The 106241-nt window shown below is 70.0% G+C and carries 125 protein-coding genes, 4 tRNA genes and 1 other RNA gene (2 of these 130 cut by a window edge); 78 read left to right on the top strand and 52 right to left on the bottom strand.

The genetic code is table 11. From position 1 onward, the window contains the following. From VEA98_RS07560 to VEA98_RS07545, 4 genes are all read left to right on the top strand, one after another. Nucleotides 1-68 carry the 3' end of an NUDIX hydrolase gene (locus VEA98_RS07560; RefSeq protein WP_324812489.1) on the top strand. Its footprint begins 346 nt before the window's first position, so 68 of the gene's 414 nt are visible here — the last part of the coding sequence; its start codon lies off the left edge, out of view; its stop codon occupies nucleotides 66-68. 63 nt (nucleotides 69-131) lie between these two features. Then, nucleotides 132-470 (top strand): hypothetical protein, encoded by a 339-nt coding sequence (locus tag VEA98_RS07555; RefSeq protein ID WP_324812486.1) that lies wholly within the window; start codon nucleotides 132-134, stop codon nucleotides 468-470. Nucleotides 471-605: 135 nt separating this feature from the next. After that, nucleotides 606-1619, top strand: coding sequence for an SPFH domain-containing protein (locus VEA98_RS07550; protein ID WP_324812484.1), 1014 nt, complete (start codon nucleotides 606-608; stop codon nucleotides 1617-1619). Nucleotides 1620-1622: 3 nt separating this feature from the next. Continuing rightward, nucleotides 1623-2081, top strand: coding sequence for an NfeD family protein (locus VEA98_RS07545; protein WP_324812481.1), 459 nt, complete (start codon nucleotides 1623-1625; stop codon nucleotides 2079-2081). Here the strand turns inward: VEA98_RS07545 and rnhA are convergent. Next, nucleotides 2078-2518, bottom strand: a complete 441-nt coding sequence (gene rnhA / locus VEA98_RS07540) for a ribonuclease HI (RefSeq protein WP_324812478.1) — start codon at nucleotides 2516-2518, stop codon at nucleotides 2078-2080. The genes VEA98_RS07545 and rnhA overlap by 4 nt on opposite strands. Before the next feature lie 106 nt (nucleotides 2519-2624). On the opposite strand from rnhA, the gene tatA reads away from it, so the two are divergent. From tatA to VEA98_RS07520, 4 genes are read left to right on the top strand one after another with little or no spacing between them, the layout of a single operon-like run. Further along, nucleotides 2625-2843, top strand: coding sequence for a twin-arginine translocase TatA/TatE family subunit (gene tatA, locus VEA98_RS07535; RefSeq protein WP_324812476.1), 219 nt, complete (start codon nucleotides 2625-2627; stop codon nucleotides 2841-2843). A 29-nt stretch (nucleotides 2844-2872) separates the two neighbouring features. Beyond that, a complete protein-coding gene (gene tatB, locus VEA98_RS07530; RefSeq protein WP_324812474.1) occupies nucleotides 2873-3436 on the top strand; it encodes a Sec-independent protein translocase protein TatB in 564 nt (187 codons plus the stop codon). Next, on the top strand, nucleotides 3433-4320 hold the full coding sequence (gene tatC / locus VEA98_RS07525; RefSeq protein WP_324812471.1) for a twin-arginine translocase subunit TatC: 888 nt from the start codon (nucleotides 3433-3435) through the stop codon (nucleotides 4318-4320). The genes tatB and tatC overlap by 4 nt, the downstream gene beginning before the upstream one ends. Nucleotides 4321-4376: 56 nt before the next feature. Next, nucleotides 4377-4664 (top strand): hypothetical protein, encoded by a 288-nt coding sequence (locus VEA98_RS07520; RefSeq protein WP_324812468.1) that lies wholly within the window; start codon nucleotides 4377-4379, stop codon nucleotides 4662-4664. 78 nt (nucleotides 4665-4742) lie between these two features. Here the strand turns inward: VEA98_RS07520 and glnA are convergent, their stop codons facing one another. Both glnA and VEA98_RS07510 read right to left on the bottom strand, forming a co-directional pair. Then, nucleotides 4743-6149: a type I glutamate--ammonia ligase gene (gene glnA, locus VEA98_RS07515; protein WP_324812464.1), complete on the bottom strand. Its 1407-nt coding sequence runs from the start codon at nucleotides 6147-6149 to the stop codon at nucleotides 4743-4745. 69 nt (nucleotides 6150-6218) lie between these two features. After that, nucleotides 6219-6557 (bottom strand): P-II family nitrogen regulator, encoded by a 339-nt coding sequence (locus VEA98_RS07510; RefSeq protein WP_324777049.1) that lies wholly within the window; start codon nucleotides 6555-6557, stop codon nucleotides 6219-6221. A gap of 119 nt (nucleotides 6558-6676) precedes the next feature. On the opposite strand from VEA98_RS07510, the gene VEA98_RS07505 reads away from it, so the two are divergent. From VEA98_RS07505 to VEA98_RS07495, 3 genes are all read left to right on the top strand, one after another. Further along, nucleotides 6677-7504 carry an NAD(P)H-hydrate dehydratase gene (locus VEA98_RS07505; protein ID WP_324812462.1) on the top strand — a complete coding sequence of 276 codons (828 nt, stop codon included), beginning with the start codon at nucleotides 6677-6679 and terminating at the stop codon, nucleotides 7502-7504. An 80-nt stretch (nucleotides 7505-7584) separates the two neighbouring features. Next, complete coding sequence (gene yaaA, locus VEA98_RS07500) at nucleotides 7585-8355, top strand: peroxide stress protein YaaA (RefSeq protein ID WP_324812460.1); 771 nt, start codon at nucleotides 7585-7587, stop codon at nucleotides 8353-8355. 64 nt (nucleotides 8356-8419) lie between these two features. Further along, complete coding sequence (locus VEA98_RS07495; RefSeq protein WP_324812458.1) at nucleotides 8420-9268, top strand: 3-hydroxybutyrate dehydrogenase; 849 nt, start codon at nucleotides 8420-8422, stop codon at nucleotides 9266-9268. An 80-nt stretch (nucleotides 9269-9348) separates the two neighbouring features. Here VEA98_RS07495 and VEA98_RS07490 read toward each other — a convergent pair whose 3' ends face one another. The 4 genes from VEA98_RS07490 to VEA98_RS07475 form a co-directional block, all read right to left on the bottom strand. Beyond that, the gene (locus VEA98_RS07490; protein ID WP_324812456.1) at nucleotides 9349-10053 is read right to left on the bottom strand and encodes a hypothetical protein; all 705 of its coding nucleotides are present in this window, start codon (nucleotides 10051-10053) and stop codon (nucleotides 9349-9351) included. A gap of 239 nt (nucleotides 10054-10292) precedes the next feature. Further along, nucleotides 10293-11270 carry an L-threonylcarbamoyladenylate synthase gene (locus tag VEA98_RS07485; protein WP_324812453.1) on the bottom strand — a complete coding sequence of 326 codons (978 nt, stop codon included), beginning with the start codon at nucleotides 11268-11270 and terminating at the stop codon, nucleotides 10293-10295. Next, entirely contained in the window at nucleotides 11207-11758 is a 552-nt protein-coding gene (locus tag VEA98_RS07480) for a YceI family protein (RefSeq protein WP_324812450.1), read from the bottom strand. The genes VEA98_RS07485 and VEA98_RS07480 overlap by 64 nt, the downstream gene beginning before the upstream one ends. Then, on the bottom strand, nucleotides 11755-12306 hold the full coding sequence (locus VEA98_RS07475; RefSeq protein WP_324812448.1) for a cytochrome b: 552 nt from the start codon (nucleotides 12304-12306) through the stop codon (nucleotides 11755-11757). The genes VEA98_RS07480 and VEA98_RS07475 overlap by 4 nt, the downstream gene beginning before the upstream one ends. A 123-nt stretch (nucleotides 12307-12429) precedes the next feature. Between VEA98_RS07475 and VEA98_RS07470 the strand changes: the two genes are divergently transcribed. Further along, nucleotides 12430-14214: an acyl-CoA dehydrogenase gene (locus VEA98_RS07470; protein WP_324812446.1), complete on the top strand. Its 1785-nt coding sequence runs from the start codon at nucleotides 12430-12432 to the stop codon at nucleotides 14212-14214. Here the strand turns inward: VEA98_RS07470 and VEA98_RS07465 are convergent, their stop codons facing one another. Continuing rightward, nucleotides 14215-15033 (bottom strand): serine protease, encoded by an 819-nt coding sequence (locus tag VEA98_RS07465; RefSeq protein ID WP_324812444.1) that lies wholly within the window; start codon nucleotides 15031-15033, stop codon nucleotides 14215-14217. A 93-nt stretch (nucleotides 15034-15126) separates the two neighbouring features. Here VEA98_RS07465 and VEA98_RS07460 point away from each other — a divergent pair, with 93 nt between their 5' ends. Then, entirely contained in the window at nucleotides 15127-17307 is a 2181-nt protein-coding gene (locus VEA98_RS07460) for a S9 family peptidase (RefSeq protein ID WP_324812441.1), read from the top strand. Nucleotides 17308-17326: 19 nt separating this feature from the next. Here the strand turns inward: VEA98_RS07460 and VEA98_RS07455 are convergent, their stop codons facing one another. Continuing rightward, nucleotides 17327-17779 carry a DUF1036 domain-containing protein gene (locus VEA98_RS07455; RefSeq protein ID WP_324812438.1) on the bottom strand — a complete coding sequence of 151 codons (453 nt, stop codon included), beginning with the start codon at nucleotides 17777-17779 and terminating at the stop codon, nucleotides 17327-17329. 97 nt (nucleotides 17780-17876) lie between these two features. On the opposite strand from VEA98_RS07455, the gene VEA98_RS07450 reads away from it, so the two are divergent. The 3 genes from VEA98_RS07450 to VEA98_RS07440 are packed head-to-tail and all read left to right on the top strand — an operon-like array spanning nucleotide 17877 to nucleotide 20264. Beyond that, entirely contained in the window at nucleotides 17877-18434 is a 558-nt protein-coding gene (locus VEA98_RS07450; RefSeq protein WP_324812436.1) for a GNAT family N-acetyltransferase, read from the top strand. 31 nt (nucleotides 18435-18465) lie between these two features. Continuing rightward, nucleotides 18466-18804 carry a hypothetical protein gene (locus VEA98_RS07445; protein WP_324812432.1) on the top strand — a complete coding sequence of 113 codons (339 nt, stop codon included), beginning with the start codon at nucleotides 18466-18468 and terminating at the stop codon, nucleotides 18802-18804. A gap of 56 nt (nucleotides 18805-18860) precedes the next feature. Continuing rightward, the gene (locus VEA98_RS07440; RefSeq protein ID WP_324812431.1) at nucleotides 18861-20264 is read left to right on the top strand and encodes a hypothetical protein; all 1404 of its coding nucleotides are present in this window, start codon (nucleotides 18861-18863) and stop codon (nucleotides 20262-20264) included. Nucleotides 20265-20291: 27 nt separating this feature from the next. Here VEA98_RS07440 and VEA98_RS07435 read toward each other — a convergent pair whose 3' ends face one another. After that, nucleotides 20292-20747, bottom strand: coding sequence for a response regulator (locus VEA98_RS07435; protein ID WP_324812428.1), 456 nt, complete (start codon nucleotides 20745-20747; stop codon nucleotides 20292-20294). A 130-nt stretch (nucleotides 20748-20877) separates the two neighbouring features. On the opposite strand from VEA98_RS07435, the gene VEA98_RS07430 reads away from it, so the two are divergent. Continuing rightward, a complete protein-coding gene (locus VEA98_RS07430; protein WP_324812425.1) occupies nucleotides 20878-21483 on the top strand; it encodes a sensor histidine kinase in 606 nt (201 codons plus the stop codon). A 45-nt stretch (nucleotides 21484-21528) separates the two neighbouring features. On the opposite strand, the gene VEA98_RS07425 is transcribed toward VEA98_RS07430, so the two are convergent. After that, nucleotides 21529-21602 (bottom strand) — tRNA-Gln (locus tag VEA98_RS07425). 156 nt (nucleotides 21603-21758) lie between these two features. Between VEA98_RS07425 and VEA98_RS07420 the strand changes: the two genes are divergently transcribed. Beyond that, a tRNA-Pro gene (locus tag VEA98_RS07420) sits at nucleotides 21759-21835 on the top strand. A 64-nt stretch (nucleotides 21836-21899) separates the two neighbouring features. Here VEA98_RS07420 and VEA98_RS07415 read toward each other — a convergent pair. Both VEA98_RS07415 and ilvC read right to left on the bottom strand, forming a co-directional pair. Further along, the gene (locus VEA98_RS07415; protein WP_324812422.1) at nucleotides 21900-22796 is read right to left on the bottom strand and encodes an AprI/Inh family metalloprotease inhibitor; all 897 of its coding nucleotides are present in this window, start codon (nucleotides 22794-22796) and stop codon (nucleotides 21900-21902) included. 52 nt (nucleotides 22797-22848) lie between these two features. Further along, nucleotides 22849-23868 carry a ketol-acid reductoisomerase gene (ilvC, locus tag VEA98_RS07410; RefSeq protein ID WP_324812420.1) on the bottom strand — a complete coding sequence of 340 codons (1020 nt, stop codon included), beginning with the start codon at nucleotides 23866-23868 and terminating at the stop codon, nucleotides 22849-22851. Here ilvC and VEA98_RS07405 point away from each other — a divergent pair. From VEA98_RS07405 to VEA98_RS07370, 8 genes are all read left to right on the top strand, one after another. After that, complete coding sequence (locus tag VEA98_RS07405) at nucleotides 23867-24415, top strand: DUF924 family protein (RefSeq protein ID WP_324812417.1); 549 nt, start codon at nucleotides 23867-23869, stop codon at nucleotides 24413-24415. The genes ilvC and VEA98_RS07405 overlap by 2 nt on opposite strands. A 556-nt stretch (nucleotides 24416-24971) precedes the next feature. Beyond that, complete coding sequence (locus VEA98_RS07400; RefSeq protein ID WP_324812415.1) at nucleotides 24972-25829, top strand: thymidylate synthase; 858 nt, start codon at nucleotides 24972-24974, stop codon at nucleotides 25827-25829. A gap of 237 nt (nucleotides 25830-26066) precedes the next feature. Further along, a complete protein-coding gene (locus tag VEA98_RS07395) occupies nucleotides 26067-26366 on the top strand; it encodes a phosphoribosyl-ATP pyrophosphohydrolase (protein WP_324812412.1) in 300 nt (99 codons plus the stop codon). After that, complete coding sequence (locus tag VEA98_RS07390) at nucleotides 26363-26791, top strand: hypothetical protein (protein ID WP_324812410.1); 429 nt, start codon at nucleotides 26363-26365, stop codon at nucleotides 26789-26791. Before VEA98_RS07395 ends, VEA98_RS07390 begins: the two co-directional genes overlap by 4 nt. A gap of 3 nt (nucleotides 26792-26794) precedes the next feature. Next, entirely contained in the window at nucleotides 26795-27310 is a 516-nt protein-coding gene (locus VEA98_RS07385) for a dihydrofolate reductase (protein WP_324812408.1), read from the top strand. 15 nt (nucleotides 27311-27325) lie between these two features. Continuing rightward, on the top strand, nucleotides 27326-27646 hold the full coding sequence (locus tag VEA98_RS07380) for a YbjQ family protein (RefSeq protein WP_324812406.1): 321 nt from the start codon (nucleotides 27326-27328) through the stop codon (nucleotides 27644-27646). Beyond that, complete coding sequence (locus tag VEA98_RS07375) at nucleotides 27643-28041, top strand: hypothetical protein (protein ID WP_324812404.1); 399 nt, start codon at nucleotides 27643-27645, stop codon at nucleotides 28039-28041. The genes VEA98_RS07380 and VEA98_RS07375 overlap by 4 nt, the downstream gene beginning before the upstream one ends. Before the next feature lie 63 nt (nucleotides 28042-28104). Beyond that, entirely contained in the window at nucleotides 28105-28617 is a 513-nt protein-coding gene (locus VEA98_RS07370; protein WP_324812402.1) for a hypothetical protein, read from the top strand. A gap of 1 nt (nucleotide 28618) precedes the next feature. Here VEA98_RS07370 and VEA98_RS07365 read toward each other — a convergent pair whose 3' ends face one another. Continuing rightward, nucleotides 28619-29710 (bottom strand): Mrp/NBP35 family ATP-binding protein, encoded by a 1092-nt coding sequence (locus VEA98_RS07365; RefSeq protein WP_324812400.1) that lies wholly within the window; start codon nucleotides 29708-29710, stop codon nucleotides 28619-28621. 114 nt (nucleotides 29711-29824) lie between these two features. Between VEA98_RS07365 and miaA the strand changes: the two genes are divergently transcribed. Together miaA and VEA98_RS07355 are read left to right on the top strand one after the other, a co-directional pair. After that, on the top strand, nucleotides 29825-30706 hold the full coding sequence (gene miaA, locus VEA98_RS07360) for a tRNA (adenosine(37)-N6)-dimethylallyltransferase MiaA (protein ID WP_324812398.1): 882 nt from the start codon (nucleotides 29825-29827) through the stop codon (nucleotides 30704-30706). A gap of 48 nt (nucleotides 30707-30754) precedes the next feature. Further along, nucleotides 30755-31243, top strand: coding sequence for a nuclear transport factor 2 family protein (locus tag VEA98_RS07355; protein ID WP_324812396.1), 489 nt, complete (start codon nucleotides 30755-30757; stop codon nucleotides 31241-31243). Here VEA98_RS07355 and copD read toward each other — a convergent pair. Continuing rightward, the gene (gene copD, locus VEA98_RS07350; protein WP_324812394.1) at nucleotides 31240-32148 is read right to left on the bottom strand and encodes a copper homeostasis membrane protein CopD; all 909 of its coding nucleotides are present in this window, start codon (nucleotides 32146-32148) and stop codon (nucleotides 31240-31242) included. The two genes, VEA98_RS07355 and copD, sit on opposite strands and share 4 nt — an antisense overlap. 1 nt (nucleotide 32149) lies before the next feature. Further along, nucleotides 32150-32512: a copper homeostasis periplasmic binding protein CopC gene (gene copC, locus VEA98_RS07345; RefSeq protein WP_324812392.1), complete on the bottom strand. Its 363-nt coding sequence runs from the start codon at nucleotides 32510-32512 to the stop codon at nucleotides 32150-32152. Nucleotides 32513-32618: 106 nt separating this feature from the next. Here copC and ssrA point away from each other — a divergent pair. The 4 genes from ssrA (at nucleotide 32619) to VEA98_RS07325 (ending at nucleotide 34797) form a co-directional block, all read left to right on the top strand. Beyond that, nucleotides 32619-32982: a transfer-messenger RNA gene (ssrA, locus tag VEA98_RS07340) on the top strand. An 82-nt stretch (nucleotides 32983-33064) separates the two neighbouring features. Then, a complete protein-coding gene (locus VEA98_RS07335; protein ID WP_324812390.1) occupies nucleotides 33065-33550 on the top strand; it encodes an SspB family protein in 486 nt (161 codons plus the stop codon). Nucleotides 33551-33592: 42 nt separating this feature from the next. Beyond that, nucleotides 33593-34372 (top strand): C13 family peptidase, encoded by a 780-nt coding sequence (locus VEA98_RS07330; protein WP_324812387.1) that lies wholly within the window; start codon nucleotides 33593-33595, stop codon nucleotides 34370-34372. Beyond that, entirely contained in the window at nucleotides 34369-34797 is a 429-nt protein-coding gene (locus VEA98_RS07325; protein ID WP_324812384.1) for a GFA family protein, read from the top strand. Before VEA98_RS07330 ends, VEA98_RS07325 begins: the two co-directional genes overlap by 4 nt. Nucleotides 34798-34945: 148 nt before the next feature. Here the strand turns inward: VEA98_RS07325 and VEA98_RS07320 are convergent, their stop codons facing one another. Further along, nucleotides 34946-35299 carry a RusA family crossover junction endodeoxyribonuclease gene (locus VEA98_RS07320; RefSeq protein ID WP_324812381.1) on the bottom strand — a complete coding sequence of 118 codons (354 nt, stop codon included), beginning with the start codon at nucleotides 35297-35299 and terminating at the stop codon, nucleotides 34946-34948. Beyond that, on the bottom strand, nucleotides 35296-35946 hold the full coding sequence (locus tag VEA98_RS07315) for a peptidylprolyl isomerase (protein WP_324812379.1): 651 nt from the start codon (nucleotides 35944-35946) through the stop codon (nucleotides 35296-35298). The genes VEA98_RS07320 and VEA98_RS07315 overlap by 4 nt, the downstream gene beginning before the upstream one ends. An 84-nt stretch (nucleotides 35947-36030) precedes the next feature. Between VEA98_RS07315 and fumC the strand changes: the two genes are divergently transcribed. Genes fumC through VEA98_RS07300 form a run of 3 tightly spaced genes read left to right on the top strand, consistent with a single transcriptional unit; the run spans nucleotide 36031 to nucleotide 38032 of the window. Beyond that, entirely contained in the window at nucleotides 36031-37419 is a 1389-nt protein-coding gene (fumC, locus tag VEA98_RS07310) for a class II fumarate hydratase (RefSeq protein ID WP_324812377.1), read from the top strand. A gap of 56 nt (nucleotides 37420-37475) precedes the next feature. After that, a complete protein-coding gene (locus VEA98_RS07305; RefSeq protein ID WP_324812375.1) occupies nucleotides 37476-37721 on the top strand; it encodes a type II toxin-antitoxin system CcdA family antitoxin in 246 nt (81 codons plus the stop codon). After that, nucleotides 37718-38032: a CcdB family protein gene (locus VEA98_RS07300; RefSeq protein WP_324812373.1), complete on the top strand. Its 315-nt coding sequence runs from the start codon at nucleotides 37718-37720 to the stop codon at nucleotides 38030-38032. The genes VEA98_RS07305 and VEA98_RS07300 overlap by 4 nt, the downstream gene beginning before the upstream one ends. A gap of 2 nt (nucleotides 38033-38034) precedes the next feature. Here the strand turns inward: VEA98_RS07300 and VEA98_RS07295 are convergent, their stop codons facing one another. Both VEA98_RS07295 and VEA98_RS07290 read right to left on the bottom strand, forming a co-directional pair. Further along, nucleotides 38035-38280, bottom strand: coding sequence for a DUF2171 domain-containing protein (locus VEA98_RS07295; protein WP_324812370.1), 246 nt, complete (start codon nucleotides 38278-38280; stop codon nucleotides 38035-38037). Beyond that, the gene (locus VEA98_RS07290; RefSeq protein ID WP_324812367.1) at nucleotides 38280-38513 is read right to left on the bottom strand and encodes a DUF2171 domain-containing protein; all 234 of its coding nucleotides are present in this window, start codon (nucleotides 38511-38513) and stop codon (nucleotides 38280-38282) included. The genes VEA98_RS07295 and VEA98_RS07290 overlap by 1 nt, the downstream gene beginning before the upstream one ends. Nucleotides 38514-38583: 70 nt before the next feature. Here VEA98_RS07290 and VEA98_RS07285 point away from each other — a divergent pair, with 70 nt between their 5' ends. Then, on the top strand, nucleotides 38584-38760 hold the full coding sequence (locus VEA98_RS07285; protein ID WP_324812364.1) for a DUF4169 family protein: 177 nt from the start codon (nucleotides 38584-38586) through the stop codon (nucleotides 38758-38760). Between the two features lies 1 nt (nucleotide 38761). After that, a complete protein-coding gene (locus VEA98_RS07280) occupies nucleotides 38762-38917 on the top strand; it encodes a hypothetical protein (RefSeq protein WP_324812360.1) in 156 nt (51 codons plus the stop codon). Here VEA98_RS07280 and VEA98_RS07275 read toward each other — a convergent pair. Further along, a complete protein-coding gene (locus VEA98_RS07275) occupies nucleotides 38914-39855 on the bottom strand; it encodes a DMT family transporter (protein WP_324812358.1) in 942 nt (313 codons plus the stop codon). The genes VEA98_RS07280 and VEA98_RS07275 overlap by 4 nt on opposite strands. Before the next feature lie 131 nt (nucleotides 39856-39986). Here VEA98_RS07275 and VEA98_RS07270 point away from each other — a divergent pair, with 131 nt between their 5' ends. Next, nucleotides 39987-40223 (top strand): ribbon-helix-helix domain-containing protein, encoded by a 237-nt coding sequence (locus tag VEA98_RS07270; protein WP_324812355.1) that lies wholly within the window; start codon nucleotides 39987-39989, stop codon nucleotides 40221-40223. Nucleotides 40224-40266: 43 nt separating this feature from the next. Continuing rightward, on the top strand, nucleotides 40267-40983 hold the full coding sequence (locus VEA98_RS07265) for an SIMPL domain-containing protein (RefSeq protein ID WP_324812352.1): 717 nt from the start codon (nucleotides 40267-40269) through the stop codon (nucleotides 40981-40983). A gap of 4 nt (nucleotides 40984-40987) precedes the next feature. On the opposite strand, the gene VEA98_RS07260 is transcribed toward VEA98_RS07265, so the two are convergent. From VEA98_RS07260 to VEA98_RS07250, 3 genes are all read right to left on the bottom strand, one after another. After that, nucleotides 40988-41296, bottom strand: a complete 309-nt coding sequence (locus VEA98_RS07260) for a hypothetical protein (protein WP_324812350.1) — start codon at nucleotides 41294-41296, stop codon at nucleotides 40988-40990. Between the two features lie 3 nt (nucleotides 41297-41299). Continuing rightward, nucleotides 41300-41500, bottom strand: coding sequence for a hypothetical protein (locus tag VEA98_RS07255; protein WP_324812347.1), 201 nt, complete (start codon nucleotides 41498-41500; stop codon nucleotides 41300-41302). A gap of 62 nt (nucleotides 41501-41562) precedes the next feature. Further along, nucleotides 41563-41907, bottom strand: coding sequence for a DUF4282 domain-containing protein (locus tag VEA98_RS07250; RefSeq protein ID WP_324812345.1), 345 nt, complete (start codon nucleotides 41905-41907; stop codon nucleotides 41563-41565). A 123-nt stretch (nucleotides 41908-42030) separates the two neighbouring features. On the opposite strand from VEA98_RS07250, the gene VEA98_RS07245 reads away from it, so the two are divergent. The 6 genes from VEA98_RS07245 to parE all read left to right on the top strand — a co-directional run bounded on the left by VEA98_RS07245 (nucleotide 42031) and on the right by parE (nucleotide 49017). Next, complete coding sequence (locus VEA98_RS07245; protein ID WP_324812342.1) at nucleotides 42031-44397, top strand: ATP-dependent helicase; 2367 nt, start codon at nucleotides 42031-42033, stop codon at nucleotides 44395-44397. Beyond that, nucleotides 44397-44678, top strand: a complete 282-nt coding sequence (locus VEA98_RS07240) for a hypothetical protein (protein ID WP_324812340.1) — start codon at nucleotides 44397-44399, stop codon at nucleotides 44676-44678. The genes VEA98_RS07245 and VEA98_RS07240 overlap by 1 nt, the downstream gene beginning before the upstream one ends. 84 nt (nucleotides 44679-44762) lie before the next feature. After that, nucleotides 44763-45263 carry a hypothetical protein gene (locus tag VEA98_RS07235; RefSeq protein ID WP_324812338.1) on the top strand — a complete coding sequence of 167 codons (501 nt, stop codon included), beginning with the start codon at nucleotides 44763-44765 and terminating at the stop codon, nucleotides 45261-45263. Beyond that, a complete protein-coding gene (locus tag VEA98_RS07230; RefSeq protein ID WP_324812335.1) occupies nucleotides 45260-45538 on the top strand; it encodes a type II toxin-antitoxin system RelE/ParE family toxin in 279 nt (92 codons plus the stop codon). The genes VEA98_RS07235 and VEA98_RS07230 overlap by 4 nt, the downstream gene beginning before the upstream one ends. Nucleotides 45539-45584: 46 nt before the next feature. Next, the gene (locus tag VEA98_RS07225) at nucleotides 45585-46937 is read left to right on the top strand and encodes an O-antigen ligase (RefSeq protein WP_324812333.1); all 1353 of its coding nucleotides are present in this window, start codon (nucleotides 45585-45587) and stop codon (nucleotides 46935-46937) included. Next, complete coding sequence (gene parE, locus VEA98_RS07220) at nucleotides 46903-49017, top strand: DNA topoisomerase IV subunit B (RefSeq protein WP_324812329.1); 2115 nt, start codon at nucleotides 46903-46905, stop codon at nucleotides 49015-49017. Before VEA98_RS07225 ends, parE begins: the two co-directional genes overlap by 35 nt. Nucleotides 49018-49032: 15 nt before the next feature. Here the strand turns inward: parE and VEA98_RS07215 are convergent, their stop codons facing one another. After that, on the bottom strand, nucleotides 49033-49695 hold the full coding sequence (locus VEA98_RS07215) for a hypothetical protein (protein ID WP_324812326.1): 663 nt from the start codon (nucleotides 49693-49695) through the stop codon (nucleotides 49033-49035). A 280-nt stretch (nucleotides 49696-49975) separates the two neighbouring features. On the opposite strand from VEA98_RS07215, the gene VEA98_RS07210 reads away from it, so the two are divergent. Together VEA98_RS07210 and VEA98_RS07205 are read left to right on the top strand one after the other, a co-directional pair. Next, complete coding sequence (locus VEA98_RS07210; RefSeq protein WP_324812324.1) at nucleotides 49976-50191, top strand: AbrB/MazE/SpoVT family DNA-binding domain-containing protein; 216 nt, start codon at nucleotides 49976-49978, stop codon at nucleotides 50189-50191. Beyond that, nucleotides 50178-50525 carry a type II toxin-antitoxin system PemK/MazF family toxin gene (locus VEA98_RS07205; protein ID WP_324812320.1) on the top strand — a complete coding sequence of 116 codons (348 nt, stop codon included), beginning with the start codon at nucleotides 50178-50180 and terminating at the stop codon, nucleotides 50523-50525. The genes VEA98_RS07210 and VEA98_RS07205 overlap by 14 nt, the downstream gene beginning before the upstream one ends. Nucleotides 50526-50528: 3 nt before the next feature. Here the strand turns inward: VEA98_RS07205 and VEA98_RS07200 are convergent, their stop codons facing one another. The 4 genes from VEA98_RS07200 to VEA98_RS07185 all read right to left on the bottom strand — a co-directional run bounded on the left by VEA98_RS07200 (nucleotide 50529) and on the right by VEA98_RS07185 (nucleotide 53613). After that, nucleotides 50529-51044: a histidine phosphatase family protein gene (locus VEA98_RS07200; RefSeq protein WP_324812317.1), complete on the bottom strand. Its 516-nt coding sequence runs from the start codon at nucleotides 51042-51044 to the stop codon at nucleotides 50529-50531. A gap of 86 nt (nucleotides 51045-51130) precedes the next feature. Next, nucleotides 51131-52381: a glycosyltransferase gene (locus VEA98_RS07195; RefSeq protein ID WP_324812568.1), complete on the bottom strand. Its 1251-nt coding sequence runs from the start codon at nucleotides 52379-52381 to the stop codon at nucleotides 51131-51133. 133 nt (nucleotides 52382-52514) lie between these two features. Beyond that, entirely contained in the window at nucleotides 52515-52721 is a 207-nt protein-coding gene (locus VEA98_RS07190; RefSeq protein ID WP_324812315.1) for a hypothetical protein, read from the bottom strand. A gap of 1 nt (nucleotide 52722) precedes the next feature. Beyond that, on the bottom strand, nucleotides 52723-53613 hold the full coding sequence (locus VEA98_RS07185; RefSeq protein WP_324812313.1) for an SPFH domain-containing protein: 891 nt from the start codon (nucleotides 53611-53613) through the stop codon (nucleotides 52723-52725). 198 nt (nucleotides 53614-53811) lie between these two features. Here VEA98_RS07185 and VEA98_RS07180 point away from each other — a divergent pair, with 198 nt between their 5' ends. From VEA98_RS07180 to VEA98_RS07170, 3 genes are all read left to right on the top strand, one after another. Then, nucleotides 53812-57153, top strand: a complete 3342-nt coding sequence (locus VEA98_RS07180) for an autotransporter outer membrane beta-barrel domain-containing protein (RefSeq protein ID WP_324812311.1) — start codon at nucleotides 53812-53814, stop codon at nucleotides 57151-57153. Nucleotides 57154-57170: 17 nt separating this feature from the next. Then, nucleotides 57171-57247, top strand: a tRNA-Val gene (locus VEA98_RS07175). 63 nt (nucleotides 57248-57310) lie between these two features. Beyond that, complete coding sequence (locus VEA98_RS07170; RefSeq protein WP_324812308.1) at nucleotides 57311-57583, top strand: hypothetical protein; 273 nt, start codon at nucleotides 57311-57313, stop codon at nucleotides 57581-57583. Between the two features lies 1 nt (nucleotide 57584). On the opposite strand, the gene VEA98_RS07165 is transcribed toward VEA98_RS07170, so the two are convergent. Genes VEA98_RS07165 through queC form a run of 3 tightly spaced genes read right to left on the bottom strand, consistent with a single transcriptional unit; the run spans nucleotide 57585 to nucleotide 59304 of the window. Continuing rightward, nucleotides 57585-57953 carry a 6-carboxytetrahydropterin synthase gene (locus VEA98_RS07165; protein WP_324812306.1) on the bottom strand — a complete coding sequence of 123 codons (369 nt, stop codon included), beginning with the start codon at nucleotides 57951-57953 and terminating at the stop codon, nucleotides 57585-57587. Next, entirely contained in the window at nucleotides 57953-58588 is a 636-nt protein-coding gene (gene queE / locus VEA98_RS07160; RefSeq protein ID WP_324812566.1) for a 7-carboxy-7-deazaguanine synthase, read from the bottom strand. Before queE ends, VEA98_RS07165 begins: the two co-directional genes overlap by 1 nt. Continuing rightward, the gene (gene queC, locus VEA98_RS07155; RefSeq protein WP_324812304.1) at nucleotides 58585-59304 is read right to left on the bottom strand and encodes a 7-cyano-7-deazaguanine synthase QueC; all 720 of its coding nucleotides are present in this window, start codon (nucleotides 59302-59304) and stop codon (nucleotides 58585-58587) included. Before queC ends, queE begins: the two co-directional genes overlap by 4 nt. 202 nt (nucleotides 59305-59506) lie before the next feature. Here queC and VEA98_RS07150 point away from each other — a divergent pair, with 202 nt between their 5' ends. Continuing rightward, the gene (locus tag VEA98_RS07150) at nucleotides 59507-61141 is read left to right on the top strand and encodes a response regulator (RefSeq protein WP_324812563.1); all 1635 of its coding nucleotides are present in this window, start codon (nucleotides 59507-59509) and stop codon (nucleotides 61139-61141) included. On the opposite strand, the gene VEA98_RS07145 is transcribed toward VEA98_RS07150, so the two are convergent. Beyond that, nucleotides 61138-62166 (bottom strand): ligase-associated DNA damage response exonuclease, encoded by a 1029-nt coding sequence (locus VEA98_RS07145; protein WP_324812302.1) that lies wholly within the window; start codon nucleotides 62164-62166, stop codon nucleotides 61138-61140. The two genes, VEA98_RS07150 and VEA98_RS07145, sit on opposite strands and share 4 nt — an antisense overlap. 83 nt (nucleotides 62167-62249) lie before the next feature. Here VEA98_RS07145 and VEA98_RS07140 point away from each other — a divergent pair, with 83 nt between their 5' ends. The 7 genes from VEA98_RS07140 (at nucleotide 62250) to VEA98_RS07110 (ending at nucleotide 65651) form a co-directional block, all read left to right on the top strand. Further along, entirely contained in the window at nucleotides 62250-62696 is a 447-nt protein-coding gene (locus VEA98_RS07140; protein ID WP_324812300.1) for a PaaI family thioesterase, read from the top strand. Next, nucleotides 62693-63091: a PaaI family thioesterase gene (locus VEA98_RS07135; protein ID WP_324812297.1), complete on the top strand. Its 399-nt coding sequence runs from the start codon at nucleotides 62693-62695 to the stop codon at nucleotides 63089-63091. The genes VEA98_RS07140 and VEA98_RS07135 overlap by 4 nt, the downstream gene beginning before the upstream one ends. Nucleotides 63092-63153: 62 nt before the next feature. After that, entirely contained in the window at nucleotides 63154-63540 is a 387-nt protein-coding gene (locus VEA98_RS07130; protein ID WP_324812294.1) for a hypothetical protein, read from the top strand. 34 nt (nucleotides 63541-63574) lie between these two features. Continuing rightward, nucleotides 63575-63919, top strand: coding sequence for a hypothetical protein (locus tag VEA98_RS07125; RefSeq protein ID WP_324812291.1), 345 nt, complete (start codon nucleotides 63575-63577; stop codon nucleotides 63917-63919). 120 nt (nucleotides 63920-64039) lie between these two features. Next, the gene (locus VEA98_RS07120) at nucleotides 64040-64450 is read left to right on the top strand and encodes a hypothetical protein (protein WP_324812288.1); all 411 of its coding nucleotides are present in this window, start codon (nucleotides 64040-64042) and stop codon (nucleotides 64448-64450) included. Nucleotides 64451-64497: 47 nt separating this feature from the next. Further along, nucleotides 64498-64926: a hypothetical protein gene (locus VEA98_RS07115; RefSeq protein ID WP_324812285.1), complete on the top strand. Its 429-nt coding sequence runs from the start codon at nucleotides 64498-64500 to the stop codon at nucleotides 64924-64926. A gap of 89 nt (nucleotides 64927-65015) precedes the next feature. After that, entirely contained in the window at nucleotides 65016-65651 is a 636-nt protein-coding gene (locus VEA98_RS07110; RefSeq protein WP_324812282.1) for a helix-turn-helix transcriptional regulator, read from the top strand. 174 nt (nucleotides 65652-65825) lie between these two features. Here the strand turns inward: VEA98_RS07110 and VEA98_RS07105 are convergent, their stop codons facing one another. From VEA98_RS07105 to VEA98_RS07095, 3 genes are all read right to left on the bottom strand, one after another. Continuing rightward, nucleotides 65826-66308 (bottom strand): SH3 domain-containing protein, encoded by a 483-nt coding sequence (locus VEA98_RS07105; RefSeq protein WP_324812280.1) that lies wholly within the window; start codon nucleotides 66306-66308, stop codon nucleotides 65826-65828. Between the two features lie 124 nt (nucleotides 66309-66432). After that, complete coding sequence (locus VEA98_RS07100; protein ID WP_324812277.1) at nucleotides 66433-68103, bottom strand: lysine--tRNA ligase; 1671 nt, start codon at nucleotides 68101-68103, stop codon at nucleotides 66433-66435. A gap of 46 nt (nucleotides 68104-68149) precedes the next feature. Beyond that, a complete protein-coding gene (locus VEA98_RS07095; protein WP_324812275.1) occupies nucleotides 68150-68620 on the bottom strand; it encodes a hypothetical protein in 471 nt (156 codons plus the stop codon). 102 nt (nucleotides 68621-68722) lie between these two features. Here VEA98_RS07095 and queA point away from each other — a divergent pair, with 102 nt between their 5' ends. Together queA and tgt are read left to right on the top strand one after the other, a co-directional pair. Further along, entirely contained in the window at nucleotides 68723-69814 is a 1092-nt protein-coding gene (queA, locus tag VEA98_RS07090) for a tRNA preQ1(34) S-adenosylmethionine ribosyltransferase-isomerase QueA (protein ID WP_324812272.1), read from the top strand. Further along, nucleotides 69811-70932, top strand: a complete 1122-nt coding sequence (gene tgt, locus VEA98_RS07085; protein ID WP_324812270.1) for a tRNA guanosine(34) transglycosylase Tgt — start codon at nucleotides 69811-69813, stop codon at nucleotides 70930-70932. The genes queA and tgt overlap by 4 nt, the downstream gene beginning before the upstream one ends. Here tgt and VEA98_RS07080 read toward each other — a convergent pair. The 3 genes from VEA98_RS07080 to VEA98_RS07070 form a co-directional block, all read right to left on the bottom strand. Continuing rightward, nucleotides 70929-71465, bottom strand: coding sequence for a hypothetical protein (locus VEA98_RS07080; protein WP_324812266.1), 537 nt, complete (start codon nucleotides 71463-71465; stop codon nucleotides 70929-70931). The genes tgt and VEA98_RS07080 overlap by 4 nt on opposite strands. Before the next feature lie 42 nt (nucleotides 71466-71507). Next, nucleotides 71508-71849, bottom strand: coding sequence for a hypothetical protein (locus tag VEA98_RS07075; RefSeq protein ID WP_324812263.1), 342 nt, complete (start codon nucleotides 71847-71849; stop codon nucleotides 71508-71510). 64 nt (nucleotides 71850-71913) lie between these two features. Beyond that, nucleotides 71914-71990: transfer RNA gene (locus tag VEA98_RS07070), tRNA-Lys, on the bottom strand. Nucleotides 71991-72099: 109 nt separating this feature from the next. On the opposite strand from VEA98_RS07070, the gene VEA98_RS07065 reads away from it, so the two are divergent. Beyond that, nucleotides 72100-73182 carry a CaiB/BaiF CoA-transferase family protein gene (locus VEA98_RS07065; protein WP_324812262.1) on the top strand — a complete coding sequence of 361 codons (1083 nt, stop codon included), beginning with the start codon at nucleotides 72100-72102 and terminating at the stop codon, nucleotides 73180-73182. Between the two features lie 9 nt (nucleotides 73183-73191). Here VEA98_RS07065 and VEA98_RS07060 read toward each other — a convergent pair whose 3' ends face one another. Next, nucleotides 73192-74928 carry an ATP-binding protein gene (locus VEA98_RS07060; protein ID WP_324812261.1) on the bottom strand — a complete coding sequence of 579 codons (1737 nt, stop codon included), beginning with the start codon at nucleotides 74926-74928 and terminating at the stop codon, nucleotides 73192-73194. A gap of 136 nt (nucleotides 74929-75064) precedes the next feature. On the opposite strand from VEA98_RS07060, the gene VEA98_RS07055 reads away from it, so the two are divergent. From VEA98_RS07055 to VEA98_RS07045, 3 genes are all read left to right on the top strand, one after another. Continuing rightward, nucleotides 75065-75316 carry a hypothetical protein gene (locus tag VEA98_RS07055; RefSeq protein WP_324812259.1) on the top strand — a complete coding sequence of 84 codons (252 nt, stop codon included), beginning with the start codon at nucleotides 75065-75067 and terminating at the stop codon, nucleotides 75314-75316. Between the two features lie 142 nt (nucleotides 75317-75458). Beyond that, nucleotides 75459-77255, top strand: coding sequence for an autotransporter assembly complex family protein (locus VEA98_RS07050; RefSeq protein WP_324812256.1), 1797 nt, complete (start codon nucleotides 75459-75461; stop codon nucleotides 77253-77255). Continuing rightward, complete coding sequence (locus VEA98_RS07045; protein ID WP_324812254.1) at nucleotides 77252-81475, top strand: translocation/assembly module TamB domain-containing protein; 4224 nt, start codon at nucleotides 77252-77254, stop codon at nucleotides 81473-81475. Before VEA98_RS07050 ends, VEA98_RS07045 begins: the two co-directional genes overlap by 4 nt. A gap of 64 nt (nucleotides 81476-81539) precedes the next feature. Here the strand turns inward: VEA98_RS07045 and VEA98_RS07040 are convergent, their stop codons facing one another. Further along, on the bottom strand, nucleotides 81540-82064 hold the full coding sequence (locus VEA98_RS07040) for a hypothetical protein (protein ID WP_324812252.1): 525 nt from the start codon (nucleotides 82062-82064) through the stop codon (nucleotides 81540-81542). Between the two features lie 112 nt (nucleotides 82065-82176). Here VEA98_RS07040 and VEA98_RS07035 point away from each other — a divergent pair, with 112 nt between their 5' ends. Genes VEA98_RS07035 through VEA98_RS07005 form a run of 7 tightly spaced genes read left to right on the top strand, consistent with a single transcriptional unit; the run spans nucleotide 82177 to nucleotide 89474 of the window. Then, nucleotides 82177-83427 carry a hydrolase gene (locus VEA98_RS07035; RefSeq protein WP_324812249.1) on the top strand — a complete coding sequence of 417 codons (1251 nt, stop codon included), beginning with the start codon at nucleotides 82177-82179 and terminating at the stop codon, nucleotides 83425-83427. Nucleotides 83428-83430: 3 nt separating this feature from the next. After that, on the top strand, nucleotides 83431-84438 hold the full coding sequence (locus VEA98_RS07030) for an arginine N-succinyltransferase (RefSeq protein ID WP_324812247.1): 1008 nt from the start codon (nucleotides 83431-83433) through the stop codon (nucleotides 84436-84438). 17 nt (nucleotides 84439-84455) lie between these two features. After that, nucleotides 84456-85874 carry a succinylglutamate-semialdehyde dehydrogenase gene (gene astD, locus VEA98_RS07025; protein WP_324812245.1) on the top strand — a complete coding sequence of 473 codons (1419 nt, stop codon included), beginning with the start codon at nucleotides 84456-84458 and terminating at the stop codon, nucleotides 85872-85874. After that, nucleotides 85871-87217 (top strand): N-succinylarginine dihydrolase, encoded by a 1347-nt coding sequence (astB, locus tag VEA98_RS07020; protein WP_324812242.1) that lies wholly within the window; start codon nucleotides 85871-85873, stop codon nucleotides 87215-87217. The genes astD and astB overlap by 4 nt, the downstream gene beginning before the upstream one ends. Beyond that, on the top strand, nucleotides 87214-87636 hold the full coding sequence (locus VEA98_RS07015; RefSeq protein ID WP_324812239.1) for a hypothetical protein: 423 nt from the start codon (nucleotides 87214-87216) through the stop codon (nucleotides 87634-87636). Before astB ends, VEA98_RS07015 begins: the two co-directional genes overlap by 4 nt. Then, the gene (locus VEA98_RS07010; protein ID WP_324812236.1) at nucleotides 87624-88169 is read left to right on the top strand and encodes a GNAT family N-acetyltransferase; all 546 of its coding nucleotides are present in this window, start codon (nucleotides 87624-87626) and stop codon (nucleotides 88167-88169) included. Before VEA98_RS07015 ends, VEA98_RS07010 begins: the two co-directional genes overlap by 13 nt. 12 nt (nucleotides 88170-88181) lie before the next feature. Then, nucleotides 88182-89474, top strand: coding sequence for an MFS transporter (locus tag VEA98_RS07005; RefSeq protein WP_324812234.1), 1293 nt, complete (start codon nucleotides 88182-88184; stop codon nucleotides 89472-89474). On the opposite strand, the gene phhA is transcribed toward VEA98_RS07005, so the two are convergent. Continuing rightward, nucleotides 89475-90350 (bottom strand): phenylalanine 4-monooxygenase, encoded by an 876-nt coding sequence (gene phhA / locus VEA98_RS07000; RefSeq protein ID WP_324812231.1) that lies wholly within the window; start codon nucleotides 90348-90350, stop codon nucleotides 89475-89477. Between the two features lie 80 nt (nucleotides 90351-90430). Further along, the gene (gene hspQ / locus VEA98_RS06995; RefSeq protein WP_324812229.1) at nucleotides 90431-90745 is read right to left on the bottom strand and encodes a heat shock protein HspQ; all 315 of its coding nucleotides are present in this window, start codon (nucleotides 90743-90745) and stop codon (nucleotides 90431-90433) included. Between the two features lie 146 nt (nucleotides 90746-90891). Between hspQ and VEA98_RS06990 the strand changes: the two genes are divergently transcribed. After that, nucleotides 90892-92043, top strand: a complete 1152-nt coding sequence (locus tag VEA98_RS06990) for a Ppx/GppA phosphatase family protein (protein ID WP_324812227.1) — start codon at nucleotides 90892-90894, stop codon at nucleotides 92041-92043. A gap of 234 nt (nucleotides 92044-92277) precedes the next feature. Here VEA98_RS06990 and VEA98_RS06985 read toward each other — a convergent pair whose 3' ends face one another. The 5 genes from VEA98_RS06985 to gyrA are packed head-to-tail and all read right to left on the bottom strand — an operon-like array spanning nucleotide 92278 to nucleotide 98174. Continuing rightward, on the bottom strand, nucleotides 92278-93165 hold the full coding sequence (locus VEA98_RS06985) for a peptidylprolyl isomerase (protein WP_324812224.1): 888 nt from the start codon (nucleotides 93163-93165) through the stop codon (nucleotides 92278-92280). A gap of 32 nt (nucleotides 93166-93197) precedes the next feature. Then, on the bottom strand, nucleotides 93198-94037 hold the full coding sequence (locus tag VEA98_RS06980; RefSeq protein WP_324812222.1) for a peptidylprolyl isomerase: 840 nt from the start codon (nucleotides 94035-94037) through the stop codon (nucleotides 93198-93200). An 8-nt stretch (nucleotides 94038-94045) separates the two neighbouring features. Further along, entirely contained in the window at nucleotides 94046-94528 is a 483-nt protein-coding gene (gene coaD / locus VEA98_RS06975) for a pantetheine-phosphate adenylyltransferase (RefSeq protein WP_324812220.1), read from the bottom strand. A 51-nt stretch (nucleotides 94529-94579) separates the two neighbouring features. Beyond that, on the bottom strand, nucleotides 94580-95377 hold the full coding sequence (locus tag VEA98_RS06970; RefSeq protein ID WP_324812218.1) for an aminotransferase class IV: 798 nt from the start codon (nucleotides 95375-95377) through the stop codon (nucleotides 94580-94582). Between the two features lie 19 nt (nucleotides 95378-95396). Beyond that, the gene (gene gyrA / locus VEA98_RS06965; protein WP_324812215.1) at nucleotides 95397-98174 is read right to left on the bottom strand and encodes a DNA gyrase subunit A; all 2778 of its coding nucleotides are present in this window, start codon (nucleotides 98172-98174) and stop codon (nucleotides 95397-95399) included. A gap of 124 nt (nucleotides 98175-98298) precedes the next feature. Between gyrA and VEA98_RS06960 the strand changes: the two genes are divergently transcribed. The 3 genes from VEA98_RS06960 to VEA98_RS06950 all read left to right on the top strand — a co-directional run bounded on the left by VEA98_RS06960 (nucleotide 98299) and on the right by VEA98_RS06950 (nucleotide 100495). After that, nucleotides 98299-98874 carry a superoxide dismutase family protein gene (locus VEA98_RS06960; protein WP_324812212.1) on the top strand — a complete coding sequence of 192 codons (576 nt, stop codon included), beginning with the start codon at nucleotides 98299-98301 and terminating at the stop codon, nucleotides 98872-98874. A 47-nt stretch (nucleotides 98875-98921) separates the two neighbouring features. Continuing rightward, entirely contained in the window at nucleotides 98922-99965 is a 1044-nt protein-coding gene (locus VEA98_RS06955) for a 2OG-Fe(II) oxygenase (protein WP_324812209.1), read from the top strand. Between the two features lie 149 nt (nucleotides 99966-100114). Continuing rightward, nucleotides 100115-100495, top strand: a complete 381-nt coding sequence (locus tag VEA98_RS06950; protein WP_324812207.1) for a DUF7693 family protein — start codon at nucleotides 100115-100117, stop codon at nucleotides 100493-100495. Between the two features lie 78 nt (nucleotides 100496-100573). Here VEA98_RS06950 and VEA98_RS06945 read toward each other — a convergent pair whose 3' ends face one another. Continuing rightward, nucleotides 100574-100927 carry a hypothetical protein gene (locus tag VEA98_RS06945; RefSeq protein WP_324812206.1) on the bottom strand — a complete coding sequence of 118 codons (354 nt, stop codon included), beginning with the start codon at nucleotides 100925-100927 and terminating at the stop codon, nucleotides 100574-100576. Nucleotides 100928-101089: 162 nt separating this feature from the next. Beyond that, the gene (locus tag VEA98_RS06940; RefSeq protein WP_324812203.1) at nucleotides 101090-102940 is read right to left on the bottom strand and encodes an ABC transporter transmembrane domain-containing protein; all 1851 of its coding nucleotides are present in this window, start codon (nucleotides 102938-102940) and stop codon (nucleotides 101090-101092) included. Nucleotides 102941-103072: 132 nt separating this feature from the next. Here VEA98_RS06940 and rpmE point away from each other — a divergent pair, with 132 nt between their 5' ends. Both rpmE and VEA98_RS06930 read left to right on the top strand, forming a co-directional pair. Then, nucleotides 103073-103297, top strand: a complete 225-nt coding sequence (gene rpmE / locus VEA98_RS06935) for a 50S ribosomal protein L31 (protein ID WP_324812200.1) — start codon at nucleotides 103073-103075, stop codon at nucleotides 103295-103297. A 164-nt stretch (nucleotides 103298-103461) separates the two neighbouring features. Then, entirely contained in the window at nucleotides 103462-105021 is a 1560-nt protein-coding gene (locus VEA98_RS06930; protein WP_324812197.1) for a L,D-transpeptidase family protein, read from the top strand. 2 nt (nucleotides 105022-105023) lie between these two features. On the opposite strand, the gene VEA98_RS06925 is transcribed toward VEA98_RS06930, so the two are convergent. Next, on the bottom strand, nucleotides 105024-105551 hold the full coding sequence (locus VEA98_RS06925) for a DUF1465 family protein (RefSeq protein WP_414642155.1): 528 nt from the start codon (nucleotides 105549-105551) through the stop codon (nucleotides 105024-105026). Between the two features lie 93 nt (nucleotides 105552-105644). Beyond that, complete coding sequence (locus VEA98_RS06920; protein ID WP_324812194.1) at nucleotides 105645-105848, bottom strand: DUF1192 domain-containing protein; 204 nt, start codon at nucleotides 105846-105848, stop codon at nucleotides 105645-105647. An 81-nt stretch (nucleotides 105849-105929) separates the two neighbouring features. Here VEA98_RS06920 and VEA98_RS06915 point away from each other — a divergent pair, with 81 nt between their 5' ends. After that, on the top strand, nucleotides 105930-106241 hold the 5' end (the start) of the coding sequence (locus VEA98_RS06915) for an NAD(P)H-quinone oxidoreductase (protein ID WP_324812193.1). Its footprint extends 660 nt past the window's final position; 312 of the gene's 972 nt are visible here — the first part of the coding sequence; the start codon lies at nucleotides 105930-105932; its stop codon lies beyond the right edge, outside the window.

Genomic DNA, 106241 nt, shown 5'->3' with positions numbered 1-106241 from the left:
TCGAGGCGCTGATCGGCTGGGACGAGACCCGGCGGATTATCGAAATGGCTGCGTCACAATACGGGTGACCGGACAGACCCGCCGTGCAACGGTGGCGCTTGCCGGCACAGGCCGGGCTGGGGACTTCACTCATGCGTATCCATCGTTTCGCCGCCGCGTTCGTCGCCGTGGCCCTGTTCGCGCCGACGGCCATGGCCCAGAGCGCCTCGATCGACTTCACGCTGAACAACGAGACCGACCACGTCCTGACGCGACTGTTCATCTCCCTGCCCTCGACGGATAATTGGGAGGAAGACATCCTCGGCGAGGACGTGCTGGGGGCCGGAGAAAGCATCGAGATCTCGATCGACGACGGCCTGCCGGAGTGCGTCTACGACATCCGCGCCGACTTCGACGACGGCGACTCGGTTCAGGTGGCGCGAGTGAATTTCTGCGAGCTGGACGGCGAGGAACTGACCGTCGGCGAATAGGTCCGCCTGTGAGAGTTCCTGAAGGGCGGCCCTGCACGGGCCGCCCTTTTTATTACGGGGATGTCATCGTCGGTCAGTCCGGTTTCTGTGGCGCAGCGGCCACAGGCTGCTAACCTGAGCGGGACAGGAGATATCATGGACACCTCGCTTCTCTTCACCATCGCCCTTGTGGTGCTGGCCTTCGTGCTGCTGTTCAGCGTCGTGAAGATCGTGCCGCAAGGCCGTGAATTCACGGTGGAACGCTTCGGAAAATACACCCGCACCCTGGCCCCGGGCATCAGCCTTCTGACCCCCTTCGTCGAGCGGGTCGGACGCCGCATGAACATGATGGAGCAGGTCCTGGACGTGCCCCAGCAGGAGGTCATCACCAAGGACAACGCCATGGTGAAGGTCGACGCCATCGTCTTCATCCAGGTGATGGAGGCCTCGGCCGCCGCCTACCGGGTCGAGAACCTGCCCTACGCCATCACCCAGCTGTGCATGACCAACCTGCGCACCGTGGTCGGTTCCATGGAGCTCGACGAGGTGCTGTTCCAGCGCGACTCGATCAACTCGCGCCTGCTGACGGTGATCGACGCGGCGACCGAGCCGTGGGGCGTCAAGGTCAACCGCATCGAGATCAAGGATCTGACCCCGCCGGCCGACATCACCAACGCGATGGCCCGGCAGATGAAGGCGGAACGCGAGAAGCGGGCCGTGATCACCGAGGCCGAGGGCGAGAAACAGGCCGCCATCGCCCGCGCCGAGGGGGCCAAGCAGTCGGCCATCCTGCAGGCCGAGGGCCGCAAGGAAGCCGCCTTCCGCGACGCCGAGGCGCGCGAGCGCGAGGCCGAGGCCGAGGCCAAGGCGACCGCCATGGTCTCCGAGGCCATCGCCCGCGGCGACGTCAACGCCATCAACTACTTCGTCGCCCAGAAATACGTCGAGGCCTTTGCGGAACTGGCCCGCAACCCGACGGCCAAGACGGTCATCGTGCCGGCCGAGATGTCGGGCCTGGTCGGCACCATCGCCGGCCTGGGCGAACTGGTCGGCCTGGCGAAGGAGCAGCAACAGAGCCGCACCGACGTCCGGGCTGCTCCGCCGCCCCCTCGCGCCACCCCCTCCGCCCCCCGCGCCCCGCGCGGCGGCGGCTCCGTTCCGGGGAGCTGATCCATGCAAGCGCTGACTGAACTGCACGCGGCCCAGCCCTACTGGATCTGGCTGGCCCTGGGCGTGATCCTGCTGGCCATCGAGGCGGCTTTCTCGACCGAGTGGCTGCTGTGGCCGGCGGTCGCTGCCGGGGTCGTGGCCGTTGTCACGGCGCTCGGCCTTCCGCTGGGCGTGCTGGGCGAGGTGCTGCTGTTCGCGGTGCTGACGGTGGCGGCGACCCTGCTGTCGCGACGGCTGATCCAGCGGGTCAATCCATCCGACACGCCCGACATCAACGCCCGCGACAGCCGGCTGATCGGGCAGCGGGCGCAGGTGGTCCAGCTGTTCGTCGACGGCCGCGGCCGGGTGTTCGTCTCGGGCGCCGAATGGCCCGCCGAGATCGAGGGCGCCGCCCCTCTGGTCGGCGAGAGCGTCATCGTCGAAGGCTTCGACGGACCGCGGCTGAAGGTGCGGCCCGTCTAGCCCTTCATCTCGTCGATCCCGCGATTCGCCAGGCCGTCCGCCCGCTCGTTCAGTTCGTGGCCAGCGTGGCCCTTGACCCAGTGCCACTTGACCTCGTGGCGGGCGCGGGCGGCGTCGAGGCGCTTCCACAGGTCCTCGTTCTTGACCGGCTTCTTGTCGGCCGTCTTCCAGCCGCGCGCCTTCCAGCCCCGGATCCATTCGGTGATGCCGGTCATGACGTATTTGCTGTCGGTGTGCAGATCGACGCGGCACGGCCGGGTCAGGGCCTCCAGCGCCATGATGGCGCCCATCAACTCCATGCGGTTGTTCGTGGTCAGCGCCTCGCCGCCCCACAACTCCTTCTCGTGACCGCCGCCGGTCTGGAGCACGGCGCCCCAGCCGCCGGGACCCGGATTGCCGCGACAGGCGCCGTCGGTGTGGATGATCACGTGACTCATGCGCGCGTCCCTATCAGGTTCGCTTGGCGTCGCGCCACTGAACGGCCTATATGCGGCGAGAGTTTTGGGACGGGCCGCGGATCGGTCCGAACGAGGAGAAATCGTCTTGGGCGCAATGAGCATCTGGCACTGGGCCCTGGTGGTTCTGGTGGTGGTCGTCGTCTTCGGCGGCCGCGGCAAGCTGTCCAGCCTGATGGGCGACGCGGCCAAGGGCGTGCGGGCGTTCCGCGACGGGCTGAAGGACACGGATGAAGACAAGCCGCGCGACGAGCGCGCCGGCGCCCTGCCGCGCACCGAGTCGGAAAAAGAAGACCTCAAGTCGTAAGCCCGTACGCGCGTCGGAGAGACTGACGGATGGGTGGACTTGGCCCCGGCATCGGCGGGCTTGAAATCCTTGTCATCGGCCTGGTGGCTCTTCTGGTCGTGGGACCGAAGGACCTTCCCGTGCTGATGCGCAAGGTCGGCAAGGCTATGGCCAGGGCGCGCGCCATGGCCAATGAGTTCCGCTCCAGCTTCGACGAGATGGCGCGGCAGTCGGAACTCGACGAGCTGCGCAAGGAGGTCGAGGCGCTGCGCACCGGTCGGGGCATGGTCCCGCTCGGCGCCGAAGCCGATGCGGCCTTCCGGGACATCCGCGACGACCTCAACAAGCCGCTCCTTGCGCCGGCGGCCCAGCCGGCCCTGACCGGCCCGGATGAATGGCCCGATGGCGCACCGGTCATGGAGCCGTTGGAGCCGGTCGCGCCCGCCGCGAAGCCTAAGGCCAAGGCCAGGCCGAAAGCGGGGGCGGGGCCCGCCAAGGCGACCGCCGCCAAGCCGGCGACGAAGCGCGCGACCAAGACGGCCGCGCCTGAGGCCTCGATCAAGGCGGCCGGGGGCAAGTCCCGGCCCATTCGCGCCCGCAAGGTGGACCTGTGAGCCGGCTGGACCGCGACGAGGAGGAGATCGAGGCCTCGCGCGCGCCCTTAATGGATCACCTGATCGAGCTGCGAGGGCGGCTGATGATCTGCGTGGCCGCGTTCGTGCTGGGCTTCATCCTGTGTTTCGCCTTCGCCGAGCCCCTGTACATCTTCCTGGTCAAGCCGTTCGCCGCCGCCGCCGCCTTCCATTCGGCCGTCGGGCCGGGGGGGCATGTGTCGCCGCTCGACCTGATCCTCGGCACCGCGGGCCTCAAGCCCCTGCCCGTGGTCGACGGCCAGATGGTCAACCTCATCTATACGGCCCCGCTGGAATTCCTCTTCACCAAGATGAAGCTCGCCGGCTTCGGCGCGATCGTCGTCACCTTTCCGATCCTCGCCTGGCAGCTCTACAAATTCGTGGCCCCCGGCCTGTACCGCAACGAGAAGGGCGCCTTCCTGCCCTTCCTCATCGCCGCCCCGCTGCTGTTCCTGCTGGGAGCGGCGCTGGTCTATTTCGTGATGCTGCCGTTCGTCATGTGGTTCTCGCTGAGCCAGCAGATCTCGGGCGGCGGCGTGTCGGCGGCCCTGTTGCCGAAGGTGTCGGACTATCTGAACCTGGTCACCGCCCTGCTGCTGGCGTTCGGCCTCTGTTTCCAGCTGCCGGTGGTGATGACGCTGCTGGGCCTGGCCGGCATCATCAGTTCGAAGGTGATGGCCGAAGGCCGCCGCTACGCCATCGTCGGCGTGGTGGTGGTCGCGGCGGTTGTCACCCCGCCGGACCCGATCAGCCAGCTGATGCTCGCCGTGCCGTTGGTGCTGCTCTACGAGGTGTCGATCTGGTGCGTTCGGCTGATCGAATTCCGGCGCAAGAAAGTCGACGCGCCGGAGGCGACGGCGGGCTGACCGGAACCCGAATCGAGCGTGACCGTTTGCGCCGGGTCCCCTTTCAGGAGCCCGCCATGAGAATTCTCCGCTTCACCGCCCTCGTTTCCTTCAGCGCCCTGGCGCTTGGCGCGGCCGCCTGCACCCCGGCCGACAACGACGCCGACACCGCGACCGAGACCGCCGCCGAGGGCTCCCAGACCACCGTCATCGAACGCGAGGTTCCGGCCGATCCCGTCGTCGTGGAGCGGGAAGTGGCCGTGCCCACGCCTCCGGTCGTCATCGAACGCGACCGGCGCGAAGGCGACAGCACGACCGTCCGCGCCGGCGAAGACGGCATCGAGGTCGAGACGACCAACCGCTAGGTTTTCGCCGCTGGAGACAGAAAGGCGCCGGACGGCTTCCCGTCCGGCGCCTTTTTTCGTGTCGGCCGCGCCTGTCGATCAGCAGCTGTAGTACATGTCGTATTCGACCGGGTGCGGGTGCAGCTGCAGCCGCATCACCTCTTCCATCTTCAGTTCGATGTAGCTGTCGATGAAGTCGTCATCCATGACGCCGCCCTTCTTGAGGAAGGCCCGATCCTTGTCGAGGCTGTCGAGCGCCTCCTTCAGCGAGCCGCACACCTCGGGAATGTTGCCGCGCTCTTCCGGCGGCAGGTCGTAGAGGTTCTTGTCGGCCGGCGCGCCGGGGTCGATGCGGTTCTCGATGCCGTCGAGGCCCGCCATCAGCAGGGCTACGAAGGTCAGATAGGGATTGCCCATCGGATCGGGGAAGCGCGCCTCGATGCGCTTGGCCTTGGGCGAGTTGACCCACGGGATGCGGATCGAGGCCGAGCGGTTGCGCGACGAATAGGCCAGCTTGACCGGCGCCTCGTAGCCGGGGACCAGCCGCTTGTAGGAGTTGGTGGTCGAGTTGGCGAAGGCGTTGATGGCCTTGGCGTGCTTGATGATGCCGCCGATGTACCAGAGGCACAGGTCCGACAGACCCGCGTATTTGTCGCCGGCGAACAGCGGCTTGCCATCGCGCCAGATCGACTGGTGCACGTGCATGCCCGAGCCGTTGTCGCCGAAGGTCGGCTTGGCCATGAAGGTCGCCGACTTGCCGTAGGCGGCGGCGACATTGTGGATGACGTATTTGTAGAGCTGGGTCCGGTCGGCCATGGTCAGCAGGTCGCTGAACTTCAGGCCCAATTCGTGCTGGGCCGGGGCGACCTCGTGGTGGTGCTTCTCGGGCTGCATGCCGAGGTCACGCATCACGCCCAGCATCTCGCTGCGCAGGTCCTGGGCGCTGTCGGTCGGGTTGACGGGAAAATAGCCGCCCTTGTGGCCGGGCCGGTGGCCCATGTTGCCCTCGGAATATTCGGATCCCGTATTGGCCGGCAGTTCGATCGAATCGTAGGTGTAGCCGGTGTCGTGCGGCGCCGTGCTCCAGCGGACGTCATCGAAGATGAAGAACTCCGCTTCCGGCCCGAAGAAGACGGTGTCGCCCACGCCCGACGACTGGACGTAGGCCAGCGCCTTCTTGGCCATCGAGCGGCTGTCGCGGTTGTAGGGTTCTCCGGTGTCCGGGTTCAGCACGTCGCAGAACAGGAACAGCGTGGTCTGCTGGTAGAACGGATCGATCCACCACCCGTTCAGGTCGGGCTTGAGCAGCATGTCGGACTCGTTGATCGCCTTCCAGCCGGCGATCGACGAGCCATCGAACATGGTCCCGTCCTCAAGGAACTCCTCGTCGACCAGGTCGATGTCGAAGGTGACGTGCTGCATACGGCCCTTGGTGTCGGTGAAGCGGAGATCGACGTACTTCACGTCCTTCTCCTTGATCTCCGAGAGGATTTTCCTGGCGCTCATTTCGAGGGTCCGTTTCTTGGGGGAGGAAGAGAAACGGCCGCTCCGAAGGGCGGCCGGTGGTCTTGGCGGTCAGACGGCCTGGGCCCCTGTTTCGCCGGTGCGGATGCGGATGACGTCGAGGACGTCGGAGACGAAAATCTTGCCGTCGCCGATCTTGCCGGTGCGCGCGGCGGTCTGGATGGCGTCGATGACCGAGGAAACCATGTCGTCGGGGACCACCACCTCGATCTTGATCTTGGGCAGGAAGTCGATGACGTATTCGGCTCCACGATAGAGTTCGGAATGGCCCTTCTGGCGACCATATCCCTTGGCCTCCAGCACGGTCATGCCTTGCACCCCGGCGTCCTGGAGCGCTTCCTTCACTTCATCGAGCTTGAACGGCTTGATGACGGCTTCGATCTTTTTCATCGGCGATCCCAGGCGGGCTTAATACGCCGCGCGCTCGGGCGGTAAAGGGACATTGCATTGCACAATAAGGCAAGCCTTTTTCAGCGTCCGGCGCCATCCGTGAACGGAGACGATACGCGGTGAGCGGGCCCTCTCTGCCGGATTGGCGCGACAGCTTCCCCTGGCCCGGCCCGGAGACGCACAAGCACGCGCGCGGACGGCTGGGCGTTGTGTCCGGCAAGGCGACCCAGACGGGGGCGGCGCGGCTGGCGGCGCGAGCAGGACTGCGCATCGGAGCGGGCCTGGTCCGCGTCCTGTGCCCGCCGGATGCGGCGGCGGTGATCGCACCGGCGCTGGAGGCGATCATGCTGACCTCGTTCGGCTCGCCCGAGGCGCTGGCCCACGAGGCGCGGGGCATGGACTCGGTTGTGATCGGCCCGGCCGCGGGCGTCGGCGACGCCACGACGACGAATCTGCGCGCCCTGGCGGAGACGGGCGCAGCGCTGGTCATCGACGCCGACGGGCTGACGTCTTTCGAATATTTTCCCGACGAGCTGTTCGAGGTGCTGGACCGCGACGACGTGCTGACGCCGCACGAGGGCGAGTTCAGACGGCTGTTCCCCGATCTGCTGGAGGTCGGGCGCGAGGCGGCGGCGGCCGAGGCGGCGCGGCGGGCGGGCGCGGTGGTGCTGCTGAAGGGGCCGGCGACGGTGATCGCCGCGCCGGACGGGCGGATCGCGGTCAACGGCAACGGCACGCCGTGGTTGGCGACAGCCGGAGCCGGTGACGTGCTGGCGGGGATGATCGGCGGCCTGGTGGCACAGCGGATGGACAGTTTCGACGCGGCCCGCGCGGCGGCCTGGCTGCACGCCGAGGCGGCGCGGAGGTTCGGCCCCGGGGTGATCGCCGAAGACCTGCCGGAGAGCCTGCCGGCGGTGCTGGCGGCGCTGTACGAGCGGAGGGCCTGAACGGCCGGTCGCAGGCCTCGCCGGTTCAATTCGCGCGCGAAGCGGCCTATTCGGGGCCTCCTCGCCGCCGGAGTGCTGAATTGCTGATCGTCCTGTCCCCGGCCAAGCGGCTGGATTTCACCGAAGCCGACCCCGCCCTCCCCGCCTCGGAGCGACGCTTCCGTGAGGACACGGCGTCGCTGGCCCGCACCGCCCGCGCCCGCACCGTGGCCGAGCTGCGCCGGCTGATGGGGATTTCCGACGATCTGGCGCGGCTGAACCGCGAACGCTTCCAGGCCTTCGACGCTGCGTCGACGGATGGCGTGCAGGCGGCGTTCGCCTTCGCGGGCGACGTCTACGAGGGGCTCAAGGCGCGCGAGCTGGATCGTGACGGCCTCGCCTTCGCCCAGAACCACATCCGCATTCTGTCCGGCCTCTACGGACTTCTGCGGCCGCTCGACCGCATCCAGCCCTACCGACTCGAAATGGGGACGCGGCTGAAGACCCGGCGCGGGTCCAGCCTGTACGACTTCTGGGGCGACCGCATCTCGAAATGCCTCAACGCCGAGGCCGAGGGCATGGCCGACCGGACGCTGGTGAACCTCGCCAGCCAGGAATATTTCGGCGCCGTCGACGCCAAGGCTCTGAAACTGCCCGTGGTGACGCCGCATTTCCGCGAATCGAAGGACGGCGAAAGCCGCATCATTTCCTTCTTCGCCAAGAGGGCGCGCGGCGGGATGGCGCGTTTCGCCGTCGACGAGCGCATCGAGCGGGCCGCGGAGCTGAAGGGCTTTGACCGCGACGGCTACCGCTTCGACAAGGCCGCCTCGACGGAAACGGACTGGATATTCACCAGAACAGGAAATTCTTGAGGCCTGTCGCCTTCGCAAGCGCGAACGGCTAGGCTGATGGCAGAGACAGACGGACGAGACCTCAATGTTCCAGTGGCCCAAACGCGGTGACGGCTCGGAAGCCGAAAGCGCGCCCTTCCGCGACATCGGCGACCTCAAGGGTCAGGTGGCGGTGATCTCGGGCTCGACCTCCGGCATCGGCCTGGCCTTTGCTCGCGCCATCGCCTCGCGCGGCGGCGACGTGGTCCTGAACGGCCTCGGCGATCCCTCCGAGATCGAGCGGACTCGGGCCGAGCTGGAGGCCAGCTGCGGCGTCCGCGTCCGCTACCACGCCGCCAACATGCTGCGCGGCGACGAGGTCGCCGACATGGTCGCCTACGGCAAGCACCAGCTGGGCCGCGTCGACATCCTGATCAACAACGCCGGCGTCCAGCATGTCGAGGCGGTGGAGAAATTCCCGTCCGACAAGTGGGAGCAGATCATCGCCATCAACCTGTCGTCGACCTTCTATGCGACGCGGGCGGCGATCCCGATCATGAAGGCGCAGGGCCGCGGCCGGATCATCAATGTCGCTTCGGCCCACGGCCTCGTCGCCAGCCCGTTCAAGTCGGCCTATGTCGCGGCCAAGCACGGCGTCATCGGCTTCACCAAGACGGTCGCGCTGGAAGTGGCGCAGGACGGCATCACCTGCAACGCCCTGTGCCCCGGCTATGTCGAGACGCCGATCGTCGAGAAGCAGATCGCCGACCAGGCCCGGGCGCGCGGCGTGTCGAAGGAGCAGGTGTTGAAGGACGTCATCCTCGGCTCGCAGCCGACCAAGCGGTTCGTGACGACGGACGAGCTGACCGGGATGATGCTGTATCTGGTGTCGGATCTGGGAGCGTCGGCCAACGGAGCCAGCTTCTCCATCGACGGCGGCTGGACGGCGCAGTAGGGGGCGTTTCCGCTGATGCGTTGTGGCCGCTGAGGATGGAAAGCGGCTATCGAGGCGCAGCGATCAGGTTGGAGTTCTGATTAGTCGCCCGAGCAGGTGACGCCATAGCTCAGCACTCGGTCGTCGTCGCCGGCGGTCATCACGTCCAGTACGCCGCCAGTACCTTGGTATTTGAGGGCGCAGTAACCCATCCCCGTCCCTGAACAGGCTTCCACCTCGATCACGCCGCGACGGGTCAGTCGCTCCACCCCGCTGTATTCCCTCTCATTCCCGGTCTGAGGAAGCGGCCGCCAGCCGTACGCGATGAGCTCGGCCCGCGCGACCTCGATCGACTTGCCATAGACGTTCGGCACGGTCGCGGTTCGGCGACAGAAGGTCCGCTCCGGGGCGACGCCCGTCAGACGCGGATGGTCCTCATCCAGATGCAGTTCGCCCAGCGGCGGGGCCGGATAGTCGCCGCCCCAGACCAGCAGGGCCCCGTTTTCCATCGGCTCCACCGCCCCCAAGGTCGTGTCCGACCCGCGCGGCGAATAGGCCAAGCCGACGAGCCGCGTTCCGTCGAAGACGCCAATGTTCCCGTTGCGGGCCGTGCAAACGGCGCTCGTGCCCGGGTCGAAGCCGCTGGCGAAGGTCACCACCCGGTACCGACCCAAGGGCGCCTCGGACGTCACGATCCAGCCCCGCTCTGCGACCGCGCGCCCGGTCGCGGTGAGGTCGGTCGCGCGATAGCCTTCGCAGTATTCATCCATGGCGCCGCTTTCGGGCGAGCGGGGAAGGTCGGACACGGCGGCAAGCGACACGCCTCTCACCTCTGACCCAATCTCGACGGCTCGAGCGCGGGAGCAGGCATTCAGGACGACCAGGGTCAGCAGTCCCGCTCCCAAGGCCGCAATAGCCCGTCTCGAATTTTCCATACCGGGAGCGTAGTCGAACCCGCCGATCGTCTGCAACCGATCAGCGAAGCCACCTCCAATCAGAGCCAACTCCTCGAAAGCGCTTAATCCGCAACGGGTCGAAATCGGCCTTAGCCGACATACCCTGCCGCGCGCTTCAGCCGGTCGTTGATCGCTTCGCCCAGGCCGTGCGCCGGGATGGGCGACACCGCGATGCCCGTCGGCTTTTCGCGGTCGGCTTCGCGCAGCATCCGGAACAGGTTGGCCGCCGCCTCGCGCAGGTCGCCGGAGGGGCTGAGGCTCCAGCGGCGGTCGCCCACGCCGGGGCCGAAGCCGAGCAGGATTTCGCCCTCCCCCGCCGCCTCGGCGTTGATCCGAACCGGCGCGTCCGGGGCATAGTGCAGCGCGGTGCGGCCGGGGGAGCGATGCCCCTCCCCACCCGCATCGAGCGGACCGACCACGGCCTCGATTTCCTCGCGGGTGACCGAGCCGGGGCGAAGCAGGGCGACGCGGCCGTCCAGCACCGAGACCACCGTGCTCTCGACTCCGACCGCGCAGGGGCCGCCGTCCACGGCGTCGGCGGCGGCGAAGCCGGTCTCCTCCAGCGCGTCCTCGAAGGTCGTCGGACTCGGCCGGCCCGAGCGGTTGGCCGACGGCGCAACGACCGGCTTGCCGAAAGCCGAGATCACCCCCCGCGCCCGGGGGTGACCCGGCACCCGCACGGCGACGCTGTCCAGTCCGGCGCGGGCAAGGTCGCAGACCCGCCCACGGTCCCGCACCGGCGCGACGATGGTCAGGGGACCCGGCCAGAACGCCTCGGCCAAGGCTCGCGCCCGGGCGTCAAACACGGCGATGCTCTCGGCCGCCACGGCGTCGGCGACATGGGCGATCAGCGGGTTGAAGCGCGGCCGGCCCTTGGCCTCGAAGATGGCGGCGACAGCGGCGGCGTTCCCGGCGTCGGCGGCGAGGCCGTAGACCGTCTCGGTCGGCAGGATGACCAGACCGCCGGCGGCCAGCGCCTCGGCCGCCTGGGCGTCCGTGGCCCCTAGGCCCGCCGCGCCTGCAGCGAAACCCGCACCGTCACTTCGCGGCCGACCATCCTGTTCCACGCGCCTGCGGTTCCTATTCCGAATTCCGTGCGGTCGAGTGTGAACGCGCCGGTCAGATGCGCCCGGTCGCCGGTGACGCGCAAGTCCAGCGGAAAGCTGACGGGGCGGGTCCGCCCCTTCATCGTGATGTCGGCCCTGGCCGAGTACCGGTCGGCGCTGACGGATTCCAGCGAGCGGAGATCGAAGCGGATGACCGGATGGCTGGCGCTGTCCAGCATGCCCGGCCCGGTGGCGCGACGGGTCAGGGACCCTGAACCCATGCGCAGGGAGGCCGCCTGAACCACCACGGTCGCCCGCGTCCGCCCGGGGGCCGCGGGATCGAAGGTGATGTCGCCGCGCCAGTCCTCGAACTGTCCGCGATGCGGGACCCCCAGCGCCCGCACCGTCAGTTCGATGCTCGAGGCGTCGCGGATCACCACCCATGGCGTCGGCGCGGCCCCGGCCAGTCCGAAAGCCAGAACGCCGATGAGCAGCGCGCGGCGCCTCACGCGCGGCGAGGAATCAGCGGGATCATCCTGTGCAGGACGTTGTCGCGGTCGACGAACTGGTGCTTCAGCGCCCCGAGAATGTGCAGGACGACCAGGGCGATCAGCAGCTTCGCCGCCGTCTCGTGCAGGTCCATCAGGTCACGCGCCGTGTCGCGGCCCCCGCCGATGGGCAGCGCCGGCCATTCGAACAGGCCGAAGAAGAGGATGTCCCGACCGGCGGCCGAGGAGGCGGCCCAGCCGACCAGCGGCATGGCGATCAGCAAGACATAGAACAGCACGTGGGTCGCCCGCGCCGCCAGCTTCTGCCAGCGCGGCGTCTCGGCGGGCAGCGGAATGGCCGGATTGGCGATGCGCCAGCCCAGCCGGATCAGAGTCAGCACCAGGATGCTCAGGCCCACCGACTTGTGGATGTTGACGAACTCGCGCGAGATCGGGCCGTCGGTCGCCTCATGGGCCTGGATCAGGATGATCTGGGTCACGACCAGCGCGGCGATCAGCCAGTGCAGGATCAGCGAAACGGTCGAATAGCGGTTGCGCGGCTCGGCCACGGTCTTCCTCCCTCTCAGGCGCCGCCCCAACCTGCCCCAGACCAAACGCTTCGCCAAGCCGCGCCTTGCCTGACCCCGCGGCAAGGCGGCATGAACAGGCGCACAGTTTCGAGAGCCGAGCCGATGACCTACCGCGCCCCCGTCCGCGACCTGATCTTCACCCTGACCGAAGTGGCGGGGATCGATGCGGTTTCCGCCACGGGGGCCTTCCCGGACTATGACGCCGAGGTGATGGCGGCGGTGCTCGAGGCCGCGGGTCAGTTCTCCGAGGGCGTGCTGGCGCCGCTCAACCGGATCGGCGACCAGAAGGGCGCGGCCTACGCCAACGGTTCGGTCACCGCCGCTCCCGGCTTCGCAAACGCCTACCGCCAGTTCGCCGAGGGCGGCTGGACGGGCCTGTCCGCCCCCGCCCACGCCGGCGGCCAGCAACTGCCCAAGGCGCTGGAGCTGGCGGCCTATGAGACCGTGCACGCCGCCAACATGGCCTTCGGCCTGTGCCCCATGCTGTCGCTGGCGGCGATCGAGGCGCTGGAGGCGGTCGGGACCGACGCCCAGAAGGCGACCTACCTCTCGAAACTGGTGTCCGGCGAATGGACCGGGGCCATGGTCCTGACCGAGCCGCAGGCGGGCTCGGACCTCGGCGCCCTGACCGCCACGGCGGTTCCGAACGGCGACGGGACCTACGCCCTGACCGGCCAGAAGATTTTCATCACCTGGGGCGACCACGACGCCACCGACAACATCGTCCACATGGTGTTGGCCCGCCTCCCCGACTCCCCGCCGGGGCCGAAGGGCATCAGCCTGTTCCTCGCGTCCAAATACCTCGTGAAGCCGGACGGGACGCTGGGCGAGCGCAACGCCTTCCGCCCTGTCGGAGTCGAACACAAGCTGGGCATCCACGCCTCGCCGACCTGCGTCATGGCCTATGAGGACGCCACCGCCGAGCTGGTCGGCCAGCCCAATCAGGGCCTGGCCCATATGTTCGTGATGATGAACGCCGCCCGGCTGGCCGTCGGCGTCGAGGGCGTCGGCATCGCCGAGCGCGCCTACCAACAGGCGCTGGAGTATGCACTCGAGCGGCGCCAGGGCCGGTCGGCCTGGACCGGCGAGGCCAACGCCCCGATCATCGACCACCCCGACGTACGCCGGACCCTGTCGGTGATGAAGGCCAGGATCGCCGCCGCCCGCGCCATCTGCCTGTCGACCGGCGTCGCCGCCGATCTGGCCAAGCACGCGGGCACGGAAGAGGAGCGCCGGCGCTGGAAGGGCCGCGAGGACCTGTTCACTCCCATCGCCAAGGCCTGGTCGACCGACGTCGGCGTCGAGGTCGCCTCGATGGGCGTTCAGGTCCACGGAGGCATGGGATTCATCGAGGAGACCGGCGCGGCCCAGCACTATCGCGACGCCCGCATCGCCCCGATCTACGAAGGCACCAACGGCATCCAGGCCATGGATCTGGTCGGGCGCAAGCTGGGTCAGGACGGCGGGCGGTCGGCGCGCGAGCTGATCGCCGACATGAAGGCGACGCTGGCCGTGCTGCCGCGGCTGTATTCCGGCAAGCCGGTCGAACGGTTCGCGAATGCGATCGAGGCCGTCGAGGACGCCACCCTGTGGCTGCTGGACGCCAAGGCCGACCCGGCGCGGGCTGCTGACGTGCTGGCCGGGGCCGACGCCTATCTGAAGCTGCTCGGCGACGTGGTCGGCGGCTGGATGCTGGCCAGGGGCGCCCTCGCCGCGGGGGTCCGCCTGGACGCCGGCGACGGCGATGCCGCCTGGCTGCAAGGGCGGATCACCCTCTATGAGGTCTACGCCGCCAATGTCCTGGGTCACGTCTCCAGCCGGTTGGCCGCGGTCGGACAGGGCGGCGACCTGCTGGAGCGGATGAGCGCGGAGGTGCTGGCCGGCTGATCAGGGTCCCGCGGGCGCGTCCAGCAGGGCGATGGTCTCGCGCACATAGGCGGCGTGGGCGACGATGCCGATGCCGAGGGGCTCGTCGCCCGGTCTCACCTCCGACACCAGCACGCCTGCGATGAAGGGATGTTCGGGCTGGATCGCGCCTGGAGCCTTGCGCGCCGCGGGCGTCCAGAACACCGGCCCGCCCGAGTTGCCGGGGAAGACGGGAAAGTCGAGCAGGAACACCGGGAACGACTCGATCGGCGTCAGCGGCCACGAAGCCACTCGCCCGACACGCAGGATCGGAAAGCCCGCTGTGTTGGACGAATAGCCGCGCGGATATCCGAGGGTGAACAGTTCGTCGCCCGGGCCGACCTGCCAGGCGTCGAGCGCCTCGGCTTCGGCGAGCCAGCCGAGGGGAATGGCGGCGCGGGCGAAGACCGGCGGGGCCGAGACCTCCATCACCGCGATGTCGCGCACCGGATGCCGGGTCCAGACCGGATCCCCGTTCTCGCGCCGGATGCGGAGCGGCTCGGGCGCGAACTTCCAGCCGCCCTCCGGCATCTGCACCCGCCAGCCGATGCGCGCGTCCGGCGAGGCCATGCCGTTCAGCACATGCTGGGCGGTGACCAGCACTGTGCGCGGCGTTCCGTCGGGACGCGGCGCGTCGATGAGGAACCCGGTCCCGACCCGCCGCGTCGACGGATCGGCGTTGCGCTGGTCCAGTTGAACGGTGGCGGCGATCAGGCCGACCGTCAGGTCCCAAGCGGGCGCGGTCAGCGCCGGCGGAGGCGTCTCCTGAAGGGATTCGGGCGGGATCTGGAGATCGAACATGGCGAGATGACGCGGCGGCTCTTTGTTCATTTGACGGCGGCGGCGTCGCTCGCACAAGGTCCCGTCCTGTTGCGCAAACGGGGGGCCTGTACGATGAACCGCCGCGACCTGATCGCCACCGCCTCCGCCGCGCTGGCGGCGACCGCCCTGCCCGCCCGGGCGAACTCCACCGGAGCCTCGATGCCTCAGACCGCCCCCGTCCCGCCCGTCGCGAAGAAGATTCCGGTGCGGATCGAACAGCTGGGCCGCGTCCGGGTCGACGACTATCAGTGGATGAAGGACGACAATTGGCAGGCCGTCCTGCGCGACCCGACCCTGATCAAGGCCGACGTCAAGGAACACCTGACCGCCGAGAACGCCTACCGCGAAGCGATGATGGCCTCGACCCTGCCGCTGCAGGCGCAGATGTTCGAGGAGATGAAGGGGCGCATCAAGGAGGACGACAGCTCGGTGCCGTCACCGGACGGGGGCTGGGAGTACTACACCGAGTACCGGACGGGCGATCAGCACCCGCGGTTCATGCGCAAACCGCGCACCGGCGCCGGCGACCCGCAGCTGCTACTGGACGCCAACGCCCTCGCCGCCGGCAAGGCCTATTCCGAGGTCAGCGCCGCCGAACACAGCCCCGACCACGCCCTATTCGCCTACGCCGAGGACGCCCAGGGCTCCGAGGTCCACCAGATCTTCGTCAAGGACCTGAGCTCCGGTGAGGTGCTGCCCGATCCCATCGGCTCGGCGACCGGCAATTTCACCTTCTCGCCCGACAGCCAGTGGGTCTTCTGGACCAACCGCGACGACAACGGCCGGCCCGACAAGATTTTCCGCCGCCCCGCCCGCGGGGGCGAGACGACACTCGTCTACGAGGAAGCCGACGAGGGGATGTTCATCAGCGTCGGCCGCACGTCCGACGACGCCTTTGTGGTCATCTCCATCGCCAATCAGGAGACCTCGGAAGCCCGCGTCATCCCCGCCGCCGACCCGACCGTCGCGCCGCTGGTGCTGGAGCCGCGGCAGGTGGCCCGCCTGTACGACGCCGACCACTGGGGCGACCGCTGGGTGATCCGCACCAACGCCGACGACTCGATCGACTTCAAGATCGTCGAGGCGCCCACCGCCAGCCCCGGCAAGGCCAACTGGACCGACCTCGTCCCGCACACGCCGGGCCGCTACATCGAGGGCGTGGCGCTGGTGAAGGACTTCATCGCCCGCCAGGAACGCGCCGACGCCAACACCCGCATCATCATCCGCGACCGCGCCGGCGCCGAGCACGAGATCGCCGTCGACGAACCGGCCTATTCGCTGTCCCTCGGCGGTGCGTCCGAGTTCGACGCCTCGATCATGCGCTACGGCTACAACTCGCCCTCGACGCCGACCTCGACCTACGACTACGACCTGAAGACCCGCGAGCGGACCCTGCGCAAGGTGCAGGAGGTGCCGTCGGGGCACGACCCGGCCGACTATGTGGTCGAGCGGCTGAACGCCCCGGCTTCGGACGGCGAGCTGGTGCCGGTGACGGTGCTGCGCCGCAAGTCGACGCCGGTGGACGGCTCGGCGCCGCTGCTGCTGTACGGCTACGGCTCCTACGGCATTCCGATGCCGGCGAGCTTCTCGACAAACCGGCTGTCGCTGGTGGATCGGGGCTGGATCTACGCCATCGCCCATATCCGCGGCGGCTCGGACAAGGGCTGGAACTGGTTCCTCAACGCCCGCAGGATGACCAAGAAGAACACCTTCACGGACTTCATCGCCGCGGCCGAACACCTCATCTCCACCGGCTACGGCAAGGCCGGGCACATCGTGGCGCAGGGCGGATCGGCCGGGGGGCTGCTGATGGGAGCGGTCAACAACCTGCGGCCCGACCTCTGGGCCGGCGTGATCGGCCAGGTGCCGTTCGTGGACGTGATCAACACCATGAGCGACACCAGCCTGCCGCTGACGCCGCCGGAATGGCCCGAATGGGGCAACCCGATCGAGGACCCCGACGCCTACGACTACATGATGAGCTACAGCCCCTACGACCAGGTCGAGGCCAAGGCCTATCCGGCGGTGCTGGCCACCGGCGGGCTGTCAGACCCCCGCGTCACCTACTGGGAGCCGGAAAAGTGGGTGGCGAAGCTGCGGCCGGCCACGACCTCAGGCAGGCCGGTGCTCCTGAAGATCAACATGGAGGCCGGACACGGCGGGGCGTCAGGCCGGTTCGACTACCTGAAGGAGGTCGCCCACGACTACGCCTTCGCGGTATGGACGATCGAGAAGGGCTGGGAGCGGACCTGACCGCCCCCGCTCTGCCCCGCTACGGATTCAGGGTCCAGGTATAGGCGCCGACATCATCGGCGTGCATGGCCACGAAATTGCGGATTTCGTAGTCGACGGGGCAGGAGTCGCTCCCATCGGACCAGAAGGTGTAGGGGCCCGGATACTGAACACACAGCGGGTGGTTGCCCGACCATGTCCGGCCCGAACCGTCGAGCGTGTCGCCGTACATGTAGAAGTTGGCGTTGTCGGTGCTGACGATCGCCTGGCAGGTTCCGTTGGCGACCTCGAACCAGCCGCGGTTGATGAACTGGCCTGAGCCGACCTCGACATAGGAGATGGCGACCGTGCCGTTGCGACCGCTCTCGTTGCAGACCTGAATGTCGACCGTCGCGGAGGTGGACTTGTTCGGCTTGACCTGGGCGGCGGCGACGGCCGGCGCGAGCGCGGCCAGGACTGCGCCGGCGAGGGCCGCAGCAAGGTTCGATTTCATGTCTCTGGTCTCCCCCGAATTCAGCCGCCAGAGTATCACAGGTCGCGGACGAATCCACTGACGGCAGCTGAGGCCGGGGCAAGCAGGGACTGACCAGATGACCCTCACGATCCGCGACGCCGCCGAGACGGACCTTCCCCGCGTAGCCGCCCTTTACGGGCGGGAGGTGCTGAGGGGCACCGCGACCTTCGAACTTGAGCCTCCGGGGCCGCAGGAGATGGCGCGCCGCTTCGCCGCCGTGAAGCGGCACAACCTGCCCTGGCTGACCGCCGAACTGGACGGCGCCTTCGCCGGCTACGCCTATGCCTCGCCGTTCCGGCCGCGGCCGGCCTACCGGTACGGGGTCGAGGGATCGGTGTACATCGAGGAGGCGGCGCGCGGCCACGGCGTCGGCCGCACCCTGCTCGACGCCCTGATCGGGCGCGTGCGCGCGATGGGGCTGCGCCACGTGATCGGCGCGATCAGCGACAGCGACACCAGCGCCGCCTCCATCGCCCTGCACCGGTCGCTCGGCTTCCGGGAGGCCGGCGTTTACCGGCAGGTGGGGTGGAAATTCGAGCGGTGGCTGGACGTGACCCTGATGCAGCTCGATCTTGCACCTGAAGGCGCGCCGCCCGGGGCGCCGGGACTCGACCTGACCGGCGGTCTGGCTTGAAGCCACGGACCCCAGCGCCTAGTTGGACGGGATGCGCGCGCTCCACGCCTTGATGATGCTGTTCGGCGCCCTGGCGGTGCTGATGACCGGCGCTGTTCCGGCGAGCGCGTGGGCCGACACCTCATCGACCCCGCCCTGCCATGAGACGGCGATGGCTCACGGCGGGGCCGAGACTCCGTCGCCGGCGTCGGACACGGCGATGACGGGTCTCGACTGTTGTGTCGCCTGCGTGGCCGCGCCGGCGCTGCCAATCCCGGACCGCGCCCGTCTGAGGTCGCCACAGCCCGCGCCGGCCGCGCCGGCCGTCACTCTCCTTTGCGGCGAACAACCAGCCCCTGAACCGCATCCGCCCCGCGCCGACCTCCTCTGAAAGCCAACCTGCGCGGCGACCGCCGCGCGAGATTTCAGCTAGTTCAGGAGGCCATGATGGCTGCCCGCTCCTTCGCGCCCTTCGTCGGCGCATCCCTGCTCGCCCTCGCCCTCCCGGCGGCGGCGCAGGATCATTCACATCACCCCGCCCCGCCGGCCCGGACGCCGGCGACCGCCCAGCCGCAGACGCCGCCGTCCACCCCGCCGCCCGCTGATCCCCATGCCGGCCACGACATGTCCAGCATGGCCATGTCCGACGGCGACGACATGCTGGACGATATTGTCCAGCGGAGGCCGACGAGCGCCCTCGGCCACTGGCCGATGACCCGGGACGCCTCCGGCACAAGCTGGCAGCCCGACCTGTCGGAGCATGGCGGCGTTCACGCGACGCGCGGCGACTGGTCCCTCATGGGCCACGCCCAGTTCACCCTGGTTCACGACCGGCAGAACGGCTTGCGCGGCGACGACAAGACCTTCGTCGACGGCATGATCATGGGATCGGCCCGGCGCGACTTGTCCGACGGCTCGACGCTCAACCTGCGGGCCATGCTCAGTCCCGAGCCGTTGATGGGCAAGACTGGCTTCCCGCTTCTGCTCGCGGCCGGCGAGACAGCGGACGGCGCAACGCCCTTGGTGGACCGCCAACATCCGCACGACCTGGTGATGGAGCTGTCAGCCAGTTACGCGCGGCGGCTGAGCGACACGGACAGCGTCTTCGCCTACATCGGCCTTCCGGGGGAACCGGCCTTCGGACCGCCCGCCTTCATGCACCGCATGAGCGCCATGGACAGCCCCGAGGCGCCGATCACCCATCACTGGCTCGACTCGACCCACATCGTCTTCGGGGTGGCGACGCTGGGCTGGGCTCACGACGGCTTCAAGCTGGAGGCGTCGTCGTTCCGCGGCCGCGAGCCGGATGAGAACCGTTACGACATCGAGAGCCCCGAACTGGACAGCTGGGCTGTGCGAGCGTCGTGGAACCCCTCGCCCGAATGGTCGCTGCAGGCCTCGTACGCGGACGTGACCGCGCCGGAACAACTGGAGCCGGACGAGGATGAAACCAAATGGTCGGCGAGCGCGATCCACACCCGCAGGCTGGGTCTTGGCGGCTGGTGGTCATCGACCCTGGCCTGGGGCCGCAAGACCAATGACCACGACGAATCAAAGGACGCCTGGCTGCTCGAGACGGCGGTCAGTCCTGACGACCGGTGGACCCTGTTCGCCCGGGCGGAGCGGATCGAGACGGACGAGCTGCTGCCGGGTCCCGGAGGCGGCCACGGCGAGCTCCACACCGTGTCCAAGGCCTCCGTCGGCGCGGTGCACGACTGGCGGTTGAGGGACAATGTCCGCTTCGGCGTCGGCGCGCTTTACAGCCTCAATCGCGTCCCCGCTGCGCTGGAGGCCGCTTACGGCGGCGATCCGGACGGCGGGATGGTCTTCATGAGGCTGAAGATCGACTGACCGGTCCTCGCGCCGCGCTGGCTCCGGTCAGTGCGGCGCGATGTCCTCCGGCGGGGTGGTGAGCCAAGGCGCCAGGCGGAAGCGACGGGGCGGATCGCCGATGGTGCGGTGGTGAATGAACTGGCGGGCGAAATCGACGACAGCGCGGATGGTGTGTTCGTCGAAGGGCTTGGACACCGCGCCGAGCGCCCCGGCGAACCCCTCCGGGATTTGTTCGGGGTTGGCGGTCAGGAAGACGACGGCGGTTCCGTAGTCGCTGACCAGCCGCTGGGCGATCCGCGGGCCCGTCATGCCGTCCAGAAGGTTAATGTCGATCAGGGCCAGATCGGGACGTTCGCGGTCGGCGATGGTGAAGGCGCTCGCCTGATCCATAGCGCAACCGACGACGTCGCAGCCGGATTCGCCCAGCACCAGCTCCAGTTCCATGGCCAGGAGAGCCTGGTCTTCCACGATGATGACCCGCAGGTCGGGCGGCTCGGACACGATGGTTCCCCCGAACGCTAACCAGACCCGTTTACCAGCGCTGTGTCCGATAGCGGACGGACAAACGCCTGATTGGCTATTTGGTTCTGTGTGGAGTAGAAAAAGCCGGGGCTTTTCAGTGTCTGGGGGAATGATGGCCACGGTCGCCGGGGACGGCATCGTCGAATTGCAACGCCGGTTGCTGGGGGGCTACCAGCTGCTGCAGACGCTGGTCGGCATCCGCCTGCGCTGCGTCACCGACCCCGAGAGCGTGCGCCACCTGACCTGGCTCAGCGACGTCACTGCGGCGATGGAGTTGATCAGCCGGCGGATGACGGTCGAGGGTCCGCTCGACTTCGGCGGCTACCTTGAGGATGTGGCGGCCTTCTGGACCCGGGCCTGCGAGGGGCGGCCGGTTCGGCTGGACGTGCGCGGCCAGTCGGCCCTGCTGCCTGACAGCCACCTGCTGCCGCTCGCCATCATCACCCACGAGCTGATTTCAAACGCCTGCCGTCACGCCTTCCCCGACGGGCGGCGCGGCTCGATCGCGGTGGCGTTCTCGCGCGCGGTGGGCGGCGTCAGCCTCGTGGTGCGCGATTCGGGGATCGGAGCCGAAACCCTGGAGCCCGGAGAGGGCCTGGCGTTGGTCAAGGGCCTGGTCGAGCACCTGGGCGGCTCAATGACCATCGAGACCGCGCCAGACGCCGGCGTCGGCGTCCGCATCCGCCTGCCGCTGGAATCGCTGCAGGCGCACTGAGGCGCGTTCCGCAGGGCCGTTGGCTGTGCTGTCAGGAAAGGCGGATGGCTGGGGAACTAGGACTCGAACCTAGAATGACGGTACCAAAAACCGGAGTGTTACCATTACACCATTCCCCAGCAGGTCCGGCGTTCCCCGGGGCGGAGCGCCGGGAGGCGTGCGAGATACGACAAGGCCGCGGGCGATGCAAGACGCGGATTCCAGACTATTTCGCAGCGGGGCGTTTCCCCGCTTGCGGGGGGCAAACCCCGTCGCTATAAGCCCGCTCCTCAAGTCGGAGTGTGGCTCAGTCTGGTAGAGCACTGCGTTCGGGACGCAGGGGTCGCAGGTTCGAATCCTGCCACTCCGACCATTCATTTCCCGAGACCCTGAAGCGATGGCGGCGAGACGATGGTCCGCCCCGCCGCTGGCCCGGATCAACGATACAGCACGACCTCGGCGCCCTCCTCCGTGCGGCCGCTGAGACGCGAGGGGCCGCCGCGCAGGATGGCCACCGTCGCGCCGCCGGCCTTGTAGAGCGCCACCCGGCCGTCCTCGAGACGCCAGGTCGACACGAACATCAGGTCGCCGAAGCAGCCGCTGGCCGAGGCCCCGAGCGCGCCGAAGGACGGATTGGTGGTCAGGCGCAGGGTGCATTCGCGGCGGTGGCCGGTGTTGGTGGTCTCGATGTGCTTCCAGGCGCCGGAATAGTCTTCGGCGGAGAGGCGGGCGCTCCAGCCGCCGCGGTCATCGCGACGATCAAGGTCGCCGGCCGTCGGGCCGGGGCCGGCGTCGCCTTCGCGGGCGAGGGTCAGGCCGTCGCCGATCAGCCGGCCCTCGACCATCATCAGCCGCATCGGGTCCTGGTCGCCGGCGCCGCGGAACAGCAGGGCCTCGCCGTTCTCGACCCGCCAATTGCTGATCCGGGCCAGACGCGCCGGGCAGCCTTCGGCGCCGACGCCACGCACGCCGAGGAAGGCGCGGTCGCGGAAGGTCAGGCGGCAGTCGCCGACATCTCGGCCGCCGTCGTCGGCGACCCAGACGCCAAATGCGTCCTCGGCCCGGATCCGCTCGGCACGGCGGCGGAGCGCCCGCGACTCAGGGTCGGCGCGGTCTTCCAGCGCCCCGACCAGCGCGCCGATCGCGGCGTCGGCGTCGACCGAGATCGATCCGCCGACGGTGGTGCTGCGGGTCACGCTGCGGGTGGTGTCGCCGTCCTGGGTGGTGGTGGTCTCAGAGCGCGTGGTGGAGCGTTCGATGGACTGGGCGAGCCCGGGCGAGGCCGCCGCGACAACGGCGGCGGCGGCGGCGAAGACGGCGATGGATCTGGACATGGCACCCCACTGACAAAACAGGGGGCGGAAGCTAGCAAACCACGGTCAAGGTTCAACCTTCGGATGCGCGGCGGGCGACCTGTTGGAGATGGGCCCCGACCGCCTCGATGGGGCGCCGGCCGAGAGCCTTGCGGCGGGCCAGCAGGTCGGGGGAGCCGGCGTCGTAGTCGGCCATGAGCTGTTTGACGAAGGCGCCGGAGCGGACCTCGGCCAGCACCTCGTCCATGGCGGCCCTGGAGGCTTGGCCGATGACGCGGGGACCGGTCAGATAGGCGCCGTATTCCGCCGTGTTGGAGATGCGGCCGAAGGCGCCGGCGATGCCCATGGAGAACATCAGGTCGGTGACCAGCTTGACCTCGTAGAAGCATTCGAACCACGCCACCTCGGGCGGGTAGCCGGCCGCGACCAGCTTGCTGAAGGCGGCGTCGATCAGCTCGCCGACCCCGCCGCAGAGGACGACCTGCTCGCCGAACAGGTCCGATTCGCATTCGGCGGCGAAGGTGGTCTCGAGGATGCCCTTGCGGCCGCAACCGAGCGCCGCCGCGTACGACAGGCCCAGAGCGTGGGCCTCGCCGCTGGCGTCCTGATGCACGCCGAACAGGGCGAACACACCCTCCCCCTCGACATAGAGGTCGCGGATGCGCGGCCCGATGCCCTTGGGCGAGGCGAGGATGACGTCGAGGTCGGAGCGCGGCTGCACCAGGCCGAAGCGGACCGACAGGCCGTGGGCGAAGACCAGGGCGGCGCCGGGCTGCATGGCCGGAGCCAGCTCGTCGCGCCACAGGTCGCGGTGAGCCTCGTCCGAGACCATGACTGCGACGACGTCTGCGCCGGCCGCGGCCTCGCCGGCGGTGAGGACGGGGAAGCCGTCGGCCTGGGCCTTCACGCGGGTGGCGGAGGCGGCCTTGAGGCCGACGACGATGTCGGCGACGCCGGAGTCGCGCAGGTTCAGCGCATGGGTGCGGCCCTGGCTGCCGTAGCCGATGACGGCGACGCGCCTGCCGCGGATGATCGACAGATCGCAGTCTCGGTCATGGAAGACGGGCAAGGGCGTGCTTAGGTGTTCGGTCATGAGCACAGACATAGCGCCTTCCGACGTGGTCGCCTTCTGGAAAGAGGCGGGCCCGAAGATGTGGTTCGCCAAGGACGAGGCCTTCGACGCGCGCTTCCGCGAACGGTTCGAGGCCGCGCATTACTCGGCGGCGCGGCGCGAGCTGGATTCCTGGGCGGAGACGCCGGAGGGGGTGCTGGCCCTGCTGATCCTGCTGGACCAGTTTCCGAGGAACTGTTTCCGGGGCACGGCCCACGCCTTCGCCACCGATCCACTGGCGCGGATGTTCGCGGCGACGGCGCTGGACGCGGGGTTCGACAAGGCGGTGGAGAACGACCTGCGGCGGTTCTTCTACCTGCCGCTGCAGCACGCCGAGGACCGGGCGCTGCAGGACCGGCAGCTGGCCCTGTTCCAGACCATGGAGCGGCCGGCGGACGACCGCTGGGCCGAGCACCACCACGCCGTCATCGAACGCTTCGGGCGGTTTCCGCACCGGAACCGGGCGCTGGGGCGGGAGACGACGGCGGAGGAAAAGGCCTTCCTGGAGGCGGACGGGTTCCGGGGCTGAGCCGCCCCCGGCGACGACCGGCGGATCGGGTTTTACCCGGATGAAATGCAAAAATGCAGTGCGAAGCGTCCGTAGAGTCCGATGCGTCCGTAGAGTGCATAGCGTCCGGACCGTCCGGTGAAACGATGCGCCTGGGACGGCGCTCGGGGGTCTGGTTGTCAAAGACCGGCGGCGATCCGCGCATTATGGGCCCGCCGCTTCCTGCGGCGGGTTCAGGACGCTGGCGCGGAGGGGATGCTTAGCGGAAACAGCGGATTAGCTCTGCGGATTATGGAGGCTGAGGCCGGATTTGCAGCGCAGCAATTGCGTTACCTCCCCATTCGCGAAGGCGAATGGGGAAGGACCGATCGCGAAGCGATCAGGCGGGGCCGCAAGAGAGTACGGCGCCAATCCCCCCGCACCGCGCCGCCCCCTCCTGGTCGCTGCTTCGCATCGACCTGTCCTCCCCATCCGCCTTCGCCGATGGGGAGGTGAACGGGGGACGGAATGCGTTGAGCTGTGGGCAAGACCGGCCGGAGGCTGCCGCGGCCTGCGAATCAGCGGCATCCTTCCCGCCATGAACGCCGTCGCCACCCTCGCAGAGCTGCAGGCCCGCACCGGGGCCGTCGCGGCCGATCATCCCGAGTGGCAGTATCTCAACCTGCTGCGCGACATCCTCGACAACGGGGCGCGGCGCGACGACCGGACGGGGACCGGGACGCTGGGCGTGTTCGGGCGGCAGATGCGCTTCGACCTGTCGAAGGGCTTTCCGGTCCTGACCACCAAGAAGCTGCACCTGCGCTCGATCATCGTCGAGCTGCTGTGGTTCCTGCGCGGCGAGACCAATATCGGCTGGCTGAAGGAGAACGGGGTCAGCATCTGGGACGAATGGGCCAACGCCGAGGGCGAGCTGGGGCCGGTCTACGGCAAGCAGTGGCGGTCGTGGGCCGCGCCGGACGGACGGGTCATCGACCAGATCGAGAAGCTGATCCACGGGCTGAAGACCAATCCGAACGGGCGCCGGCACATCGTGTCGGCGTGGAACCCGGCGGATGTGGACGACATGGCCCTGCCGCCTTGCCACTGCCTGTTCCAGTTCTTCGTCGCCGAGGGGAAGCTGAGTTGCCAGCTGTATCAGCGGTCGGCGGACGTCTTCCTGGGGGTGCCGTTCAACATCGCGTCGTATGCGCTGCTGACCATGATGGTGGCGCAGGTGGTCGGGCTGGAGCCCGGCGAGTTCGTGCACACCTTCGGCGACGCGCACCTGTATCTGAACCACGTCGAGCAGGCGGAGACGCAGCTGGCGCGCGAGCCGCTGCCGCTGCCGGCGATGACCATCGCGCCGAAGGACGACCTGTTCGCGTATCGGGTCGAGGACTTCGTGCTTGAGGGCTACGAGCCCTGGCCGCACATCAAGGCGCCGGTGGCGGTCTGACCCGACCGTCTCCTCCCCGCCGCGAAGCGATGGGAGGGGGACCATCCGGAGCCGCAGGCGCAGGATGGTGGAGGGGTCGAGCGGCGCCCCCGACGCAAGACCACGACGATGCGCGCGGTTCCGTCGCCGGAGCGCATACGATCCTCCTTCACCCCTCCACCGCTTCGCGGTCCCCCTCCCCATCGCTGCGCGACGGGGAGGAGACAGGGGCGGCGTCGAGTCTGTAGAAGCGCCGTCATGAATCTCTCCGACCTCACCGCCGACGTCCTGCGCATCTCCGACATCTATGCCCGTGAACACGGCATCGACCGGTCGGGGGACTGGGCGCTGCTGAAGGTGCAGGAGGAACTGGGCGAGCTGACCGCCGAGCACCTGCGGATGAGCGGGCGGGCCCGGGGCGCGGCGGATGCGGACAAGCTGGGCGACGAGGCGGCGGACGTGCTGGGTATGCTGCTCATCTATTGTCAGGGCGCGGGGGTGGACATCGAGGCGGCGATGCAGCGGAAATGGCTGCACTGGCTGGAGAAGACCTCATGATCGCGCCGCTTTTCGCCACGCTCGCCCTGGTCGCGGCGCCGCAGCAGGCGCCGGATCTGACGACGGTGGTCCGAGCCACGCTCGAACACTGCGTCTCGGGCGGGCCGGCGGGGGGCGGCATGGTGACGGACCTGTCCGACGCCGACTATGCGCAGCCGTTCCGCAACGAGCATGTATGCGGGCTGATGGCCGAGGGCTGGACCGGCGACGACGGGGCCATGGCGGCGGCGGCGCGGGCGGCGGTCGGGGCCGAGGAGCCGGAATGGACCGGGACGGTGCGCGAACTGCAGGTCAATGAATCGGGCCCGGCGCTGTGGACGCGGCTGGAGCAGGTCGAGGGCTGGGCCCCCGCCTCGCTGCTGATCATCGAGCCGCGGCCGGGCGAGCGCGGCGACGTCGAAATCCATTTCGATCCGGCGGGCTAGACCATGCCCCTGCCCCATCTCGCCCTCGTCGTCGCGCGGGCCCGCAACGGCGTCATCGGCCGTGACGGCGGCCTGCCGTGGCGGCTTCGCTCGGACCTGCAGCGGTTCAAGGCGGTGACCATGGGCAAGCCCTGCATCATGGGGCGGCGGACGTGGCAGAGCCTGCCGCTGAAGCCCCTGCCCGGCCGGCTGAACCTGGTGCTGTCGAAGGACGAGTCGTTCGAGGCGAAAGGCGCGGTGGTCTGCACCACGCTGGACGAGGCGGTGGAGATCGCACGCGAGCAGGCCATGGACGACGGCGTCGACGAGGTCTGCGTCATCGGCGGAACGGCGCTGTTCGCGACGGCGCTGCCGCGGGCGAAGCGGCTGTACCTGACCGAGGTCGCGGCGGAGCCGGAGGGCGACGCGGTGTTCCCGGCGTTCGACGAAGCGGCCTGGGTCGAGGTATCGTCGGAGGCGGTTCCGGCCGGCGAGAAGGACGACCACGATTTCGTCTTCCGGGTGCTGGAGCGGCGCTGAACAGGAGCTTCCGCCATGCTGATCGTGACCACCAACGACGCGCCCGGATACCGGGTGGTGAAGACGCTGGGACTGGTGCGGGGGATCACGGTGCGGTCGCGCAACGTCATCTCGGACGCCATCGGCGGGCTGCAGTCGATGCTGGGCGGGCGTGTCGGGGCCTATGTGAAGCTGGCCGAAGCGTCGCGGGCCGAGGCCTATGAGGAGCTGGTCGCCCACGCCCAGGGGATGGGCGCCAATGCGGTGATCGGCATGCGCTACGAGGCGAATGAGATCATGGAGGGCGTCACCGAGGTGCTGGCCTATGGCACGGCGGTGGTGGTGGAGCCGGCGTGATCCGCCCCGGGCTGGCCGTCGCGGCGGCCCTGACGCTGACGGCCGCGGCCTGCGCGGCGCAGGAACCGCCGGCCGCGCCGGCCGGACCTGTCGTCGCGGCCGACGGGGACACGCCGCCCGACCGCCCGACGCTGGTCGTCTGCACGACCATTCTCGGCACGATGAGCAACGCCATGCTCGAGGGACGGGCGACGGGCGACCGGGCCGCGGTGCTGGCGGGCTACGCCGCCTATGGGCGCAAGGCGGCGGCGGCCCTGGGCGATGTGGAGAGCCGGCAGGCGATCGGCAGCTCCTACGCCTTCTACGACTCGCTGACGCCGGGCCAGTTGGCGGCGGCGGCGGACATGTGCCTGCGGGCCGTCGACCGGGACTTCGCCGAAGACGACTGGTGGTGACCGGGGTCCGGGTGTGCGAAGGTCGCGGCGCCCGGAGGACCGGGCGGGGTCGGGGGACTTGAGATGGGCGTTCTGAGCTGGCTGACCGGCACGCGGGCGGCGCCCGCGGGCGTGCCGCGCGAGTCCGCGGCGGCGCTGCGCAAGCGGCTGCTGGGGCTGAACCGGGAGACCGCGCCCTTCGTCGTTCGCGACGGCAAGGCGGAGGGCGTCGACCTGGTCGCCGAATGGAAGATCGTCGATGCGCAGTGGTACGAGATCTTCGCCAAGGCGGGGATCCAGCGCGTGTTCAAGGTGCTGATGAAATTCGACGAGGCGCGCGGCGTGGTGCGTTCGGCCGACCAGGAATGGTCGGTGGAATGGCGGGCGGGCGTGCCGGAGCTGAGCCTCGCCGCATCCGGCTTCCGTGGCCAGTCGTGGGAGATGAGCTTCGAGAGCGTCCACGCCTTCCGCGAGGACGGATCGTGGGGCGAGGTCTACAGCTACCGCTTCAACACCAGCGAGATCAAAGGGCCGCTGCACAAGGCGGCGGCCGAGGGCGGCTGGGGCTGGAAGGGCGTCTCGTTCGGCAGGCTGTGAGCTAGACGCCGAGGACGTCCGCCACGCGGGCGGCGACGACGGCGAAGCGGCGGGCGGTCTCGCCGTCCGGCTCGGAGGAGACCAACGGCGTTCCGGCGTCGCCCGCCTGGCGCAGGGCGGCGTCGAGGGGGAGGTCGCCGAGGAAGGGGACGCCGAGGCGTCCGGCCTCCGCCTCCGCTCCGCCGCGGCCGAAGACGTCGCCGCTCATGTTCTCGATGAGCCCCAGGGTCGGAACCTTGACCTTCCGGAACAGGGCGTGGGCGCGGCGGGCGTCGGCGAGGGCCACCTCCTGCGGGGTCGAGACGATCACCGCGCCGTCCAGCGGGGTCTTCTGGATCAGGGTCAGCTGGACGTCGCCGGTGCCGGGCGGCAGATCGACGACGAGGACGTCGAGCGGCCGGTCCTCCGTGCCCCAGCGGGTCTGGGTCAGCATCTGGGTGATGGCCTGGGAGGCCATGGGGCCGCGCCAGACCATGGCGTCGGTCTTCTCGGTCAGCAGGCCGACGGACATGACCCTGAGGCCGTGGGCCGCGTGCGGCTCCATCATGCCGTCGCGGTATTCGGGCTTGCCGGAGACGCCGAGCATGGTCGGCAGCGAGGGGCCGTAGACGTCGGCGTCGAGCACGCCGACCGACAGGCCGCGGGCCGCCAGGGCGGCGGCGAGGTTGACGGCGACGGTGGACTTGCCGACGCCGCCCTTGCCCGAGGCGACGGCGAGGACCCGGCGGACGTGGGCGGGGCGCTCGGTCGGGACCGGGGCGTTGGGGCGGATCTGGTGGACGGCCTGGGGCGACAGGCCGGCGGTCCTGAGGCGCGGCTTCTGCACCGCCTCGGCGGTCAGGACGACGGAGACGCGGGCCATGCCCGGCAGGGCCTTGAGCGCGGCCTCGGCGGCGTCGCGGACCGGGGCGTAGGTCGAGGTCTCTCCGGGCGGGACCTCCATGACGAAGCCGGCCCGGACGCCGTCGGCGGCGGGGGCGACGGTCAGGCCCTGCACCAGCCCCGCCGCAGCCAGCCCCTGCCCGCTCTTCGGATCGGTCACCGCGTCGAGGGCGGCGAGAACCTGGGCGCGATCGGGGGTTGGATGGGACACGGCGGGGGACTCCTGTGGTGCGTCGGGCTTGCCGGGCGCGAGGCCGGCGTTCTATCGCCGATATAGGTCATCCCCGCGAGCGCCGATTTGTCCCAGATCACATCCCGACCCGCCGTGACGCTGCTGGCCGGCCCGACCGCCTCGGGCAAGTCGGCGCTGGCGCTGGAGATGGCGGAGCGGACCGGGGCGGCGATCGTCAACGCCGACAGCCAGCAGCTGTACGCCGACCTGCGGGTGCTGAGCGCCCGGCCGTCGACCGGGGAGGAGGCGCGGGCCGAGCACCGGCTGTACGGCGTCGCCGACGCGGCCGAGGCCTGGTCGGTCGGGCGCTGGAGCCGGGCCGTCATGCCGGTGCTGGAGGACCTGGCGGCGGCGGGACGGCCGGCCCTGCTGGTGGGTGGCACGGGCCTGTATTTCACGGCCCTGACCAAGGGCTTGGCGGATGTTCCGGATGTGCCGCTGGAGGTGCGGGAGGCGGCGGGGGCGCTGTACGACCGGCTCGGCGAGGCGGCGTTCCGGGCGCGGCTGGCGGCGGTCGACACGGCGGCGGCGGCGCGGATCGAGGCGGGGGACCGGCAGCGGCTGACGCGCGCCTGGGCGGTGGCGGAACACACCGGACGGGCGCTGAGCGACTGGACGGCGGAGACCACGCCCCTGCTGGCGCCGGGGTCGTGGACGGGGCTGGTGCTCGAGCCGGACCGGGCGGCGCTGTACGCCCGCTGCGACGCGCGGGTGGCGCGGATGGTCGCGGACGGGGCGCTGGACGAGGTGCGGGCGCTGGTGGCGCGCGGGCTGGACCCGGCCCTGCCGGCGATGAAGGCGGTGGGGGTGCGCGAGTTCGCGGCGCATCTGGCCGGCGAGACGACGCTGGAGACGGCGGTCGAGGCGACGCGGCAGGCGACCCGCAACTACGCCAAGCGCCAGCTGACCTGGTTCCGGAACCAGACGCCGGAGTGGACGCGGGCGCCGGCGGCCGACGCGCAGACGACGGGCTGACAGGCCGGGCAATCCGGCTAGGGTGGCCGGACGTCTTCGGAGAGCCCCATGTCCCGCCCCTCTGTCGCCCTCGCCGCCGTCCTGCTCGCCCTCTCGGCTGGTCCGGGGCTGGCTCAGCATGGGCACGATGCGCCGCCCGCCCGGGTCGCGCCGGCGGCGGGCGAGGCGGCGGCGGCGGTGGACGCCTTTCACGCGGCCCTGCGGGCGGGCGACCGGGACGCGGCGCTGGCCCTGCTGGCCGAGGACGCGCTGATCTTCGAGGCGGGCGGGGCCGAGCGCTCGAAGGCCGAATACGCCTCGCACCATCTGGAGGCCGACGCCGCCTTCGCCGCCGCCACCGAGGACGCCGTGACCCGGCGCTCCGGCGACGTCTCGGGCGATGTGGCGTGGATCACCAGCGAGGGCCGGACCACGGGCGCGTTCAACGGCCGGCCGGTCGACCAGATCACCACCGAGACCATGCTGCTGCGCCGCCACGCCGACGGCTGGCGCATCCAGCACATCCACTGGTCCTCGCGGGCCGCGCGGGCGGACTAGAGGGCGGCGGGCGGCGGCAGCAGGCCCATCACGGCGACGAGGCCCAGGACGATCAGCCCGAGGGCGAACTCGACGGCCAGGGTGCGCCGGAGCCGGGCCAGATGCGGCGCGGCCGAAGCGCCCGCCGCCGACAGGCGCGGCGCCAGTCGGTAACGGTGCAGGACGGCCAGCGTCACCATGCCGGCGAAGGCCGCCAGCTTGGCCGCGAGCAACAGGCCCCACGGCGTCCGCGGCGCCGCCTGCAGGCCGTCCGGCCCCACCAGCACCCAGGCATTGACCAGGCCGGACAGGACCAGGACGGCCACGGCGACGGCGCCGACGTTGGCGAAGCCCACGAGGGCGGCGGCGAGCGCTTCGGCGGAACCGTCCGCTCCGTGCCGTCGGCGCGCCAGGACGACGAAGGCGGCCAGGGCGCCGATCCAGATCAGGGCGGCCAAGGCGTGGACGATGTCGGCGGCGAGATGGGGCCAGCGCCACGCCCCCTCGGTGGCTCCGCCGTGCCCGGTCCAGGCGAAGGAGGCGGCGATCAGCACGGCCGGAACGATCAGGCTCCGCCACAGGACGTCGCCCCGGAGAGCCAACGCCAGCAGCAGGGCGAGGAGGGCCAGGGCCGCCCGCACGACATAGGCGGCGCCGAGGCCGGTCCCGGAGATCACGAAGCCGAGGGTTTCGGGCTTGACCGCCTCGGCCATCGACCCGGCCATGACCGCGGTCTGGGCGACGAGGGCGGCGAGCGTCGCGACCAGCAGGACGGCGGCAGCGGACAGGGTCAGGATTTCCGCCCAGCGGGGCCGGACGCCGGCCATGGCGGCGTGGCTGTAAAGCATGAAGGCGGGGACGCCGAGGACCATGGCCGCCGCCGCGTACTGGATCACACGCAGCCCGATCAGCAGGACCTCGGTCATCTCACCGGACGGTGAAGCCGTAGGAGCCGGTGATGCGGTGGCCGTCGTGGGTGGCGATCCGCCAATTGACGGTCCAGGCGCCCGCCGCAAGCGGCCGGAGCGGGCGGGCGGACAGGGTCTTGCCGTCCTCGCTGACGGTGGCCCGAACGGCCGTCTCGCGCCCGGCCGCGTCGACCAGGTCGAGGGTCGAAAAGGCCGGGACCATCCGGTCGCTGAAGGTCAGGGAGATCACGCCCGGCGCGGCGACGATCGCATCGGCCGCGGGAGTTGAGCGCACCAGCCGCGCGTGGGCGGAAGCGGCGCCGGCCGGGGCGGCGACGGCCAGGATGACGGCGGCGGCGGCGAACAGACGATGATGGGCCATGACTCTCCTGACTATGCCGGCGGGCTGTTGTCCAGCGCGAGCACGATCGCGAAAGCCGCGGGCCCGGACGGCCGTCGTCGAGGCGGCGCGGTCCACGCACCGCGAACCCCTTGGAATGACAGGCTCCATAACCTATATTGGAGGGGTCCGGGTTCGCCCGGACTATGGCGATAAACGCGCCTGTAATAAGCGGACCGGACCCGGGTGCGATTCCCGGCGGCTCCACCATTTCCTCCCGTGTATCGGCGGGCGGTGCGGGGCCGACTAGCATCGACGGACGTGTAAAGAGGACTGCTTTCGCCCGTCCTGGCCCACCGTATCGGGCCTTTAACTAACTGCGAACGATAACTTCGCTGGAGAAGTCGCTCTCGCCGCGTAAGCGGTTCGGGTGATTTCGAACACTTAAGTCCTCGGGGATCAGTTCCCGGGGCGGGGCCGCCAGGGGGCCTGCCAACAGAACCCCTGGCACTTTCCCTCCAGTTTACCGTCTCGCCATCTTCCGCCCGCGCCGCCGCGCGTTTAAACCCTCCGACTGCAACGCCGAGGGACCCGATGGCCGACGAGACCCCGCCAGTCGACGAGATGCACTACGAGCAGCTGGCGCAGGACGCCCTGCGCGGCGTCATCCGCTCGGCGCTGGAGCGCGCGGCCATGCCGGAAGGCATTCCGGGGGCGCACCATTTCTACATCACCTTCAAGACCCGCGCGGCCGGCGTCAGCGTCCCGCCCGACGTGCTGGCCAAATATCCCGACGAGATGACGGTGGTGCTGCAGCACCAGTACTGGGACCTGAAGGTCGAGACCGACCGGTTTTCGGTGATGCTGAAATTCGGCGGCATGCCGAAGGTGCTGTCGATGCCCTACACGGCGGTGACGCGGTTCTACGACCCGTCGGTGCAGTTCCTGCTGCAGTTCGAGACGCCGCTGATCGAGGAGGCGGCGGCCGAGGCGCCGGAGCCGGAAGCCGCCGAAACGCCGCCCTCGAACGGGGATGACGGGCCCAAGGTCGTTTCGCTGGACCAGTTCCGCAAGAAGTAGGCCTTTTCCACCGCGCCGCTTGCGCTAACTTCGACCCCGGACGTGGGCGAGGCGCGCATGGGTCGGGGATTATTGCTGCTGATACTGACGGTGTCGCTGGCGGGGGCAGGCTCCGCCTGCGCCCAGAGTCCGGCGGCGCAGAGCCGTTTCGAGGGATGGGCCGCTGCGGTCATCGCCGGGGACTGGCGCGACGGCGGCGGGAGACCCATCGACGCCTTCGACAACGCCCGCCGCGACGTGACGAAGGGCCTGATCGAGGCCGGCCTGCCGCGCGAAAGCCTGGTCGACTATTCACTGAGGCCGGACGCCGCCGACCCCGTCACGGCGGCCGAGGCCCTGGCCGGCGTGGCCGAGGCGACCAGCCGGACGACGCGCGGCTGCCTGTTGTATTTCACCTCGCACGGCTCGCCCGATGGGTTGGTGTTCGGACCGGCCGCCACCATCACCCCGGCCGCGATGGCCGTCCTCGTGCGGCAGTGGTGCGGGACCCGGCCGACGGTGGTGATCGTCTCGGCCTGCTATTCTGGCGTCTTCACCACGGCCCTGGCCGCTCCCAACCGGATGATCCTGACCGCCGCCCGTCGCGACCGGACCTCGTTCGGCTGCGGCGCCGAGGAAACCTGGCCGTGGTTCGACGGCTGCATCATAGAGAGCCTGCCGGCCGCGACCGACTTCCTGGCGCTGGCCGCCGCGACACGAGCCTGCGTGGCCCGCAAGGAGCAGGCGGCCGGGATCACGGTCCCGTCCGAGCCTCAGCTGTTCGTGGGACCGGAGATGCAGCTGCGCCTGCCGACGCTCCGCTTCCAGCGGGGTGCGGGATGACCTTGAGCGTGGACCCTGACGGCTGGTCCCCCGCGGCCTGCCACTGCGGCGCGGTGCGGTTCCGCGTACGGCTCAGCGAGGGGCTGGCCAGCGCGCGGCGCTGCGACTGTTCGCTGTGCCGGATGCGCGGCGCCGTGGCGGTGACGGCGGGGCTGGACGGGGTCGAGGTGCTGGAGGGCGCGGAGGCGCTGGGCGAGTACCGGTTCAACACCGGGACGGCGCGGCACTTCTTCTGCTCGAAATGCGGCATCTACACGCACCACCGGCGGCGCTCGAATCCGGATGAGTACGGGGTCAATGCGGCGTGCCTGGAGGGGGTGAGTCCGTTCGACTTCGCGGAGGCGCCAATCAACGACGGGGTGCATCACCCCAGCGACGGCGGGGGTGGCGTGGTCGGGGTGTTGAGGTACATCCCGACCAGATGAAACGTCATCCTCGGGCTTGAGCCGAGGATCAGACGGCGGGCCGAACTGTGCGCCCGAGGCGGCCCGCAGACCGATACCGCTTCGTTTGCACCGAGCACCGGATGATCTGGCCCTCGGGTCAAGCCCGAGGGTGACGGCGGAGGCAGGGTTATCGGCGCGGGAAGACCCGGATGGTGATGCGCTCGCGCTCGCCCTCGTGGCGTTCGACCAGCAGGCGGGCGACCTGGGCGTCGTCGTGGAACAGGTAGCCCTTGATGGCGTCGAGCAGGGCCTTGGCGAGGTTGTCGAGGTCGATGTGCGGCGGGTCGCCCACGTGCTCCATGCGGATCTCGACGACGAAATCGCCCCAGGAGGGGCGGGACTGCCACTCCTTGCGCATGAACTCGTAGACCAGCGGCTTGTAGTATTTGGCGTGGGTGGTCAGGCCGTCGATGGCGATCTCGACAGCGGCGCCGGTCTCGCGCAGGCGGACCTTGCCGGTTCCGATCCAGCCCTGGGTCACGAGCCCTTGGCCCGCCAATCGGCGAGGCAGGCGGCGTCGAGACCGATCTCGACGTCCGTCATGGCGACAGGCTCGACCAGCTGTTCGTCGCGGGCGGGCTGACCATGAATGTCGCGGACCAGATCCAGACCCTCGGTGACGGTCCCGAAGGCGGCGAAGCCCTGACCGTCTGGATTGCGGCCTCCGCCAAAGTCCAGGGCGGGGGCGTCGTGGACGACGATGAAGAAGCTGGAGGTCGCCGTGTCGGGACCGTCGCGCGCCATCGAGATCGCGCCGGCCAAGTGTCGAAGGCCGGTGTCGCGGGTGCGCTCCAGCGGAATCGGACCGAATCCGGGGTCGTCGCTGCCCGCGTCGGTCTCGGCCTGTATGACGTCGATGGGGTTCGGGTTGTCGTTGGTTTCCGCCACGACCGTGCGGAAGAAGCGGCCGCCACGGTACCGGCCCGCCCTGGCGTAGCGCACGAAGTTGCAGACGGTGACGGGCGCGGCCTCGACATCGAGGGCGAGCCGGATGTCTCCCCGATCGGTGTGGATCGTCGCCATGATCGGCGGCATGGGCAGCCCCACCGTCTGGTCGAACGGGGGCGCCACCGTCGACGCGGGGGTCTGCATCGTCGCGGCGAAAACCGCGGCCAGCCACCAGCTCATCGTCGTCTCCCGTCCTTGTCCCCTCGCCTGCCCGTGCTACACCGCCGCGCATCCTCCCGCCACGCCTGAAGAGCCTGCCGCGCCATGACGAACCGCACCGAAACCGACACCTTCGGCCTCATCGAGGTCGCCTCGGACCGTTACTGGGGGGCGCAGGCGCAGCGGTCGCTGGGCAATTTCCGCATCGGCTGGGAGAAGCAGCCGCTGCCGATCGTGCGGGCGCTGGGCATCGTCAAGCGGGCCGCGGCCGAGACCAATATGGCGCTGGGCAAGCTGGACCCGAAGCTGGGCGAGACCATCGTCGCTGCGGCCCAGGAGGTCATCGACGGCAAGCTCAACGACCACTTCCCGCTGGTCGTCTGGCAGACCGGCTCGGGCACCCAGTCGAACATGAACGCCAATGAGGTGATCTCGAACCGGGCGATCGAGATGCTGGGCGGCGAGATGGGCTCCAAGAAGCCGGTCCACCCCAACGACCACGTCAACATGAGCCAGTCGTCGAACGACACCTTCCCGACGGCCATGCACGTCGCCTGCGCCGAGCAGGTGGTGAAGACGCTGATCCCGGCCCTGAAGCACCTGCACGGCGCGCTGAAGGCCAAGAGCGACGCCTGGCAGGGCATCATCAAGATCGGCCGCACGCACACGCAGGACGCGACGCCGCTGACGCTGGGCCAGGAGTTCGGCGGCTATGCGCAGCAGGTCGCCAACGGCATCGAGCGGATCGAACAGACCCTGCCCAAGCTGATGGAGCTGGCCCAGGGCGGCACGGCCGTCGGCACCGGGCTGAACGCGCCCGTCGGGTTCGCGGAACAGGTCGCCGAGCGCATCGCCGCCATCACCGGCCTGCCCTTCACCACCGCGCCGAACAAGTTCGAGGCGCTGGCGGCGCATGACGCCATGGTGTTCAGCCACGGGGCGATCAACACGGTGGCGGCGTCGCTGTTCAAGATCGCCAACGACATCCGCTTCCTCGGCTCGGGCCCGCGCTCGGGGCTGGGCGAGCTGGCCCTGCCGGAGAACGAGCCTGGCAGTTCCATCATGCCGGGCAAGGTCAATCCGACCCAGTCGGAGGCGCTGACGCAGGTCTGCGTTCAGGTGTTCGGCAACCACGCCGCGATCACCTTCGCCGGCTCGCAGGGGCATTTCGAACTGAACGTGTTCAACCCGGTGATGGCCTACAACTTCCTGCAGTCGGTGCGGCTGATGGCGGATGCGGCGGTGAGCTTCACCGACAACTGCGTGGTCGGGATCGAGCCGCGCGAGGAGAACATCAAGCGCGGGCTGGAGAACAGCCTGATGCTGGTGACGGCGCTGAACGGCAAGCTGGGCTATGACGCCTGCGCCAAGATCGCCAAGACGGCGCACAGGAACGGCACCACCCTGCGCGAGGAGGCCGTCGGCGGCGGCTATCTGACGAACGAGGAGTTCGACGAATGGGTGCGGCCGGAGAAGATGATCTCGCCGGGGTGATGGGCGCCTATTTCCGGTTGGTAGCGGGGCCAAGGGTTTCGGCGTAATCTGGAGCCATGGCCGAACCCGAATTGAAGAAGATCGAGATAGAGCCGGAACTGCTGGAACAGGCCGCGCGGCTCGGCATCGACGTCACCGGCGTGGATGAGCGCAGCCTGCGCCTGTACCTTCAGAAGGTCGATCCCGCGGGGGCCGAGAGCCGGGCAAAACGCTGGGCGGGAGAGAACGCTGAGGCCATCCGTCTCCATAACGAGCGCATAGACCGCTATGGCGTCTTCGGCGAAGACCTGCGCCGCTGGTGATCCGGCAGTTCGACGTCATCGAAAATCCATCGGTCAGATCGCGGCCGATTGCGCCATATCTGGTCGTGGTCCAGTCGCAGTTCTATGACGAAACCCCGACCCTACTTGTCGCGCCGTTGCTGAAAATGCCGATCGAGGCCGTGCTGACCAGCGTGAGCCTGAGGGTGGAGTTCGAAGGAGATCCGTTCGTGCTCCTGCTCTCCGAGATGGGTGCGATCGACCGTCGACCGCCAACGCGACTTGCCGGCTCGCTGGGTCGGTATGAAGACGACATCCGCCGCGCCCTCGACCGGCTGTTCACCGGCTTCTGAGGTCAGTCCAGCGTCCGCCAGCGAGCCTGGGCCTCTTCCTGGGTGCAGTTGAGGAAGACCTTGCGCTCGTCGGCGACGACGCGGTCGATCAGGTCGAGCGGCAGGACATGGTGCTTGCCGTCCGTGCCGGCGTCGCGGCGGGCCAGCTTGAGGCCGTCCTCGGTCAGTCCGTCGGCCTCGCCGACGTGGCGGTTGTCGGAGCCGAGGACCTCGAAATCGTCCTCGATGGCGAAGGCGTCGGCGGGCATCAGTGCTTCTCCATCCAGCGGGCCTTGGCCTCGTCCCGGGTGACGTTGAGGTGGACGTGGGCGTCGACGTGGTCGACCCAGCTGACCGGGATCATGTGGTGTTTGAAGCCCGAGCCGAGGTCCAGCTTGGCCAGTTCGATCTGGTCGCCATGCACGTGATCGACCCGGCCGACGTGCTCGCCGTCGGAGCCGACGACTTCAAGGCTTTCGCGAAGGAGCGAGAGGTCTACCATGGAGAACTCCTGACGGATGGGGTGTCAGGAAAACCGTCCGGCGGAGCGCCGGTTGCATAACGGAGGCGTCATGGGCGAGGTCGTGAACCTGAACCGGGTCCGCAAGGACAGGGCCAGGGCCGAGAAGAAGGCCGACGCCGCCGCCAACCGGGGGGCGCACGGCCGCTCGAAGGCGGAGCGCACGAAGACGGCCAAGGAGCGGGCCGCCGCGGACCGGCTGCTGGACGGGTCGAAGCTGGAGGACTGAGATGGGCGACATGCCGCACAACCGGCACGGACTGATCCCCATGCTGGTCGCCATCCGCGTGGCGGCCGAGCGCAAGCGGCGGAAGGCCGAGGCGGAGGCCGCGAAGGAGGGTCAGCCGCCGGAGACGCCGAAGAAGAAGAAGCGCGGCTGGTTCTAGGCGGCCGAGACCTTGGGGGCGCGGATCAGCAGGACCTGCCCGGCCAGCACCAGCGCCAGACCGGCCAGGGCCGGCCAGCCGAAATGGGCCCCCTCGAACAGGATCGAGACCAGCATGGCGATCGGCGGGGTCAGCGCCGAGATGTAGCTGGCCAGGGCGTAGCCGCGGGCGCGGGCGACGCTGAAATAGACCACGAAGGCGATCACCGAGCCGAACACCGACAGGTAGAGCAGCGAGCCGATATAGGTGAGGCTCGGCTCGATCGACCATTCGACGCCGGTGGCGAGGCCGTAGAGACCGAGCAGGCCCGCGCCCCAGGCCATGGCCCAGGCCGTCGACGGGATCACGGCGGATCCGGCATTCTGGCCGCGCCAGGCGAAATAGTTGCCGAAGGCGGAGGCGACCACGGCCACGAGGGCGAAACCGACGCCGGTGGCGCTGGCCTCATCGAGCCCGGCGCCGAGCATTTCCGAACCGGACAGGACGGCGACGCCGACGACGCCCAGGGCCGCCCCGCCCCATGACAGGGCGGCGGCGCGCTGGCGCGCGGCGATGCGGAACAGGATCAGGTTGAGCAGGGCGAGCGAGGCGAAGATCACCGCCACGACAGCGGACGGGATGCGCCCCTCGGCGGCGTAGGTGAAGCTGTAGCTGATCGAGAAGGCGAACACCCCCTGCCCCGCCGCGGCGAGGTGCTGGTTGAGGGTCAGTTTCAGCGAGCGGCGCGTGACCAGGCAGCCGGCGAAGATCACGAGGGCGGCGAGGCCGAAGCGCCAGACGATCGAGGCCAGCGGCGCCACATGGCCGAGCTGGAGGGTGATCGCGTACCAGGTCGTGCCCCAGATCGCCGCGCACAGGGCCACGCCGCCGATCGCCAGCAGCGTGCCGCGGGAGAGGCCGGGGGTCGGCGGAGCGAGGGACTCGGTGGGCGCGGTCATGTCAGCCAAGTGGATGAGCCCGCGGCCGGGCGCAAGCCGAGGAATGGGGACAGCCCCACAAGCAGCGCTTATGGCGGCCGAAACGCGCCGGCCGGCTCGCCCCCCGCTGCCGGGTCGGCTAGGCTTGGCCGATGCTCAGAAAGCGCTCCGTCTCCCTGTCCGGCCACGCCACCTCGGTGGCGCTGGAGCCCGCCTTCTGGGCCGTGCTGGACGCGGTGGCGGGCGAATTGGGACTGACCCATGCCGGGCTGATGAAGCGGATCGACGAGCGGCGCGGACGCACGCCGCTGGCCTCGGCCTGCCGGCTGCTGGCCCTGGCGTGGGCGGCCGGCGACCGGTCTTTCGCCGAACAGGAGTCGTCCGATTGACAGCGGCCAAGGTTGGCGCATCCTCCGCCCCGGAGAGCGCATCATGGCCGACAACAAACTGATCCCCGCCGCCGTCGTCGGCGGTCTTCTCGCGGTCGGGCTGATCGGCGGAGGGGGGCTGGTCGGACAGGGGGTGGTCAACGCCCGCGTCGGCGACCGTTCGGTGACGGTCAGGGGCTTGGCCGAGCGCGACGTGCAGGCCGACCTGGCGGTGCTGCCGCTGCGCTTCACCGCTTCCGGCGAGGTGTTGTCGGAGGTGCAGGCCCGCATCGACGCCGACCTGGGGGTCGTGCGGCGGTTCCTGGCGGCGCAGGGCTATCCGGCCGACACCATCACCCTGGGTCGGCTCGAGGTGTCCGACCGCCGCTCGCGCGAATACGCCCAGCAGGACGGCGGGCCGCGCTTCATCCTGGCCCAGACCGTGATCGTGCGGACCACAGATGTCGCCCGCGTGCAGGCGACCACCCGGGCGCTGAACGACCTCGTGCGTCAGGGCGTGGTGCTGCAGGACTTCAACGGCCCCACCTACATCTTCACCAAGCTGAACGACGTGCGGCCAGCGATGATCGCGGAGGCGACGGCCTCGGCCCGCAGCGGCGCGGCCCAGTTCGCGGAGGACTCGGGGACCCCGCTCGGACCGATCCGGCAGGCGACGCAGGGCTCGTTCGAAATCCTGCCCCGCGAGGGCTATGGCGACGCCAGCCAGTCGCCGGACCAGAGGGTCCGGGTCGTGACCACCATCAGCTATCGTCTCAAATAGGCGCTCAGGTCGCCGGATCGGGGTTGGGGACGCTGGGCGGCTCGACGTCCGGCAGTTCCGGCATCTTCGGCGCCTCGGGCAGGCTCGGGGCCGGCAGATCGACATCGAGATCGACCTTGGTGTCCGTAGCCCGGTTCAGGCCGCCGTTCGAGAACACCACGATGGCGATGATGACCAGCACCACCACCAGGCCGCCGACGAGGAAGCCGATCCAGCCGGCTCCGCCGCTTCCGCCCGTGGAGGGGTTGTTGATGGTGGTGTGATGCACGACCTCGGGCCGGTCGTCGCGCGGCGGAAGGTTCGGGTCGGTCATGGATCAGCCTCCCGTTCCGGGAACCGCCGGGGCCGAGACCTCGGGCACATCGACGTTGACGTCGACCTGTTCCGGGGTGGAGGCGCCGCCGCGGGCGAAGACGAACCAGGCCACCAGGGCCAGCACGACCACGACCGCCCCGACGATGAAGGCGAGACCGGTGTTGCCGCTCCCGCCGCCGGTGTTGTTGATGTTGTCAGCCATGGCCGTTCCTCCTGGTCGCTTTTGACCGTCGAGGAACGGCTTGGCCGTTAGGCGGTTCCGTCTCAGCGCGGCGGCAGGCGATCCCGGATTTCGCCCATGCGGTTGTACATGAGGTACATCAGCAGCCACATCTCGCAGATGAAGCGCCAGAACACGAGATAGACCACGCCCAGGATCGGGGCGAGGATGATCATGATGGCGCCGCCGCCGCCCCCCTCTCCAAGGCCCATCATGCCCATCAGGCCGCCGCCGAGCATGCCCATGACCGTGAAGAGCAGGATCAGAACCAGGCCGATGTAGTAGACGATCTTGATCAGGACGCTGCCGATCAGGTGATCGAAGCCCCAGAACCGCTTGATCAGATCCTGAAAGCCCGTCGATCCCGTTCCACTGGTTTCCATCGTCATGTCGCCCTCCCAGAGCAGCCGGGGCGATGCGCCCCGTGTAGGAGTGTGTGGGCACCCGCGCGACGTGTAAAGAAACGCCGTTCCGAGCCCCCCGACCCCCTTTCGCTGGGGCGTGTGCTACATATGTTCTCCGATTCCCGAGACGCTTGGAGCCCCGTGACCGATCTGCCCTCCCCCCGAATCTCCGACCTCGCCCGCTCGCGCGGCCCCGGAGGCGTCGAAGCTTCCGGAGCGCCCGACTATCTGGCCGGTCTGAACCCCGAGCAGCGGCTGGCGGTGGAGACGGTGGATGGGCCGGTGCTCGTCCTCGCCGGCGCCGGCACGGGCAAGACGCGGGTGCTGACCACCCGGCTGGCGCACATCCTGGCGACCGGAAGGGCGCGGCCGTGGGAGCTGCTGGCCGTCACCTTCACCAACAAGGCCGCGCGCGAGATGCGCGAGCGGATCACCCAGCTGATCGGGCCGTCGGCCGAGGGGCTGCGCTGGCTGGGCACCTTCCATTCGGTGGCGGCGCAGATCCTGCGCAGGCACGCCGAGCTGGTGGGGCTGAAGTCGACCTTCACCATCCTCGACACCGACGATCAGGAGCGGGTCTGCAAACAGCTGCTGGAGGCGGCCAACCTCGACACCAAACGGTGGACGCCGCGCTCGCTGAGCGGGCTGATCGACCACTGGAAGAACCGCGGCTGGACGCCCGAGAAGCTGCCCTCGACCGAGGATTTCGCCAACGGCAAGGGGCATGCGCTGTACGCGGCCTATCAGGCGCGGCTGGTCAGCCTGAACGCCTGCGACTTCGGCGACCTGCTGCTGCACAACCTGACGATCCTGTCGAAGCACGCGGATATCGCTGAGGAATACCGCCGACGCTTCCGCTACATCCTGGTCGACGAATACCAGGACACCAACGTCGCCCAGTATCTGTGGCTGCGGCTGCTGACCTCCTCGACCGGCAATGTCTGCTGCGTCGGCGACGACGACCAGTCGATCTATGGTTGGCGCGGCGCCGAGGTCGACAACATCCTGCGCTTCGAGCGCGACTTCCCGGGCGCCAAGGTGATCCGGCTGGAGCGCAACTACCGATCGACGCAGCACATCCTGGGGGCCGCCTCGGGCCTGATCGCGGCCAACAAGGGGCGGCTGGGCAAGACGCTGTGGACCGAGGACCTGAGCGGCGACAAGGTCCGGGTGCGCGGGGTCTGGGACGGCGAGGCCGAGGCGCGGCTGATCGCCGACGAGATCGAGACCGCGCGCCGGCAGGGCGTGGCCTACAAGGACATGGCGGTGCTGGTCCGGGCCTCGTTCCAGATGCGGGCGTTCGAGGAGCGGTTCGTGCTGCTGGCCATCCCCTATGTGGTGATCGGCGGGCCGCGCTTCTTCGAGAGGGCCGAGATCCGCGACGCCCACGCCTATCTGCGGCTGATCCTGTCCGAGGACGACGACCTGGCCTTCGAGCGGATCGTCAATACGCCCAAGCGCGGGATTGGGGACACCAGCGTGCAGAAGGTGCTGCAGATCGCGCGGCTGTCGAACCGTTCGGCGATGGCGGCGGTGCGCGACCTGATCACCTCGGACGAGCTGCAGGCGCGGACGCGGACGGCGCTGTCGAATTTCGTGCGGGATATCGACCGCTGGCGGGCGCTGGCCCAGACCACGACGCACTGGGAACTGACGGAGACAGTGCTGGAGGAGAGCGGCTACACCGACATGCAGAAGGCCGACCGGGCGACCGGGCAGACGCGGCTCGACAACCTCAAGGAGCTGACCCAGTCGATGCAGGCCTTCGACACCCTGCCCGCCTATCTGGAGCACGTCTCGCTGGTCATGGATCTGGACCGCGGCGGGTCCGATGACGCGGTGCAGGTGATGACGCTGCACGGCGCCAAGGGGCTGGAGTTCCCGCTGGTCTTCCTGCCGGGCTGGGAGGAAGGCGTCTTCCCCAGCCAGCGCAGCATCGATGAGAAGGGCGAGAAGGGGCTCGAGGAGGAACGCCGCCTGGCCTACGTCGGCGTGACCCGGGCCAAGCAGGACGCACGCATCTCGTTCGCCGCCAACCGGCTGGTCTACGGGCGTTGGACCTCGCAGCTGCCGAGCCGCTTCGTCGACGAACTGCCGATCGATCACGTCGAGGCCGAGAGCGACACCGGCTATTACGGCGTCACCCCCGGCATGAAGGAGGCCAAGAGCCGCTGGGACGAGATGCCGACCTTCGGCAGCGGCTATTCCTCGCCGGGCTGGAAGCGGGCCCAGTCGTTCACGGCGGCGCGCACGCCGGCGGCGCGGCCCGCGCGCCATGCGCTGATCGAGGGGGACGGCCGGCTGGTCGCCACCGCGGACCCGCAGGCGGGCGGCGGCTGGTCCAAGGGCGAGCGGGTCTTCCACCAGAAGTTCGGCTATGGCCACATCACCGGCATCGAGGGCAACAAGCTGCTGGTCGCCTTCGACAAGGCAGGCGAGAAGAAGGTGATCGACACCTTCGTGGAGAAGACCTGATGCGGATGCTGGTTTTGGCGGGGGCGGCCGTGGCGCTGTCGGGGTGCGCCGATCCGACGTGGAGCGACGACGCGGTGACGCGGTTTCTCGAGCGGACCGAGATGTGCGAGCACTGGATGGGAGAGGAGCCCTTCGACGACGCGCGGCGGGCGCAGATCGACCGGAACATCAACGATCTGCGCTGCACGACGGTGCGGCGCGACGGCGAGGCGTTGAAGCTGAGCCGGCGGGACCGGCCGGAGGATGTGCGGCTGATCGACGAGGCGCTGGCGGGGTTCTGACGACTCGACGGGTATCCGACGGGGCGCATCACCAACGGTTGCAATCTCTGGCCCCCTCCCCGGCGCCGTGCGACACTGGCGGACATGGCGCGCTTCACCCTCAAGCTCGACGACTACACGCTGCGGAAGCTGAGCGAGGCGGCGCAGGCGGCGGGGGTTACGCCCGGGCGGATGGCCGGGACGATGCTGGAGGCTTGGCTGCGCGACGAGGTCGGGCCTGGTCTGGAGCGCGCCCCGCCCGGTGTCGACGAGCCGGCCCGCGCCTGGGCGGATGCGGCCGACGAAGAGGCCGGGCGGCGTGCGACGCCGGAGGCCGCTGAGGGCCTGGTCGTCGAATTGGCCGAGCCGATGGGCTCCCGGTTTGCTGGAATCGCGAGGGACGGCGGCCTCCCGCAGGCGGTGCTGGCGGCCCATATCCTGGATAGCCGGCTGTTCGACTACGACGACTTCGAATGGCCCGAGGGCGGCGATCCGCGCGACGATAACGCGGACAATTATGACCTGAACGAAGTCGGACGGCCCTGGAGTGAGGTCAGGCCGGAACTGGAAGCCTATCTCGAGCGCAAGCTCGCCGAGCGCAAATGACGCTGACGCTTTCGGCGCGAGCCGAACGCGACCTGGCCGAGCAGATCGAATGGCTGGCCAAGCGGTCGCCGCAAGCAGCGCTGAAGGCGACGGCGCGCATACTTCACGTCTTCGACCTGCTCGAAGAGAATCCGTTGATCGGCGCCGTGACGGAACGAGGCTGGCTGGAAAAGGCCGTGAAGTTCGGACGTGACGGCTACGTCATCTGCTATGTCGCCCGGAGCCGGGACGTGTTCGTCGTCCGATTCAGGCACAGCCGCCAGGACCGGGGCTGAGCCCACCCCCAACCCTTCGTTAAGCCCGTTGGCCGACCCTGCGGGCGTGCACGAATCCCGTCCAGACGACGTCCTGATCGAGACCCCTCCGACCCTTTGGGAGCGGGCGATCTGCGTCGTCGTCATCGCCATGATGACCGGGGCGCTGATCGGGCCGGTGTTCGCGCCGCTGCAGGAAGAGACGCCGGTGCTGCGGCTGGTGTGGCTGCCGGCCTATGCGGCGATCTTCGGCATGGCGCTGTATCGCATCGACCGGCTGTGGCGGGCCTGGCCGGCGGCGATCGCCCTGATGCTGCTGGTCGGGCTGACCTTCGCCTCGCGCTACTGGTCCATCGATTTCGAGACCACCAGCCGGCGGGTCATCGCCCTGGCGATCAGCGGGGTGTTCGCCCTGTATCTGGGCGCGGTGTTCCGGGGGCCGCACCTGCCGCGGCTGCTGATGCACACGGCGCTGCTGATGGCGGTGGGCAGCCTCGTCATGGTCTTCGCCTTCCCCTCGATCGGCGTGCACCAGTTCGAAAACGCCGGACTGTGGCGCGGGCTCTGGTACGAGAAGAACCAGATGGGGGCGGTGATGGTGATCGGGGCCACGGCCTCGGCGGCCTGCCTGGCCTCGCCGGACCGGCGGCGGCTGCTGCCGGCGATCGCGCTGGGGCTGTCGTCGATCCTCGTGCTCGCCACCCAGTCCAAGACCTCGCTGCTCTGCCTGCTGGTCGGACTGTCGCTCGTGGGCGGCTTCTGGTCGCTGCGGCGCGGCGGCGCGGCGTTCAGCGTCGTGGCGATCTGGGTCGCGGTGGTGCTGGCCGGGGCCGGCGTCTGGCTGTGGGAGACCCATTCGGTGGCGGTGCTGGAGGCGCTCGGCAAGGATCCGTCCCTGACCGGCCGCACCGAGATCTGGGACGCCCTGATGCGCAAGGTCGCCGACAAGCCGTGGACCGGCTACGGCTACGGGGCCTTCTGGGGCCGCGAGGGCGAGTCCGTGCCCGCCGACTGGGTGCGCAAGGAGACCCAGTGGCCGGTCCCGAACGCCCACAACGGCTGGATCGACCTGCTGGTCCAGCTGGGCTGGCCGGGGGCGGTGCTGGTGGGGGTGCTGATGGCGGCCACGGCGGCCGTGACGGTGCTGCGCTCGATGGGCCAGGGCGTGCGCGAGGGCTGGTGGGCGCTGGGCTTCCTCGGGGCCTTCTTCGTGCTCAGCCTGTCGGAGTCGATCCTGCTGGCGCACCAGGGCCTTCCGTGGGTGCTGTTCATGGCGGTGCTGACCCGGGCCATCCTGCCGGCGCCGGCGCCGGGCGCCGTCCCGCTTGTGGAGAAGCGCCGCCGGGCCTACCAGACCGGTCCCCGAATCGCAGCACAGTATCGGTATGGGTCCCAACGCCGCGCCTTCCCTGTTCGATGACATCCCCGAGCCGCAAGGCCCGGAGCTGACTCCCGCCCCCAAGCCGACGCCCGATCCGGCCCTGACGCCCCAGGCCGCGGCGCCGCGTCCGGAGCCTGCGCCGCATCCGCGCCCGGCCGACGTGCCCGCCTCCGCCCCGCTGGCGGCGGCCACCGGCTATTCCGCTTCGTCGATCGAGGTGCTGGAGGGACTGGAGCCGGTCCGCAAGCGCCCGGGCATGTATATCGGCGGCACCGACGAGCGGGCCCTGCACCACCTGTTCGCCGAAGTCCTCGACAACGCCATGGACGAGGCGGTCGCCAAGCACGCGAAGCTGATCACCGTCGACCTCGACGCCGAGGGCTGGCTGTCGGTGCGCGACGACGGCCGCGGCATCCCGGTCGATCCGCACCCGAAACACCCCGGCAAGTCGGCGCTGGAAGTGGTGATGACGGTGCTGCACTCGGGCGGCAAATTCTCGGGCAAGGCCTATGAGACCTCCGGCGGCCTGCACGGCGTCGGCGTCTCGGTGGTCAACGCGCTGAGCGAGCGTCTGGACGTCACGGTCTGGCGCGACGGCTTCGAGTGGAGACAGTCGTTCAGCCGTGGCCTGCCGCTGGGTTCGATCCAGCAGGTGCAGCCGTCGAAGAAGAAGGGCACCCTGATCCGGTTCCGGCCGGACGATGAAATCTTCGGCGTCGGGGCGGCGTTCAAGCCGGCCCGGCTGTTCCGCATGGCGCGGTCCAAGGCCTATCTGTTCCGCGGCGTCGAGATCCGCTGGACCTGTTCGCCGGAGCGGATCACCGACCACACCCCGGCCGAGGCGGTGTTCCACTTCCCCAACGGCCTGGCCGACGCCCTGGCCGAACGGGTCGGCGGCCTGGAGACGGTGACGCCCGCCTTTTCGGGTCGGGTCGAGCGCAAGGGCGAGGCTGGCGCGGTCGAATGGGCCGTGACGTGGAGCCCGATCGGCTTTGGCGAGGCCGACGGCTTCGTCCAATCCTACTGCAACACCGTGGCCACGCCCGACGGCGGAACCCACGAGGCGGGTTTCCGGGCGGCGCTGGTCAAAGGCCTGAAGGCCTATGGCGAGCTGACCAACGAGAAGCGGGCCGGGCTGATCACGGCCGAGGACGTCATCGCCAACGCCGGGGCGCTGATCTCGGTGTTCATCCGCAACCCCGAGTTCCAGGGCCAGACCAAGGACCGGCTGTCGTCGCCGGAGGGCGCGCGGCTGGTCGAGCAGCTGATGCGCGACCCGCTGGACCACTGGCTGACCGAGAGCCCGAAACAGGCCAACACCCTGCTCGGCTTCGTCATCGACCGGGCCGAGGACCGCCTGCGCCGGCGCAAGGACAAGGAGGTGCAGCGGGCCGCCGCCACGCGCAAACTGCGCCTGCCCGGCAAGCTGTCGGACTGCAGCCGCCAGTCGGCCGAGGGCACGGAGCTGTTCATCGTTGAGGGCGACTCGGCCGGCGGCTCGGCCAAGCAGGCGCGCGACCGGACCACCCAGGCCATCCTGCCCCTGCGCGGCAAGATCCTGAACGTCGCCTCGGCGACGGCCGACAAGCTGCGGGCCAATATCGAACTGTCGGACCTGGCGCTGGCGCTGGGCGTGCAGCCGGGCAGCCGGTTCAACATCGAGGACCTGCGCTACGAGCGCATCATCATCATGACCGACGCCGACGTGGACGGAGCGCACATCGCGGCGCTGCTGATCACCTTCTTCTACCGTTCGATGCCGGAGACGATCCGTCAGGGCCGGCTGTTCATGGCCCTGCCCCCGCTCTACCGGATTTCGGCAGGCCCGCTCTCGGAATACGCCCGCGACGACGCCCACCGCGACGAGCTGCTGGCCACGGTCTTCAAGGGCAAGAAGGTCGAGATCGGCCGCTTCAAGGGTCTCGGCGAGATGATGGCCTCCCAGCTCAAGGAGACCACCATGGACCCGAAGAAGCGCACCCTGGCGCGGGTCACGGTGCCGGCTTCCGAGGACGAGATCGAGGACCTGGTCGAGCGTCTGATGGGCAAGAAGGCCGAGGCCCGATACCAGTTCATCCAGGACAACGCGCGGTTCGTGGTGGATGAGCTGGACGTGTAGGCGCCCGGGCGGCGGCTATTCGCCTGCCGCACGCCCGCTCCGGCAGCCGCCGCCGATCCCCGTCGCATCGGAGCATGCCAGCACCTCCGCGACCGTTCCCCCCTCCAGCCGCAACACGACGCTTCTGCCCGAGGCGCAGGTCGTCTCGTACCAGGCGCCCGATGGACCGGCGCCCATGTAGCGCGCATCCGCCGCCCTGCAGCCTTGTCCGGCATCTCCGGCCTGTGGAGTCGCCAGCCACCGATTGGCCCTGAGCGCGCGCTCGGTCTGGGTGGTGAAGCGGCACTCGCCGCCCTGGGCGGCCACGGTTATGCAATCGGTGACGATCCAGCCGTCGCCGTCGGCCTCCAGCCAGGCCCCGACATCGTCCCGGCAGCCGGCTTCGTAGATGAAGCTGTCGTCGACCGAGACGCCGATCAAGGCGCCCTCATCGACCCTGCAATCCAGACCCGCCCGGCGCGCGAACCGCGTCACCACCGGGACGGCGTTGCGGTTGCTGGGCGTGTGGCACACCGGCGGCAACGCCCGCCTTGTCGCCCGACGGCGCTCGGTCTCCAATTGCGCCTCCAGCGCCAGGCAGTTGAACGCCAGCGGCTCCGGTCCCCCGACCAGCAGATAGCCCGGCCCGTCGCGGCAGACCGCCTCATAGATCGGCCGGAAGTCCTCCGTGCGTCCCATGTAAATCGCCGACCTCACGCGGCAATCGACGCCCGCCGCCCGCGCCGCATCCTGCGCGCCCATGGCCGGTGGGGCGGCGTTGACCGCCCGGTCGAATTGGGTCTGTGCAACGGCCGGTGGGGACGCTCCGAGAACAGCCAGGCACCCGAGAACAAGACCCCATCGGGCGCGGCCTGGACTTTTCAATCGATGACCCCGCCCCTGACGATGGCTCCCCGGGGAACCTCCCGAACATAATAGCTGATCTTGACGTGGACCAGGTAAGGATTATCCTTACCGCATGATCACGAGCCGTATCACAAGCAAGGCCCAGACGACGGTGCCGCAGGCCGTTCGCAACGCCTTGGGCCTGCGTGAGGGTGATGAACTGGCCTACGAGATTCGCGACGGGCAGGTCACCTTGACGAAGGCGCGAGGCGGCGTGCGGGACGATCCTTTCGCGACCTTCGAGGAATGGGACAGCGAGGCCGACCGGCAAGCCTATGCCGGGCTTTAGCGCCGGCGACGTCGTCAAGGTCCCATTCCCGTACACCGATCGGGAGGTCCGGCAGCGCCGCCCCGCCCTGGTGGTGTCCGCCACCCCGCTCGGAGACGATGGCCGGCTCTACTGGGTGCTGATGATCACCAGCGCAGAGCACCGCCGATGGCCGGGAGACGTCGCTCTCGGGCGGCGCTACGGCGAAGCTGGTCTCCCGTCGCCCTCCCTGATCCGGACGGCCAAGATAGCAACGGTCGAAGCCGTCCGGATGGAGGCGCTCGGCCGCTTGCCGGACGCGTTCATGGAAACCGTTCGGGCCGAATTGGATCAGGTGCTCGAGCGCGCGACGTAGGCGTCAGCAGGTCGTCGGTTCGCCGTAGCGGCTGACGATGGCGTGGGCCCGGCCTTCGCCGAGCAGGTGCAGAGTGGTCAGCCGGTCGTATTCGCATTCCGGCATGTCGGCGGCTTCGGCGTAGCCGAGGGCGCGGGCGATCAGGGGCACGGTGTTGCTGTGGCCGACGATCAGGATGGTGGCGTCGTCGGGCGCGGCCTCGACCTTGGCGACGATGGCGGCGAGGTGGGCCTGGATACCGGTGTTCAGCGGAACAGCTTCGGACGTGACCGAGTGATACGCCGCCGTCGGGGCGGCGGTCAGGATCGTCCGCTGCAGCGGGCTGGTCAGGATCACCGAGGGGTGGGCGTCGGTCAGTTGGGCGGCGAGCGCCTGCGCCCTCGCCTGCCCGGCTTCCGAGAGCAGCGGATCGGCGCTGGCGTCGGCCTTTTCGGCGTGGCGGACGACGATGACGGTCTGCGCCGCCGCGGTCGAGGCGGCGAACAGCGACAGCACGGCCGCGAGCAGAAGGCGTTTCATGGTGATCTCCCCCGGGGTTCGACTCACACGGCTAGGGCCGATGGCGGAGCCGGGCAAGATAACTTCCTGTCATGATCCCGCGGACGCTAGTGCTCGGCCCACTCGCCGCGGGGTTCGACGAAGGCCCGCTCGCCGCTGACGTCGGCGTAGGTCATGCACAGGTCCTCGAACACCCGGCCCCACGAGAAGCGCTCGACGGCCTTGACCCGGGCGGCGGCGCCGACCGCCTCGATGTCTCGGGCGAACAGGGCCTCGACGGCGGCGGCGTAGTGGACCGGGTCGGCGCTCTTCGCCAGTTGGCCGACGCTGTCGTCGACGGTTTCCTTGACCCCGCCGGCGTTGACCCCGACCACAGGACGGCCGCAGGCCATGGCCTCCAGCACGATGAGGCCGAACGGCTCCTTGTCATTGGCGTGAACGAAGGCGTCGCAGGAGGCGATGATCTTCGCCACCGCCTTCGGATTGGCCTCGTACGGCAGGGAGATGACCCGCTCCTCGGCCGGAAGGCCGGCGCCGGCGCCGACCAGCACGAGATGGTAGGGCGCGCCGAGGCGCTGCACGGCCTCGATCAGCACGTCGATGTTCTTCTCGCGCGCCGGCCGGCCGGCGAAGCACAGCAGCCGGGCCGAAGCCGGCAGGCCCAGCTTCTTCAGCAGCCAGTCCCGGTCGCGGCGGTCGGGATGGAAGGTGTCGACCTCGACGCCCAGCGGCTGGATGACGATGTCGGTGATGCCGGCTTCCTCCAGCCGGCGCGCGATGTAGCGGCTCGGCGAGACGACGCGGTCGAACTGGCCGAACAGGCGGGCCCAGCGCTTCTCCACCGGCTTCTTGGCCCATTCGCCGAAATGCAGGGCGGCGAGGCCGGCCGGATCGGAATGGCAGAAGCCGACGACCGGGCAGCCGGCGCGCTGGCCGGCCTCCAGGGCCCCCTGCCCCGGCGTATAGGGATCGCCCGCCTCGATCACCGAGGGGTTCAGCGACGCCACCCACGCGCCCCAGCGGCGCACCGACGTCGGCCAACGGTAGCCGTCGCCGAACGGCAGCTTGGTGGCGTGAAGCTGGACGATGCCGTCGTCTCCCGCCTTGTGGTGCTGGCCGGGCACCACCAGCGAGTGGGCAACGCCGGGGCGGTTCGCCTCCAGCCACGCCTTCTTGGACAGCAGGTAGCGCTTCACCCCGCCCGAGCGCGGCGCGTACAGCATGGTGGTGTCGACCAGGCGGGGGCGTTCGTCCTCTCCGGCGGCCTTGGTGGCCCGCAGGGTTTCCGAGACCTCCTCGTCCCAGCCGGGGAAGAGGCGCAGTTCGCCTTCCTGGACCTCCAGCCCGGCCAGGTTCATTAGTTCCTTCTCCGCGGCGCTGATACCGAGCGGGCCAACGCGCCGGACCCGCTTCTGGATGCGGCGGGCCTTGCGGACCTTGGACATGTGCGACTTCACCATCCGCGCGCCGTAGCGCCCGCGACGGCGAAGCTCAAGCGTCATCCTTTGGCGTCATCGTCGCGCCGTCCGGCGCTGGAGGGGCTTCCGAGGGCGTAATGCCCCGCCGGGCCAGCGCCTCGCGCAGCAGGACCTCGACCTGGGCGTTGACCGAGCGCAGTTCGGCGGCGGCCAATCGCTCGACCGCCGCCATCACGCCGGAGGACGCGCGCATCAGGAACGGCTTCCTGGGGCGCGCCATCTCAGCCGTACAGCGTCCCGGCGTTGACCACCGGCTGGGCGTCGCGATCGGCGCACAGGACGACAAGCAGGTTGGAGACCATCGCCGCCTTGCGGTCTTCGTCCAGTTCGACGACGCCGCGTTCGCCCAGGTCGACCAGGGCGGCCTCGACCATGCTGACCGCGCCGCGAACGATCAGGCGGCGCGCCGCGAGGACGGCTTCGGCCTGCTGGCGGCGGAGCATGGCCCCGGCGATTTCCGGCGCATAGGCCAGATGGGCCAGCCGCGCCTCGTCCACGGCCACGCCGGCGACGCTGACCCGGCCCACCAGTTCGTCGCGGAGGCGGCCGGCGACGTCCTCGGCGTCGGAGCGCAGGGTCAGTTCGGGTTCGGCGTCCTCCTCGCCGTGGTCGTAGGCGTAGTGGGAGGCGATGTCGCGCAGGGCGGTGTCGACCTGGATGTTCACGAAGGCCTGATAGTCATCGACGTCGAACAGGGCCTGGGCCGAGTCCTCGACGCGCCAGACGACGTTGGCGGCGATCTCGATCGGGCTGCCGCGCTTGTCGTTCACCTTCAGCTTGTCGCTGGTCAGGTTGCGGACCCGCAGGCTGACCTTCTTGCGGCTGTACCACGGCATGACCCAGCGCAGGCCGGTCTTGCGGTCGGTGCCGCGGTAGTCGCCGAACAGCAGGATGGCCATCCCCTCGTTGGGTTGCAGCGAATAGAGGCCGCAGACCAGCAGCAGGCCGATCACGGCCGTTACGATGCCGCCGACGACGAGGACGGCGTTGTCGGGATCCTGCGCCACCAGCACCGGGCCGCCGATGATCAGCAGCAGGCCGAGGAGCAGCATGAGCAGGCCGTTGGCGGTGGACGCCGGCCGCTCGGTGGATTTCGAGTGGGTCGTGGTCATCAGTCCCTCCTGATTCGATATGACAGTGATATCACTTTGATGTCCACGCTGGCAATAGCCGCGCTTGTCACCGTCACCGGAAGGGCGCCTTCGGCCTTGCATTCGCCTCAAATTCGAGAAACTTGAGGCAGGCTGGCGTGGTCCCTGTTAGAGGATCGCCGGCGTCTCTGCGCGTGTCGTCCACAGGGGTTTCTCCGAATGCGTATTCTACTTGCGACCGCGGTGGCGATCGCTCCCCTGCTGGCCGCTTCCGGCGCCATGGCCGAGGTCGTGATCTCCACGAACCGGACGACGCCGATCACGACGCTGAACGCCACCGGCAGCGGGCCTGACGACATTCACATCGTGTCCGGCGGCATGATCACGGTGAACACCGGCGCGGCGGTGACGGTGAATTCCAGCCACGACCTGGATATCGACGCCGGCGGGTCGATCAGCATGGGCAACGCCGCCAACGGCGCCACCGGAGTGCTGATCCAGGGCGGCAACACGGCTGACATCACCATCGGCGGCGCCATCGGCGTGACCGACGACATCACGGCCGAAGACGACATCGACACCGACAACGACGGCGACGGCGATGGTCCCCTCGCCCACGGCTCCGGACGCTACGGAATCCGGCTGGCCGGCGCAGCGCCGCTGACCGGCGACATCTTCATCCAGTCGAGCGGTTCGATCGCCGTCGACGGCGACGACTCCTTCGGCGTCTCGCTGGAAGCGCCGCTGAACGGCGATTTCGGCAGCTTCGGCACCATCATCGTGGTGGGCTCGAACAGCTACGGCCTGCAGACGACCGGCGACATCAGCGGCGATGTGACCCTGGGCGGCGCGATCACGGCGCGGGGCGAAAATTCGACCGGCGCCTCGTTCGAAAGCGACATCGGCGGCGCCCTGGTCATCCAGTCGAACATCACCGCGAGCGGTTATCGCTTCACGCAACGGCCGAATGAGCGTCCGGAAGGCTTCGAGGAGAACGCCGAGAACGAACAGGGGCTGCTGTTCCTCGACGAACTCGACGCCGACGACCTGCTGCAGGGCGGCCCGGGCGTCAGCATCCAGGGCAATGTCGCCGGCGGCGTCGTTCTGGACCGCCCCCCGACCTATTCCAGCGCCGGCTCGGAAGGCGACGACGACGGCGACGGCGTCAAGAACGGCGACGAGGACGACGACGGCGACGGCACCAAGAACCGGAGCGACAACGACCGCGACGGCAACGGCCTGGCCGACGCCTCCGAGACGACGGCGGCCGTGAGCGTCTTCGGCTCCGCCCCGGCGATCGAGGTGGGGGCGTCGGGCCAGTCGATCGCTCTCGGCAACGTCGGCGTGGGCGACGAGGCCTATGGCTTCATCAACCGCGGCACGGTCACGGCCCAGGGCGTGTACGGTCGGATGACCGTGGGCGGCGTCGTCGTTGACGGCATCGAGGCCAACGCCATCGTGTTCGGCGGCAACGCCGGCCAGACGGTCGACCTGTCCGGCGGGTTCCGCAACGAAGGCACGGTCGTGGCCCTGGCGTTCGACGCCGACGCCACCGCGATCCGCTTCGGAGACGGCACGATCGCGCCCGCCGTGTTCAACAGCGGCGCCATCACGGCCGGGGCGAACAGCACCGAGGCCGCGACGGTGACGGCCATCCGCATCGACGCGGGCGCCACGGTCACCAGCCTGGTCAACAGCGGCCCGATCCTGGCGAGCACCGGCGGCGGCGTGGCGGACACCTTCGCCATCCAGGACCTCAGCGGGACCCTGACCTCGATCACCAACAACCGGTCGATCCAGGCCACCGTCAGCCCGAACGAGGCCGGAGACGCCGTCACGGGCGTCGGCACGGCGATCGACGTCAGCGCCAACACCACCGGCGTCACCCTGGTGCAGGACGGCATCGCCGGCACGGCGACGACCGCCAATCCCGACACCGACGGCGACGGCGTGCCCAACGGCTCCGAGCCGATCATCGTCGGCGCGATCAACCTGGGCAGTGGCGGCGATACGGTCGACATCCGCAACGGCCTCGTGCTCGGCGACATCGCCTTCGGCGACGGCGCCGACTCACTGTCGGTCTCGGGCGGGGCCGTCATCCGCGGCGAGCTGTCCGACACGGACGGGGCCTTAGACATCGATGTCTCGGACGGCACGCTGGAGTCGCTCCAGTCGACCGCCCTCGACGTGTCCAGCCTCAACGTCGGGGCCGACGGCGAGCTGATCGTGACCCTCGACCCCGCCAATGGGGCGTCGGGCTATTACAACGTCTCCGGGGCGGCCACCCTGGCGGACGGCGCGGGCCTGGGCGTCCGCTTCACCTCGCTGCTGGACGCGCCCGAGCGCTTCACCCTGATCGACGCGACGACGCTGAATTTCGGCGACATCGACCTGACCTCCCTCGAGGAGAACTCGCCCTTCCTGTACGTCGTTGAGGCGGGGGCCGACGTGCCCGCCGGCCAGGTGTTCGCCGATGTGCGCCGCCGCACCGCGGAAGAGGCCGGGCTGATCACGGTCGAGTCGGAGATGTTCGACTCCTTCTACGGCGCCATCGGCGCTGCCGACGCCGAGGCCGTCCGCAACGCCTTCCTGGCCCAGACCAACCGCGACGACTTCCTGAACCTGTACGAGCAGCTGCTGCCCGACCATTCGGGCGGTCCGCTGCTGTCGCTGGCCTCGGGCGTCGACGCCGTCACCCGCGCCCTGACCGGACGCAACGCCGCGGCGCGCCCCGGCGAGACCAGCGCCTGGGTGCAGGAGATCAATTTCTACGCCGACAAGGACAAGACCGAGAGCTACGGCTTCCGCTCGGAGGGCTTCGGCGTCGCCGGCGGCGTCGAGCGCGGCACCGGCCTGGGCGCCGTGGGCCTGTCGGTCGCCTTCACCTCGTCCGATCTCGAGGATCCCGAGGCCGAGGCCGAGGAAGTGCTGTCCGCCAGCCTGCTGGAACTCGGCCTCTACTGGCGCGCCCAGGGTCAGTACTGGACCACCTGGGCCCGCGCCGCGGCCGGCTACGCCTCGTTCACCTCCGAGCGCCGCTTCGTCGGGGCCGGTCTGAACCTGTCCAACGAGTCCGACTGGAACGGCTTCACCCTCGCGGCGGCCGGCGGCCTGTCGTACGAGCGCGAGTTCGGTCGCTTCACCATCCGGCCCGAGGCCTACGCCGAGTTCTTCTCGCTGAGCGAGGACGGACACGTCGAGGAAGGCGGCGGCGACGGCTTCGATCTCGAGATCGACGACCGCGAGGGTCACATGTTCTCGGCCACGGCCGCGATCAATTTCGGCATGAAGATGGGCCAGAACGACTGGCTGCGCCCGGAAGTGCGGATCGGCTGGCGTCAGAACCTCTCGGTCGATCCGGGCGAGACCATCGCCCGCTTCCGTTCGGGCGGCGGCGACTTCACCCTGACCCCCGGCACCATCGAGGGCGGCGGTCCGATCGTCGGCTTCCGCCTCAACGTCGGCAACGAGCTGGGCATGCTGTCGGTCAGCGCGGACGCCGAGATGATCGACGACTACGTCCGGTACATGCTGTTCCTGCGGGCCAGCTTCCGGTTCTAGGGCCGGGAGCGACGGACGGGCGGCTAGCTCAGCTGGTCAGAGCACCTCGTTTACACCGAGGGGGTCGGGGGTTCGAACCCCTCGCCGCCCACCATCCGCTTGCGGTCAGCTGGCGTTCACCATTCCGCGTTCAGAGTGCGGCGTCGGGAGAGTTCCAATGAAGTTCATGTTCACACGCAGCGCCGCCCTCGCCGCCGTTCTCGGCGGGGCGCTGATGCTGCAAGGCTGCCTGGTCGGGGCGGTGGTCGGCACGGCCGGCGCGGTGGTCGGCGGAACGGCCAAGGCCACGGGGGCCGTCGTCGGCGCGGGCGTCGACGCGGTGACCACCTCCGATGAGGAGACGCGGGCCCGGCGCGAGCGGGAGCAGCGTCAGCACGAGCGCGAGCAGCGCCGCTGCGAACAGCGCCAGCGCCAGGGCCGCGACTGCTGATCTAGAGCGTCAGAACGCACCGCTCGTTGATGGTCGGGCGGGCCACCTGGACGCGGCACAGGCCCGGCCATTCCGGCGTCAGCCGCCGGGCGAACCACCGGCACAGGTTTTCGAGGCTGGGCAGTTCGAGCCCCGGCTTTTCGTTGAGCATGCCGTGGTCGAGCTCTTCCGCGGCGGCCTTGAGGGCCCGGTCCAGAGCGCCGAGGTCGGCGACCCAGCCGTGCTCGGCGTCCAGGGTCTCGCTGCGCACCGTCGCCTCGACCGTGAATGAATGGCCGTGGACGCGGCGGTAGATGCTGCCCTCGGGCTCGTTGGGAAAGTGGTGGGCGGCGTCGAAGGTCGCCTGTTTGGTGATTTCGAAGACGGGCATTAGCGGACGCCGATGTATTTGTGGGTCTGGACGCTGAGCCGCCATTTGGGATGGCTCAGGCAATAGTCGATGGCCGCCCCCGTATTGGCCTCGCGGTCGGGGCCGTCCATGGGCTGGAGCCAGAAGCGCTCGAAGGCGAGGTGCTCGAACCGGTCCGGCATGGCCGCCGGCTGCGGAAAGACCAGCTTCAGCTCCTGACCCGAGGTCTGGACCACGGGCGCGTCGGCCTTGGGGCTGACGCAGATCCAGTCGATCCCGGCCGGAGCGGCCAGCGTGCCGTTGGATTCTATGGCGATTTCGAAGCCGCGGGCGTGCAGGGCGTCGATCAGCGGGGCATCCAGCTGGAGCAGGGGCTCGCCGCCGGTGCAGACCACCAGCTTCGGGTCCCCTGCCCGTCCGCGCCACATCGAGGCGACGTGTTCGGCCAGGGCGTCGGCGGTGGCGAACTTGCCGCCGCCGTCGCCGTCGGTTCCGACGAAATCGGTGTCGCAGAAGGTGCAGACGGCCGTGGCGCGATCGCGCTCCAGCCCGTTCCACAGGTTGCAGCCTGCGAAGCGCAGGAAGACGGCCGGACGCCCGGCCTGCCCGCCTTCGCCCTGCACCGTCAGGAAGACTTCCTTCGCCGAATAGGTCACGGCCGGGCCACCCATTCGGCATGGCCCACGGCGCGCAGCTCGCAGGCCGGGCAGTCGCCGCAGCCGTAGCCCCAGGGCTGCCGGTGGTCGCGGTCGCCGCGGTAGCAGGTGTGCGAGGCCTCGACGATCAGTTCGACCAGCGGCTGGCCGCCAAGATCGTGGGCCAGCGCCCAGGTCTCCGCCTTGGTCAGGGCCATCAGCGGCGTCTCGATGACGACCGGTCTGTCGAGACCGAGGCTGAGCGCCTGCGCCATCGCCTCGATCGTGTCGCGCCGGCAGTCCGGATAGCCCGAGTAGTCGGTCTCGCACATGCCGCCGACCAGCACCTCCAGCCCCCGCCGGTCGGCCAGGGCGGCGGCGACGGTCAGGAAGACCAGGTTGCGGCCCGGAACGAAGGTGGTCGGCAGGCCGCGGGCGTCCAGCTCGATGGCCCGGTCGGCGGTCAGGGCGCTTTCGGCGATGCGGCCATAGCCGGTCAGGTCGACCACGTGATCCGGCCCCAGCCGGTCAGCCAGATGGGGCAGCACGAGGCCCATGCCCTCGCGGACGGCCAGGCGCGCCTGCATCTCGACGGCATGGCGCTGGCCATAGTCGAACCCGACCGTCTCCACCCGCTCAAAGCGCGTCAGCGCCCACGCCAGACAGGTGGCGCTGTCCTGTCCTCCGGAGAACAGCACGAGGGCGGATTTTGCAGGCGTTTTCAGTGAATCGCTCATGACAAACCTGCGGTCGGCCGGTCGGCCGCGCGCATGGACAAGGGTGATGGGCCGCTCCGGGACCGGGCCCGGGCGAGGGCGCGCCTTCTACACCAAGGGGCCGACCGGCGCAAAAGCGGCGCGAAAACGGCGGCGGGGCCTTAACGCTTCTGCAAACCGTTTCCTGCCAGTGTCCATGGCTCGAAGTGGAGTGCCGGTGAGTATGCCGACAATCGAAGTTCTCACCGAGCGCGCCGAGGCGGTGACGCCCCTGACGCTGGGAAGCGAGGTGTTCGCCCGCTTCGAGAGAGAACCCGACACCCTCGTCATCGCCGTCGTCGACGGCTGCCGCCCCGTCGGCCTGATCGAGCGCAACGCCTTCCTGCTGAAGATCGCCGGACCGTTCGGACACGCTCTCTACGCCCAGCGGCCGATCACCCATGTGATGGACGCCGAGCCGGCGGTCGTCGAGGCCGGCGTGGCCATCGACACTTTCTGCGACGCCCTGCAGAAGAGCGGCCCCGGCGCGCTGATGCGCGGCTTCATCGTCACCCGCAACGGCCGCTATCACGGCGTCGGCACGGCCGTGTCCCTGCTGCAGGCGGTCAACGACAGCCAGCGCCGCCAGAACGTCGAGCTGGCCGAACAGGCCCGCGAACTCAGCGACAGCCGGACCCAGGCGCTGATGGCGGCCCGGGCCAAGAGCCAGTTCCTGTCCATCATGAGCCACGAGCTGCGCACGCCGATGAACGGCGTCCTCGCGGTGGCCGAACTGTTGCGCCGCCAGCCGCTCAACGCCCAGGCGCACGCGCATGTGACGACGATCGTGGAATCTTCGGAGACCCTGCTGCGCATCCTGCAGGACGCCCTGGACCTGTCCCGGGCCGAGGCGGGCGAGCTGGCGCTGCAGGCCGAACCGACTCCGCTGCGGGGCCTGATGGACGACATCCAGGCCATGTGGGCGCCGCGCGCCTCGCAGGACAACGTCACCCTGATGATCGGCTATGAGGGCGACACCGACCTGGCCGCCGTCGTCGACGGAACGCGCCTGAAGCAGGTGTTCAACAACCTGATCGGCAACGCCCTGAAATTCGCCCGCAACGGCGTGGTCGAGGCGAGCCTGAAGGCCGTGGCCGCCGGCGACCGCATCACGCTGGAGGCCCGCATCCGCGACGATGGCCCGGGCGTGGACGCGGACCGCGTGGACCAGATCTTCGAACCCTTCGTGCATGGCTCCGGTCAGGACGGCGCCGGGCTGGGCCTGTCGATCTGCCGCCAGATCATCGACCGCATGGGCGGCCGCATCTGGGCCGAGAACAATCCCGGCCGCGGCGCGACCTTCGCCTTCGATCTGGAGGTCGACCGCACCCGCGTGGAGGCCGCGCCGGCGTCGAACATCCAGTCCCTGTCCGATCACGAGATGGCCAGCACGCCGCACATCCTGATCGTCGACGACAACGCCACCAACAGGGTCGTCGCCCAGGCCCTGTGCGAGATGTTCGGCTGCACCTCCGAGACGGCCGAGGACGGCGTCGAGGCCCTCGAGGCGGTGCAGGAGCGCCAGTTCGACCTTGTGCTGATGGACATCAAGATGCCGCGCATGGACGGGGTCCAGGCGACGCAGGCGATCCGGGCCCTGGCCGCGCCGGTCAACGCCATTCCGATCGTGGCCCTGACCGCCAACGCCGACCCGGACGACGCCCGAAAATACCTCGCCTGCGGCATGGCCGCCGTGGTCGAGAAGCCGATCAAGCCCGAACGGCTGCGCATGGCCATGAACGCGGCCCTGGATCAGATCGCCGCGTCCAACGCCGCCGCCGCGCCGGCCAAGGGCCGGGCCTCGCGCTCGGCCGCCTAGACCGCTTCCGCCACGGCCTCCTCGTCCTCGTCGTCATAGCCGACCAGCCGCAGGGCCCTCGCCTTGTGGCCGTTCAGCTCGCACCAGCGCAGCAGGCCTTCCTCGCGGCCGTGGGTGATCCACACTTCCTCCGGCCGGAGCTCGGCGAAGGTGGCGGTCAGTTCGGGCCAGTCGGCGTGGTCCGACAGCACCAGCGGCAGCTCGACGCCCCGCTGCCGGGCCCGGGCGCGCACGCCCATCCAGCCGGAGGCGAAGGCCAGCACGGGATCGGCGAAGCGGCGCGACCAGCGGTCCTGGGTCGCTGAAGGCGGGGCGATGACCACCTCGCCGCCCAGGGCGTTCGGCTTCAGGCCGGTCGCGGGCGACAACGGGCCGAGGTCGACCCCCTCGCGCTCATAGAGCCGATTCAGCCGCTCCAGCGCGCCATGGACGTAGATCGGCCGGTCCCAGCCGGCCTCGCGCAGCAGGCGGATGACCCGCTGCGCCTTGCCCAGCGCATAGGCCCCGACCAGATGGGCGCGGTCCGGGAACTGGCGCAGGGAGTGGATCAGGCGGCCGATCTCCCCGGCGTCCGGCGGATGGACGAAGACCGGCAGGCCGAACGTGGCCTCCGAGATGAAGACGTCGCAGGGCACGGGCTCGAAGAGGGCGCAGGTCGGGTCGCGGCGGCGCTTGTAGTCGCCGGAGACCACCATGGTCAGGCCCTTCCACCGGATCACCGCCTGGGCCGAGCCGAGCACATGTCCGGCGGGGACCAGCCTCACCTCGACCCCGTTGTGGGACGCGCTCTCTCCATAGCCGACGGGCTGCTCGCGCCCGGCGAACGCCTCGCCGTAGCGCTCGGCCATGATGGCCAGCGTTTGCGGCGTGGCCAGCACGGCGCCGTGCCCGGCCCGGGCGTGATCCGAATGGCCGTGGGTGACCACCGCCCGGTCGACCGGCCGGACCGGATCGACGTAAAAGTCGCCCGGCGGGCAGTACAGGCCGGCCGGGGTCGGCCTGAGCAGGTCCTCGAAGCGGATCATGGGTCGGATATGGGCCCTCGCAGCCGATGGAGAACGCGCGAGCCGCGCTTGCGTCCACGCCCGCCTCCGGTTGATAGCAGGGCATGGCGTCCGCGACCCTCGTTTCCCTGTTGCCCCAGCTCGCCTCCGGCGCGGCCCACACGCATGCGCTGGGCTTCGCCTATGAGGGGCTCGAAGGAGACCGGGTGCGCATCCGCGTGCCGTGGCGCGAGGACCTGGTCGGGGATCCCGACACCGGCGTGCTGGCGGGCGGCCTGGTCACCGCCCTGCTCGACCACGTCGGCGGCCTGGCGGTGTGGATCGCGCTGGATCAGTTCGAGCCGATCGCGACCCTCGACCTGCGCGTCGACTACATGCGGGCGGCGGAGCCGGGGCGGGCCCTGATCGCCGAGGCGCGCTGCTATCGCCTGACCCATTCCATCGCCTTCGTACGGGCCTGGGCCTTCGAGGACAGTCCCGACGACCCGGTTGCGGCGGCCCAGGCGACCTATGTGCTCAGCGCCCGCGACGGGCGGGAGGCGGCGAAATGAGCGAACTGCTCGGCCGTCTGCCGTACGCCCGCTTCCTCGGCCTGACCTCGGATCAGGCCGGCGACGCCCTGACCGTGACCATGCCGTTCGCCGACCGGCTGATCGGCAATCCCATGCTGCCGGCCCTGCACGGCGGGGCTACGGCGGCCCTGCTGGAGCTGACTGCAGTGGCGCAGGTCGCCCTCTCCTACCCCAGGTTGCGCCTTCCGCGGCCGATCAACGTGACGGTCGCCTATCTGCGCACCGGCCGGCCCGCGGACGTCCATGCCCGCGCCCGGATCAGCAAGGCCGGGCGGCGGGTCGCCCATGTGCTGGCCGAGGCCTGGCAGGAGGACGAGGCGCAGCCGATCGCCTCGCTGACCGCGCACTTCCTGGTCTCAACCTACGATCTCTAGTTGTATAGTGTTGTAACGTCCGATTGCTTCTCCTAGGTGATGGTTAATCACGGGAGGACAACATGACGAGACAAGGCATCGGGGAAGCCCTCGCGGCCCGCCTCTACTCAGCCGAATCGGCGATCGACAGGGCGATGGCGGAAGCCGCCGCGCTTGCGGCCGCCCTGCCTGGAGCCCGCGCCGAAGCCTATTTGTCGGCCGTCACCGGCCAGCGCGCCTTCTCCGGCGCGGCGGCCGCGATCGGCGCCCTGGCCGAGGCGCGGGGACATCTGGTCCAGACCCACACCACCCTCGCCGCCCTCGCCCGACGGCTCGGCCTGGAGGCGCTCGCGGCCGGTCCTGTCGACAAGCCCGGGGACACGCCGCCCATCGGCGGCGTGTGTCCGGAAGGCGACACAGAGCGCCGCATGGTGAACAAATCCCTACCGAGTACTGCAGAGTTATGTTAAGGCCTCGTTTACCTGTTTTGTTTGGAGGCTTCTCATGGATAAGGCTCAAGTGATCGCCAGCGTCGCGGGCGATCTGAATGCGACGGAGCAGTCCGTTGACGAGGCCATCACCCGCGCCACGACTTTGGTGCAGTCGATGATCGGCGCCCGTACGGCGCTCAACCTCTCCCCGGTCGCCGCCGCCGAGGCCCAGGCCAAGGCCTTGGAGGCCATCGCCCAGCTCGGCGCCGCCCGTCAGGCCCTGGTGGCCTGCCACGGCGAACTGGCCAAGGACCATCGGCGCCTGGGCTACGGCGTCTACGCCGGTCCGATGGGCAAAGGTGAAGGCGGCAGTGAGCGGCCGCCGACCACGGGCGAGCATCGGCTCCGCGCGGTCTAAATTCGAGGTAATGTCAGCGACCGGGCATTTCCGCTTTCGCTGACTTCAGGCACTGTCGCCCCCGTGCTTTACTCGCACGGGGGCGATTCTGTGTTTGACTCAATCCACGTCCAGATTGGCATGGCGCTCGCGGCGGTCGTCGTGGGTTTCATGTTCATCAAGGGCGACGAGCCGGAAAGGATCGCCGGCGGCTTTTACATGTTGATCAGCCTGGCGATGGTCTTCACCTCGGACCACGAGGTTGAAGGTGCGCCGCTGTGGGGCAGAATGGCGCTCGACAGTCTCCAGCTCGTCGTCTTTCTCGGGCTGGTGCTGCATAGCCGGCGGACCTGGCTGATCTGGGCATCGGCATTTCAGGCGCTGATCATCACCGGCCACATCCTGGTCGCCGCCAATCTCCGCCCGTCCCTCGTCGCGTTCGCCGCCATGAACAATGTGGCGAACTACGGCGTCCTCGTCGCCATGGCGGTGGGCACCTTCTGGGTGTGGCAGGAGCGACGGGCCGCCTCCATGGGGGGCGGAAAGGTCTAGAAGGCCTCCCGCCCGCGGCGTAGCCTCCCGAACGGAGGGGCCATCGCGTGTTCGACACCATCTATTCGCAGGTCGGAGCGGCGGTCGGCGTGGTCGTCGTCGCCTTCGCCTTCCTGAAGGGCGACGAGCCCGAACGGGTCGGCGGCGCCGTCTACGCCCTCGCCGCCCTCGCCGCCCTTCTGGTCCAGGACGACGCCGGCCTGTACGGCCCGCAGTGGGGCCTGATGGCCGTCGACGTCGTCACCCTCGCCGCCTGGGCCGCCCTGGCGTGGAAGAGCCGGCGGTCGTGGCCGGTCTGGGCCAGCGCGCTTCAGTCGCTGATCGTCATGACCCACGTTCTCACCCTGGTGGACGTCCGGCCGCCGATTGTCGCCTTCTACGCCGTCATCAACCTGGCGAATTACGGCGTGCTGCTGGCCCTTGCCCTCGGCGCCGCCCACGCCTGGCGCGACCGGCGCGCGCTCGGGCTGGAATAGCCCGGCTCCGGGGCATAGGTGGATATTCCTATCGTCATGCGGTATCGTGGGCCGAATCGGCTCCCCGGAGCCGTCGCGGACTCGCCGACATGCCCCTCTCCCACGGCCAGCTCTGGAAGGCGATCGACGGCCTGGCCCGGCGCGAGGGGATCAGCGTCTCGGCCCTGGCGCGGCGGGCGGGACTGGACGCCACCAGCTTCAATCCGTCCAAGCGCTTCGGTCCGGGCGATCCGCCGCGGCCGCGCTGGCCCTCGACCGAGAGCCTGACCCAGGTCCTGCAGGCCGCCGGCCTGTCCCTCGGCGAGTTCGCGGCCCTGGCCCACGATGCGCCCGAGCGCGCCGCGACCGTGCCGATGCTGGGCATGGCCCAGGCCGGGCAGGACGGCTTCTTCGACGACGCCGGCCTGCCGGTCGGCGACGGCTGGGAACAGACCGAACTGCCGCGCCCGAAGGAGACCCTGCTGAGCCTGCGGGTCACCGGCGACTCCATGGCTCCCGTGTACCGCGAGGGCGACCGCATCATCGTCGACCGCGAGGCCTCGGACGTCCGCAGGGGCGACCGGGTGGTGGTGCGCACGACCGGCGGCGAGACCCTGGCCAAGGAGGTGGCCGGGCTGACCGCGCGCGCGGTGACCCTGGCTTCGGTCAACCCGGCCTATGAGCCGCGCGTCGTGGCCCGCAAGGACATCCTCTGGATGGGCCGCATCCTCTGGGTCAGCCAATAGGTTTGGCGGCGGTCGTCGGCCCTCCGGGACCTCCCGACCCGACGGGCCTGGCGCTTCGCGCATGCCCCCGCGCTCAAACAGCGAGCGGCCGCGCCGCGAGCGTCAGCGCCGTCAAGACAACAAAGGCCGCCCTTCGCGGGGCGGCCTCGTCGTCGTTCGGGGAGGACCGGCGGCTCAGTAGCTGGTCACATAGTGGGCGTTGACCCAGCCGCCGCCGGCGATCTGGACCCATTCGCCCTGCGAACCGATGGCCGAGAACGGCTGGCCGGCCGACAGGCTGCCGACCTGGCGATAGTTGGTCCCGGGGCCCGAGCGGATGCGCAGGTTCGAGGTGGCGCGGTAGCCGCCGGCGTTGGCCTGGGCGTCGGCGCGGGCGCGCTGCTGGTTGCAGCCGATGTAGGAGCCGGCCGCAGCGCCCGCGCCGGCGCCGACCACGGCGCCGAGGGTGCGCTCATTGTCCGAGATCTGGCTGCCGGCCAGACCGCCGACGATCGCGCCGATGATGGCGCCGGTCCTCTGGCGTCCGCCGGGGGCGTCGCAGCTGGTGATGCCGTTGGAGCGCGACTGCGCCATGGCGGCGGTCGGCAGGGCGGCCGGGGCCAGCGAGGCCAGCACGGCCGCCGAGGCCAGAGCGACGGTGATCTTGTTCTTCGACATGGCTCATCTCCTGTCATCGAGTTGGTCGATGGCAGGCACAATGCGCGGCCGGACATGAAGGCTCCCGGAGGCGCCCCGTTATGTTCGGTTCACGTACGTTACCAGACGAACGCCGGTCGGCAGCTCAGGAGGCGAGCGCGCCGTCCGCCCCGTCCTCGATCAGCTTGATTGTCTGGGGCAGGCCGTAGATGGCCGCGAAGGAGCCGAAGCGCGGCCCCTGCGACGCGCCCAGCAGCACCTCGTACAGGGCCCCGAACCAGGCCCGCAGCGGCTCGAAGGCGTGTTCCTTGCCCACCGCATAGACCTCGGCCTGGATCAGCTCCCCGTCGGTGGTGTCCGCCGGCAGGGCCTTCAGCCGCGCCGCCAGATCGAGCAGCGCCGCCTTTTCCTTGTCGTCGGGCAGGCGGTAGGCCTTGGTCGGTCTGACGAAGTCTTCGTAGTAGTTCAGCGCCCGGTCCATCAGCTGGTCCAGCAGCGGCTCGTTCTCCGGCGTCGCCTCGGGCAGGTATTTCGCGAAATAGGCCCACAGCTGCGCCTTGGACGAGGCGTTGGCCACGCCGACCAGGTTGAGCAGCAGGGCGAACGACACCGGCGAGGTGTGGCCGGGCGGGTTTCCGGCGTGGATCGACCAGACGGCGTTGTCGATCCGCTTGGCGGGTTCCTGCGTCTTGTAGGCCTCGATGAAGGCCAGATAGTCGTCGATGGCCCGTGGAATGACGTTGAAGTGCAGCGACTTGGCCGACTTCGGCGACTGGAACATGTACCAGCTCAGGCTCTCCGGCGTGCCGTAGCGCAGCCACTCGTCCATCGTCAGGCCGTTGCCCTTGGACTTGGAGATCTTCTTGCCTTCGATGTCGAGGAACAGCTCGAAATTGAAGCCCTCCGGCGGGACGCCGCCCAAGGCGCGACAGATCTTGCCGCTCTCGCGCACGCTTTCGATCAGGTCCTTGCCCGACATCTCATAGTCGACGTCCAGCGCCGTCCAGCGCATGGCCCAGTCGGGCTTCCACTGCAGCTTTACGTGGCCGCCGGTGACCGGGACCTCGGTGCGGCCGCCAGCGGGGTCGTCGAACACGATCGTGCCCTTGGCCACGTTCCGCTCCAGCGTCGGCACCTGCAGCACATGGCCGGTGACCGGGCTGACCGGCAGGAAGGGCGAATAGGTGGCGCGGCGTTCCTCGCCGAGGGTGGGCAGCATGATGGCCTGGACGGCGTCGAACCGCTCAAGCAGACGCAGCAGGACCTCGTCGAACCGGCCCGACCGGTACTGCTCCGTCGACGACAGGAACTCGTATTCGAAGCCGAAGCCGTCGAGGAAGGCGCGCAGACGGGCGTTGTTGTGGGCGCCGAAGCTGTCGTGCGTGCCGAACGGGTCGCGGACCACCGTCAGCGGCTTGTGCAGGTCCTCCCGCAGCATCTCGGGATTGGGGATGCCGTCCGGGACCTTGCGGAGCCCGTCCATGTCGTCGCTGAAGGCCACCAGCCGCGTCGGCCAGTGGTCGCCGGTCAGGGCGCGGAAGGCGTTGCGCACCATGGTGGTGCGCGCCACCTCGCCGAAGGTGCCCATGTGCGGCAGGCCGGACGGGCCGTAGCCGGTCTCCAGCACCACCGGCCGCTGCAGCGCCTCGAACGTCGCCAGCGCCTCGTCCGCCTTCCCGGCGTCGATCAGCAGTCTGGCGGCGTCGCGTTCCGCGTCCGACAGCCGCTTCTTCAAAACGTGGTTCAGAAGATTGCGGGCCTGTTCGAACGGCCAGGACCTGGCGTCGCGCGCGAGGGTTTCGAGGTTCTGCAGCATGGGCGCGGTTTGCAGCTTCCCGGCCCGCCGGTCAACGCGCGGTCGCTCAGCCCCGGCGGTTCAGGGCCCAGGCGACCACGGCCACGCCCGCGCTGACCACGAGCGCGTCCTCGATCAGGCCGCTCTTCGTCTGGCCGATCCGCCGCATGACGCGCTTGCGGCCCGCAAGGGTGGCGTAGGCCAGCGGCGTGGCTGTGGCGATGGCGAGCAGTCCGCCGGCTTTCTCCCGCCCCTTCGGAGCCAGCGCCGCGCCCGCGATGCCGGCGCTCATCACCCGGGCCAGCAGGCCCAGAAACACCGTGCGATCCGGCGCTGACTTCATCTTGTCGCCGAACAGCTCGCCCACGCCCATGGCCAGGGCGCCGGCGGTAAACACCGGATGCCCCAGCAGGACCAGACGCCCCGGAGTCTCGCGCCCGGCGAGATGCGCCCCGGCGAGGGCCGCCATCGGGGTCATCGATCGGGCGCTGGCGACTGCGCCGATCAGGGCGGACGGAAGGAGAGCGGGTGATTTCATTCCGCTCCAACCCGCCCGGCCGCATCCGGTTCATGGCCTCGCTTGGCATGGGATCGCGCCCGCCTTGACCCCGCCCCATCCCCGTGGCCTTTGCGCCGCCTGATGAAGACCGCCGAGTTCGACTTCGACCTGCCGGAAGACCGGATTGCGCTGCGCCCCGCGGAGCCGCGGGATTCCGCGCGCCTGCTGGTGGTGCGGGATGGCGGCCTCGAAGATCGGGTTGTCCGCGACCTGCCGGACTTCCTGCGGCCCGGCGACGCCCTGGTGTTCAACGACACGCGGGTGATCCCGGCGCGGCTGTCGGGCGTGCGCGAGCGGATCGGGCCGGAGGGCGAGACCCTGACCGTCGAGGTCGAGGCGACGCTGCACCACCGCGACGCGCCAGACGTCTGGTCGGCCTTCATGAAGCCGGGCAAGCGGATCAAGGCCGGCGACCGGGTGCGGTTCGGGGCCGAGGCGGACGGGGCCTGCCTGCGGGGACGGCTGGACGCCACGGTCGAGGCCAAGGGCGAGGACGGCCTGGTCACCCTGCGCTTCGACCTGTCCGGGCCGTTCCTGGACGAGGCGATCCGCGACGTCGGCGTCATGCCCCTGCCGCCCTACATCGCCGCCAAACGGGCCGAGGACGACCGCGACCGGTCGGACTACCAGACCATCTTCGCCCACTGGGACGGCTCGGTGGCGGCGCCGACGGCGGGGCTGCACTTCACGCCGGCGCTGATGGCGGCGATCGAGGCGAAGGGCGTCTCGGCCCACGCCGTGACCCTGCACGTCGGGGCGGGCACCTTCCTGCCGGTCAAGGCCGACGACACCGCCGATCACCGGATGCATGCCGAGTGGGGCGAGGTGTCCGCCGATACCGCCGCCGCCCTGAACGCCGTCCGCGCCGCCGGCGGCCGCATCGTCTGCGTCGGCACCACCTCGCTGCGCCTGCTGGAGAGCGCCACGGACGAGGATGGCGCAGTGCGGCCCTTCCACGGCGACACGGCCATCTTCATCACCCCCGGCTACCGTTTCCGCGCCGCCGACGTGCTGATGACCAATTTCCACCTGCCGAAGTCGACCCTGTTCATGCTGGTCAGCGCCTTCGCCGGACTGGAGACCATGAAGGCCGCCTATGCGCATGCGGTGGCGGAGGGGTACCGGTTCTATTCCTATGGGGATGGCTCGCTGCTATTCCGCGCGGCTCCATGACCTTCGCCTTCGACATCTCCGCCACCGACGGCCGCGCCCGAACCGGGGTGCTCAAGACGCCGCGCGGCGACATCCGCACGCCCGCCTTCATGCCGGTCGGCACGGCCGCCACGGTCAAGGCGCTGACGGTGGATCAGGTGAAGCAGACCGGGGCCGACATCCTGCTGGGCAACACCTATCACCTGATGCTGCGGCCGGGGCCGGAGCGGATGGAGCGGCTGGGCGGGCTCCACAATTTCATGCGCTGGGACAAGCCGATCCTGACCGACTCGGGCGGCTTCCAGGTCATGTCCCTGTCCGGGATTTCGAAGCTGACCGAGGAGGCGGTGACCTTCTCCAGCCATATCGACGGCTCGAAGCATGTACTGACGCCCGAGCGGTCTATCGAGATCCAGGCCGACCGGCTGGGCTCGGACATCGTCATGCAGCTGGACGAATGCGTCGCCTGGCCGGCCGAGGAGCCGCGCGCTCGGTCGGGCATGGAGCTGTCGGCGCGCTGGGCGAGGCGGTCGAAGGACGCCTTCGGGACGCGGGATGCGCAGGCCCTGTTCGGCATCCAGCAGGGTTCGACGTTCGAGACCCTGCGCCGCGAGTCGTCGGACCGGCTGCGGGAGATCGGCTTCGACGGCTACGCCATCGGCGGCCTGGCCGTCGGCGAGGGCCATCAGGCCATGTGCGAGGTGCTGGACTATGCGCCGCAGATGCTGCCCGCCGACCGGCCGCGCTACCTGATGGGCGTCGGCAAGCCCGTCGATCTGGTCGAGGCGGTGTACCGCGGGGTCGACATGTTCGACTGCGTCCTGCCCACCCGCGCCGGGCGGCATGGTCAGGCCTGGACGTGGAATGGCCCGATCAACCTGAAGAACGCCCGCTTCGCCGAGGATCAGGATCCGCTGGACCCCCAAGTCCCCTGCCCGGCCTCCGTCGACTATTCAAAAGCCTATCTGCATCACCTGATCCGGGCCGACGAGATCCTCGGCAAGGTGCTGCTGAGCTGGCACAACATCGCCTTCTTCCAAGCCCTGACCGCGGCGATGGGGGCGGCGATCGCCGAGGGCCGGCTCGAGGCCTTCCGGCGCGACTTCCACGCCCGCCACGTCACCAACGGCGCCGGCTAGCGCTGGCTTCGGCCGCGCGGCCGGAACCAAGCGGGGGCCGCCGGCGGGGCGCAGTTGCGGTTCATCCCGACGCCCTTCAGGAAGGCCCGCCGCATCCGTCCCGCCTGGATGGCCGACTGCACATGGCGGCTGTGCTGCTCGGCCCCCGACAGACGCCGGATCCAGCTGCGGCCGGGGATGAAGTCGGTGGTGGCGTCGCGGATGGCGTCGAGCGCCGCCCTTGACGCGGCGTCCGAGGCCCGTTCGCCCAAGGTCGAACCGTCGGGCGCCGGCGGCTCGTCGGTGTCGGGGCCCAAGGCATCGTTCAGACGGGCGATCTCGGCCCCGATGGTGGCGCAGTGGTTCAGGTTGCGCAGGTCGTAGGGATTGGCCTCCGCCTGCAGCAGCACGGTCGGGATGTACTGGCGGCGCAGGTTCAGGTCATCCAGCGGCGCGGTCGCCGCCGCCCCCACGCCGGAGCCGAAATCCTTCACCGCCCCGCCGCAGCCGGAGAGCAGGACCGCAACGGCAGTGAACAGGACGAGCGCGCGCATGGGGTCTTGAACCACGCCCGGGCCCGAACCGGAAGGCCCCGCCTAGCGCCCGTCGGCCGAGCCGGTCTTGACCCGGTTGCGGTTGCCGGCGCGGGTCTTGGGTCCCTGCTGGTCCATCTTCTCGGTCCGTTCGGGCCGGTTGCGATTCGTGCTCCCCAGCTGGACGTCGTCGGCCCCCAGCGGATCGCCCTCGTCCATGAAGTCGGCCACCTCGCCGGCGGCCGGCGGCGCCAGGGTCGAGTCCGACACGTCGGAGGCGGCATAGCTGCGCGGCTCGGGGCGCAGACCCTCGCCCCCCGCCTGCGTCTGATCGCCGGGGCCGACGGGATCGGTGGCGGCGTTCTGGGCCGTGGCCTTCGAGGAATGGACGTTCTGATGCGGCATGGCGGGCTCCTTCGCTGTCTTTCGACAACGGGGCCTGCCTGCCGTCAGTTCCTGCAAAAGGAGGTGGTACGTCCTCTCGGGCTCGAACCGAGGACCCTCTGATTAAAAGTCAGATGCTCTAACCAACTGAGCTAAGGACGCACACCGACGCGGCCCGCGCTTGCGCGCCGCGACGCGCCTTCTGTTGCAAAGCGGGGCCGGGGTCAAGCGTCGCCTCGACGGTCATGACCGCGACGGCTAGGAAATGGCCATGAAACCTCTGTCCGGCCTGCGCATCCTCGAGTTCGACGGCCTCGGCCCGGTGACCTTCGCGGGCATGGTGCTGGCCGATCTCGGGGCCGAGGTGCTGCGCCTGACCCGCGGCGCCTCGGCGGGGGCGCCGGCGTTCAGCGAGGTCGGGGGCGCGATCCTGCACCGGGGGCGCCCGGCCGTCGAAGCGGATCTGAAGGACACGGCCGATCTGGAGCGGGTGCGCGGCCTGGTCGCCTCGGCCGACGCCCTGATCGAGGGGTTCCGGCCCGGGGTGATGGAGCGGCTTGGACTGGGGCCGGAGCCCTGCGCGGCGCTCAACCCCCGACTCGTCTACGGCCGGATCACCGGCTGGGGCCAGACGGGGCCGATGGCGCGGCAGGTCGGTCACGATCTCAACTACATCGCCCTGTCCGGGGCCCTGTCGATGATGGGCGAGCCGGACCGGCCGCCGCCGCCGCCGCTGAACGTGGTGGGCGACTATGGCGGCGGGGCCATGCTGCTGGCCGTCGGCGTGCTTGCCGGCCTGCTGGAGGCGAAGACGACCGGCCGCGGGCGGGTGGTGGATGCGGCGATGACCGACGGCTCGGCCCTGCTGACCAGCCTGTTCCATGCGCTCGCCGCCAAGGGGCTGTGGAGCGACGCGCGCGGGGCCAATCTGCTGGATGGGGGCGCGCCCTTCTACCGCTGCTACGCCTGCCGCGATGGCCGCTTCGTGGCCGTGGGGGCGCTGGAGCCGCGGTTCTACGCCGCCCTGCTGGAGGGGCTCGGCATTCCGGCGGCGGAGGCCCCGCAGCACGACGGCGGCCGCTGGCCGGCGCTGCACGCCCGATTCGCGGCCGAGTTCGCCGCCCGGGACCGGGACGACTGGGCCGCCCGTTTCGCCGACAGCGACGCCTGCGTCACGCCGGTTCTGACTTTGCCCGAGGCGACGGCGCATCCCCACAACGCAGCGCGCGGGACCTTCGTCGAACAGGGCGTCATCCAGCCGGCGCCGGCGCCGCGCTTCGGTGGCGAGCCGCCCGCGGTCACGCCGCAGCCTCCGGCCCTCTCGCTGGATGAGGCGATCGCCGGCTGGCGCTGAGAGCGCGCCTCAGGCCACGGCCGCGTCGGGGGATTTCCGGCGCTCGGCGGCGCAGGCTTCGGCGAGCGTCCCGGCCAGCATGACGGGGTCGATGGGCTTGGTCAGGAAGGCGTGGACGCCCGCCGCATCCCAGGCCGCCCGGTGGACATCCAGGGCGTTGGCGGTCAGGGCGATCACCGGGGTGCCGCCGTTGACCACGCCCTGACGGATGCGCCGCGTCGCCTCCAGCCCGTCCATCACCGGCATCTGCATGTCCATCAGGATGGCGTCGAACGGCTCCCGCGACGCCGCCTCCAGCGCCTCGGCGCCGTTCTCCACCAGCGTCAGTCGGCAGCCGTGCGGCTCCAGCAGCAGGGTCAGGATGCGCCGGTTCACCTCGTGGTCGTCCGCCGCGAGGATGGAGCGGCCCTGCAGCGACCCCGCCACCTCGATCTGGCGCTCGGGGCGGGCGGCCTCGCCCTCGACGGCCTGCATCGGCAGCGACAGGGTGAAGGTCGAGCCCTGCCCCTCGACGCTCGACACGGTCAGGTCGCCGCCCATGATTTCGGCCAGCTTGCGGCTGATCGACAGGCCGAGACCGGTGCCGCCATGGCGGCGGGTGGTGCCGACATCGGCCTGCTCGAAGCTGTTGAACACCTGGGCCAGCCTTCCGGCGGGGATGCCGCAGCCGGTGTCCGAGACAGCCACCGACAGGCGGACGCCGTCCCAGTCCACGGCGACGACGATCTCGCCGTCCTGGGTGAATTTCACCGCATTGGAGAGCAGGTTGAACAGGATCTGCTGGAAGCGGAGCGGATCGGTTCGGACCGCCTCGGGCACGTCGGGCGAGACGCGCAGCGACAGGCGCACGCCATTGGCCATGGCCCGGGGCTCCCACAGGCGGCCGAGCGTCGCCAGCCGTTCGCGCACGACCATGTCGGCGCTTTCCAGCTCCATCTTGCCGGCCTCGATCTTGGAAAAGTCCAGCACGTCGTTGAGCAGGCCCATCAAGACGTCGCCCGCGTCGATCAGCATCGAGACATGCTCTCGCTGGCGGGTGTCGAGCCGGGTCCGCCGCAGCAGGTTGGCGGCCGAGATGACCGCGTTCATCGGCGTGCGAATCTCGTGGCTGACGACCGCGAGGAAGTCGGACTTGGCGGCGCTGGCCACCTCGGCCTTCTGGCGCGCGCGCTGCTCGGCGTCGCGGGCGGACTTGAGCGCGGTCGTGGTCATCGAGCTCTGGCGCACGGCGACCACGAGATGGCTCATGTAGAGCATGCAGCCGATGGCGATCAGCAGTTCGTGCCAGCGCCCTGTGGCCACCGCCCCGAAGATCGGCAGGCCGAGGAAATAGGTGGCGTGAGAGGCGACCGCCGAAATCAGTATGGGCCGCACGTGATGCATGTGCAGGCTGACGTGGAGCAGCCCGCCGGCGCACTGGACCATGGCGAAGATCCGGCCGACGTCCCCGCCCTGGAACCACATGTAGGCGGTGATTCCGGCATAGACGACGACGCCGATGACCGTCGTGACGCAGGTCAGGGCGACGTAGGCGCGGTCCGGACTCCATTCGGGGTTCCGCCGAAAGCGGGTGAACACCGCCCAGTCGAGCGCCTGGGTCGCCAGAACAGCCGCGAACCAGATCAGCGGCCAGGCCGTCGGGGTTACAACCCAGGCGGTGGCGCCGATGAAGGCCGCGAGCGCAATCCGTGTCTTGAGTTCACGATATCGCACCTGCGAAACCATGGCGTAGGCGGTCGCCGTCATTGAAGGCCCTCCAGTCCGCCACCTTCGCGCGAATTGGAAAAGGATTGGTTGCCGCCTGGATGACCGCGGGCGCTAACTTGGCTATGGAACAGCCTATACCGTCGCGCGTTGGAACGCCGACCCGGGGAGCTGCCAGATGAAACGTCTTTTCGCCCTTGTCGCCATCGCCGGCGCGGTCACCCTGAGCGCGTGCGACGATCCGCGCCCGGCCGAGCCTGAAGTGCTGGACGCGCCGATGGAGGAGCCCGTCGCCGCCGCCGTGGAGGAAGTGCAGGCGCCCGTGGCGGCGCCCAGCGCCACCGACGCGCCGCCCAGCGACACCCTTCCGGCCGAGAAGCGCACCTCCGAGGAATCGGTCCAGCCTGACAGCGAGACCCTGTTCTACTGACCAGCAGGGCGGCGCCTAATTTGCGCCGCCGGCGGATGCGACCCCGCCCGCCGTCCGCCAACCACAGGGCGCCCGCCCGCTGACGAAGCCCGCTGACGAAGGTTCCAGTTTGACGCCGAGGCCCGCCCTGTTTCTTTCCAGCGTGGCGGGGTTCGCGCTGCTGGCTTCGACGGCCGCCGCCGACCCGCGCGCCCAGGTGCGCGGCGAGATGGACGCCGAGCTGCGGGCGCAGATCGAACGCGCTGTCGGCGAGGTCGACGGCCCGCCCTCCAACCGCTTCGAGGCCCGCCGGCGTGCGCGGGGAGCGATGGAGGCCGCCGAGGCCCTGCTGCGCTCGGAAGGCTACTACCAGCCGGTGCTTGAGGACGTCGTCGAAGGCGAGGAGACGCCGGTCGCCATCGTCAATGTCACGCCCGGCCCCCGCTTCGCCCTGACCGAACCGATCGTCAACTGGGTCGAGCCCCCGCCCGAGCCGACCCTGCAGGAGCAGGTCCGCGGCGACATCGGTCTGAAGGCGGGGGATCCGGGGCGAGCCGTCGACGTCATCTCCGGCGAGGGGCGGCTCGTGGCCGGGCTGAACCGGCGCGGCCACGCCGACGCCCACGCCGATCCCCGACGCGTCGTCGTCGATCACGCCACCCTGACCGTGCAGCCGACCTACAACATCGTGGCCGGGCCCCTGGTCCGTCTTGACGGGGTGCGGCTCGAGACGCGCGGTCCCACCAATCCTAACTGGGTGGCGGGGCTTGCGCCGTGGTCGGAAGGCGAGGTCTACGACCCCGAAGACGTCGCCGAACTCGAGCGCCGGCTGCTCGAGACGGGGGTCTACGACGGGGTCGGCGTCGCCCTCGCTCCCGCCGCCCAGACCAACGCCGACGGCAACCGTCCGATCATCGTGACCCTGACCGACCGGCCGCGGTGGATACAGGAAGCCGGCGTCACCATTTCGACGTCGCAGGCGACGGTGACGGCCGGGCGCGCGACGTCAGCGACCGGAGGGTCGGCGATCGAGGGGCTGTGGACCTATCACAACCGATTCGGGCGCGCGGACACCCTGATCTGGCAGGCGCGCCTCGCCGACGTCGATAGCCGTCTGGGCGTCGATCTGCGCCTGCCCCACTGGCGCAGGCCGGGCCGGACGCTGAAGCTGTCGGCCGCCCTGTTGAACGAAGACACCGACGCCTACCGACGCACCGCCGTGGCCGTCGCCGCCGACCTGCAGCAGCGCCTCGGCAAAGCCTCGTGGTTCAGCTATGGCCTCGGCCTCGACGCCGGCAAGTATGACGAGAACCGGTTCGACCCGGTCACCCAGCTGCCGATCAATATCGAGCGCGACCTCGTCATCCTGACCGGCCGGGGCGGCGCCTATCTGGACCATTCCAACGATCCGCTCGATCCGACGACGGGCTGGCGGCTGACGGCCTCGGCCCAGCCGACCGCGGTGGCCGGCGAGGGCGCCACCGTGTTCCTGCGCACGGAAGCGCAGGTCACCGCCTATCTGCCGATCCAGGACAACGCCAGGACCGTGCTGGCCGGCCGGGTCCGGCTCGGTTCGATCGTCGGCGGCGAGGAACTGACCGTGCCTTCGGACCGCCTGTTCTATTCCGGCGGGGGCGGATCGGTGCGCGGCTACGAATACCAGGGCGTTGCGCCCCGCCTGCCCGACAACACCCCCCGCGGCGGGCTGAGCCTGTTCGAGTTTTCGGCCGAGGTGCGGCGCGACGTATTCCGCAACTTCCAGGGCGTGGTCTTCGTCGACGCGGGCTCGGTCGGCTTCGACCCGGCCCCCGACTTCAGCAACATGCGCTACGGCGCCGGCTTCGGCGTGCGCTACAAGCTGCCGTTCGGCCCCATCCGCGCGGACATCGCCTTCCCCCTCGACAAGCGCGAGGGTGACGCCGACTTCCAGGTCTACGTCAGCATCGGACAGGCGTTTTGACCCAAACGCCGCCCCCCTCAGACGCGCCCGAGACGCCCGCGGTGAAGGCGCGCAAGAAGCGTACGCGGCTGCAGGCCCTCGCCTTCTTCGGCGGCATGGCCGCGGCGATCCTGGCGGCGCTGCTGCTCGTCACCCTCGTCGGCGGCCGGATGTATCTGCTGTCCGACTCCGGACGGTCGCTTGTGACCAGCTTCGTGGCCGGCAAGAAGCTGGGCCGCTACGGGCGGATCAACGTCGAGGGCGTGCGCGGCGACCTGTTCGACGACTTCACCATCGACCGGGTGACGGTGACCGACGCCGACGGAGTCTGGCTGGAAGCGCGCCGGGTGCGGGTCGACTGGGACTGGTGGCCCCTGATCACGCGGCGCTTCCACGCCACCGAGGTCGAGGCCGAGGTGATCCGCCTGATCCGCCGGCCGTTGGTCGAACCGACGACCGAGCCGCCCGGCCCCCAGCCGCTGTCGGTCGACATCGACCGCTTCGCCGCGGATGTCGAATTGCTGGAGGGCTTCAGCAAGGAATACGGCCGGTGGAAGCTGGCCGGCGAGGCGCTGGTCCCGCGCAAGGGCCTGAAGCGCGTCACCATCAACGCCGACAGCAACAGCCGGCCTGGCGACTTCTTGCGCCTGACCGGCGCGATGGGCGAGGACATCGCCGACGCCCGACTGAACCTGCGGGCCGAGGAGGCGCGAGGCGGGCCCATCGCCGGCGCGCTCGGCTATTCGCCCGACCAGCCCTTCCTCGCCACCGCCGTGGTCAATGGCGAGGTGATCGAGGCGCTGGTCCGGACCGGGGAATTCACCCCCCTTAGGATCACTGGCCGCTACGGACCGGAGCAGACCCGGATTTCCGGCTACGTCGACTTCTCGGGCTCCGACCTGCTGGACCCCTTCGTGCGCCGCATCGGCCGCACCGCCCGCTTCGCCCTGGCGACGGCCCCGGACCGCAATGACGACGGCCTCCAGGGCGTCGGCTGGCGGCTGATCTCCGACAACCTCAACTCCAGCGCCAGCGGCCTGATCCGGATCAGCGACCGCACCGTGCCGCAGGGCGTCCGCGTCCGGGTCTCGACGCCGTCCCTGACGCGGCTCGCCGGCCGCCCGCTCGGCGACGGCGCGGCCTGGTCGGCGCTGTTCCGGGGCGACGCCAGGACATGGAGCCTGCAAGGCTCCATCGACGTGCTCGGCGCGGAGCTGTCGAGCTACCGGGCGCAGCGCATCCGCGGGCCGGTGAACGTCCGGGCCAGGGCCGGCCGTTACGACATCGACGGAGACCTGCGGGCGGCGGGCGGCTCGCCGGCGGGGATCATCGGCGGCCTGCTCGGATCCGGGCCACGGCTCCAGTTCGAAGCCGCGCGCCTCGCCGACGGCTCGTACCTGCTCGAGCGGCTGGACGCCGAGGGACAGGGCCTGAAGGTCACCGGCACGGGCGGGCGCAATCTGCTGGGCGGCCTCGGCTTCCGCGGCCGCGCCGAGGTCACCGACGCCTCGCGGCTGCGCAAGGGCGCCGCGGGCGCGTTCGGCGGAACCCTCGCCGCCTCCATGCCACGCAGCGGCGCGCCGTGGCAGGTGACGTTCGACGGCCGCGGCCGCCGTTTCGCCCTCGGCGTCGGCGAGCTGGACCGCCTGCTGGGCGAGACGCCGCGGCTTCAGCTCGTCGGGGCGCTGGACGGCGGCCGGGTGGTGCTCGATTCGGCGCGGCTGAGCGGCGCGCACGGCAACGCCGCGGCGCGCGGCTTCGTCGAGGGCGACGGCCGGCTGCGGCTGGCGATGAACTGGAACGCCCGCGGCCCCTTCGGCGTCGGTCCGGTCGAAATCGACGGCGCGATGACGGGCAATGGAACGGTCGGCGGCACCCTGGCCCGGCCCAGCGCCGACCTGAAGGCCGCCTTCGGCCGTGTCAGCGCCGGCGCCCTGGTCCTGACCGACGCAGCCATGGACCTGAGCTTCCGGCGCGGCGCCGATGCGTCGGACGGACGAATTTCGATCGTGGCGCAGTCAAACTACGGCCCGGCCCGGGCCAGCGGGAATTTCTATCTCGGCGGACAGCGCATCCGCCTGACTGACGTCGATCTCGACGCCGGCGGGGTGACCGCGCAGGGGGCGATCGCCCTGTCGAACCGCTTCCCGTCCAGCGCCGACCTCACCTTCGCGGCGCGTCCGGGCGCCTTCCTCGCCTCAGGCACGGCCGATGGCCGCATCCGGCTGACCGAAGGGGCCGGCGACGACACGGCCATCCTCGAGGTCAGCGGCCGCAACGTCCGGCTGACCGGCTCGACCTGGGTGATCCGCTCCCTCGACCTGAACGGCCGGGGCACGCTGGACCGCCTGCCCTTCACCCTCAAGGCGGATGTCGGCGGCCGCACGCCCGTGAGCTTCGACGGCACGGGGGTCTACTCCCGCCAGGCCACGGCCCAGACCGTCGTCCTGGAAGGCTCGGGCCGGGTTCGCGAGATCGCCTTCGCCACCCGCAATCCGGCGGTGCTGGCCCTGTCCGGCGACGGCCGCGTCGCCCGGGTCGATCTCGGCGTCGGCGGCGGCGTGCTGACCGGCGAACTGCGCCAGGATTCCCGGGCCGCCATCATCGAGGCCAACCTGACGAGCGTGGAACTGGGCTCGCTGGCGCCCGACCTGCGCGGGCGGGTGACGGGTCGGCTGTCGCTGCGGGGCGCGGGGGCCGACCTGTCCGGCTCGGCCAACCTGACGCTCGCAGACGTGCGCAGCATCGATGCGCCGAGCGGCCTGGCCATCGACGGCGTCGTCAACGCCGTGCTGGTCGACAACACGCTGCGGGTTCAGGCCCGGGTCTCCGACGAGGGCAACGTCCGGGCCAATGCGGATGTCACCCTGCCCGTCGAGGCCTCGGCCGCGCCGCTGCGCCTCGCGGTGGTGCGCACCCGGCCGATGTCCGGCGAGATCGACATCCAGGGCCAGGTGCAGCCGGTCTGGGACCTGTTCCTCGGCGGGGATCGCTCACTCTCGGGGATCATCAACGCGCGGGCGACCCTCGCGGGCTCGATCGCCGCGCCACGCATCAATGGACGCCTCGACCTGTGGCAGGGCGGGTTCCGCGACAACGCCACCGGCCTGCAGTTGCGGGACGTGACCCTGGCCAGCCGCTTTGATGACACCACCGCCCTCGTCGAGAGCTTCTCGGCCACCGACGGGTCTGGCGGAACGGTCGAGGGCGACGGCCGCATCGGCTTGCGCGAGGGCTCGGGCTCCAGCGTCGAACTCACGCTGGCCCGCTTCCGCATCATCGACAACGACATCGCCGAGGCGCGGGCCTCGGGACCGCTCAGCGTCGTGCGGGCGGAGGACGGCAAGATCCAGCTGACCGGCCGCATCGACATAGACGAGGCGCGGATCGAGGCCAATCCGCCCGGCTCGCGCGGCATCGTCGAGATGGACGTGATCGAGATCAACAAGCCCGGCGGCGACATCCCGGAAGAGGAACAGAACCGGCCGCGCGGCCTGCAGATCGGGGTCGACATCGCTATCCGGTCGCCCGGGGGCGACGTGCGGGTGATCGGGCGGGGCCTGAACGTCGAGATGAGCGTCAATGCGCGGGTCACCGGCACGATCAACCAGCCGACCCTGACGGGGACCGCCCGGGTCGTGCGCGGCGACTATGACTTCGCCGGCAAACGGTTCGTGTTCGACGAGCGGGGCACGGTCACCCTGTCGACCCGGCCGGAGCTGATCCGGCTGAACCTGACCGCGACACGGGACGATCCCGCCCTCACCGCCACCATCCGGGCCACCGGCACGGCGGCGCGTCCCGAGATCACCCTCACCTCGACCCCCGCCCTGCCGCAGGACGAGATCCTGTCACAGGTGCTGTTCGGGCGCTCGGCGTCGCAGCTGTCGGCGTTCGAGGCGGCCCAGCTGGCGGCGAGCGTCGGCGCGCTGGCGGGCGGCGGCGGCTTCGACGTGATCGGCAATCTGCGCGAACTGGCCGGGCTGGACCGGCTGTCGTTCGGCGGCGAGGCGTCCAGCCTGACCGTGGCCGGCGGGCGCTACCTGACCGACGACATCTATCTGGAGATCATCGGCGGCGGCGAGAACGGCGCGGCCGTGAACGTCGAGTGGCAGGTGCGGCGCAACCTCACCGTCAGCTCGAAATTCGGCGGACAGGGCGACGCCAGCCTGTCGATCCGCTGGCGCCGCCAGGCCCGCCAGCCGGGAACCGGTCGCGGGGACCGGCGCCCCAACCGCTAGAGCGAAACGGGCCCGGTCGGACAGCGTCCGGCCGGGCCCAGATTCGCTCCGGTCTGTCCGGCGCTCAGTAGGCCTGGGCGTCGCGGAACTTGTTCATCGCGCTGGCGCCGCGAATGCCGGCGATGTGGAGGATCAACTCGACGACCATCACGGCGAGACCGCCGTACACCTGCCATGCGGGGCCGGCGGCGGCCTCGAGGCCCATCTGGTTGGCCATCACCATGCCCCAGATGCCGGTGCCGAGCCCGTAGACGACGAGGACCGTGAACAGGATCGGAATGACGATATTGGGCTTGAACCACTGGACCAGGCCGAGGATCAGCTGAACCACGAGCAGGAAGGCCCCGAAGCCGATCGCCATACTCGTCGCCACGCCCGCCATGCCGGCGGCGCCCGGCGACTCGGCCGTGGCCTCGGCCATGGCGGCCTGCATGACCTCGGCGCCCGGGCCCATCATCCAGGCCAGCCCTATCGCCCCCCAGATCACGCCAAGAAAGATCGCTATGGCGCTGGCGCGCGCCGCGGCCTTCGCCTGCTCTGCATTGGTTATCGCAGCGGTCGGGTTCATCGCCCTCACCATGTCAGTCATGCCAGTTCCTCCCTGTGTTGGCCCGAGCACCCTATAAGGCGCGGGCGGCGGCGCAACGCACATTCGGTCCTCGCCTTCACCTTTGCGGTGCGGGCCGCTAGGGTCGCCACGCATGCGGATTCTCCCCCACGACCAAGCCGTGCTCGACCATGTCGCGGCGCGCGAGGCGGCCATTGTCGGCCGGGCGGTCGACTGGGCGAACGTCAATTCCGGCAGCCGGAACGCCGCCGGGCTGGACGCCGTGCTGGCCCTGTTGGAAACGGCCGCCAAGCCCCTCTCCGCCCGGATCGAGCGCCTTGCCACGGCGGGCGCGACCAGTGTCGGCGACGACGGCCGGGTACGGACCGAGGCGCATGCGGACGCCCTGAAGATCACCGCCCGCCCCGACGCTCCGATCCAGGTCGTCCTGACCGGCCACTACGACACCGTCTTCCCCGCCGACAGCGCCTTCCAGACCGTCGCCACCCGCGCCGACGGCGCCCTGAACGGGCCCGGCATCGCCGACATGAAGGGCGGGATCAGCGTCATGCTGGCGGCCCTGGAGGCGTTTGAGACCCATCCCGACAAGGGCCGCGTCGGATGGACGGTGCTGCTGTCGCCGGACGAGGAGATCGGCTCGCCCGCCTCCGCCCCGCTGCTGGCCGAACTGGGCGCGCGCGGCCATGTCGGCATGACCTATGAGCCGGCGATGCCGGACGGCTCGCTGGCTGGCGCGCGCAAGGGCAGCGGCAACTACCACCTGATCGTCACCGGCAAGGCGGCCCACGCCGGCCGGGCCTTTGACGAGGGCGCCAACGCCGTCGCGGGCGCGGCCATCATCGCCGCCCGCCTGCACGGCCTCAACGGCCGGCGCGAGGGCGTCACCGTCAATGTCGCGAAGATCGCCGGCGGCGGGCCGCTGAACGTCGTCGCCGACAACGCCGTGGTCCGCTTCAACGTCCGCGTGCCGGACAAGGACGCTTCGGACTGGATTGAAACGGCGGTGCGCGAGATCGCGTCCGAACCGCCCTTCCCCGGCCTGACGCTGGACCTGCACGGCGGCATGACCCGCGCGCCGAAGCCCATGGACGCCTCCCAGTCGGCCCTGTTCGAGGCGGTGCGCCAGACCGGCGCCCTGCTTGGGCAGACCCTTGCCTGGAAGCCTTCCGGCGGTGTCTGCGAAGGCAACAACCTGCATGCGGCCGGCCTGCCCAATATCGACACCCTCGGGGTGCTCGGCGGCGACATCCACTCGGATCAGGAGTTCGCCTGGCCGGCCAGCTTCGTCGAACGGGCCCGGCTCAGCGCCCTGATCCTGTGCAAGATCGCGTCGGGCGAGATCGACGCCCTGAAACTGAAATCGCTACGTCTGGAGACGATGTAACCCATGCTCGTCGTCCGCCCCGCCGGCCCCGCCGATCTCGACCACCTGCTGGAACTGGCCATCCTCAGCGGCCCGGGCTTCACCAGCCTGCCCGAGGATCCCGATCAGCTGGCCGAGCGGCTGGAGCTCGGCCGCGACAGCTTTTCCGGCAAGCTGGCCCCGCAGGACTGCTGGTACACCCTGATGCTGGAGGAGTCGGACACCGGCGACGTCGACGGCGTCGGCTCGGTCAAGGCGGCGGTCGGCCTGCACCGCCCGTTCTTCTCGTTCCGGGTGGTGACCAACACCCAGTCCTCGCCGTCGCTGGGCATCAAGCTGGAACAGAAGACCCTGGTGCTGGTCAACGAATGCAGCGGATGGACCGAGGTCGGCTCGCTGTTCCTCAAGGCCGACCGGCGCAAGGGCGGCGCGGGGCGGCTGCTCAGCCAGTCGCGCTACATGCTGATCGGGGCCCAGCCCGAGCTGTTCGCCGAGTCGGTGCTGGCCGAGTTGCGCGGGGTGTTCACGCCCGACGGCGCCTGTCCGTTCTGGGATCATGTGGCGCACAAATTCTTCCCGATGGAGTTCGACGACGCCGACCGCATGACCGGCTCGACCGACAAGCAGTTCATTCTCGACCTCGCCCCGCGCCATCCGATCTATGTCGAGCTGCTGCCCGAGCCGGCCCGGGCGGTGATCGGCAAGGTGCACCCGCAGGGCGTGCCCGCCATGGCTCTGCTCGAGAGCGAGGGCTTCCGGCCCAATGGCCTGGTTGACATCTTCGACGCCGGGCCGACGGTCTGCTGCGACCGCGACAACATCCGCACCGTGCGCGACGCCCGCCGCCTGACCGCCCAGATCGTCGAGGAGGTCGAGGCCGAGCTGCCGGCCCTGATCTCCACCGACCGCGTCGCCGACTTCCGCGCCGTTCGCCAGCGGGCCCATATCGAGGGCGATACGGCGACCCTGACCCGCGAGACCGCCGACGCGCTGAAGGTGCGGTCCGGCGACACGGTGCGGGTGAAGACGTGAGCGCCTATCTGGACCCCATGAGCAAATTCCAATCCATCGATCCCGCCACCGGCGAAACCGTCTGGGAGGGCGCCGCCGCCTCGCCCGCCGAGGTGCAGGCCGCCGTCGACCGCGCCCGCGCCGCCTTCCCCGATTGGGCCGACCGCCCGCGTCAGGACCGCATCGACGCGATGAAGCGCTATCAGGCGGTGCTGAAGGACCGCGCGCCGCAGATGGCCGAGGCCATCAGCCGCGAAACCGGCAAGGCCCTGTGGGAGACGACGACCGAACTCGCCGCCATGCAGGGCAAGGTCGACATCTCCATCCGGGCCTATGACGAGCGCACCGGCGAGCGCGCGGCTGATACCGCCTTCGGTCACGCCACACTGCGCCACCGTCCGCACGGCGTCGCGGCGGTGCTGGGCCCGTTCAACTTCCCCGGCCACTTGCCCAACGGCCACATCGTCCCGGCCCTGCTGGCGGGCGACACCGTCGTCTTCAAGCCGTCGGAAGAGACGCCCCTGACCGGCCAGCTGATGGCCGAGGCCTTCGCCGCCGCCGACCTGCCCGCCGGCGTGATCAATGTCGTCCAGGGCGGGCGCGACACGGGCGCGGCCCTGCTCGACGCCGGCATCGACGCCCTGATGTTCACCGGCTCCGGCGCGGCGGGCGCGCATTTCCGGCGCAAGTTCGCGGACGATCCGCACGTCATCCTCGCCCTCGAGCTGGGCGGCAACAATCCGCTGGTCGTCTGGGACGCCGCCGACGCCGAGGCGGTGGCCGGCATCGTGGTCCAGTCCGCCTTCATCACCACCGGCCAGCGCTGTTCCTGCGCCCGCCGCCTGATCGTGCCCGAGGGTCCGCAGGGCGACGCCATCGTGGCGGCGGTGGAATCAATAGTTGATCGGCTGATCTTCGCCCCGTGGAACTCGACGCCGGAGCCCTACGCCGGACCGCTGATCTCGGTGAAGGCGGCCGAAGCGGCGCTGAAGGCGCTGCAGGACCGCATCGCCATGGGCGCGAAAGTGATCCGCGCCTCGGGCCCGGTCGGCAACCTGCCCGGGGCCTTCGTCAGACCGGCCATCATCGACGTCACCGGCGTCGCCGTGCCCGACGAGGAGATGTTCGCCCCCTTCCTGTCGGTGACCCGCGTCGCCAGCTTCGACGCCGCCATCGCCGAGGCCAACGCCACCCGCTACGGCCTGTCCGCCGGCCTGGTCAGCGACGACCCGTCGAACTGGCGGACCTTCGTCCGCCGCATCCGCGCCGGCGTGGTCAATTTCAACCGCCCGACCACCGGCGCCGCCGGCGACATGCCCTTCGGCGGCCTCGGCGCCAGCGGCAATCACCGACCGTCGGCCTACTATGCGGCGGACTACTGCGCCTATCCGGTGGCCAGTTTCGAGGCGGAGTCAGTCAAGAATATCGAGAGCGAGATCAAGGGCCTGCGCTCGTGAACGCGACCGCCGTCGAAGCCAACGCCGACGGCCTGATCGGCCCGACCCACTCCTATGCGGGCCTGTCGCCCGGCAACCTCGCCTCCAGCCTCAACGCCGGCGAGGCCTCCAACCCGCGCGCGGCGGTGCTGCAGGGCCTCGACAAGATGAAGCGGCTGGCCGACCTCGGCCTGCCCCAGTTCGTGCTGCCCCCGCACGAGCGGCCGAACATCCCCTTCCTGCGCTCGCTCGGCTTCACCGGCTCCGACGCCGCCGTGCTGGAGCGGGCGTGGAAGTTCGCGCCCTCCTTCGCCGCCGCCGCCTGTTCCGCCTCGCCGATGTGGGCCGCCAACGCCGCGACGGTGACGCCCAGCGCCGACGCCGCCGACGGCCGGGTCCACTTCACCCCCGCCAACCTGATCACCAACCTGCACCGCTCGCTGGAGCACCAGCAGACCAAGCGGGCGCTGGACGCCCTCTTCCCCGACCCCGCCCGGTTCGCCGTCCACGACGCCCTCCCCTCCGTGGCCCACCTCGCCGACGAGGGCGCGGCCAATCACGTCCGCCTGTGCGCCGATCACGGCCAGCCCGGCGTCAACCTGCTGGTCTGGGGCCGGGAAGCCTGGGAGCACTGGCAGGGCCAGTATCCGGCCCGCCAGACGCGCGAGGCCTCCGAGGCCATCGCCCGCCGTCACGGCGCCTCGGGCGTGGTGCTGGCCCGTCAGTCCGCCGCCGCCATCGCCGGCGGGACCTTCCACAACGACGTGGTCTGCGTCGGGGCGCTGGACACCCTGTTCTTCCACGAACTGGCCTTCGAGCACACCGCCCGGACGCTGGAGGCCATCCGCCGCGCCGCCGACGGCCGTTTCGAGCCGGTCTTTATCGAGATCGCGGCCGCCGACCTGCCCCTCTCCGACGCCATCTCCAGCTACATCTTCAACTCGATGCTGGTGCGCATCCCCGGCGAGGCCCGCCTGACGCTGATCTGCCCCACCGAGACGCGCGACAACGCCCGCAGCCGCGCCGTCGCCGAGGCCCTGACCGCCTCCAACGGTCCCATCGGATCAGTCGAATACGTCGATGTCCGCCAGTCGATGCGAAACGGCGGCGGCCCCGCCTGCCTGCGCCTGCGCGTCGCCCTGACCGAGGCTGAACTGGCCGCAACCAACCCCGCCATGCGGATGACCGACGAACTGCACGCCCGCCTGTCGATCTGGGCGGCTGCCTGGTACCGCGACACCCTCAGTCCCGCCGATCTGGCCGACCCGGCCCTGCTGGACGAGAGCCGAGGCGCGCTTGATGAATTGACGTCGATCCTCGGGCTCGGCGGCGGCTTCTATCCGTTCCAGCGAGACGGGGCGTGACCGCCAATCCGTGGCTCGTGGCGGCCGGCGCGCTCAGCGCCGCCGCATCCGCGGCCCATCTCGCCATCATCGTCGGCGGGCCGCGCTGGTACGACTTCTTCGGCGCCGGGCCGCGCATGGTCAGGCTGGCGGAGCAGGGCTCGCCAAAGGCGGCGCTGATCACCTTCGGCATCGCCGCCGTCCTCGCCGTCTGGGCGGCCTACGCCTTCTCCGGAGCCGGCCTGATCCCGCGCCTGCCCCTGCTGAAGCTGGGTCTCGCCGCCATCAGCGCCATCTACCTGCTGAGGGCCGTCGGCTACATTCCCGCCCTCTACGCCACCGGAGCGTCGGTCGGCGCCTTCGCCTGGATCAGCTCGGCGATCGTCCTACTCTACGCCGTCGTGCACATCGCCGGGACGCTGCAGCTATGGCGGACCTGACCCATCGGATCGCGACCGAGGCGGACATCCCCGCCCTCGTCGCCCTGATGGACCGCGCCATCAGCGGCCCGCTCGCCGCCTTCCTGACGCCCGACCAGATCACCGCCAGCCGCCGGCTGATGGGCATCGACAGCCAGATCATCGCCGACCGCACCTATTTCATCGTGGAGCGGGACGGCGTCCTCGCCGGCTGCGGCGGCTGGAGCGCCCGGATCACCGAATACGGCGGCGACCACACGCCTGGCCGTATCCCCTCCCCGCTGACGCCCGGCGTCGACGCCGCCCGCATCCGCGCCATGTACACGGCGCCGGAGTTCCTGCGGAAGGGGGTCGGCCGCCTGATTCTCGGCCTGTGCGAGACCGCCGCACGCGCCGCCGGCTACGACCGCGCCGAGCTGGTCGCCACCCTCGGCGGCGAGCCCCTCTACCGCGCCGCCGGCTACCGCGAGATCGAACGCTTCGAGGACGACCGCGGCGGCGCGCCCGTGCCGCTGGTCAGGATGGGCAAACCGCTGGATGATGCGGCCCTCTGAGGGGGGATGCCGATGACAGACGCCGCCATGTCGCCCGCGCGGCGTCTTAGGAACATCATCGGCGGCTCGGCCGGCAATCTGGTCGAGTGGTTCGACTGGTACGCCTACGCCGCCTTCACCCTGTATTTCGCCCCGGTCTTCTTCCCCGGCGGCGACAGTACGGCCGAACTGCTCAAGGCCGCCGCCGTGTTCGCGGTCGGCTTCCTGATGCGCCCGGTCGGGGCGTGGATCATGGGCGTCTATTCGGATCGCAAGGGCCGCAAGGCGGGTCTGACCCTGTCTGTCAGCCTGATGTGCGCCGGCAGCCTGATCATCGCCTGCACGCCCGGCTACGCCACGATCGGTCTCGCCGCCCCGGCCCTGCTGCTGCTCGCGCGCATGCTGCAGGGCCTCAGCGTCGGCGGCGAATACGGCTCGTCGGCGACCTATCTGTCCGAGATGGCCACGGCGAAGCATCGCGGCTTCTGGTCGAGCTTCCAGTACGTCACCCTGATCTGCGGCCAATTGCTGGCCCTGGCCCTGCTCATCCTGCTCCAGAACACCCTCAGCGAGGGCGCGCTGGAGAGCTGGGGCTGGCGCATCCCCTTCTTCGTCGGCGCGGGGCTGGCGGTGGTCGTGTTCTGGATCCGGCGCCGCCTCGACGAGACCTCGGCCTTCATCGCCACGGACATGAGCGAGGCGCCGAAATCCAGCGCCCTGCTGCTGATCCTCAAACACCCGAAGGAGGCGCTGATGGTGCTCGGCCTGACCGCCGGCGGCACCGTCGCCTTCTACACCTACACCACCTACCTGCAGAAATTCCTCGTCAACACGACCGGCTTCAGCAAGGCCACGGCGACCGAGATCAGCGCCGCCGCCCTGCTGGTCTTCATGCTGATCCAGCCGGCCGTCGGGGCCTTGTCCGACCGGATCGGCCGGCGGCCGGTGATGATCGCCTTCGGCGTGCTGGGCGTGCTGTTCACCGTGCCGATCATGACCGCCCTGTCAGGCGTCGACAGCCCGCTCATCGCCTTCCTGCTGGCCATGGCGGCGCTGGTCATCGTCAGCGGCTACACCTCGATCAACGCCGTGGTGAAGGCCGAGCTGTTCCCGGCCCATATCCGGGCCCTGGGCGTCGCCCTGCCCTATGCGGTCGCCAACGCCCTGTTCGGCGGCACGGCCGAATACGCCGCCCTGTGGTTCAAGGACGAAGGCATGGAAAGCGCCTTCTTCTGGTACGTCACCGCCCTGATCGGCGTATCGTTGCTGACCTACGTCCGCATGCGCGACACCGGCCGCAACAGCCTGATCGTCCACGCCGACTGATCAGGCCGCGAACCGTCCGCCTCGCGCCGCATAGGCCTGGGTGCCGCGGGAGAAGACGCGGTCACCGGGCAGGATGGCGTCGATGGCGATGTCTTCCGCCCCCTTCAGCCGCGCATAGATCGGCCCGAAGTCCTGCAGCGTCTCGCGCTTCAGCTGATCGATGCTGTCGATGACGAAATAGACCTGCTGGAAGTCGTCGATCCGGTAGAGGGTCCGCATCACCCGTTCCAGGTCGAAGCCCAGGCGGTTCGGCGACGGGTCCTCCAGGGCGAAGACGCTCTCCGTCGCCGACGAGACGATGCCGGCCCCGTAGATTCTCAGCCCCTCCGTATCCTGCATCAGGCCGAACTCGACCGTGTACCAGTACAGCCGCGCCAGGTTCTGCAGCATGCCCAGCGAGGCCGCCCGCTGCCCGCCCTTGCCGTAGGCCTCCATATAGGCGGCGAAGTCGGGGTCGGTCAGCATCGGCACATGGCCGAACACGTCGTGGAAGATGTCTGGCTCCTGCAGGTAGTCCAGCTGGTCCGGCTTGCGGATGAACTGGCCCGAGGGGAAGCGCCGGTTGGCCAGATGGTCGAAGAACACCTCGTCCGGCACCAGCCCCGGCACGCAGACCACCGTCCACCCGGTCAGGGCCTGCAGCTTGGGGTTCATGGTCTCGAAATCGGGGATGCCGCCGGTGTTCAGGTCCAGCGCCGTCAGCCCCTTGAGGAACACGTCGGCGGCCCGGCCCGGCAGGATCTTCATCTGGCGGGCGTACAGGGTGTCCCAGGTCTGGTGCTCGACCTCGGTGTACGCAGCCCAGTTCTGCGGGATGGTCCAGTCCGCCGCGGCCCCTTCGGGCGGCGCTTCGAAGACGTGCTCGAAATCGGACATGGGGCGCTCCTGCTCCTCGGACTCTGGCGGTCCTTAGCGCCAATCTAGGCGCGGCGCACGGGGCGCGCCAGCACCCGGCGTCAATGGATGGCGTGGGTCTTGGGGGCGTGACGGCCGCGGGCGTCGACCGTGAACCAGCGGGACTCGGCCTCGCGCGTCACCGTGGCCAGCTCGGGATCGTGTTCCAGCGCGTCTTCCGGCGCATAGGCGACGAAACCACCCTCCGCGCCCAGCGCCAGCACCTGGTAGAAGGGCTGGTCGGGCGAGATCACGCCGGTGTCTCCCGGCTTGCCCGCGAACACCGGGTCGACGTCGATCACCACGCCGCGGAAGGCGGCTTCGCGGTGGCGGACGATCTGCCCGAGGCCGAATTTGGCGACGATTTCATCAGTCATGGCCGGAGCATGCCCGCCTGAACCTGAGCCGCATGCCCGCCGCGCCGTTCATTTTCGCGTCACCGTCCTTGGCGCGGACGCGAAGGCGGGGCTAGGTTGGTCGGGACGGGCGCCGCTTCGGACCGCCCACCTTGAAAGTTCGGCCCATGCCGGAGACCGACGACGCCCGCGGGGGCGTCCAGCGGTCCCAGCGTTCCGGGTCCGGCGGCCAGCGCGCCCGGGGCGGCGCCTCCGACGGATCCGGCGTTTCAGGTCGGGAGCCGCCCCTGTACGGGGCGCTCGATCTGGGGACCAACAATTGCCGCCTGCTGATCGCGCGCCCGGCGCGGGACGGCTTTCGGGTGGTCGATTCCTTCAGCCGCATCGTGCGTCTCGGCGAGGGCCTGTCGCGCACCGGCCGGCTCGATGACGCGGCCATGGAGCGCGCCTACGACGCGCTCGTCCTGTGCGGCGAGCGGGTCGCCAGGAAGGGCGTGGACTCCGCCCGCCTGATGGCCGTCGCCACCCAGGCCTGTCGTCAGGCGGATAACGGCGCCGCCTTCATCGAGCGGGTCCGCGAAGGCACCGGCCTGAGGCTGCGCATCATAGACCCCGTCGAGGAGGCCCGGCTTTCGGTCGAAGGCTGCCTGAACCTGTTCGACCAGTCCGCCGAGGCGGTGCTGGTGGTCGACGTCGGCGGCGGCTCCACGGAGCTCAGCTGGCTCAGGCGGACCGACAGCGGCTTCGCGCTGGAAGGCTGGATGTCGGCGCCGATCGGGGTGGTCACCCTGGCCGAACGTCATCCCGAACCGGAAAGCAAGGCGGCCGCATCGCTGGGCCCCTGGTACGAGGCCATGGTCGCCGACATGGGCGAGGCCCTGTCGCAGTCGCCGGTCGATCCCGCCCTGCGCGAGGTTTTCGCCGGCGGCCGGGCTCATCTGGTCGGCACCTCGGGGGCGATCACCAGCCTCGCCGGCATCCATCTCGGCCTGCGCCGCTACCAGCGCAACCTCGTGGACGGCCTGTGGATGACGCGCGGCGACTGCGAGAAGGCCGCCGAGCGCCTGATTCACCTGGGTCCGGATGGCCGCGCGGCCGAGTCCTGCATCGGGCCCGACCGCGCCGACCTGGTGCTGGCCGGGGCGGCGATCATGGAGGCGGTGCAGCGCGCCTGGCCCTCGGAACGCGTCAGGGTCGCCGACCGCGGCCTGCGCGAGGGCCTGCTGCTGCAGCGGATGCGCGAGGACCGCCGGCCGCGGCGACGCCGGCGACGGGGGCGGAGCCCGGGGAATAACGGGAGCGTGCAAACGCCCGCCTGATCGCCCTCCGCGAAGGTCTAGGCGGGAGGACGCCTCTCCTCCTGGGGTTTCGGATACTCGATTCCGGAGGGGAGACGGGCCGTGTCGCAAACATCCGTCGAGAGCGAGCTCGGCGTGCAGGGCGGCAGGCCCCGGTCCCGGCTCCAGGGAAGGCTGGTGCAGCCACAAGCCATGCAGGCGACCAGCAGGGCTCCGGCGGATTTGGTCAGGCGGCGCATGCTGTTTCCTCCATGATTACAGAACCTGAACCGGGACGGCGACGTCGCAGACCGAGAAATCGGCCCCGCGGGCCGCGCGGGTTTCGTCGACGATAGCGCGGAAGCGCGCCGAGTCGGCGGCCAGCATCTGGACCACGGGACGTTCAGCCTCGGGAATGTCCGCGGCGACCCGGACGCGCGTCATGCGGTCGGGCTGGGCCGCGGCCATCATGCCGTTCTCGCCGTCGCCGACCTGCAGCGACCGGACCACGTCGAGTCCCGCCACCGTCATACCCCAGATGCTGTAGCGCTTGTCCAGGGCCGGATAGGCCTGGCGCATGATGAAGAACTGGCTGTTGGCCGTGTCATTGCCCTCGTCGCGGGCCATGCCGGCGACGCCCGGGCAGTAAAGGCCCCAGCCGTGCACCTTGCCGTCCCCCGTCTGGGCGAAGGCGGAATCCGGCTGGGTCTGGACCGGCAGGGAATGGAAGAAGCCGACCCGCGCGCCGGTCGGCTCGGCCACGGCGGCGAACGGCATGGTCGGGTCGCGGCGGAAGGTGAACTCGGCCTTCAGGTCGGGATAGGGGCTCTGGCCCTCGCCATTGCCCAGCGGATCGCCGGTCTGGGCCATGAACCAGTCGATGACCCGGTGCCAGGAGACATCGTCGTAGAAGCCGCGCCGGGCCAGCAGCTTGATCCGCTCGACGTGCAGCGGCGCGACCTCGGGAAACAGCTCCAGCAGGATGCGCCCCTTCGTCGTGTCGATGACCAGCAGGTTCTCGGCCGGAACGGCGCGCCATTCGGTGGCGGCGATGGTCGTCTCCGGCGTCGGCGCGGGCGGCGGCGGTCCGCCGGCCTCCTGGGCCATGGCGGGCGCAGCCAGCAGGGCGGCGGCGAACAGCGCGGCGGCGGAAATCGACTTCATGGCATCCTCCCCAGGAATTCAGAACGGCAGGTTCAGCCCCCGACGACCTCGGCGGGCGGCTGCACGTCGCAGATGTTGAAGGCGGCGCCGCGTTGGTCCCTGACCCGCATCACCTCGCGCTGCAGGGCGGCCCCCGTGGCGACACGCACGGTCGGCCGCTCGTTCGCGGGCAGGGCCGCGGCGGTGCGCGCGCGGGTCATCAGGTCGGGATCGGTCACGGCTCCGTTGTCCGCCTCCGAGCCGGCCTTGAGGGCGCGGACGACCTCCATCCCGACCACCACCCGGCCGAACGGCGTATAGCGCCCGTTCAGATCGTCCTTCGGGCCGGTCATGAGGAAGAACTGGCTGTTGGCGCTGTCCGGCGAATTGGCGCGCGCCATGCCGGCGACACCGGGGCAGAACAGCCCTTGGGCGCCCGTCTTGAAGTCGGCGGTGATCATCATCTGGGCGTCGGGCTGGGTGATCACCGGCACGGAGCCGATGAGGCCCAGCTGGCCGCCGGGGGCCGCCTCGACCTGGACGAAGCCGGCGTCGCGGCCGCGCCGGAACTCGAACTCGCCGGCCAGGTCGGGCAGCTCGCTGCCGCCCTGCCCCGTGCCCTGCGGATCGCCGGTCTGGGCCATGAAGTTCGGGATCACCCGGTGGAATTTCAGCCCGTCGTAGAAGCCCTGGTCGGCCAGGGTGCGGATGCGCTCCACCGACCGCGACGCCATGCGCGGCTCCAGCTCAACCAGGATCCGGCCGTGGACGGTGTCGATGACCAGCAGGTTCTCGGGCGCGACCGTGCGCCACTCGGCCGGGGCGGTCTGGGCGAAAACGGGGGCGGCGGCCAGCAGCGAAAGCGAAAGCGCGGCGGCGGTGACGATCTTCAAGACGGCGACTATCCCTTGACCTTGGCCCGGACCGCCGCGGCGACCGTCGGGCTGACGAAACTGTCGATCGCACCGTCCAGCCGGGCGATCTCCTTGACCAGCCGCGAGGCGATGGCCTGGTGCCGCGGGTCGGCCATCAGGAAGACCGTCTCGATGTCGGCATTGAGGCGCTGGTTCATCGCCGTCATCTGGAACTCGTATTCGAAGTCCGCGACGGCGCGCAGTCCGCGCACGATGATGTTGGCGTCCAGCGATTCGGCGAAATGCATCAGCAGGCTGTCGAACGGCCGCACCTCGACCTTCGCGCCCAGGTGGGCGACCTCGGCGCGGACCATGACCACCCGCTCGTCGGTGCTGAACAGCGGGCCCTTGTCGTCATTGCGCGCCACGCCGATGACCAGTCGGTCGACCAGCTTCACGGCCCGCCCGATGATGTCCATATGCCCGTTGGTGACGGGATCGAATGTGCCTGGGTACAGGCCGATGCGCATCGATGGTCTCCCCGCCCTTTGGTCCGGTTTAGCAGGTGCGAAACGGACGGCCTAGATCGGCTGACAGGGCTGTGAAGCCCAGGCCGCCCGCAGGGCCTCCAGCGGCGGCGGCCCGAACGCGTGACCGTCGATCGAGGCCACCGCGCAGGCCGGCGTGGCGCTGTTGCACAGGAAGGCCGCGTCGAACCCGGACAGATCCGCCAGCCCGACCGACTCCGTCGCCCCGCTCAGACCCGCCGCCTCCAGTCCCCGCTGCACCAGCGCCTGCGCCACGCCCGCCAGCATCGGCGCCTGGGGCCAGATCACCTGCCGGCCCCGCACGAAGCCGATGTTCCACAGGCTGCCCTCCGAGACGCGGCCTTGCGCATCCACGAACAGGGCGTCGTCGAACCCCGCCGCCTTCGCCGCGCGCCGCGCCCGGATCAGGCCGAACGTCGCCACATGCTTCAGATGCGCCTCTTCCCGCGCATAGGTCCGGGTCTGCAGCCGCACGCCCTCGCCCAGCGGCGACGGCGGTGGAAACGCGGCGGTCATCACCCTCGGCCGCCCCGACCAGCCGGGCGTGCGCGGCGACAGCTCGGGCGCGAACAGGCTGACGCGCAGCCAGCACTCGCTCCGATGGCCCACGGCGGCCCGCATCAGGTCGCGCAGCCGCGCCTCGCCGACCGCCTCGCCGAACAGCTCCAGCGCCGAGGCCTCCAGCCGCTCCAGGTGCAGGTCCAGGCCCCTTGCCCCGCCGCCCTCGACCCGAAACGACGTGTAGGCGCCGTAGTTGACCAGGGCCACGTGGGCGAGGTCCGCCACGGTGGCCGGGAGGCCGTCGATCAGGATGTCTCCGGCCTCCGCCATGTCGGGTTCAGCGGAGAGATCAGCTCTCGCCGCCGTCCTCTCCGCCCTCGGCTCCGTCGATCTCGACCTCGCCGTCCTCGTCGCCGCCGCTGTCCGGCAGGCGCTCGACGGAGACGACCTTCTCCCCCTCCGCGGTGCGGAAGATGGTCACGCCCTGGCTGGCGCGGCCGACGATGCGGACCTGCCCGACCGGCGTGCGGATCATCTGCCCGCCCGAGGTGACCAGCAGCAGGTCGTCGCCCTCCTCGACCGGGAAGGACGCCGCCAGGCGGGTGCCGGCCCGACCGCCGAGGCCGTGCGCGGTCAGCCCCTGCCCGCCCCGTCCGGTGCGCCGGTACTCATAGGCCGACGAGCGCTTGCCGAAGCCGGTCTCCGTGACCGTCAGGATGAACTGCTCGGCGGCGCCCATTTCGGCGATCCGCTCGACCAACAGGGCCGTGTCGGCGATAGCCTCGTCGTCCGCCTCGACCGGCGTGTCATCCTCGTCGCCGGCGGCGCGGCGCATGGCGTTGGCGTGGCGCACGTAGGCGGCGCGCTCCTCAGGCGTGGCGTCGAACCGGCCCAGCACGGCCATCGAGATGACCTCGTCGCCCTTCTGCAGGCGGACGCCGCGCACGCCGGTGGAGTCGCGGCCCTTGAACACCCGCACGTCGTCGGCCTTGAAGCGGATCGCCCGTCCCAGCGCCGTGGTCAGCATGATGTCGTCGTCGGCCTTGCACAGGGCGACGCCGACCATGGAGTCGCCGTCTTCCAGCTTCATGGCGATCTTGCCGGCCCGGTTGACGGTGGCGAAGTCGCTCAGCTTGTTGCGCCGCACGTCGCCCGACTTGGTGGCGAACATGATGTCGTAGGCGCCCCAGTCGGCCTCGTCCTCGGGCAGCGGCAGCACGTTCATGATGCTGTCGCCCGGCTCGATCGGCAGCAGGTTCACGAACGCCTTGCCGCGCGACTGCTGGTTGCCCAGCGGCAGCCGCCAGACCTTGAGCTTGTAGGCCTTGCCGTTGGTGGCGAAGAACAGCACCGGCGTGTGGGTCGAGGCCGAGAACACGCCGACCACGGCGTCGTCGTCCTTCATCGCCACGCCCGAGCGGCCCTTGCCGCCGCGATGCTGGGTCCGGTAGGCGTTCAGCGCCACCCGCTTGACGTAGCCGCCGACGGTGACCGTCACGACCATGTCCTCGCGCGGGATCAGGTCCTCGTCCTCCAGTTCGAAGTCGCCGTCGCCGATCATCGTCCGCCGCGGCACGGCGAACTCATCCTTCACCGCCAGCAGGTCCTCGCGGATCACCGCCAGGATGTTGGCGCGGTCCGACAGCAGGGTCAGGTGGCCCTGGATGGTGTCGGCCAGGCTGCGCGCCTCGCCGAAGATGTCGTCGCGGCCGAGCCCGGTCAGACGGCTCAGCGTCAGCGCCAGGATGGCCCGCGCCTGCTCGTCCGTCAGGTTCAGCTTGTCGCCGTCGATCAGCATGGAACGCGGGTCGGCGATCAGCTCGACCAGGGCGATCATGTCGCCCACCGGCCAGCTCTTGCCCTGCAGCCGCTCGCGCGCCTCGGTCGGGTCGGCCGACGAGCGGATGATGTGGATCACCTCGTCGATATTGGCCACGGCAACCGCCAGGCCGACCAGCACGTGGCCGCGGTCACGGGCCTTGGCCAGTTCGAACTTGATGCGCCGGACGACCACCTCTTCCCGGAACTCGAGGAAGGCCTCCAGCAGCTGGCGCAGGCCCATCTGCTCGGGCCGGCCGTGGTTCAGCGCCAGCATGTTGACGCCGAACGAGCTTTGCATGGCGGTGAAGCGCCACAGCTGGTTCAGCACCACGTCGCCGGAGGCGTCGCGCTTCAGCTCGATGACCATGCGCATGCCGTCGCGGTCGGACTCGTCGCGGACATCGGAGATGCCCTCGATCCGCTTCTCGCGGACCATCTCGACGATCCGCTCGATCAGGGTCTGCTTGTTGACCTGGAAGGGCAGCTCGGTGACCACGATGGCCTCGCGGTCCTTGCGGATGGTCTCGATCGTGGCCTTGCCGCGCACGATGACCGAGCCGCGGCCCTCGCGCAGGGCGTTGCGGGGCGCCGAGCGGCCCATGATCTCGCCGCCGGTCGGGAAGTCCGGGCCCGGGACGATGTCCAGCAGACGGTCGTCCGCGATGTCCGGCTCGTCCAGCAGGGCCACGCAGGCGTCGATGATCTCGCCGAGATTATGCGGCGGGATGTTGGTCGCCATGCCGACGGCGATGCCGCCCGCGCCGTTGACCAGCAGGTTCGGAATTCGCGCCGGCAGGACGACAGGCTCAAGCTCCTTCTCGTCGTAGTTCGGCTGGAAATCGACCGTGTCCTTGTCGATGTCGGTCAGCAGCGCCGAGGCGGCCGGGGCCATCCGGGCCTCGGTGTATCGCATCGAGGCCGGCATATCGCCGTCGACCGAGCCGAAATTGCCCTGGCCGTCGACCAGCATCAGCCCCATCGAGAACGGCTGGGCCATGCGCACCAGCGCCATATAGACCGAGGCGTCGCCGTGCGGGTGGAACCGGCCGAGCACGTCGCCCACCACGCGCGCGCATTTCGAATAGGGCCGCTCGGGCGTCATCTTCAGGTCGTGCATCGAATACAGGATGCGGCGGTGCACGGGCTTCAGCCCGTCGCGCGCATCCGGCAGGGCGCGCGACACGATCACGCTCATGGCGTAGTCGAGATACGAGCGGCGCAGCTCGTCCTCGATCGTGATGGTGGAGATATCGCCGCCTGCGCCCGATGACGGGGGCAGGGCGTTGGTGTAGCTGTCGTCGGTCAAGGAAATCGGGCTTTAAATGGCCGGAATCGGAACGTGATCCGCTAACGGGTTTTCTAGCATCCGGGGGCTGTGGTGGCAAAGCGAAGCCGCCGTTTCGCGCCCCTCTGCACAGGGATTTTGAACCATGCGCGCCTCCCGCCTCGCGACCCTCGCCGCCCTGCCCCTCCTGGGTGCCCTCGGGGCCTGCGTCAGCGTCACCGCCAATGATTATTCCGACCGCCCGGCGCGGGCCGCGGTCGGCGATTTCGGCGAGGCGACGCTGTTCAACGCCGCCGGCCAGAACGTCGGCCGGGCCATACTGACGCAGGGTCCGACCGGCCTGCTGATCCGCATCGAGGCGGACGGCCTGACGCCCGGCTGGCACGGGGCCCACATCCACGCCATGGGCCAGTGCGCCGCGCCCTTCACCTCGGCCGGCGGCCACATCAACCACGGGGAGCCCCAGGCCCCGCACGGCCTGCTCAACGCCCAGGGACCCGACGACGGCGACCTGCCCAACGTCTTCGCCGACGCCGGCGGCCGGGTCCGGGCCGAGGTCTTCACCACCCGGGCCCGCATCGCCCGCGACGGCCCGGGCCAGTGGCTGTGGGACGCCGACGGCTCCGCCCTGGTGATCCACGCGGCCATGGACGACCATGCGAGCCAGCCGATCGGCGGCGCCGGCGCCCGCGTCGTCTGCGGCGTCATGGCCGCCGGCTAGGCGGAGAAGGCTTGTAAAGCCCGCGCCCTGCCGGGCATCGTGCCGGCATGGCGCTCCTCTACGGCGATCCCGCCCCGACCTTTGCGATCGAAGGGGTCAGCAACCCCCGCTACGTGCTCGACACGGCGGCGGGCCGCTATCTGCTGCTCATCTTCGTCAAGGCCGGCCCTGCGGTCGCGGCGGCGCTTGAAATTCTCGAACGGCGGCGCGCCGCCTTCAACGACCTGCACGCCAGCGCCTTCATCATCGTCGTGGGCAAGGACAAGGCTCGAAAGTCGCGGCGGGACGCCCTTCCGGGCATCCGCTTCCTGTTCGACGCGGATGGCGGCGTCGCCGATCTCCATGACGCGCGCGAGGCGGAGCGCTGGGTCCTGCTCGATCCCGCCCTGCACGTCATGGCCGCCGTCGGGCCGGACCAGGCCGGCGCCCTGGTCGATCGCCTGCCGTCGCTTGCGCCTCCCGCCGTGCACGGCGGCTTCCCGTCCACCGCTCCCGTTCTCGTGACCCCGCGCATCTTCGAACCGGCCTTCTGCGAGCGGCTGATCGCCCTCTATCGCGAGACCGGCGGCGAGCCGTCGGGCTTCATGCGCGAGGTCGACGGCGTCACCACCCTGATGATGAACGACCAGCACAAGCGGCGCTCGGACGTCATCGTCGAGGACGACCTGCTGCAGAAACAGGCGGTGGCCCGCCTGACGCGCCGCCTGCTGCCGCAGATCGAGAAGGTGTTCAACTTCCGCCCCACGCGGATCGAGCGCTATCTGGTCGCCCGCTACGACGCCGAAACCGGCGGCTTCTTCCGGCCGCACCGCGACAACACCACCAAGGGCACGGCGCACCGGCGTTTCGCGGTGTCGATCAATCTGAACGCCGACTACGACGGCGGCGACCTGAGGTTCCCCGAGTTCGGCGACCGCACCTACCGCCCCCCGCCCGGCGGCGCCTGCGTCTTCTCCTGCTCGATCCTGCACGAGGCGACGCCGGTCACCCGCGGCGAACGCTTCGCCTTCCTGCCGTTCCTGTATGACGAGGCGGCGGCGAAGGTGCGTGAGGAGAACCTGAAATTCGTCGATCCGGCGCTGACGGCCTAGCAAAGGGTGGCAGGCCGACCTGTGGACCAGGCCGCGCCTCCCATTCCTTGTCGGATGCTCGAGCCAGCCTAAACGCGAAGGCGGAGGACTTGCGCTGATGGCGCCTGGACGACAGCATCGGTCGCGCAGGACAACCGGGGTGTCCCCTCATGTCGAAAATCTCCCTTCGGGAAGCCACTGAAGTCTTGCTCTCACTGCTTCGCGGAGAAAGGACGTGGGCGCATGTCGGCCCGTCCTACGAGGAGACGGGCCACGGGGACGTTGCCCTGCGCACCAACGACGGCTGGGTCATCAGCCTGCACACCAGCTACGACGAGCTGAAACATACGGCTTACATGATCGCACCCGATGGTCGCCGGGGCGATGAAAGCATCTGGCGCCCGGAGGCGGTGGCCGCCGGCAAGATCTGGGGCGATCCGATAGATGCCTTGGGGGATGCCGAGTTCGACCATCTGGAGCGCCTCGCCATTGCAGCCCGGCCTGCGAGCCTCCCCCTGGAGGCTCAGGTCCGCCGGCCTCAACGGAATTGACTGTCCGCGGGCCGCCGCTCGGCTTCTGGGGGGCTGACACCCCTGATTTCTCAGGAGCATCCGGGAGAGCGGATCAGGTCACTCGGCGTCGCAGTCGACCTCGTTGGCGGCGCCCTGCGCGTCGATTGGCGACCTCCAGAGTGTCTGCGTGGTTTGACCTGGGTCGGCGAAGTACTGATTGCCACCCCCAAACCGGGATCTGAAATTGATGCCGATCCGGCGCTGCGTGCGATTGATCGCTCGACCATACCATTGGCCGCCACTGACGCCGGAGACGATGACAACGTCGCCGGTGGGACAGCTCAGGTGCATGTCAGCGATCGTCTGGTCCGGGTACTCGTCCGCCTCCATCAGATAGGCGAGGTCGGACGACGAGCAGCCGGCGGTTGTAACGGCGACGGCCAAGGCGGCGACGAAAAGGACGCGACTCATTCTTACCCCCTGCAAACCCATGAATTCGATGAGACTAACCGATCTGGCCGGGCGGCCAAGGGGCTGCGGCTCACAGAATCGACGGTTGATTGCATCGCACATTCGAGGATGGGGCTGGAGATGACCGCAACGGGTCGGTAGCAGTCCTTTCCCGGGACAGGATCAGTCCGCGCGGAATTGCAGCTCCGCCAGCCGCGCGTACAGCCCGCCCCTCGCCATGAGGGCCGCGTGGGTCCCCTCCTCCACCACCTGGCCGTCGTCCATCACCACGATGCGGTCGGCGCGCAGCACGGTGGCGAGGCGGTGGGCGATGACGAGGGTGGTGCGGGCCTCCATGGCCTGATCGAGCGCCGCCTGCACCAGCCGTTCGTTCTCGGCGTCCAGCGCCGAGGTGGCCTCGTCGAGCAGCAGGATGGGGGCGTCGCGGACCAGGGCGCGGGCGATGGCCATGCGCTGGCGCTGCCCTCCGGACAGGCTCTTGCCCCGCTCGCCCAGCGGCGTGTCGAAGCCCTCCGGCAGGGCCTCGATGAAGGCCAGGGCCTGGGCCTCATCCGCAGCCCTCCGCACCTCATCCAGAGTGGCGGTTTCTTGCCCGAAGCGGATGTTTTCGCTCGCGGAACCCGAGAACAACGGCGCCTCCTGAGAGACCCAGGCGAAGCGTCCGCGCACGGCTGTCGGATCGGCGTCGCGCACGTCGACGCCATCGACCGAGACCACGCCCGCCTGCGGATCGTAGAAGCGCAGCAGCAGGCGGAACACCGTGCTCTTGCCCGCCCCCGACGGCCCCACCAGCGCCACCGTCTCGCCCGGCCGCACGGTCAGGGAGAAGCCCTTCAGCGCCGGCAGGTCGGGTCGTCCGGGATAGCTGAACCGCACCGCCGACATCGACACCTCGCCGACCGGCGGCTCCGGCAGGGCGCGCGGCTCGGCGGGCGGCGCGATCGACGGCGTGCTGCGCATCAGCTCGTCGATCCGCTCCATGGCCCCGGCGGCTTTCTGAACGTCGCCCCAGCTCTCGCCCAGGGCGCCCACGGCCCCGGCCGCGAACACCGACAGCAGCACGAACTGCAGCAGGGCCCCGGGGCTCATCCGCCCGGCGATCACGTCCTGCGCCCCCAGCCACAGCACCAGGGTCACGCCGCCGAACATCACGGTGATGATCATGGCGGTCATCAGCGCCCGCGCCCGGATGCGCACCAGCGACACGCCGAACGCCGCCTCGACCGCCTCGCCGAAGCGGGCGATGGCGCTCTTCTCGCGGCCGAAGGCCTGCACCGTCTCGATGGCGTCGACGCTCTCGCCGGCGAAGCCGACTGCGCTGGCGAACCGGTCCTGCGAGGCCACGGTCAGCTTGCGCACCTGGCGGCCGAACAGGAACAGCGGCCCCAGCAGCAGCGGCACGACCAGCAGCACCAGCCCGGTCAGCTTGGGGCTGACCACGAACAGCAGCGCCGTGCCGCCGATCAGGGTGAGGGCGTTGCGCAGGGCGTAGGAGACCGAGGTAGTCAGCAGCGTCTCGACCAGGGCGATGTCGGTGGTCAGTCGCGACAGCACCTCGCCGGTGCGCATCCGGGCGTAGAAGGCGGGGTCCAGCGTCAGGATGCGGTCGAACAGCCCCTTGCGCACATCGGCGATGACCCGCTCGCCGGTCTTGGTGACGAAGAAATAGCGCACCGCCGTCGCCACGCCGAGGAACAGGGCGTTGGCCGCCAGCACCATGAACCACAGGTTCAGCTGCGCGCCGTTGTTCTCGAAGCCGTTGTCGATGGCCCCGCGCGCCGTCACCGTCAGGGCCAGCGAGGCGGTGGTGGACAGGATCAGCCAGACCGCGGCCATCGCCATATGGCCCTTGTGGCGCAGGGCGTAGGGCAGCAGCCGGCCCAGCGGGCGGATGTCGCGCTTTTTCGCCCGCCGCTGGCCCGCATCGCTCATCTGCTCGGCCAGAAGCGCGCCGGCGCCCGGCCGTCCGCGAAGGTCGGCGACGTCGGGGGCGGGAGCGGTGGAGTCAGTCATGGAGCGGGCCTCTTGCCCCGGAACGGCCCCCGGTGTAAACGCCGCCGCTCATTCCCGCCGCCTCCCGGCGGGTTTCTCATTTTCGCGCACCGACGGTCGGCATCGTCATCGCGCAGAGACCGGACAACGACCATGAAGGCCGATACGCACCCCGACTACCACTTCATCACCGTGACGATGACGGATGGTACGACCTATCAGACGCGCTCCACCTACCAGAAGGAAGGCGCCGTCCTGAACCTCGACATCGACCCGCTGACCCACCCGGCCTGGACCGGCGGCAACCAGCAGATGCTGGACCGGGGCGGCCGCGTTTCGCGCTTCAACAACAAGTTCGGCGGCTTCATCAAGAAGTAGTCGGTCTGGCTTTGCGGCCACACCCGACGGCAAGACGATCACGAAGGCGTCGGTCCCCGGACCGGCGCCTTTCTGTTTGGCCGGAACGCCGATAACATGCCCGCGTTGGACCACCGGGGCGTGGACGCAGGGTCCTGCGTGGAATCGGGCGAAGAGCAGCAGTGATGAATCGACGGCAACTGGGTCTGGGCGCGGCGGCGGCGGCCATCGCGTCGGCAAGCGGGTTCGCCGCGAGGGCGCAGACCCGCGACCCGGCGTCGGTCGCCTTCTACGACAGCTTCAACGACCAGCTGGCCCGCCTGCCCGCCACGGTCCAGCCGGACGTTCGCGCCTTCTACGAACTGAACGGCTGGCGGCCCGTGTGGACGCCCGAGCGCCTGCAGGCCCTTCGCGGGGCCGCCGCCCGCGCCGAACGCCACGGCCTGTCCCAGGTCGACTTCTTCGACTTCGAGGCCCTCGCCGCGACCCCCGCCACCGCCGAGATGCGCACCACCGCCGCCGCGCTCGGCTACGCCCGCGTCCTGTCCGAAGGCCGGGTGCGGCCCGAGACGGTCGAAGACCTGTGGGAGATGCAGAAGAACCGCGTCGACCTGCCCGTCGGCCTGAACGACGCCCTGGCCCAGACCCGGCTGGTGGACTGGTACGAGGGGCTGGCCCCGACCGATATCGGCTATTCCAACCTGTCGGCGGGCTATGTGCGCTATCGCCGGATGATCCGCGACGGCCGCGGCTGGCCGACCTTCCAGATGGGCCCGACCATCGAGCCGGGGACCAGCGACGCCCGCATCCCGATCCTGATCCAGCGCCTCGTCGCGGAGGGCGACCTGTCCGCCGCCGACGGCGCCCGCCTGGCGGCGACGGGCGCCTTCTACGGCCCCGAACTGGTCGAGGCGGTAAAGGGCTTCCAGGTCCGCCACGGACTGGGCGCCGACGGCCGCATCGGCACGGGCACCCAGCGTTCGCTGTCGGCCTCGGCCGAGGACCGCGCCCGCCAGATCGCGCTCAACCTCGAACGCCGCCGCTGGCTGAAGCGCGACCTCGCCCCCGAGCGGATCGAGGTCAACACCGCCGCCGCCATCATGGTCTACTGGAAGGACGGCAAGCCGGTTCACTCGAACCGCGTCGTGTGCGGCTCGCCCAGCAACCAGACCCCCAGCCTCGAGAAGCAGTTCGCCTCGGTCGTGGCCAATCCGCCGTGGTACGTGCCCGCCTCGATCGCCCGCAACGAGATCCTGCCCAAGGGCCCCGGCTATCTGGCCAGCCAGAACATGTACATCTCGAACGGCCAGGTGATCCAGCGCGCCGGGCCCACCGCCGCCCTCGGCTACGTGAAGTTCGAGCTGCGCGACAGCTACGCCATCTTCCTGCACGACACCCCGTCCAAGGCGGCCTTCAACCTGTCCATGCGCCAGCGCAGCCACGGCTGCGTGCGGGTCCAGGGCGCGGTCGACTTCGCCCGCCTGCTGCTGTCGCCCGATCCGGTCCTGCTGGCCGAGTTCGACGAGGCCCAGGACACCCGCGAGACCAAGCGCATCCAGACCGGCCGCGAGATCACCGTGCGCCTGCTCTACTGGACCGCCTTCGTCGACGGTCAGGGCCGCGTCGCCTTCCGCGAGGATGTCTACGGCCGCGACGACAAGCTGGCCGAGGCCCTCGGCATCGCCGTCAGCCTGCCCCGACCGGTCGATGACGGCCGCAACGTCGCCAACGACGTCGGGCCGTAGGCTTACTGACGGAACGCCGCCGCCAGCCGGTCCAGTTGGCTCTGCACCGGATTGACCGCCTCTTCCTCGGGCGCGTCCAGGTACATGCGCCGGTCCAGGTGCAGCACGCGGTCGTACAGCTTCTCCGTCCGCACCACGTATTCGATCAGGGCGATGGGCAGTTCGGGGTGCGTCGGCTCGGCCTCGATCTTGCGTTCGGCCAGACGGTAGCGGGGCTCGCACGCCGCCGCCGCCGTCATGTCGCCCTCGCGCACCGCCCGCTGCACCAGCAGCCAGGAGGCGATCTGCATCAGCCGCGTGGTCAGCTTCATGCTCTCGCCGGCATAGGCCAGGGCCGTGGCCCGCGACAACAGCTTGGATTCACGCCGCCCGTCGCCATCCAGATAGGCGGCGGTCTCCTCGACCAGCTCCATGCCTTCGCGGAAGGTGCGGTCGAACAGCTCCGACCGGGCGAAGTCGTCGACGACGGCGGCGCGGCTGCGTCCGGTGGGGATGAGTTCGTCGCTGGGCATCAACTCGGTCAGACTCATGTGCAAGGCGCATCCGTATCACGACCGGCACGGTTTCGCGCGGCGCCATTGCCGTCTGCAACGGCCATGCCAACAGACTGATTCAGGAGCGTTTCAGGAGCGGAAGTTGAACATGGCGTCGGCCGCGTTGCGCTGCGACGACTTGCCGTCGATGGCCGCCTTCGAGCGGGCGATCTCCGCTTCCAGCCCGGCGATGCGCTGTTTGAGGTCCTCGACCGAATAGCCGTCCAGGTCTTCGCGCGTCAGGGCGATCAGGGGCGCGCCGCGCGCCGGACGGGGCTCCAGGTCCTCGAACATCACCGCCTCCTTCTTGGCCAATCCACAGGCAAGCGCCTATCTGAACGCCCGGACAGGGACGATTGCAAGAACGGGGGGCCGATGCGGGCTGTCGAAATCACCGGCGGATCTGGACCAGCGGAGGCGCTGACGCTGGTCGAGCGGCCCGATCCGGTCGCCGGCCCCGGGCAGATCCGCATCCGCGTGCGCGCCGCCGGCGTGAACCGTCCTGACCTGCTGCAGCGCCTCGGCCGCTACCCCGCGCCGCCCGGCGCCTCCGATATCCTCGGGCTGGAAGTCGCCGGCGAGGTCGATCAGGTGGGGGAGGACGTCGGCCGCTGGTCCGTCGGCGACCGGGTCTGCGCCCTGCTCGGCGGTGGGGGCTATGCGGACTACGCCGTCGTCGACGCCCGC

Origin of the sequence: Brevundimonas sp. (assembly GCF_035627055.1) — a bacterium.
In the GTDB taxonomy this organism is placed as follows: domain Bacteria; phylum Pseudomonadota; class Alphaproteobacteria; order Caulobacterales; family Caulobacteraceae; genus Brevundimonas.
This window is presented reverse-complemented; position numbering and strand designations above follow the sequence as displayed.

Coding starts and splice junctions, on each gene's coding strand:
- VEA98_RS06925 (WP_414642155.1), bottom strand. CDS start 105,551: ATGAGTCTGACCGAGTTGATGCCCAGCGACGAACTCATCCCCACCGGA.
- VEA98_RS07215 (WP_324812326.1), bottom strand. CDS start 49,695: ATGGGACGCACGGAGGACTTCCGGCCGATCTATGAGGCGGTCTGCCGC.
- VEA98_RS07245 (WP_324812342.1), top strand. CDS start 42,031: ATGTTCTCCGATTCCCGAGACGCTTGGAGCCCCGTGACCGATCTGCCC.
- copC (WP_324812392.1), bottom strand. CDS start 32,512: ATGGCCCATCATCGTCTGTTCGCCGCCGCCGCCGTCATCCTGGCCGTC.
- VEA98_RS07450 (WP_324812436.1), top strand. CDS start 17,877: ATGACCCTCACGATCCGCGACGCCGCCGAGACGGACCTTCCCCGCGTA.
- VEA98_RS07520 (WP_324812468.1), top strand. CDS start 4,377: ATGAGAATTCTCCGCTTCACCGCCCTCGTTTCCTTCAGCGCCCTGGCG.
- VEA98_RS07145 (WP_324812302.1), bottom strand. CDS start 62,166: ATGATCCGCTTCGAGGACCTGCTCAGGCCGACCCCGGCCGGCCTGTAC.
- VEA98_RS07255 (WP_324812347.1), bottom strand. CDS start 41,500: ATGGCTGACAACATCAACAACACCGGCGGCGGGAGCGGCAACACCGGT.
- VEA98_RS07180 (WP_324812311.1), top strand. CDS start 53,812: ATGCGTATTCTACTTGCGACCGCGGTGGCGATCGCTCCCCTGCTGGCC.
- VEA98_RS07260 (WP_324812350.1), bottom strand. CDS start 41,296: ATGACCGACCCGAACCTTCCGCCGCGCGACGACCGGCCCGAGGTCGTG.
- VEA98_RS07280 (WP_324812360.1), top strand. CDS start 38,762: ATGGGCGACATGCCGCACAACCGGCACGGACTGATCCCCATGCTGGTC.
- VEA98_RS07390 (WP_324812410.1), top strand. CDS start 26,363: ATGATCGCGCCGCTTTTCGCCACGCTCGCCCTGGTCGCGGCGCCGCAG.
- VEA98_RS07080 (WP_324812266.1), bottom strand. CDS start 71,465: ATGCGCGCGCTCGTCCTGTTCACTGCCGTTGCGGTCCTGCTCTCCGGC.
- VEA98_RS07415 (WP_324812422.1), bottom strand. CDS start 22,796: ATGTCCAGATCCATCGCCGTCTTCGCCGCCGCCGCCGCCGTTGTCGCG.
- ilvC (WP_324812420.1), bottom strand. CDS start 23,868: ATGACCGAACACCTAAGCACGCCCTTGCCCGTCTTCCATGACCGAGAC.
- VEA98_RS07130 (WP_324812294.1), top strand. CDS start 63,154: ATGACGAGACAAGGCATCGGGGAAGCCCTCGCGGCCCGCCTCTACTCA.
- VEA98_RS07040 (WP_324812252.1), bottom strand. CDS start 82,064: ATGACTGACATGGTGAGGGCGATGAACCCGACCGCTGCGATAACCAAT.
- VEA98_RS07230 (WP_324812335.1), top strand. CDS start 45,260: ATGACGCTGACGCTTTCGGCGCGAGCCGAACGCGACCTGGCCGAGCAG.
- VEA98_RS07335 (WP_324812390.1), top strand. CDS start 33,065: ATGGCCGACGAGACCCCGCCAGTCGACGAGATGCACTACGAGCAGCTG.
- VEA98_RS07445 (WP_324812432.1), top strand. CDS start 18,466: ATGCGCGCGCTCCACGCCTTGATGATGCTGTTCGGCGCCCTGGCGGTG.
- astD (WP_324812245.1), top strand. CDS start 84,456: ATGAGCAAATTCCAATCCATCGATCCCGCCACCGGCGAAACCGTCTGG.
- VEA98_RS07010 (WP_324812236.1), top strand. CDS start 87,624: ATGGCGGACCTGACCCATCGGATCGCGACCGAGGCGGACATCCCCGCC.
- coaD (WP_324812220.1), bottom strand. CDS start 94,528: ATGCGCATCGGCCTGTACCCAGGCACATTCGATCCCGTCACCAACGGG.
- VEA98_RS07440 (WP_324812431.1), top strand. CDS start 18,861: ATGGCTGCCCGCTCCTTCGCGCCCTTCGTCGGCGCATCCCTGCTCGCC.
- VEA98_RS07510 (WP_324777049.1), bottom strand. CDS start 6,557: ATGAAAAAGATCGAAGCCGTCATCAAGCCGTTCAAGCTCGATGAAGTG.
- VEA98_RS07055 (WP_324812259.1), top strand. CDS start 75,065: ATGAAACGTCTTTTCGCCCTTGTCGCCATCGCCGGCGCGGTCACCCTG.
- VEA98_RS07550 (WP_324812484.1), top strand. CDS start 606: ATGGACACCTCGCTTCTCTTCACCATCGCCCTTGTGGTGCTGGCCTTC.
- VEA98_RS07210 (WP_324812324.1), top strand. CDS start 49,976: ATGATCACGAGCCGTATCACAAGCAAGGCCCAGACGACGGTGCCGCAG.
- VEA98_RS07290 (WP_324812367.1), bottom strand. CDS start 38,513: ATGGTAGACCTCTCGCTCCTTCGCGAAAGCCTTGAAGTCGTCGGCTCC.
- VEA98_RS06950 (WP_324812207.1), top strand. CDS start 100,115: ATGTCGAAAATCTCCCTTCGGGAAGCCACTGAAGTCTTGCTCTCACTG.
- rnhA (WP_324812478.1), bottom strand. CDS start 2,518: ATGAGTCACGTGATCATCCACACCGACGGCGCCTGTCGCGGCAATCCG.
- VEA98_RS06955 (WP_324812209.1), top strand. CDS start 98,922: ATGGCGCTCCTCTACGGCGATCCCGCCCCGACCTTTGCGATCGAAGGG.
- VEA98_RS07165 (WP_324812306.1), bottom strand. CDS start 57,953: ATGCCCGTCTTCGAAATCACCAAACAGGCGACCTTCGACGCCGCCCAC.
- VEA98_RS07275 (WP_324812358.1), bottom strand. CDS start 39,855: ATGACCGCGCCCACCGAGTCCCTCGCTCCGCCGACCCCCGGCCTCTCC.
- VEA98_RS07315 (WP_324812379.1), bottom strand. CDS start 35,946: ATGAGCTGGTGGCTGGCCGCGGTTTTCGCCGCGACGATGCAGACCCCC.
- VEA98_RS07190 (WP_324812315.1), bottom strand. CDS start 52,721: ATGGCGCGCCCCAGGAAGCCGTTCCTGATGCGCGCGTCCTCCGGCGTG.
- VEA98_RS07295 (WP_324812370.1), bottom strand. CDS start 38,280: ATGCCCGCCGACGCCTTCGCCATCGAGGACGATTTCGAGGTCCTCGGC.
- VEA98_RS07400 (WP_324812415.1), top strand. CDS start 24,972: ATGAACGCCGTCGCCACCCTCGCAGAGCTGCAGGCCCGCACCGGGGCC.
- VEA98_RS07265 (WP_324812352.1), top strand. CDS start 40,267: ATGGCCGACAACAAACTGATCCCCGCCGCCGTCGTCGGCGGTCTTCTC.
- VEA98_RS07095 (WP_324812275.1), bottom strand. CDS start 68,620: ATGAAATCACCCGCTCTCCTTCCGTCCGCCCTGATCGGCGCAGTCGCC.
- VEA98_RS07135 (WP_324812297.1), top strand. CDS start 62,693: ATGAGCGAACTGCTCGGCCGTCTGCCGTACGCCCGCTTCCTCGGCCTG.
- VEA98_RS06960 (WP_324812212.1), top strand. CDS start 98,299: ATGCGCGCCTCCCGCCTCGCGACCCTCGCCGCCCTGCCCCTCCTGGGT.
- VEA98_RS07060 (WP_324812261.1), bottom strand. CDS start 74,928: ATGACGGCGACCGCCTACGCCATGGTTTCGCAGGTGCGATATCGTGAA.
- VEA98_RS07185 (WP_324812313.1), bottom strand. CDS start 53,613: ATGACCACGACCCACTCGAAATCCACCGAGCGGCCGGCGTCCACCGCC.
- VEA98_RS07270 (WP_324812355.1), top strand. CDS start 39,987: ATGCTCAGAAAGCGCTCCGTCTCCCTGTCCGGCCACGCCACCTCGGTG.
- VEA98_RS07305 (WP_324812375.1), top strand. CDS start 37,476: ATGGCCGAACCCGAATTGAAGAAGATCGAGATAGAGCCGGAACTGCTG.
- rpmE (WP_324812200.1), top strand. CDS start 103,073: ATGAAGGCCGATACGCACCCCGACTACCACTTCATCACCGTGACGATG.
- VEA98_RS06920 (WP_324812194.1), bottom strand. CDS start 105,848: ATGTTCGAGGACCTGGAGCCCCGTCCGGCGCGCGGCGCGCCCCTGATC.
- VEA98_RS07075 (WP_324812263.1), bottom strand. CDS start 71,849: ATGCCGCATCAGAACGTCCATTCCTCGAAGGCCACGGCCCAGAACGCC.
- VEA98_RS07250 (WP_324812345.1), bottom strand. CDS start 41,907: ATGACGATGGAAACCAGTGGAACGGGATCGACGGGCTTTCAGGATCTG.
- VEA98_RS07125 (WP_324812291.1), top strand. CDS start 63,575: ATGGATAAGGCTCAAGTGATCGCCAGCGTCGCGGGCGATCTGAATGCG.
- hspQ (WP_324812229.1), bottom strand. CDS start 90,745: ATGACTGATGAAATCGTCGCCAAATTCGGCCTCGGGCAGATCGTCCGC.
- tgt (WP_324812270.1), top strand. CDS start 69,811: ATGACCTTCGCCTTCGACATCTCCGCCACCGACGGCCGCGCCCGAACC.
- VEA98_RS07030 (WP_324812247.1), top strand. CDS start 83,431: ATGCTCGTCGTCCGCCCCGCCGGCCCCGCCGATCTCGACCACCTGCTG.
- VEA98_RS07370 (WP_324812402.1), top strand. CDS start 28,105: ATGGGCGTTCTGAGCTGGCTGACCGGCACGCGGGCGGCGCCCGCGGGC.
- tatB (WP_324812474.1), top strand. CDS start 2,873: ATGGGTGGACTTGGCCCCGGCATCGGCGGGCTTGAAATCCTTGTCATC.
- VEA98_RS07455 (WP_324812438.1), bottom strand. CDS start 17,779: ATGAAATCGAACCTTGCTGCGGCCCTCGCCGGCGCAGTCCTGGCCGCG.
- VEA98_RS07065 (WP_324812262.1), top strand. CDS start 72,100: ATGAAACCTCTGTCCGGCCTGCGCATCCTCGAGTTCGACGGCCTCGGC.
- VEA98_RS07240 (WP_324812340.1), top strand. CDS start 44,397: ATGCGGATGCTGGTTTTGGCGGGGGCGGCCGTGGCGCTGTCGGGGTGC.
- VEA98_RS06990 (WP_324812227.1), top strand. CDS start 90,892: ATGCCGGAGACCGACGACGCCCGCGGGGGCGTCCAGCGGTCCCAGCGT.
- VEA98_RS06940 (WP_324812203.1), bottom strand. CDS start 102,940: ATGACTGACTCCACCGCTCCCGCCCCCGACGTCGCCGACCTTCGCGGA.
- VEA98_RS07465 (WP_324812444.1), bottom strand. CDS start 15,033: ATGTTCGATCTCCAGATCCCGCCCGAATCCCTTCAGGAGACGCCTCCG.
- VEA98_RS07285 (WP_324812364.1), top strand. CDS start 38,584: ATGGGCGAGGTCGTGAACCTGAACCGGGTCCGCAAGGACAGGGCCAGG.
- VEA98_RS06970 (WP_324812218.1), bottom strand. CDS start 95,377: ATGGCGGAGGCCGGAGACATCCTGATCGACGGCCTCCCGGCCACCGTG.
- VEA98_RS07200 (WP_324812317.1), bottom strand. CDS start 51,044: ATGAAACGCCTTCTGCTCGCGGCCGTGCTGTCGCTGTTCGCCGCCTCG.
- VEA98_RS07430 (WP_324812425.1), top strand. CDS start 20,878: ATGATGGCCACGGTCGCCGGGGACGGCATCGTCGAATTGCAACGCCGG.
- VEA98_RS07120 (WP_324812288.1), top strand. CDS start 64,040: ATGGCGCTCGCGGCGGTCGTCGTGGGTTTCATGTTCATCAAGGGCGAC.
- VEA98_RS07235 (WP_324812338.1), top strand. CDS start 44,763: ATGGCGCGCTTCACCCTCAAGCTCGACGACTACACGCTGCGGAAGCTG.
- VEA98_RS07205 (WP_324812320.1), top strand. CDS start 50,178: ATGCCGGGCTTTAGCGCCGGCGACGTCGTCAAGGTCCCATTCCCGTAC.
- VEA98_RS07005 (WP_324812234.1), top strand. CDS start 88,182: ATGACAGACGCCGCCATGTCGCCCGCGCGGCGTCTTAGGAACATCATC.
- VEA98_RS07555 (WP_324812486.1), top strand. CDS start 132: ATGCGTATCCATCGTTTCGCCGCCGCGTTCGTCGCCGTGGCCCTGTTC.
- VEA98_RS07110 (WP_324812282.1), top strand. CDS start 65,016: ATGCCCCTCTCCCACGGCCAGCTCTGGAAGGCGATCGACGGCCTGGCC.
- VEA98_RS06985 (WP_324812224.1), bottom strand. CDS start 93,165: ATGAAGTCGATTTCCGCCGCCGCGCTGTTCGCCGCCGCCCTGCTGGCT.
- VEA98_RS07100 (WP_324812277.1), bottom strand. CDS start 68,103: ATGCTGCAGAACCTCGAAACCCTCGCGCGCGACGCCAGGTCCTGGCCG.
- fumC (WP_324812377.1), top strand. CDS start 36,031: ATGACGAACCGCACCGAAACCGACACCTTCGGCCTCATCGAGGTCGCC.
- VEA98_RS07405 (WP_324812417.1), top strand. CDS start 23,867: ATGAGCACAGACATAGCGCCTTCCGACGTGGTCGCCTTCTGGAAAGAG.
- VEA98_RS07380 (WP_324812406.1), top strand. CDS start 27,326: ATGCTGATCGTGACCACCAACGACGCGCCCGGATACCGGGTGGTGAAG.
- VEA98_RS07355 (WP_324812396.1), top strand. CDS start 30,755: ATGTCCCGCCCCTCTGTCGCCCTCGCCGCCGTCCTGCTCGCCCTCTCG.
- VEA98_RS07150 (WP_324812563.1), top strand. CDS start 59,507: ATGCCGACAATCGAAGTTCTCACCGAGCGCGCCGAGGCGGTGACGCCC.
- VEA98_RS07470 (WP_324812446.1), top strand. CDS start 12,430: ATGACCTACCGCGCCCCCGTCCGCGACCTGATCTTCACCCTGACCGAA.
- queA (WP_324812272.1), top strand. CDS start 68,723: ATGAAGACCGCCGAGTTCGACTTCGACCTGCCGGAAGACCGGATTGCG.
- phhA (WP_324812231.1), bottom strand. CDS start 90,350: ATGTCCGATTTCGAGCACGTCTTCGAAGCGCCGCCCGAAGGGGCCGCG.
- VEA98_RS07105 (WP_324812280.1), bottom strand. CDS start 66,308: ATGTCGAAGAACAAGATCACCGTCGCTCTGGCCTCGGCGGCCGTGCTG.
- VEA98_RS07385 (WP_324812408.1), top strand. CDS start 26,795: ATGCCCCTGCCCCATCTCGCCCTCGTCGTCGCGCGGGCCCGCAACGGC.
- VEA98_RS07140 (WP_324812300.1), top strand. CDS start 62,250: ATGGCGTCCGCGACCCTCGTTTCCCTGTTGCCCCAGCTCGCCTCCGGC.
- queC (WP_324812304.1), bottom strand. CDS start 59,304: ATGAGCGATTCACTGAAAACGCCTGCAAAATCCGCCCTCGTGCTGTTC.
- VEA98_RS07325 (WP_324812384.1), top strand. CDS start 34,369: ATGACCTTGAGCGTGGACCCTGACGGCTGGTCCCCCGCGGCCTGCCAC.
- parE (WP_324812329.1), top strand. CDS start 46,903: ATGGGTCCCAACGCCGCGCCTTCCCTGTTCGATGACATCCCCGAGCCG.
- VEA98_RS07460 (WP_324812441.1), top strand. CDS start 15,127: ATGAACCGCCGCGACCTGATCGCCACCGCCTCCGCCGCGCTGGCGGCG.
- VEA98_RS07395 (WP_324812412.1), top strand. CDS start 26,067: ATGAATCTCTCCGACCTCACCGCCGACGTCCTGCGCATCTCCGACATC.
- VEA98_RS06930 (WP_324812197.1), top strand. CDS start 103,462: ATGAATCGACGGCAACTGGGTCTGGGCGCGGCGGCGGCGGCCATCGCG.
- copD (WP_324812394.1), bottom strand. CDS start 32,148: ATGACCGAGGTCCTGCTGATCGGGCTGCGTGTGATCCAGTACGCGGCG.
- glnA (WP_324812464.1), bottom strand. CDS start 6,149: ATGAGCGCCAGGAAAATCCTCTCGGAGATCAAGGAGAAGGACGTGAAG.
- VEA98_RS07195 (WP_324812568.1), bottom strand. CDS start 52,381: ATGAACCTGGCCGGGCTGGAGGTCCAGGAAGGCGAACTGCGCCTCTTC.
- VEA98_RS07545 (WP_324812481.1), top strand. CDS start 1,623: ATGCAAGCGCTGACTGAACTGCACGCGGCCCAGCCCTACTGGATCTGG.
- VEA98_RS07495 (WP_324812458.1), top strand. CDS start 8,420: ATGTTCCAGTGGCCCAAACGCGGTGACGGCTCGGAAGCCGAAAGCGCG.
- VEA98_RS06945 (WP_324812206.1), bottom strand. CDS start 100,927: ATGAGTCGCGTCCTTTTCGTCGCCGCCTTGGCCGTCGCCGTTACAACC.
- VEA98_RS07170 (WP_324812308.1), top strand. CDS start 57,311: ATGAAGTTCATGTTCACACGCAGCGCCGCCCTCGCCGCCGTTCTCGGC.
- VEA98_RS07035 (WP_324812249.1), top strand. CDS start 82,177: ATGCGGATTCTCCCCCACGACCAAGCCGTGCTCGACCATGTCGCGGCG.